This window comes from Williamsia muralis (assembly GCF_051487485.1).
Lineage (GTDB): Bacteria > Actinomycetota > Actinomycetes > Mycobacteriales > Mycobacteriaceae > Williamsia > Williamsia muralis_B.
This window is the reverse complement of sequence record NZ_JAHVCV010000012.1, coordinates 1-95,749: the sequence shown is the minus strand read 5'-3', so window position 1 is coordinate 95,749 and position 95,749 is coordinate 1. Positions and strand designations below refer to the sequence as shown.

Annotated in this window: 93 protein-coding genes, 3 tRNA genes and 1 pseudogene; 50 read left to right on the top strand and 47 right to left on the bottom strand. The window is 63.8% G+C overall.

All coding sequences use genetic code 11. The features are described 5' to 3' along the window. Nucleotides 1-631: 631 nt before the first annotated feature. The 3 genes from KXR83_RS24815 to KXR83_RS24805 all read right to left on the bottom strand — a co-directional run bounded on the left by KXR83_RS24815 (nucleotide 632) and on the right by KXR83_RS24805 (nucleotide 10,737). Nucleotides 632-3,940, bottom strand: coding sequence for an arabinosyltransferase domain-containing protein (locus tag KXR83_RS24815; protein ID WP_437427107.1), 3,309 nt, complete (start codon nucleotides 3,938-3,940; stop codon nucleotides 632-634). Next, on the bottom strand, nucleotides 3,933-7,265 hold the full coding sequence (locus tag KXR83_RS24810) for an arabinosyltransferase domain-containing protein (protein ID WP_437427106.1): 3,333 nt from the start codon (nucleotides 7,263-7,265) through the stop codon (nucleotides 3,933-3,935). The genes KXR83_RS24815 and KXR83_RS24810 overlap by 8 nt, the downstream gene beginning before the upstream one ends. A gap of 91 nt (nucleotides 7,266-7,356) precedes the next feature. Next, the gene (locus KXR83_RS24805) at nucleotides 7,357-10,737 is read right to left on the bottom strand and encodes an arabinosyltransferase domain-containing protein (protein ID WP_437427105.1); all 3,381 of its coding nucleotides are present in this window, start codon (nucleotides 10,735-10,737) and stop codon (nucleotides 7,357-7,359) included. Nucleotides 10,738-10,748: 11 nt separating this feature from the next. Here KXR83_RS24805 and aroQ point away from each other — a divergent pair, with 11 nt between their 5' ends. From aroQ to KXR83_RS24790, 3 genes are all read left to right on the top strand, one after another. After that, nucleotides 10,749-11,234 carry a type II 3-dehydroquinate dehydratase gene (gene aroQ, locus KXR83_RS24800; protein WP_437427104.1) on the top strand — a complete coding sequence of 162 codons (486 nt, stop codon included), beginning with the start codon at nucleotides 10,749-10,751 and terminating at the stop codon, nucleotides 11,232-11,234. Between the two features lie 297 nt (nucleotides 11,235-11,531). Then, nucleotides 11,532-12,410: a phosphatase PAP2 family protein gene (locus KXR83_RS24795; protein ID WP_062794754.1), complete on the top strand. Its 879-nt coding sequence runs from the start codon at nucleotides 11,532-11,534 to the stop codon at nucleotides 12,408-12,410. Next, nucleotides 12,407-13,993 (top strand): hypothetical protein, encoded by a 1,587-nt coding sequence (locus KXR83_RS24790; RefSeq protein WP_437427103.1) that lies wholly within the window; start codon nucleotides 12,407-12,409, stop codon nucleotides 13,991-13,993. The genes KXR83_RS24795 and KXR83_RS24790 overlap by 4 nt, the downstream gene beginning before the upstream one ends. Nucleotides 13,994-14,043: 50 nt before the next feature. On the opposite strand, the gene KXR83_RS24785 is transcribed toward KXR83_RS24790, so the two are convergent. Genes KXR83_RS24785 through KXR83_RS24775 form a run of 3 tightly spaced genes read right to left on the bottom strand, consistent with a single transcriptional unit; the run spans nucleotide 14,044 to nucleotide 18,230 of the window. After that, on the bottom strand, nucleotides 14,044-15,987 hold the full coding sequence (locus KXR83_RS24785; RefSeq protein WP_437427102.1) for a galactan 5-O-arabinofuranosyltransferase: 1,944 nt from the start codon (nucleotides 15,985-15,987) through the stop codon (nucleotides 14,044-14,046). 3 nt (nucleotides 15,988-15,990) lie between these two features. After that, entirely contained in the window at nucleotides 15,991-16,752 is a 762-nt protein-coding gene (locus KXR83_RS24780; RefSeq protein WP_437427101.1) for a decaprenylphospho-beta-D-erythro-pentofuranosid-2-ulose 2-reductase, read from the bottom strand. A 56-nt stretch (nucleotides 16,753-16,808) separates the two neighbouring features. Continuing rightward, complete coding sequence (locus KXR83_RS24775) at nucleotides 16,809-18,230, bottom strand: FAD-binding protein (protein ID WP_437427100.1); 1,422 nt, start codon at nucleotides 18,228-18,230, stop codon at nucleotides 16,809-16,811. Between the two features lie 68 nt (nucleotides 18,231-18,298). On the opposite strand from KXR83_RS24775, the gene KXR83_RS24770 reads away from it, so the two are divergent. Then, the gene (locus tag KXR83_RS24770; protein WP_437427099.1) at nucleotides 18,299-19,093 is read left to right on the top strand and encodes an SDR family oxidoreductase; all 795 of its coding nucleotides are present in this window, start codon (nucleotides 18,299-18,301) and stop codon (nucleotides 19,091-19,093) included. Nucleotides 19,094-19,176: 83 nt separating this feature from the next. Here the strand turns inward: KXR83_RS24770 and KXR83_RS24765 are convergent, their stop codons facing one another. After that, entirely contained in the window at nucleotides 19,177-20,721 is a 1,545-nt protein-coding gene (locus KXR83_RS24765) for a phytoene desaturase family protein (protein WP_437427098.1), read from the bottom strand. A 247-nt stretch (nucleotides 20,722-20,968) separates the two neighbouring features. Between KXR83_RS24765 and KXR83_RS24760 the strand changes: the two genes are divergently transcribed. Beyond that, the gene (locus tag KXR83_RS24760; protein ID WP_437427097.1) at nucleotides 20,969-21,406 is read left to right on the top strand and encodes a DUF4259 domain-containing protein; all 438 of its coding nucleotides are present in this window, start codon (nucleotides 20,969-20,971) and stop codon (nucleotides 21,404-21,406) included. Here the strand turns inward: KXR83_RS24760 and KXR83_RS24755 are convergent. After that, nucleotides 21,384-22,325 carry a TIGR03557 family F420-dependent LLM class oxidoreductase gene (locus KXR83_RS24755; protein ID WP_437427096.1) on the bottom strand — a complete coding sequence of 314 codons (942 nt, stop codon included), beginning with the start codon at nucleotides 22,323-22,325 and terminating at the stop codon, nucleotides 21,384-21,386. The two genes, KXR83_RS24760 and KXR83_RS24755, sit on opposite strands and share 23 nt — an antisense overlap. 160 nt (nucleotides 22,326-22,485) lie before the next feature. On the opposite strand from KXR83_RS24755, the gene KXR83_RS24750 reads away from it, so the two are divergent. The 4 genes from KXR83_RS24750 to KXR83_RS24735 all read left to right on the top strand — a co-directional run bounded on the left by KXR83_RS24750 (nucleotide 22,486) and on the right by KXR83_RS24735 (nucleotide 26,255). Beyond that, complete coding sequence (locus tag KXR83_RS24750) at nucleotides 22,486-23,883, top strand: WS/DGAT/MGAT family O-acyltransferase (RefSeq protein ID WP_437427095.1); 1,398 nt, start codon at nucleotides 22,486-22,488, stop codon at nucleotides 23,881-23,883. A gap of 72 nt (nucleotides 23,884-23,955) precedes the next feature. Continuing rightward, a complete protein-coding gene (locus tag KXR83_RS24745; RefSeq protein ID WP_437427094.1) occupies nucleotides 23,956-25,044 on the top strand; it encodes a methylenetetrahydrofolate reductase in 1,089 nt (362 codons plus the stop codon). Further along, nucleotides 25,038-25,829, top strand: coding sequence for a class I SAM-dependent methyltransferase (locus KXR83_RS24740; protein WP_437427093.1), 792 nt, complete (start codon nucleotides 25,038-25,040; stop codon nucleotides 25,827-25,829). Before KXR83_RS24745 ends, KXR83_RS24740 begins: the two co-directional genes overlap by 7 nt. Before the next feature lie 9 nt (nucleotides 25,830-25,838). Then, complete coding sequence (locus KXR83_RS24735) at nucleotides 25,839-26,255, top strand: GtrA family protein (protein WP_099383022.1); 417 nt, start codon at nucleotides 25,839-25,841, stop codon at nucleotides 26,253-26,255. Between the two features lie 77 nt (nucleotides 26,256-26,332). Here KXR83_RS24735 and KXR83_RS24730 read toward each other — a convergent pair whose 3' ends face one another. The 5 genes from KXR83_RS24730 to KXR83_RS24710 form a co-directional block, all read right to left on the bottom strand. Continuing rightward, nucleotides 26,333-27,211 (bottom strand): LLM class flavin-dependent oxidoreductase, encoded by an 879-nt coding sequence (locus KXR83_RS24730; protein ID WP_062794764.1) that lies wholly within the window; start codon nucleotides 27,209-27,211, stop codon nucleotides 26,333-26,335. A gap of 127 nt (nucleotides 27,212-27,338) precedes the next feature. Beyond that, nucleotides 27,339-28,274: a galactofuranosyltransferase GlfT1 gene (glfT1, locus tag KXR83_RS24725; protein WP_437427092.1), complete on the bottom strand. Its 936-nt coding sequence runs from the start codon at nucleotides 28,272-28,274 to the stop codon at nucleotides 27,339-27,341. Next, entirely contained in the window at nucleotides 28,267-29,064 is a 798-nt protein-coding gene (gene wzt / locus KXR83_RS24720; protein WP_031331294.1) for a galactan export ABC transporter ATP-binding subunit Wzt/RfbE, read from the bottom strand. The genes glfT1 and wzt overlap by 8 nt, the downstream gene beginning before the upstream one ends. Nucleotides 29,065-29,068: 4 nt before the next feature. Beyond that, nucleotides 29,069-29,932 (bottom strand): galactan export ABC transporter permease subunit Wzm/RfbD, encoded by an 864-nt coding sequence (wzm, locus tag KXR83_RS24715; protein ID WP_437427091.1) that lies wholly within the window; start codon nucleotides 29,930-29,932, stop codon nucleotides 29,069-29,071. Between the two features lie 99 nt (nucleotides 29,933-30,031). Further along, on the bottom strand, nucleotides 30,032-30,571 hold the full coding sequence (locus KXR83_RS24710) for a bacterial proteasome activator family protein (protein ID WP_023954800.1): 540 nt from the start codon (nucleotides 30,569-30,571) through the stop codon (nucleotides 30,032-30,034). A gap of 90 nt (nucleotides 30,572-30,661) precedes the next feature. Between KXR83_RS24710 and KXR83_RS24705 the strand changes: the two genes are divergently transcribed. Continuing rightward, entirely contained in the window at nucleotides 30,662-31,858 is a 1,197-nt protein-coding gene (locus KXR83_RS24705) for a cysteine desulfurase-like protein (RefSeq protein ID WP_437427090.1), read from the top strand. A gap of 90 nt (nucleotides 31,859-31,948) precedes the next feature. Here the strand turns inward: KXR83_RS24705 and KXR83_RS24700 are convergent, their stop codons facing one another. Next, nucleotides 31,949-32,917 (bottom strand): NAD(P)H-quinone oxidoreductase, encoded by a 969-nt coding sequence (locus tag KXR83_RS24700; protein ID WP_437427109.1) that lies wholly within the window; start codon nucleotides 32,915-32,917, stop codon nucleotides 31,949-31,951. A 91-nt stretch (nucleotides 32,918-33,008) separates the two neighbouring features. Between KXR83_RS24700 and KXR83_RS24695 the strand changes: the two genes are divergently transcribed. Both KXR83_RS24695 and KXR83_RS24690 read left to right on the top strand, forming a co-directional pair. Continuing rightward, nucleotides 33,009-33,578, top strand: a complete 570-nt coding sequence (locus tag KXR83_RS24695) for a MarR family winged helix-turn-helix transcriptional regulator (RefSeq protein WP_437427089.1) — start codon at nucleotides 33,009-33,011, stop codon at nucleotides 33,576-33,578. Between the two features lie 14 nt (nucleotides 33,579-33,592). Continuing rightward, a tRNA-Ser gene (locus KXR83_RS24690) sits at nucleotides 33,593-33,677 on the top strand. Between the two features lie 175 nt (nucleotides 33,678-33,852). Here KXR83_RS24690 and KXR83_RS24685 read toward each other — a convergent pair. Next, a complete protein-coding gene (locus KXR83_RS24685) occupies nucleotides 33,853-34,590 on the bottom strand; it encodes a LysR family transcriptional regulator substrate-binding protein (RefSeq protein ID WP_437427088.1) in 738 nt (245 codons plus the stop codon). Between the two features lie 41 nt (nucleotides 34,591-34,631). Between KXR83_RS24685 and KXR83_RS24680 the strand changes: the two genes are divergently transcribed. Next, the gene (locus tag KXR83_RS24680) at nucleotides 34,632-35,006 is read left to right on the top strand and encodes a DUF5997 family protein (RefSeq protein WP_099383369.1); all 375 of its coding nucleotides are present in this window, start codon (nucleotides 34,632-34,634) and stop codon (nucleotides 35,004-35,006) included. Between the two features lie 11 nt (nucleotides 35,007-35,017). Here KXR83_RS24680 and KXR83_RS24675 read toward each other — a convergent pair. Then, nucleotides 35,018-35,335, bottom strand: a pseudogene (locus KXR83_RS24675) (3-oxoacyl-ACP synthase); the annotation flags it as partial. A 47-nt stretch (nucleotides 35,336-35,382) separates the two neighbouring features. On the opposite strand from KXR83_RS24675, the gene KXR83_RS24670 reads away from it, so the two are divergent. Beyond that, the gene (locus tag KXR83_RS24670; protein ID WP_437427087.1) at nucleotides 35,383-36,786 is read left to right on the top strand and encodes a guanine deaminase; all 1,404 of its coding nucleotides are present in this window, start codon (nucleotides 35,383-35,385) and stop codon (nucleotides 36,784-36,786) included. A gap of 9 nt (nucleotides 36,787-36,795) precedes the next feature. Next, nucleotides 36,796-37,752 (top strand): antibiotic biosynthesis monooxygenase, encoded by a 957-nt coding sequence (locus tag KXR83_RS24665; RefSeq protein ID WP_437427086.1) that lies wholly within the window; start codon nucleotides 36,796-36,798, stop codon nucleotides 37,750-37,752. Between the two features lie 46 nt (nucleotides 37,753-37,798). Here the strand turns inward: KXR83_RS24665 and KXR83_RS24660 are convergent, their stop codons facing one another. Next, the gene (locus tag KXR83_RS24660; RefSeq protein WP_437427085.1) at nucleotides 37,799-38,233 is read right to left on the bottom strand and encodes a nitroreductase family deazaflavin-dependent oxidoreductase; all 435 of its coding nucleotides are present in this window, start codon (nucleotides 38,231-38,233) and stop codon (nucleotides 37,799-37,801) included. A 112-nt stretch (nucleotides 38,234-38,345) separates the two neighbouring features. After that, nucleotides 38,346-38,795, bottom strand: coding sequence for a VOC family protein (locus KXR83_RS24655; RefSeq protein ID WP_437427084.1), 450 nt, complete (start codon nucleotides 38,793-38,795; stop codon nucleotides 38,346-38,348). Nucleotides 38,796-39,032: 237 nt separating this feature from the next. Here KXR83_RS24655 and KXR83_RS24650 point away from each other — a divergent pair, with 237 nt between their 5' ends. After that, nucleotides 39,033-39,725 (top strand): GAF and ANTAR domain-containing protein, encoded by a 693-nt coding sequence (locus tag KXR83_RS24650; RefSeq protein WP_437427083.1) that lies wholly within the window; start codon nucleotides 39,033-39,035, stop codon nucleotides 39,723-39,725. An 18-nt stretch (nucleotides 39,726-39,743) separates the two neighbouring features. Here the strand turns inward: KXR83_RS24650 and KXR83_RS24645 are convergent, their stop codons facing one another. Both KXR83_RS24645 and KXR83_RS24640 read right to left on the bottom strand, forming a co-directional pair. Continuing rightward, a complete protein-coding gene (locus KXR83_RS24645) occupies nucleotides 39,744-40,349 on the bottom strand; it encodes a hypothetical protein (RefSeq protein WP_437427082.1) in 606 nt (201 codons plus the stop codon). Between the two features lie 8 nt (nucleotides 40,350-40,357). Continuing rightward, nucleotides 40,358-41,506, bottom strand: a complete 1,149-nt coding sequence (locus tag KXR83_RS24640) for a zinc-dependent alcohol dehydrogenase (RefSeq protein WP_099383034.1) — start codon at nucleotides 41,504-41,506, stop codon at nucleotides 40,358-40,360. Between the two features lie 618 nt (nucleotides 41,507-42,124). Here KXR83_RS24640 and KXR83_RS24635 point away from each other — a divergent pair. From KXR83_RS24635 to KXR83_RS24625, 3 genes are all read left to right on the top strand, one after another. Next, the gene (locus KXR83_RS24635; protein ID WP_116917703.1) at nucleotides 42,125-42,583 is read left to right on the top strand and encodes a DUF4383 domain-containing protein; all 459 of its coding nucleotides are present in this window, start codon (nucleotides 42,125-42,127) and stop codon (nucleotides 42,581-42,583) included. A 259-nt stretch (nucleotides 42,584-42,842) separates the two neighbouring features. Further along, nucleotides 42,843-43,277 (top strand): STAS domain-containing protein, encoded by a 435-nt coding sequence (locus KXR83_RS24630; RefSeq protein WP_116917704.1) that lies wholly within the window; start codon nucleotides 42,843-42,845, stop codon nucleotides 43,275-43,277. A gap of 65 nt (nucleotides 43,278-43,342) precedes the next feature. After that, nucleotides 43,343-44,071, top strand: coding sequence for a GAF and ANTAR domain-containing protein (locus KXR83_RS24625; RefSeq protein ID WP_116917739.1), 729 nt, complete (start codon nucleotides 43,343-43,345; stop codon nucleotides 44,069-44,071). Nucleotides 44,072-44,085: 14 nt separating this feature from the next. Here KXR83_RS24625 and phoU read toward each other — a convergent pair whose 3' ends face one another. Continuing rightward, on the bottom strand, nucleotides 44,086-44,745 hold the full coding sequence (gene phoU / locus KXR83_RS24620) for a phosphate signaling complex protein PhoU (RefSeq protein ID WP_437427081.1): 660 nt from the start codon (nucleotides 44,743-44,745) through the stop codon (nucleotides 44,086-44,088). Between the two features lie 30 nt (nucleotides 44,746-44,775). Next, entirely contained in the window at nucleotides 44,776-45,486 is a 711-nt protein-coding gene (locus KXR83_RS24615; protein ID WP_437427080.1) for a hemerythrin domain-containing protein, read from the bottom strand. A gap of 321 nt (nucleotides 45,487-45,807) precedes the next feature. On the opposite strand from KXR83_RS24615, the gene KXR83_RS24610 reads away from it, so the two are divergent. From KXR83_RS24610 to KXR83_RS24595, 4 genes are all read left to right on the top strand, one after another. Then, nucleotides 45,808-46,905: a ferredoxin reductase gene (locus tag KXR83_RS24610; protein WP_437427079.1), complete on the top strand. Its 1,098-nt coding sequence runs from the start codon at nucleotides 45,808-45,810 to the stop codon at nucleotides 46,903-46,905. 17 nt (nucleotides 46,906-46,922) lie between these two features. Continuing rightward, entirely contained in the window at nucleotides 46,923-48,350 is a 1,428-nt protein-coding gene (locus tag KXR83_RS24605) for a fatty acid desaturase family protein (protein ID WP_317712794.1), read from the top strand. Between the two features lie 82 nt (nucleotides 48,351-48,432). Beyond that, the gene (locus KXR83_RS24600) at nucleotides 48,433-49,347 is read left to right on the top strand and encodes an alpha/beta hydrolase (RefSeq protein ID WP_437427078.1); all 915 of its coding nucleotides are present in this window, start codon (nucleotides 48,433-48,435) and stop codon (nucleotides 49,345-49,347) included. A 110-nt stretch (nucleotides 49,348-49,457) separates the two neighbouring features. Beyond that, nucleotides 49,458-50,504, top strand: coding sequence for an isopenicillin N synthase family dioxygenase (locus KXR83_RS24595; RefSeq protein ID WP_437427077.1), 1,047 nt, complete (start codon nucleotides 49,458-49,460; stop codon nucleotides 50,502-50,504). A gap of 75 nt (nucleotides 50,505-50,579) precedes the next feature. Here KXR83_RS24595 and KXR83_RS24590 read toward each other — a convergent pair whose 3' ends face one another. Then, a complete protein-coding gene (locus KXR83_RS24590) occupies nucleotides 50,580-51,569 on the bottom strand; it encodes a magnesium transporter CorA family protein (protein WP_243404703.1) in 990 nt (329 codons plus the stop codon). A gap of 624 nt (nucleotides 51,570-52,193) precedes the next feature. On the opposite strand from KXR83_RS24590, the gene KXR83_RS24585 reads away from it, so the two are divergent. Next, complete coding sequence (locus KXR83_RS24585) at nucleotides 52,194-53,525, top strand: ice-binding family protein (RefSeq protein WP_437427076.1); 1,332 nt, start codon at nucleotides 52,194-52,196, stop codon at nucleotides 53,523-53,525. Next, nucleotides 53,525-54,169, top strand: coding sequence for a class F sortase (locus KXR83_RS24580; protein ID WP_437427075.1), 645 nt, complete (start codon nucleotides 53,525-53,527; stop codon nucleotides 54,167-54,169). Before KXR83_RS24585 ends, KXR83_RS24580 begins: the two co-directional genes overlap by 1 nt. A 63-nt stretch (nucleotides 54,170-54,232) precedes the next feature. Here the strand turns inward: KXR83_RS24580 and KXR83_RS24575 are convergent, their stop codons facing one another. Further along, nucleotides 54,233-55,324: a D-alanine--D-alanine ligase family protein gene (locus tag KXR83_RS24575; RefSeq protein WP_437427074.1), complete on the bottom strand. Its 1,092-nt coding sequence runs from the start codon at nucleotides 55,322-55,324 to the stop codon at nucleotides 54,233-54,235. A 92-nt stretch (nucleotides 55,325-55,416) separates the two neighbouring features. On the opposite strand from KXR83_RS24575, the gene KXR83_RS24570 reads away from it, so the two are divergent. Genes KXR83_RS24570 through KXR83_RS24560 form a run of 3 tightly spaced genes read left to right on the top strand, consistent with a single transcriptional unit; the run spans nucleotide 55,417 to nucleotide 59,170 of the window. After that, nucleotides 55,417-56,733: a UDP-N-acetylmuramoyl-tripeptide--D-alanyl-D-alanine ligase gene (locus KXR83_RS24570; RefSeq protein WP_437427073.1), complete on the top strand. Its 1,317-nt coding sequence runs from the start codon at nucleotides 55,417-55,419 to the stop codon at nucleotides 56,731-56,733. A gap of 14 nt (nucleotides 56,734-56,747) precedes the next feature. Next, entirely contained in the window at nucleotides 56,748-57,884 is a 1,137-nt protein-coding gene (locus KXR83_RS24565; RefSeq protein WP_437427072.1) for an acyltransferase family protein, read from the top strand. Between the two features lie 32 nt (nucleotides 57,885-57,916). Beyond that, on the top strand, nucleotides 57,917-59,170 hold the full coding sequence (locus tag KXR83_RS24560) for a hypothetical protein (protein ID WP_437427071.1): 1,254 nt from the start codon (nucleotides 57,917-57,919) through the stop codon (nucleotides 59,168-59,170). A 13-nt stretch (nucleotides 59,171-59,183) separates the two neighbouring features. Here KXR83_RS24560 and KXR83_RS24555 read toward each other — a convergent pair whose 3' ends face one another. Continuing rightward, entirely contained in the window at nucleotides 59,184-59,621 is a 438-nt protein-coding gene (locus KXR83_RS24555; protein ID WP_437427070.1) for an acyl-CoA thioesterase, read from the bottom strand. 257 nt (nucleotides 59,622-59,878) lie between these two features. On the opposite strand from KXR83_RS24555, the gene KXR83_RS24550 reads away from it, so the two are divergent. After that, nucleotides 59,879-60,808 (top strand): alpha/beta hydrolase, encoded by a 930-nt coding sequence (locus KXR83_RS24550; protein ID WP_437427108.1) that lies wholly within the window; start codon nucleotides 59,879-59,881, stop codon nucleotides 60,806-60,808. A gap of 13 nt (nucleotides 60,809-60,821) precedes the next feature. Here the strand turns inward: KXR83_RS24550 and hisC are convergent, their stop codons facing one another. Then, nucleotides 60,822-61,883 (bottom strand): histidinol-phosphate transaminase, encoded by a 1,062-nt coding sequence (gene hisC, locus KXR83_RS24545; protein ID WP_437427069.1) that lies wholly within the window; start codon nucleotides 61,881-61,883, stop codon nucleotides 60,822-60,824. A 139-nt stretch (nucleotides 61,884-62,022) separates the two neighbouring features. On the opposite strand from hisC, the gene KXR83_RS24540 reads away from it, so the two are divergent. Both KXR83_RS24540 and KXR83_RS24535 read left to right on the top strand, forming a co-directional pair. Further along, nucleotides 62,023-62,114 (top strand) — tRNA-Ser (locus KXR83_RS24540). Between the two features lie 36 nt (nucleotides 62,115-62,150). Continuing rightward, nucleotides 62,151-62,226, top strand: a tRNA-Arg gene (locus KXR83_RS24535). 29 nt (nucleotides 62,227-62,255) lie between these two features. On the opposite strand, the gene KXR83_RS24530 is transcribed toward KXR83_RS24535, so the two are convergent. Next, complete coding sequence (locus tag KXR83_RS24530; protein WP_165842572.1) at nucleotides 62,256-63,278, bottom strand: tyrosine-type recombinase/integrase; 1,023 nt, start codon at nucleotides 63,276-63,278, stop codon at nucleotides 62,256-62,258. A 276-nt stretch (nucleotides 63,279-63,554) separates the two neighbouring features. After that, nucleotides 63,555-64,184 carry a helix-turn-helix domain-containing protein gene (locus KXR83_RS24525; protein WP_023954738.1) on the bottom strand — a complete coding sequence of 210 codons (630 nt, stop codon included), beginning with the start codon at nucleotides 64,182-64,184 and terminating at the stop codon, nucleotides 63,555-63,557. A 154-nt stretch (nucleotides 64,185-64,338) separates the two neighbouring features. Here KXR83_RS24525 and KXR83_RS24520 point away from each other — a divergent pair, with 154 nt between their 5' ends. From KXR83_RS24520 to KXR83_RS24510, 3 genes are all read left to right on the top strand, one after another. After that, the gene (locus KXR83_RS24520) at nucleotides 64,339-64,518 is read left to right on the top strand and encodes a helix-turn-helix domain-containing protein (RefSeq protein ID WP_235189367.1); all 180 of its coding nucleotides are present in this window, start codon (nucleotides 64,339-64,341) and stop codon (nucleotides 64,516-64,518) included. Nucleotides 64,519-65,035: 517 nt separating this feature from the next. Beyond that, the gene (locus tag KXR83_RS24515; protein ID WP_023954734.1) at nucleotides 65,036-65,731 is read left to right on the top strand and encodes a ParA family protein; all 696 of its coding nucleotides are present in this window, start codon (nucleotides 65,036-65,038) and stop codon (nucleotides 65,729-65,731) included. A 347-nt stretch (nucleotides 65,732-66,078) separates the two neighbouring features. Then, on the top strand, nucleotides 66,079-66,594 hold the full coding sequence (locus tag KXR83_RS24510; RefSeq protein ID WP_341476874.1) for a ParB/RepB/Spo0J family partition protein: 516 nt from the start codon (nucleotides 66,079-66,081) through the stop codon (nucleotides 66,592-66,594). Nucleotides 66,595-67,209: 615 nt separating this feature from the next. Here the strand turns inward: KXR83_RS24510 and KXR83_RS24505 are convergent. From KXR83_RS24505 to KXR83_RS24495, 3 genes are all read right to left on the bottom strand, one after another. Next, nucleotides 67,210-67,944 (bottom strand): hypothetical protein, encoded by a 735-nt coding sequence (locus KXR83_RS24505; RefSeq protein ID WP_437427068.1) that lies wholly within the window; start codon nucleotides 67,942-67,944, stop codon nucleotides 67,210-67,212. Nucleotides 67,945-68,110: 166 nt separating this feature from the next. Further along, nucleotides 68,111-69,199, bottom strand: a complete 1,089-nt coding sequence (locus KXR83_RS24500; protein WP_133248707.1) for a hypothetical protein — start codon at nucleotides 69,197-69,199, stop codon at nucleotides 68,111-68,113. A gap of 66 nt (nucleotides 69,200-69,265) precedes the next feature. Continuing rightward, the gene (locus KXR83_RS24495) at nucleotides 69,266-71,401 is read right to left on the bottom strand and encodes a NucA/NucB deoxyribonuclease domain-containing protein (protein ID WP_437427067.1); all 2,136 of its coding nucleotides are present in this window, start codon (nucleotides 71,399-71,401) and stop codon (nucleotides 69,266-69,268) included. A 378-nt stretch (nucleotides 71,402-71,779) separates the two neighbouring features. On the opposite strand from KXR83_RS24495, the gene KXR83_RS24490 reads away from it, so the two are divergent. Continuing rightward, nucleotides 71,780-72,205: a DUF6924 domain-containing protein gene (locus KXR83_RS24490; RefSeq protein ID WP_023954722.1), complete on the top strand. Its 426-nt coding sequence runs from the start codon at nucleotides 71,780-71,782 to the stop codon at nucleotides 72,203-72,205. 258 nt (nucleotides 72,206-72,463) lie between these two features. On the opposite strand, the gene KXR83_RS24485 is transcribed toward KXR83_RS24490, so the two are convergent. From KXR83_RS24485 to KXR83_RS24435, 11 genes are all read right to left on the bottom strand, one after another. Next, nucleotides 72,464-72,682, bottom strand: coding sequence for a hypothetical protein (locus KXR83_RS24485; protein ID WP_023954720.1), 219 nt, complete (start codon nucleotides 72,680-72,682; stop codon nucleotides 72,464-72,466). Nucleotides 72,683-72,690: 8 nt separating this feature from the next. Next, nucleotides 72,691-72,918 carry a hypothetical protein gene (locus tag KXR83_RS24480; protein ID WP_023954718.1) on the bottom strand — a complete coding sequence of 76 codons (228 nt, stop codon included), beginning with the start codon at nucleotides 72,916-72,918 and terminating at the stop codon, nucleotides 72,691-72,693. Beyond that, the gene (locus KXR83_RS24475) at nucleotides 72,915-73,289 is read right to left on the bottom strand and encodes a hypothetical protein (RefSeq protein WP_023954715.1); all 375 of its coding nucleotides are present in this window, start codon (nucleotides 73,287-73,289) and stop codon (nucleotides 72,915-72,917) included. The genes KXR83_RS24480 and KXR83_RS24475 overlap by 4 nt, the downstream gene beginning before the upstream one ends. A 145-nt stretch (nucleotides 73,290-73,434) precedes the next feature. After that, a complete protein-coding gene (locus KXR83_RS24470; RefSeq protein WP_023954713.1) occupies nucleotides 73,435-73,779 on the bottom strand; it encodes a hypothetical protein in 345 nt (114 codons plus the stop codon). Next, a complete protein-coding gene (locus KXR83_RS24465) occupies nucleotides 73,779-74,174 on the bottom strand; it encodes a hypothetical protein (RefSeq protein WP_023954711.1) in 396 nt (131 codons plus the stop codon). Before KXR83_RS24465 ends, KXR83_RS24470 begins: the two co-directional genes overlap by 1 nt. Next, complete coding sequence (locus tag KXR83_RS24460) at nucleotides 74,174-74,437, bottom strand: hypothetical protein (protein WP_023954709.1); 264 nt, start codon at nucleotides 74,435-74,437, stop codon at nucleotides 74,174-74,176. Before KXR83_RS24460 ends, KXR83_RS24465 begins: the two co-directional genes overlap by 1 nt. Further along, nucleotides 74,434-74,847 (bottom strand): hypothetical protein, encoded by a 414-nt coding sequence (locus tag KXR83_RS24455; RefSeq protein ID WP_023954707.1) that lies wholly within the window; start codon nucleotides 74,845-74,847, stop codon nucleotides 74,434-74,436. The genes KXR83_RS24460 and KXR83_RS24455 overlap by 4 nt, the downstream gene beginning before the upstream one ends. Before the next feature lie 68 nt (nucleotides 74,848-74,915). Further along, nucleotides 74,916-75,206 (bottom strand): hypothetical protein, encoded by a 291-nt coding sequence (locus tag KXR83_RS24450; protein WP_023954705.1) that lies wholly within the window; start codon nucleotides 75,204-75,206, stop codon nucleotides 74,916-74,918. A 14-nt stretch (nucleotides 75,207-75,220) separates the two neighbouring features. Further along, entirely contained in the window at nucleotides 75,221-75,850 is a 630-nt protein-coding gene (locus KXR83_RS24445) for a DUF6349 family protein (RefSeq protein WP_023954703.1), read from the bottom strand. Continuing rightward, nucleotides 75,850-76,053: a hypothetical protein gene (locus KXR83_RS24440; RefSeq protein WP_023954701.1), complete on the bottom strand. Its 204-nt coding sequence runs from the start codon at nucleotides 76,051-76,053 to the stop codon at nucleotides 75,850-75,852. Before KXR83_RS24440 ends, KXR83_RS24445 begins: the two co-directional genes overlap by 1 nt. A gap of 18 nt (nucleotides 76,054-76,071) precedes the next feature. Then, the gene (locus KXR83_RS24435; protein ID WP_023954699.1) at nucleotides 76,072-76,620 is read right to left on the bottom strand and encodes a hypothetical protein; all 549 of its coding nucleotides are present in this window, start codon (nucleotides 76,618-76,620) and stop codon (nucleotides 76,072-76,074) included. 29 nt (nucleotides 76,621-76,649) lie between these two features. Between KXR83_RS24435 and KXR83_RS24430 the strand changes: the two genes are divergently transcribed. From KXR83_RS24430 to KXR83_RS24370, 13 genes are all read left to right on the top strand, one after another. Further along, a complete protein-coding gene (locus KXR83_RS24430; RefSeq protein ID WP_152537974.1) occupies nucleotides 76,650-76,934 on the top strand; it encodes a hypothetical protein in 285 nt (94 codons plus the stop codon). Between the two features lie 309 nt (nucleotides 76,935-77,243). Next, nucleotides 77,244-77,486 carry a glutaredoxin-like protein NrdH gene (gene nrdH / locus KXR83_RS24425; protein WP_023954695.1) on the top strand — a complete coding sequence of 81 codons (243 nt, stop codon included), beginning with the start codon at nucleotides 77,244-77,246 and terminating at the stop codon, nucleotides 77,484-77,486. Between the two features lie 14 nt (nucleotides 77,487-77,500). Next, a complete protein-coding gene (locus KXR83_RS24420) occupies nucleotides 77,501-77,719 on the top strand; it encodes a hypothetical protein (protein ID WP_023954693.1) in 219 nt (72 codons plus the stop codon). Between the two features lie 57 nt (nucleotides 77,720-77,776). Further along, complete coding sequence (locus KXR83_RS24415; protein WP_023954691.1) at nucleotides 77,777-78,079, top strand: hypothetical protein; 303 nt, start codon at nucleotides 77,777-77,779, stop codon at nucleotides 78,077-78,079. A gap of 34 nt (nucleotides 78,080-78,113) precedes the next feature. Continuing rightward, nucleotides 78,114-78,743 (top strand): DnaB-like helicase N-terminal domain-containing protein, encoded by a 630-nt coding sequence (locus tag KXR83_RS24410; protein ID WP_023954689.1) that lies wholly within the window; start codon nucleotides 78,114-78,116, stop codon nucleotides 78,741-78,743. After that, nucleotides 78,740-78,955: a hypothetical protein gene (locus KXR83_RS24405; protein WP_023954687.1), complete on the top strand. Its 216-nt coding sequence runs from the start codon at nucleotides 78,740-78,742 to the stop codon at nucleotides 78,953-78,955. The genes KXR83_RS24410 and KXR83_RS24405 overlap by 4 nt, the downstream gene beginning before the upstream one ends. A gap of 37 nt (nucleotides 78,956-78,992) precedes the next feature. Beyond that, nucleotides 78,993-79,364 carry a hypothetical protein gene (locus KXR83_RS24400; RefSeq protein ID WP_023954685.1) on the top strand — a complete coding sequence of 124 codons (372 nt, stop codon included), beginning with the start codon at nucleotides 78,993-78,995 and terminating at the stop codon, nucleotides 79,362-79,364. 34 nt (nucleotides 79,365-79,398) lie between these two features. After that, nucleotides 79,399-80,532 (top strand): CPBP family intramembrane glutamic endopeptidase, encoded by a 1,134-nt coding sequence (locus tag KXR83_RS24395; protein WP_437427066.1) that lies wholly within the window; start codon nucleotides 79,399-79,401, stop codon nucleotides 80,530-80,532. 81 nt (nucleotides 80,533-80,613) lie between these two features. Next, nucleotides 80,614-80,829, top strand: coding sequence for a hypothetical protein (locus KXR83_RS24390; protein ID WP_437427065.1), 216 nt, complete (start codon nucleotides 80,614-80,616; stop codon nucleotides 80,827-80,829). A 5-nt stretch (nucleotides 80,830-80,834) separates the two neighbouring features. Further along, nucleotides 80,835-81,383, top strand: a complete 549-nt coding sequence (locus tag KXR83_RS24385; RefSeq protein ID WP_023954679.1) for a thermonuclease family protein — start codon at nucleotides 80,835-80,837, stop codon at nucleotides 81,381-81,383. 174 nt (nucleotides 81,384-81,557) lie between these two features. Then, nucleotides 81,558-82,184: a hypothetical protein gene (locus tag KXR83_RS24380; RefSeq protein ID WP_023954677.1), complete on the top strand. Its 627-nt coding sequence runs from the start codon at nucleotides 81,558-81,560 to the stop codon at nucleotides 82,182-82,184. Between the two features lie 86 nt (nucleotides 82,185-82,270). Then, nucleotides 82,271-87,970 carry a DEAD/DEAH box helicase family protein gene (locus KXR83_RS24375; protein ID WP_437427064.1) on the top strand — a complete coding sequence of 1,900 codons (5,700 nt, stop codon included), beginning with the start codon at nucleotides 82,271-82,273 and terminating at the stop codon, nucleotides 87,968-87,970. Nucleotides 87,971-88,021: 51 nt separating this feature from the next. Beyond that, a complete protein-coding gene (locus KXR83_RS24370; RefSeq protein ID WP_081729609.1) occupies nucleotides 88,022-89,395 on the top strand; it encodes a DNA integrity scanning protein DisA nucleotide-binding domain protein in 1,374 nt (457 codons plus the stop codon). Nucleotides 89,396-89,447: 52 nt separating this feature from the next. Here the strand turns inward: KXR83_RS24370 and KXR83_RS24365 are convergent, their stop codons facing one another. The 5 genes from KXR83_RS24365 to KXR83_RS24345 form a co-directional block, all read right to left on the bottom strand. Then, on the bottom strand, nucleotides 89,448-89,807 hold the full coding sequence (locus KXR83_RS24365) for a hypothetical protein (RefSeq protein ID WP_023954671.1): 360 nt from the start codon (nucleotides 89,805-89,807) through the stop codon (nucleotides 89,448-89,450). Nucleotides 89,808-89,893: 86 nt separating this feature from the next. Then, entirely contained in the window at nucleotides 89,894-90,088 is a 195-nt protein-coding gene (locus KXR83_RS24360; RefSeq protein ID WP_023954669.1) for a hypothetical protein, read from the bottom strand. 3 nt (nucleotides 90,089-90,091) lie between these two features. Further along, complete coding sequence (locus KXR83_RS24355; protein ID WP_031331256.1) at nucleotides 90,092-90,490, bottom strand: hypothetical protein; 399 nt, start codon at nucleotides 90,488-90,490, stop codon at nucleotides 90,092-90,094. 23 nt (nucleotides 90,491-90,513) lie between these two features. Then, nucleotides 90,514-90,720 carry a type II toxin-antitoxin system HicA family toxin gene (locus KXR83_RS24350; RefSeq protein ID WP_023954665.1) on the bottom strand — a complete coding sequence of 69 codons (207 nt, stop codon included), beginning with the start codon at nucleotides 90,718-90,720 and terminating at the stop codon, nucleotides 90,514-90,516. A 48-nt stretch (nucleotides 90,721-90,768) separates the two neighbouring features. Continuing rightward, nucleotides 90,769-92,853: a KAP family NTPase gene (locus KXR83_RS24345; protein WP_023954663.1), complete on the bottom strand. Its 2,085-nt coding sequence runs from the start codon at nucleotides 92,851-92,853 to the stop codon at nucleotides 90,769-90,771. A 340-nt stretch (nucleotides 92,854-93,193) separates the two neighbouring features. On the opposite strand from KXR83_RS24345, the gene mobC reads away from it, so the two are divergent. Beyond that, nucleotides 93,194-93,625 carry a plasmid mobilization relaxosome protein MobC gene (mobC, locus tag KXR83_RS24340; protein ID WP_051406331.1) on the top strand — a complete coding sequence of 144 codons (432 nt, stop codon included), beginning with the start codon at nucleotides 93,194-93,196 and terminating at the stop codon, nucleotides 93,623-93,625. Continuing rightward, entirely contained in the window at nucleotides 93,622-95,517 is a 1,896-nt protein-coding gene (locus tag KXR83_RS24335; RefSeq protein ID WP_023954659.1) for a relaxase/mobilization nuclease domain-containing protein, read from the top strand. Before mobC ends, KXR83_RS24335 begins: the two co-directional genes overlap by 4 nt. Nucleotides 95,518-95,749 lie beyond the last annotated feature (232 nt).

Sequence of the window (95,749 nt, the reverse complement as noted above, 5' to 3'; positions counted from 1 at the left end):
CGGTGGGGAACCGGGYCTTGGTGGTCGCCGGTTCGCCAGTTCCTCCGGTTTCACTCACTTCCTCCGGTTGCAACCGGAGGTTGTGGCCGAAGTCGGAGGGTGTCGGCGGGATTCGGGCCTTGGTGGTCGCCGGGTCGCCAGTTCCTCCGACTCTTGCTTGTTCCTCCGGTTGCAGTCGGAGGTTGTGGTCGAAGTCGGAGGGTGTCGGCGGGACCGGGTCTTGGTGGTCKCCGGGTCGCCAGTTCCTCCGGTTGCAGTCACTTCCTCCGGTTGCAGTCGGAGGATGTGGCCGAAGTCGGAGGGAGTCGGTGGGGACCGGGGTCTTGGTGGACGCCGGTTCGCCAGCTCCTCCGACTCTTACTTGTTCCTACGGTTGCAGCCGGAGGGTGTGACCGGAGTCGGAGCGAGTCGGTGTGGACCGGGGTCTTGGTGGTCGCCGGTTCGCCAGGTCCTCCGACTCCTGCTTGTTCCTCCGGTTGCAACCGGAGGATGTGGCTGAAGTCGGAGGGAGTCGGTGGGGACCGGGGTCTTGGTGGACGCTGGCTCGCCAGGTCCTCCGGTTGCAGTCATTTCCTCCGGTTGCAGTCGGAGTAAGTGACCGAAGTCGGAGGGAATAGGCGGGACCCGAGCCTCAGTACCGGGCCGCTCGCATCGGCGCAGGCGACCACAGGCCCGAGTGCGTACTCGAGCCGATCGTCAGTTCGGCGGGCTTCGCGGGTGCGATCTCGCTGAACTGCTGCAGCGAACCCCAGTCGCGACCCCAGTCGTTCCGCAGATAAGACGGAATGATGGTGGCGCGCAACATCGACTGGGTGATACCCAACGGACCACCGGCATCGGCGGACATCCACGTCTGGCTGTTCTGACGAGTTGCCTGCGCGTCCGGGAGGATGCGCCACTGCGGAACCTGGACGACGCCGTACTTCACCGCCATCGGGTTCTGGCACGGGAACACCAGCGCCGGCAGCCAATCGATCAAGACCGGATCGTCCTTGCCCACCAGGTCGTTGAGCGTGCGCATCGTGGTGATGCGCGGCGGCGTGACCGCCAACCACTGATCCGGTGCGCCGGCATTGTCCTTGGCCACCACCCGGACCACCGAGGCGCCCGCGGGAGCGTCGGAGAGCGGGAAGCGGAGGTTGCGCCAGATGGGTGGATCGCCGATGTCGATCGGACTCATCTGTCCCATCGGGATGACCGTGTTCCCCGGGCCCGGCCTGCCGAACTCGACCACCAGTTGCTGTCCGGGCTGGACGATGCCCTCACCGTCCACCGCCGCGATACGACCGGCAGCCGACAGGGTCAGCAACGGTGCGTCGGCCTGCCGCTGCGGCATTTGGTACCAGGCCGAGGTGAGCGATGCGTTCTGCGAACCGTAGCTGCCCAAGACCGGGGTTTCGGCAGGGTCGAGCCCGAAAGGCAACCGCACCGTGGACCCGTTGACGCCGAGGGCGCCCTGCCCGCCACCGGTACCGGCCTCGTCCGCCTCTGACGTGTCGCCCGACCCGGCCCCGGTCTGGGCGGTGTTCTGCGCCGTGGTGGTGTCGCTGGTCTCGGTGGCATCCACCGACAGATCGTTCGGCACTCCGTTGGGGGTGAATCCCGCCATGCCCGTCCCGGCCAATGCGTCGCCGGGTGACAGATCGGCCTGCCCGGCCACCGTTGCCGGTACCAGCAGTCCGCGGTTCGGATCCGGTTCCACCAGAACGTCATTGGCGAGGGCGCAGATGTTGCCCTTCAGTGCGTCGACGTTCGAGTTCAGCCACGACCAACTGTCGCGTTGCTCGTATGCAGCTTTGACAAACGAGAGCAGCATGAACAGGACCACCAGGCCGGCCATCACCGGCATGGGTGAAAAGGCCAGTCTGTGCAGTGCTTTCGAGCCCGACGCCCGCTGCTCGGCGTCCACGTAGTCGTCCCGGAAATGCTGGTAGAGGCCGACGAGCGTGGTGGCGACAGCGATCACCAGGACAATCCAGGTGACACGGATCCCGCCGATGGCAGGCGGCTGATCCCACCAGGGGATGCCGTAGCTCGCCACGAACCACCAGCCGTTGGTGCCGGCGAAAGACAATGCGACCACGTACAGCACCGCAGCGGCGAAGAAAGTGCGATTACGCCTGCGCCGCAACAGAGCAGGCGCCATCATCGCACCTGCCGCGGCGGCCAGCGCCGCACCGATACCGGCGTACACACCGAGGTGATGGGTCCACTTGGTGGGGGTGAAGGCCAAGAAGAACATGAAGCCGAAGACGCCGGCGACCAGGCGCCAGGTGGGCCCCTTCGCGATGCCCATCGGCTGGCGGCGGCGCAGCAGCATGAGCAGCACCACCATCAGGCACAGGAACGCCATCAGGATGCCGAATCGCCTCGACAACGTGCCGTCGGCGGTGGGCAACATCAGGTAGTAGTACCGAACCGGTTCCTGCCACCATTCGAGCGTCGGCCCCACCTCGGACGCGACCTGCGACGACGTCAGGATCGTCGAGAGGGTCTGATCGGCAAAGATGTTGTACAGCACTGAGGTTCCCGCGGCGAGGATGGGCATCAGCAGCGGTAGCAGACCGTCGCGGTGCCTGCGTGCGACCACTCGTCGCAGCAGTGGGCGGATTCCGGCGAGCAGTAGCGCGACGGCCATCAGGCCACCCGGTGCGAGCGCGAGGGTGAAGGCGGCAACAGCAGAACCGATCGCCAGCGGCAGCAACCGGCCGGTGGCGATGGCGCGGTCGACGCAACACCAGGTGAGCAGCGCGCCGATCGCGAGTGCGGGTTCGGGGCGCAGGCCGTTGTTGAACGGCATCCAGATGGCCAGGAACACAAACGCTGCCGACCACAGCGCCGGGGTGGAGTGGCGGACGGTCCGGCCGAGGCGCGGGATCACCTCACGCGAGATCAGCCACCATCCGAGAAGGCCCAGCAAGAACGCGGGCAGACGCATCCACGGCGCCGACAGGCTGACCTCGGTCATCGCCGAGATCACCTGGTAGTGCCAGCCGAACGGGTCCTGGGGCACTCCGTAGTAGCGGTAGTAGTTGTCGACGTAACCGGCTTCTCCGGCGATGCGCCCGACGGTGAAGTTGTAGCCGTCGTCGGATGTGTTGGACCCCATCAGCCACCAGAAACCGAGCACCGCGAACACCACGACATCGGAGAACCGGATGGTCCACCAATGGGTGGGCAGGAAGCGCCGATGTCTGCGGCCGTCCCGGGAGTCGAGGACTGCGAGCGCCACCAGCGACACCACGGTCATTGCCACACCGATGACAAGGGCGGCGAACTTGAGGTTGGTGGGGGTGGTGACGAACCGGGTGTCGATGGTCGCGCTGAACTCCAACCCCTCGGGTGAGGTGCCCTGGGGGAGTTCGGTGAAGACGCCGACGATCTGCGGTCGGAGGTTGGGATCGCGAACGTCGAAGGACAATTGGCCTTCGGTGCCGCCGTTCTCGATGCGCCCGGCCGTACCTTCCCCGTCGGCCTCGACGATGATGCGGCAGTTCGGATCCGCCTGCGCGACAGCCCGATCCGCGGTCAGCAACACCACGTCGCGGCCGGTCACCGTGATGCTGTCGGACGTGGCCCGGATGAACAGGCCCTTGGACGTGGCCTCCTGCCCGCCGGCGGGGATGGTCGAGAGCAGTACCCCACCGTCGGCGGGGAGGTCGGCAGCGGTGGAGCAGGGAACGGAGACCCGCATGTCGGTGGGGACAAACGACACCAGCGGCGCCGCCACGTTGACCACCTGATTGTCCTGCGGCCAGTTGAGTTGCGCCGTGGTCTGATTCACCGGCATCAGCGGGCTCAGGCAGGCGAGCAGGAACCCGATGAGGCCGGAGACGACCGCCACGATCTTGACGTTGCGGTAGCCGGGGCCGACGTAACGGCTCAGGCTCCGCTTTCCGGTGGGCGGTTCTGTGTTGATGGTGCTCGCCTTTTCACTCATTTTCCTGCGGCACCACCCTCAGTGAGCCGGTGCGTGACCATCCCCAGTTCTTCTCTGTCCCCGTGGTGATCTCGGCTGCCGGAGCATCGGGCACCAACGGGGTGTACTTCTCCAGCGACCCCCAGTCTCGATACCAGTCGTCGTCGAGGTAGGTCGCCACGGTGTTCGCCCGGGCCAGCGCCTCGGGCACGGCCAGCACGCCGCCGTCGTCCGCGGCCTGCCACGTCTTGGATTGCGAGGCGGCGGTCACCCTGTCGGGCAGGATGCGCCACTGCGGGATGTCGGCGACTCCATTGGTGATGGAAAACGGTTGCTGGCAGGGGAACTGAGATGCCGCGCTCAGGTCGATCAGCGTGGGGGAGTCCGACCCGACGACTTCTTGCAGGGTCTTGAGCTGCGGTGCGCGGGGTGGGGTGACCGCGAGCCACTGCTTGGGGTTGACGTTGTTGTCCTTGGCCACGATCCGCATGGCTGTGGCATCGCGGGGGACCTGCGCCATCGGGACGCGCAGGTTGCGCCACGGCCGGTTCGGCTTGTCGGGCCCCGGGTCGATGGGCACGATCTGCGGGCCGAGGTCGGTGAACGACCCATCAGGGTTCGGGACACCGAACTGCACCTTCAGCTGCTGCCCGAAGGTCGCCACACCCTCTTCATTGAAGGTGAACACCGGTCCGGCGGCGCTGAACACGAGTAGCGGCGACGCATCACGGGCGGGGAGGTTGTACCAGCCGGTGGTCAGTGAGGCCTCGCCCGAGTCGTACCCGTAGCTGCCGAGCACAGGCGTGGTGGCCGGGTCGAGGCCGAACGGCAGGGCCACGGTGGAACCGTTGACCGTTTCCGGCCCGGTTCCGCCCGTGATGCCTGCACCGGCACCCGAGACCACAAAGGGTTTGTTGAAGCTGGCCGACACGTTCATCTGGCCGGGACGGGCAGAGCCGGCCTCAGGGGTCAGGTCGCCGGCAACGCCGTTCGGGGTGAAACCGACGGCGTCCTCGCCGGCGAGGGCGTCGGACGCCGATGCGCCGTCGGCAGGGGTCAGCATGCCGCGGTTCGGGTCTTCCTCGACGAGCACCGCATCCGCCATCGCGCAGCTGTTCCCGCGAAGAGCATCGAAGTTCGCACCGAGCACCGTGTAGGCGGGATACCGCGACAGCGCGGCCTTGGCGAAGACCGCCAGCATGCAGATCACCATGAAACCGGCGATCAGGGCGATGGGGGAGGAGGCGATGAACAGCCGGCGGCGGTCGGAACGGGCCTCGGCGGCCGACGCGTCGGGTCCGTGGGCTAGCCCCTTGTTGGCGACGTAGTCGAGGCGCAGGTGCTGCCACACCGCGACGGCGCCTGCCACCACGGCGAGGACCAGGAAGATGGTGGACACCTCGCGACCGGCAAGTACCGGTGCCTTGTCGAACCACGAGATGCCGAAGTTGTAGGCGAAGGGCCAGGCGTTCTCGCCGGCCATCGCCGCGGCGAGGGCGAAGAGCAGTCCCGCGACGAAGACCGAGAGGTTGCGCACCGACCGCGCCGCCGACTGGGCGACGGCGATGGTGGCCGTGGCGGCCAGCGCAGCGGCGAAACCGGCGAACACGCCGTAGTGGATGGTCCACTTGGTGGGCGTGAACATCATCAGAAGCAACGTGATCAGCGTGGCGCCGAGCAGTCGCCAGGCCGGACCCGGGTCAACCGCGCGAATCTTCTTGCGTCGCAACATCACCGCGAGTGTCACGAACACCGATGACAGCAACAGCAACAGCGGCACCCGACGGGTCAGGGCGCCGTCGGGGGTGGTGACGGTGATGAAGTAGTACCGCAGATATTCCTGCCACCACGAGATGGTCGGTCCGACGATGTAGCGCGTGCGCACGGCATCGAACACCGATGCCAAGGTCTGATCGCGGAAGACCACGAGCACCACCAGCGAGGCGGCCGCGATGGACGGTGCCATCACAGCGGCGAGGTTGAGCACCCGCACGCGGTTGCCGCGCTCGGGGTCGCGGCCGCGTTCGACCAGCACCCGCAGCATGGGCCGGGCGCCCACGATCAGCACGGCGACTGCGATGACACCCTGAGGCGCCACGGCGAGAGTGAGCCCGGCGCACATCGCAGCCAGGGCCGCCGGTAGCAATCGGCGCGTCGCGATGGCGTGCTCGACGGCCCACCAGGTCAGCAGAGACCCCAGGATGATGATCGATTCGCTGCGCAGGCCACTGGCGAACGGCAGCCAGAACGCGGTGAACACGGCCGCGGCCGCCCAGATGGCCCAGGCGCTGCGGCGGACTCCGGCACCGAGCCGGGGCAACAGCACCCGGGACAGGATGAACCAGGACCCGAGACCGGCGGCCAGAGACGGGATGCGCATCCACAATCCCGAGGCCGACACCTCCGACCAGAGGGCCAGGAACGAGTAGTACCAGTCGAACGGCGCCTCGGCGATGCCGTAGAAGCGGTAGTAGTTGGCGAGGTAACCCGCACCCTCTGACGCGCGGCCCATGTTGAGGATGTAGCCGTCGTCGGGTGAGCCGGCGCCGAGGAAATGCCAGATGAGCAGCACGGCGGTGACGGCCAGGTCCGTGACACGCGGTCGCAGCACCTTGCTCCATGAGGGTTTGCCGATCCGCCGGTGGTAACCGGCGAGCCAGTCGAGCCGGCCGAGGCAGATCAACGAGACGGCGATCGCGATGATCCCGACTATCAACGCAAGTTGCTTGATCAGGGTCGGCGTCGAGGAGAAGCGCGTGTCCACCACTGTGGTGATCGAAAGACCCTGCGCCTGGGCGGCTTTCACGTCGTCAGTGGGGATGTCGGTGAAGACGCCGTCGAACTGTGGTCGTTGGTCGATGCCCAAGGTGCCGACCGGTCCGAGGCCGACGAACTGTGCGCCTACACCTCCCGGGTTCGACCAGATCCGCAAATCGCGGCACTGCGGCGATCCGACGGCGTCGCGGGGCGCCGTGGCAGCCAGCTCGTTACGGAACACCACCGACACCGACGACGCGGAGGCGGTGACCACCAGGGCCTTCTGATTGAACTGCTGGGCGCTCGGCGGCATCGTCGCCAGCACCAGGCCCCCGTCGGTTCCGAGGCTGTCGATCAGGGAGCACGGAATGGTCGCATCGAGGGTCTGCGGCGTCTGCGCGATCAGCGGTGCGGTGACCGACGCGGTCGCGCTGGAAAGCGGCTGACCTGCGGGCCAATCGATCGTTGTGGTGGATTTGTCGACCGGCAGCAGAGGGGTGATCGCACACAGCACGATCCCGACCAGTCCCGCCACGATTGCGGTCCAACGGACAGTCCCCGCACTGGGGATGTGAGAGGACACAGGCACGAGCAACGATGGTATTGCACTGACCTGAGAGCCCGAACCTGCCCCGAGCGGGGGATCGGTCCTGCGACCGCGGCGGTGACCTACGGCACAGTCAGTACCGGATGGGCGCAGGACTCCACAGTCCGGACCGAGTGGTCTCGCCCAGCTTCAGTTCCGCAAGATCCGCGGGCTCACCATAGGGCTCGTAACGAACCAACGAACCCCAGTCACGACCGATGTCGCCCTCGAGATAGGAGGGCACCGTGGTCTTGTCCAGGGCCACCTCGATCCAGCCCAGCGGTCCACCACCGAAGGAGTCCTGCCACGCGCCGACCGCGGCGGACAGATCGGCACCCGGCGCAATCCGCCACTGCGGGATCTCGGCGACCCCATAGCGGTGGTCGAACGGACGCTGGCACGGGAACGCGAGCCCGCTGGTCCAGTCGAGCTGGACGGGATCGGTGCTGCCGACCATCGTCTGCAATGTCTGCAGACGCGGTGATCGGGGAGGCGTCAGGGCGATGAAGCTGTCCTGCGCGAGGTTCTCGTCCTTGGCGACGATGCGGATCGCCGTGGTGTCGTTCGGGAACGAACTGCGATAGGTACGCAGGTCCCGCCACGAGGGCCGCGGCCCCGGGTCGATCAGATCGACCTCACCCGCCACCTGGAAGTCCTCGTTCGAGTCACCGGACCCTGTTGAGTACTCCATCTTGATGTTCTCGATGTCGAACTGACCCGCGACCGCCATCGTGATCAGCGGGGTGTCGGCGTTGCGTGCCGGGAGCCGGTACCAGGACGAGGTGAGATACGAGGGGAACTGGTCGTTTTGCGAGTAGCTGGCGAGCACGGGTGTGACGGCCGGGTCCAGTCCGAACGGCAGTTTGGCCGTACTGCCGTTGACGCCGGCCTGATCGGTTTCACCCCCGCCGGTTCCGCCCGCGTTCGAATTGAGCACATCCGGCGAGACGGCGACATTGCCACCGAGCACGCCGAGACTGCCCGCGCTGGCGGTCGAGTCAAGGGTCAGCGGGAGACCGTTTGCGGTGAAACCCGCGTTGGCCGGAGCGCCGTCAGCCGGTTCGGACGAGCCGTTCAGGCCGAGGGCGACGTTGCCGTCCACCGGCTCGAGGAGGTCGCCTGAAGGATCCGGTTCCACCAGGACCTTCTCGGCCATCGCGCAGATGTCTCCGCGCAGGGCGTCGACGTTCGACGACGGAATGGAGAACGACCCGCTCTGCTTCACGCCCGACGCGACACCGGTGCCGATCTGGAAGAGCACGAGGAACGCTCCCGCGACGGCCAGGGGCGCCGCAGCGAGCGTGCTGTACCACCGGCGAGGACGAGTGCCCGACACCCGTGAGCCGGCCGCGGCGGCGTCCTTGCGCCGATCGAACGGCTCGCGGAAGTGGAACCAGAACGCCACGAGCAGGGCGGCTGCACAGAGGTACAGCATCACGCTGCCCAGAGCGACCCCGAAACGAACGGGAAGTGCGCCCCACGGCATGCCCCAGTTCGAGTAGTAGAAGAAGGCGTTCGGTGCGGTGAACGACAGACCGGTGATGAACAGCACGAGTGCGATGAAGAGCATCCGGTTGCGCCGGGCATGCATGGCCTCGGCACTGACTGCGATGGCCGCGATGGCGGCCAGTGCCGCCGCCAGTCCGGCGAACACACCGAATTGGTGGGTCCATTTTGTCGGGGTGAACATGAGGAAGATGAGCGAGGCGAAGGTGATCCCGACGATGCGGCGGGACGGGCCGAGCGCCGTACCGGGTATGCGGCTCTTGCGGATGAGCATCGCGCCGGAGACCACCAGCCCGACGAGCATCGCCAGCACTGCGAACCGTCGGGACACCGAGCCGTTGGCCGAGAACTCGAACAACGCCGAGTACCGGTCGATCTCGTTGTACCAATGCAGTGAGGGGCCCAGCGCGGTCTTCATGCTCGTCGACTGTGTGAATGCGGCGAGGGTCAGATCGGAGAAGACGACAAACATCACGAACACCCCGGCTGCGGCGACCGGAGCCACCATCGCCAGATAACTCTTGAAGTCGCCGCCGATGGCCTTGGCTCGTTTGATCAGGGCCATCACCATGGGGCGGGCACCGGCGATCAACGCCGCGACCGCCATCAGACCCGTGGGTCCGGCTGCGAGGCTGAATGCTCCGATCGTGCAGGCCACTGCCGCAGGAAGGATCCTGCCGGTCGCGATCGCACGTTCCACCGAGCACCACGTGAGCAGCGCGCCCAGGCAGATGATCGGCTCGGGTCGGAGTCCGTTGTTGAACGGGAACCACGACGCGAGGAACACGAAGGCGGCGGTCCACGGGACGATCCGGTTGATGGTCGCGGCGCGGCCGAGGCGAGGGAGCACCTCGTGGGACAGGATCAGCCACACCAGGATTCCGCAGACCAGCGCGGGCAGGCGCATCCACGGGCTGGCGGTGGTGACGTGAGCCAGCCATCCGAACACCTGGTAGTACCAGCCGAACGGTGCCTCCGGCGCGCCGTACCAGCGGTAGTAGTTGGCGGTGTAGCCGGCGTACTCGGCCACCCGCGACATCGTCAAGATGTATCCGTCGTCCGATGTGTTCGCGCCGACGATGTGCCAGATGAGAAGCGCGCCGATCACCACGCCGTCGCGGGCGTTGAACGTCCACCATCGGGCGGGCAGGAACCGGCGGTGCTTGCGCCCGTCGGTGGAGTCGAGCACGGCCAATGCGCCCAGCGAGATCAGCGTGCAGAGCACCCCGACCGCGATCGCAAGCCACTTGAGGATGGTGGGGGCGGTGCTGTACCGGTCGTCGATGGTGGCGTGTGCCGTCAGGCCGGGCAGCGATGTCGCAGCGCCGGTCAGGTCTGTGTAGATGCCGGTCATCTGGGGCCGTTGGTCGCCGTCGGTCGTCTCGCCGACGAGGGGCTCATCTTCGGCGTCGGTCATCCCGACGAACTCGGCCTTCACCGATTCAGCGGTCGCGGTCACCGTGATGCTCTCGCATCCCTGCGACCGGATGTCGGCGAGCGTCGCAAAGGCCACGGGGGTGTTGCGGACCACCACCTCTACGGACTGCCGATCCAGTGCGTCCGTGGCCTGGCCGGACTTGCGGATGAAAAGACCTCGGGCGACTGCCTTTTCGGCTTGTTTCGGGGTGGTCGAGACGAGCACGGTCTGCCCGGGCCCGGTGAGCTGGTCGACGGCGCTGCATGGCACCGTGATGTCGAGGTCGATCGGTACATAGGAGACGAGCGGCGCCAGCACCGACTGCAATTTGTCCTGCTGCGGCCAGTTCACCTCGGCGGTGGTCTGATTGACGGGCAGCAGCGGCGTGGCCAGGGCAAGGAAGACGCCGAGCAGACCGGTGACGATCGCAGCGAGCTTGGCGATCCGCGCCCGGTCGTGGGTCGGTTTCACGGTCGGGGCGTCAGCAGGCACAAACGCAGATGGTAACCGCCTGGGCGTGTCGGATTCTCTTGCGGTGCCGCGCCGAGCCATACAATTGCCCCATGATCGACAGCCGCGAATCCGGTGACCGTGCGCCCATCCTCTTGCTGAACGGGCCGAACCTGAACGCGCTCGGCACCCGGCAGCCTGATGTCTACGGCGCCGACACGCTCGAGGACGCGGTGGCGATCGCCACCTCCGCCGCAGCGGAGTCCGGTTTCACCGTGCAAGCGCGCCAGACCAACCACGAAGGCGAGATGCTCGAGTGGATCCACGGGGCACGTGGTCATGCGTGCGGAATCGTCATCAACCCCGGCGGATGGACGCACACCTCGGTGGCGCTGCGGGACGCGCTGGTCATCCCTGAGGTGCCGATCTTCGAGGTGCATGTCAGCAACGTGCACGCGCGTGAAGAGTTCCGCCACCGGTCCTATGTGTCCGGCGTCGCGGAAGGTGTCATAGCGGGCTTCGGCATCCGCGGTTACGAGTTCGCGGTGCGCCGACTCGTCGAGCTGGTGATGGCTTCGAATGGGGTCGATCGAACGTAAGCTGTGACGAGCATCACATTCGAAGCACCGTAAATTGGTGAATAGAAGACCAACGATGGGCAAATGGCTCTGGCTTTCGCCAGCTCAGAGCCTTCGCGGGCCGCGTGTGGGAAGGTTGGCAGCCCTTCCTCGGTTATGATCCTGCAGAACCATTGCGCCCTCTCCGGTCAGCCATCGTAACGAGATGTGTCGGACCTGTGACTTGTACGCGGTAGTTTCGCGTTCGATCCGCAAACTCGGGTCAGGCGGTACGAGGTCGAAGTAGGTAGTTGGAGGGTTATATGCGGGAGTTGATTTATGGCAACCCGTGATGCCCGATCGACCACCGCCCCGGAACTCGACTCGGCTGCGTTCGACGCCTACGAATCCGAACTGCGGGAGACCGGCTTCCGTGCCGCGGTCACCCGGGTCAATCGATACCTCGCCCGCCCACGGTGGTGGGTTGAAATCCTCATGCTGGGCGCGCTCTACGCCATCTACTCGGCCATCCGCAACAGCGTGGGCGACGTCGCCGCGGCGGCATACCGCAACGCCGACGAAATCCTGAGGATCGAAGACAGCTGGAACTTCGCCCTCGAGCGGCCACTCAACGAACTGGTGCACACCACCACCTGGCTCGCCAACCTGGTCGCCCTCCAGTACGCCACCCTGCACTTCATCGTCACCCCCGTGGTGCTGATCTGGCTGCTGTTCCGGCGCAAACAGTATTACCGCCAGGTCAGCGGCGTGCTGGTGTTGACAACAGGGTTGGCCCTGATCGGTTTCTATTGGTTGCCCACCGCGCCGCCGCGCCTGCTCAAAGGCGAGGGCTTTGTCGACGTCATGGCGCAGACCGCCTCATGGGGCTGGTGGCCTGAGTCGGGTGCACCCGGCAGCGACGCCATCTCCAACCAGTTCGCCGCCATGCCTTCGCTGCACTGCGCGTGGGCCACCTGGTGCGGCGTGACGCTGTTCTTCCTGGCCAAGTGGAAGTGGCTGCGCATCCTCGGCCTCATCTACCCGTTCACCACATATTTTGTGGTCATGGGTTCGGGAAACCACTACATTCTTGATGTCATCGCAGGGGTTTGGCTCCTGGCGGTGGCGGCGCTGATCATCTACGCGCCGACCTTGACCCGATGGTGGCGCAACCGAGCGGCCCGCAGGCCGGAGAGTGCAGGGGTGTCGATCGGATGAGCTTCCCGGTGGCCTTGCCGGCACTTGGCCGGCGGCCGCTCCTCCCACTCCTGGTGGCGCTGATCGCCATCGTGGGCCTGTGGGTGGCGCACCCGACGGTGGGGGATCTGCAAGCGGCCATCGCGCGTGAGGAAGCTGCTCGATCCGGCGTCGGCCTCGGTTACTGGTTCGGCTGGTACGGCGGGGTGTCGCCCGGCAGCTATTCGCTGATCGTCCCGGCCCTGTCGACTCTCACCGGTTCTCTGCTCCTGCTGTGCCTTGCCACCGCTGCCATCGCTCTGCTGGCCGTCCCGCTGGCCAAAGGCGCCACGCACCAGACCGTGCTGGTCTGGGCCATCACCATCGCCGCAGTACTGAACATGCTCTCGGGCCGGGTGGCGTTCGCTGTGGGAGCGGCCATCGCCCTCGGGGCCATCGTCGTCGTGCGCCGCGGGTATCTGGCGCTGGGGGTCATCGGCCTGCTGGTCGCCGGGCTCGCGAGTCCGCTGGCCCCGGCGTTTGTCGGTCTGGCCGCGGTGCCCTTTGCGTTCGGCCGCGACGAGCAGGCCCGGACCACCTGGTGGGTCCTGGGTGGGTCTGCTCTCGGAGTGGGCGTCCCGTTCCTGATGTTCGGCAGCCCCGGCGCTCAGGGGTTCCCCGCCACCACCCTGTTCTGGGTCGCCCTGATCGCCGTGGGCGGTGCCGCCGCGCTCACCATCCCACCGGCCCGGTGGATCGTGCCCCTCGCGAGCGCCGCGGCCATCGTCATGTTCCTCGTACCGACGGGCGTGGGCTCCAACCTCAGCCGGTTCTTCTGTCTGGTGTTGCCGTGTCTGTGTCTCTTCTACTCGAAGCGGTCGCTCAAGTTCCTGGCCATTGCGTTGGCCCCGGCCCTCATCTACGCGACGTTTGTGGCGACCGCAGACCAGGTGGTCGGAGCCGACTCCGGCGACAGCAACCGCGACTACATCCCCCTGCGCTCGCAGCTGGTCGACCGGCCGGAGATCAACAACCACCGCGTGGAGCTGGTGGATGCCCAAACCCACGCGGGCGCACACAAACTCGGCATGACCATCAAGCTGGCGCGCGGCTGGGAGAACCAGTCGGACTCGCGGTTCAACCCGATCTTCTACGAAGAGAACGCGCTGACCCCCCAGTCGTACCGGCAGTGGCTGTCGGAGAACGCGGTTGCCTTTGTTGCGGTCTCTGCCGATCCGCTGCGCCAGATGAAAAAAGAAGCGGCACTGGTGCAGTCGGGCCTGCCCTATCTCGAACGGGTCTGGGGCAACGACAAGTGGAACCTCTACAAGGTCGACGACCCCGCCCCGATCGTCTCGGCGCCGCTGACAGTTGTCGAGTCGTCGCCGGCGAAGCTCGTCCTGGACGTACCCGACACACAGGCGCACGCGATTCAGGTGCGCTACAACAAGTATCTTGTCGCGCGCAGCAGTGTGGACGAGAACCTCTACGCATGCATCACCGAGACGCCGGACAGCTGGGTCACCTTGCAGGCCACCCTTCCGGGTCAGTACATCCTCGAGGGCCTGCTGTCGGTCCGGGGGGTCGTGGGCGCACAGCCGCTCGACTGTGGCGCCGAGCGGTAGAGAACTAGGGGCCTGACCGGTAGAGAACTAAGGGCCCTGACCGTAGAGAACTAGTTGCGGACCACCAGGACGAAGGGTCCGATGTTGGTCACCGTGAACCGCGGATCCTCGAACACCGACCGGTTGAAGGTGACCGTGTACCGACGGACATTGGGGTCGTTGGGGTAGACATCTTCGGCCAGGCGCAGATCGTAACCTTCTGCGCTGTAACGGAAGAGGAACACCGTCGGTGGTCGCCACGGTGAGGCATCGAGTTGCTCGACGAGGCTGTCCGCGGTTTCGGCAGTTGACCACTGTTCGATGGCCGCGGCGCGTTTGTCGAACTCCGCCAACGGGTTCGCGTAGTGCGACGTGAGTCCCTGGAATCCGTAGTACGGGTACACCGAGAGGAATCCGTAGTCGGCGGTGAGTACCACGGTGTCGTCGCGGGGCCGGCCAGTCTGGGTGGTGATGGCCGCGTCGATCTCCGGGAAGTAGGCACCCGCTCCCGGCGGCCGCTGATCTGCGCGCACACCGTAGCCGTCCGTGTCGGTGTAGGCGACGGTGATCTCGGTGGCCAGATGGCCTGGAATGCTCTGTGCGACAGCGATGGCTGCACCGGTGGCGAGTACCGCCACCAGGGTGCGCACGTCACCGAATCGCCGGACCGCCACCGACGCCAACTCCGCGAAGCCGTACACGCCGGCAACACCGAGGACCACGATGAGCAACGGCTCCATGCGGAACGAGAGCAGGGTGGTCCCGGTGGCCGTGACCGCCATCGACAGCAAACAGAACAGGTAGATCGAGACGACCGTGACACCGAAGGTCAAAGCTGCGGTCCTGGTGCGGAACCGAAGGATGATCCAGACCAGACCGACCATGGTCAGCGCGCCGATCAGCGACCAGTGCAGCATCGGTGTCGGGAGCACGGCACCCGATCCCGGCAGGTAGTGCTCGGCCGTACCACCCGAGGCGGGCTCGTTGCGAAGTCTGTCGTAAAGGTATGGCGCCCAGACGATGAGCGCCACGAGGATGGCCACTGCGGCCATACCGACCAGGCGCAACGCAAGGTGCAGCACGGCGCGTACCCGATCGGTACGGATTCGAGATTTGTTGACGGCCTTGTTGTCCAAGCCGAACCACGCCACCGCGGCGAGGTAGAGGGCCATCAGCACGGCCGTCATGGCGAACAGGCCGGTGTAGAGCGTGTAGAAGGTGGCGCTCAGGCCGAGGAACAGTCCACCGGCCACGATCGCGGGCACGCTGCCCGACCGCAAGCCGTGCAGAATCGTCACCAGCATCGGAGCGCCGAGGAGCACCAGTACCGCCGCGTAGGGCTCGGGGCTCACGTACATCAGGGTGAGCACGGTGGAGGCCAGTGTCGCCGCGATCGCCAGGTCGGTACGGATCATCCGTTGCCACAGGGCCATCGCCAACGCGGCAGCGATGGAGATCGAGATGATCGCCCACGGTTTGTACGCTTCCCAGCCGGGCTGACCGGTGAGGGAGGCGTAACGTCCGCCCAGCCAGAACCACCCGGCCGGGTAGTACGGCGGCAGATCGGCGTAGGTCATGTCGGCCAGCGCTGGGCTGTTCGTCAGCCTGGTGAGGTACTCGGTGCGGAACTGCTGATCCACCGAGATGCCGAACAGATAGAGCTTGGTGGCTCCCAGCGGCATCGCCAGCGTGACCGCTGCCAGGGCCGAGATACCCAGCCACGACAGCGGTTTGATCGCCCATGTCGCCTTGCCGGTCCGCGACAGCACAACGGCGACGATCATCAGGACAACCGCGAGGACCTGACCGGTGGTGGTGAGGGCGGTCTCGACGTTGGACGAGTTGAACGCCGGCCAGTCCACGCGGCCGATCGCCGCCAGCGCAATGCTCGACACCACAAGCGCGACGACGGCCGCACCGATCAGGTCTGCAAGCGACAGCAGGTGTCTGGTCCCGCTTGAACCGTGCGCGACGCGATGCCCATCGTCGGCTCTCGACCACAGGTGTCGGCGCATGGATCAGATGGGAAGTTTGCGGAAGATCGGACGGGGGATGTGGCGAAGCACCATCATCACGAAACGGAATGGCGGGGGCGCCCAGACGAGTTCCTTGCCCTTGCCCGCTGCCGACACCGCCAGCTTGGCGACGTCTTCCTTCTCGACCGTCAGCGGTGCTTCCTTCACGTGCGCCGACAAGCGGGTGCGCACCATGCCCGGGCGGATGACGAGTACGCGGATGTTGTGTTCGCGCAACGCCTCACCGAGGCCGAGGTAGAACCCGTCGAGACCGGCCTTGGTGGAGCCGTAGACGAAGTTGCTGCGCCGCACACGTTCTCCGGCGACGGAGCTCATCGCGATGATCTGGCCGTGGCCCTGTGCGCGCATCTTCTCGCCGAGGAGAACGCCCACCGATACCGCGGCGGTGTAGTTGATGTTGGCGGTGAAGACTGCTTTTCGCTGGTCCTGCCAGACCTCTTCGTCCACACCCTGGACGCCGAACGCGACGATGGCCACGTCGATGTCGCCCCCGGCGAACGCCTGGTCGATCACCGCGGGATGGCTGTCGGGGGTGAGTGCGTCGAAGTCGATGCGCTCCACCGACGAGGCGCCGGCGGCTTTCATCTTCTCGACTGCGGCCTCACCGGCGGGGTCGCCGGGCATGGTCGCCAGGACCACACGCATCGGCCCCTTCTTGAGGTATTCGGCGGTGATGGCCAGTCCGATCTCGGAGCTGCCACCGAGTACCAGGACGGACTGTGGGACGCCTACGGCGTTGATCATGAATGTTCCTGTCTAGTCGGCAGATCGGGGGAGTGCAGGCTCGAACGAGTTGTTGCTCAGGCGAGTTCGAGGCGACGGGCCATGTCGGACATGAACACCCCGGTCGGGTCGATGCTTCGGCGGGTGGCGATCCACGAGTCGATCTCGGGGTACATGGCGTGGAAGTTCTGCGCGGAGGTCCGCGAGTCCTTGGCCGTGTACAGGCGTCCGCCCATGGCCATCACGCGACGATCGAGTTCGTTGAGGTATTCACCGAGACCCCGTTTGATCGGGAAGTCGAGACAAACGTTCCAGCCACGGAACGGAAAGCTCAGGGGCGCTTGGTTTCCGTCGCCGAACAGCTTGATCACGTTGAGGAAGCTCACGTGTCCGGAGGCCTGGATGTCGGCGATGATCCGCTTGAACTCGTCCTCGTTGCCGGTGGGCACGATGAACTGGTACTGGGTGAATCCGCCGGTACGTCCGTAGGCCCGATTCCACTCTCCGAAGATGTCGAGGATGTGGTAGAACTGCGCCAAATTCTTGACCTGGCCCTTTTTGTTCGACCCCATCCGGTAGTAGGCCTCGCCGACGATGGAGAAGTCGAACTTGTTGGCCAGCCCGTTCGGGAAGATGTCCGGGAAGGTCACAAGTGGTTTGCCGTTGAACTTCAGCGGATCCTTCTGCAGCTTCGGCGGCAGCTCGTCGAGCCGGGCCAGGTTGCCGCGACTGAATGATCCGCGGCCGAGCTTCGGCGGCTTGCTGATCGAGTCGAACCAGCCCGATGCGTACTCGTAGCCGTCTTCGAATCCGTCCTCGAGATGGAGCGCGATGGTCTCGTCGAGACTGCCGGTGGTGGCGGTGTCTGCGATGAAGTACGCACTCTCGGTCCGCTTGAGCTGGACCTTGGCCCGCAGGATGATGCCGGTCAGGCCGATTCCGGCGATGGTCGCCCAGAACAGTTCACCCTGGGGATCGTCGGGGCTGCCGGCGGGGGTCAGGGTGAGGATGCGTCCATCGGCCACCAGCAGCGTGATCTCGACAACGTGCTGGCCGAAGGTGCCGGCGCTGTGATGGTTTTTGCCATGGATGTCGTGTGCGATGGCTCCACCGATGGTGACCTGCCTGGTGCCGGGCAATACCGGGACCCACAGGCCGAACGGGAGGGCCACGGTCATCAGCTCGTCGAGCGAGACACCGGCGTCGAGGTCGACGATCCCGGTGGAGTCGTCGATCGAGTGGACGCGCTTGAGCTGCGTCATGTCGACGGTCAGGCCACCGACGTTCTGCGCGGATTCGTTGTAGGAACGTCCCAGTCCGCGGGCGACCACGCCGCGACGCAGGTAGGACGGCTTGTCGGCGTTTGCATCGGCAACCTGCGCGACAGCCTTGGCGATCACCTCGACATCGGGTGTCGCCAGCACGTGACCCTCGATCGGCGTCGTCCGGCTCCAGCCGACGAGCTTGCGGGTTTCAATGGGCAATTCAGCGGTAGACATCGGACCAGAGCCTACCGGGCGTGTCATCGGAACTAGCCATTCGACAATGTGCGGTGTAAGAATCCCGTATGCCTACACGATCGGTCTTCATCACCGGTGCTGCAGCCGGAATCGGACGTCACACTGCGCTCACGTTTGCACGCAAGGGATACCTCATCGGTGCGTACGACATCGACGAGGCGGGATTGGCCAGTCTTGTCGACGAGGTGAAGGCCGCGGGAAGTCGCGCGGTCACGGGCCACCTCGACGTCACCGACGCCGATGAGTTCGCCACCCGTCTCGACGAGTTCGCCGAGAGCAATGGTGGTCGGCTCGACGTGCTGATCAACAACGCGGGCATCTTGCTGGCGGGCCCGTTCGAGGAGATCCCGCTCGCCACCCAGCACAAGCAGATCGACATCAACGTCAAGGGCGTGACCAACGGGTGCCATGCCGGGTTCCGGCATCTGAAGGCCACTCCGGGGTCTGTCTTGGTCAACATCGCGTCGGCGTCGGCGATCTACGGTCAGGCCGAGCTGGCCAGCTACAGCGCCACCAAGATGTACGTCCGCGGCCTCACCGAGGCGTTGGACATCGAGTGGGGCAAGCACGGCATCCGCGCCATCGCCATGTGGCCCCTCTACGTCCAGACCGCGATGACCAAGGACGTCCGCACGGGCACCACCGACTCGCTCGGGATCCGCCTCGGACCCCAGGACGTCGCCGATGCCATCCTCGCTGCCGTCGAGGAACCCAGGACCAGCAAGCTCATCCACCGGGTGCACTACGCCGTCGGGCTGCAGACCAAGGCGCTGTCGCTCGGTGCGCGCTTCTCGCCGGCATGGCTGACCCGGGTGGTGAACAAGAAGCTCGCCCACTCGTGAGTCGGGCTCAGCTCACTCCGCTTTGTCGTCGTCGAGCTGTTCGAGGCGGGCTTCCTCGAGGTCGAGCAGGTTCTGCGCGTGGGTCAGGAACGCAGGACCAGCGCCGCAGCGTTGTGGCCCGGGATGCCGCTGACTCCGCCGCCGCGCCGGGCGCCGGCCCCGGCGAGCAACACCCGCCGATGGCCGGTTTCCACACCCCATGTGCCGACTTCTGCAGGTGATTCCGCCCAGGGCCATTGCAGCGGCCGATGGAAGATGTGGCCGCCGGGCAGTCCTACCGCCTCTTCGAGTTCCGGTGGGGTCTTCGCTTCGATGCAGGGTGCACCGGTGTTGTCGGTGGCGATGACGTCGGCGATCGGTTCGTCGAGGACCGAGTCCAGTGCGGCCAAGGTGGCGGCCACGGCTTCGTCTTTAGCCCCTGGCCGGGTGAACAACTCCGGCGTCATGTGCAGTCCGAACAGCGTCAGGGTGTGCATACCGGTGAGATCGGGGCCGAGGATGCTCGGGTCGGACAGGGTGTGGCAGTAGATCTCACTGGGCGGAATCGTCGGGATCCGGCCGGCCGCGACCTCACGATGTGATCGCGCCAACGCGTCGAAGCCCTCGTGGATGTGGAAGGTGCCCGAAAATGCCGCGCCCACCGGGACATCGGTATCCCGCAGCTTCGGCAGCCGCCGCAACAGCACGTTGATCTTGAGTTGGGCGCCACGTGGTTTCGGTTGCGACGCATCATGATTACCGACAAGTCGATCGAGAACAAAAGGGGCGCACGCGGCGTGGATGAACTCGGCCTTGGCGATGCCCTGGTCCCATTCCACTGTGCCGTCACCCGGGTCGACGGCGGTCACCTCGGCTCCGGTGCGGATGTCGGCACCGGCATCGACGGCTGCGGTGGCGAGGGCGCCGGAGACCGCGCCCATGCCACCCACCGGGACGTCCCAGTCGCCTGTGCCACCGCCGATCAGGTGGTAGAGCAGGCAGACGTTCTGAGCCAGTGAGGGGTCGTCGAGATCGGCGAACGTGCCGATGAGCCCGTCGGTTGCGACGATGCCCCGGACCAGGTCGTCGCTGAATGTGTCGGTGATGATGGCGCCGGCCGGTTCGGTGGTGAGGCGTTCCCACATGTCCATGGCGGCGAGATCGCCACCCGCGATCATCGCCATCTCATCGGCGCTGACGAGCGGTTGCAGCATGGTCGGGAAAACACCCTCGGCGATCGTCGACATCGCGGCATAGAACCGTTTCCACGCGCGAAAATCCGCTTCAGACCCCGTGACGGCTCGGAATGATGCCGCTGTCGCTGCCTCATCGGCCGTGTCCACGAGGATGCCCCTGGACGGGTCGGCGGGCAGCGGTGTGTACGAGGAGTACCTGCGCCGGACGAGGGTGATGTCGAGTCCGAGGTCGGCGATGATCTGCTGTGGCAGCAGCGACACCAGGTACGAGTAGCGGGACAGTCGCGCATCCATTCCGGGGAACGGCCGGGCGGACACGGTCGCGCCGCCGACGTGCGGGGCGCGTTCGAGCACAAGCACCTTGCGGCCCGCCCGCGCCAGATAGGCGGCCGTGGTCAGGCCGTTGTGACCGGCGCCGATGACGATGTCGTCGTAGATCTGCATGCCCGTCATGATGCTCCCGGTCCGCATCGCCGGCCACGCGACCTACGACGGTCTGTCAGACGAGTTGCCGATCGTCTCGACCGACCAATGTTGGATTCGAACAAAACGTCCGATGCGGAAAATTGCGCCGGTCAATTCACGTATTGTTCAGGAAGAGACCTCGAACACGCGGGGACAATGGGGTAACAAGTCGCAGCACGTATGCGACAAATACTGTGAGACCAAACGTCCGAGTCGCGGTGGAGAGGTGTCGACGATGCACATCTGGGGAACGGGTGTTTTCGACAACGCGCCTGCCGTCGAATGGGCTGAACAATTCGACCGTACAACTGCTGTGCGGCGCGCTGCGTTGGTCCGGTCGGCGTTGGCAACCGCACTGCGTGCCGATGACCAGCGCGCGTGGTTGGTTGCTCTCGGCGCTGCGACCACGGTGGCGGCCGCACTACCCGGCGGCCCGCTCCTCGCGGATAACACTGGTCCGAAGTCGCTGCTGGACAACCAATTTCAACCCTCTGTCGAGTTGGCTGCTGCGGCAGTGGAAACGCTGGAGCAGTGCATGTCTGTGCACACCGAATGGACCCGTCTGTGGACACGTGCGGCGCTGCTCGACGACGCAGTTGCAGTCGTCGACGCGGTGATCGAAGAGTTGGAAGAGCGAACTGCGCTGACTGTCAGAGTGCGCGAAGCTTCGTGAGCAAAGGCTCCGCCGCCTCGGCCAAGAACTGGTCCTGACTGTCTCCGCCTATTTGAACAAGTGCCACGTCGGTATAACCGGCCTCGATGAACGGCTTCACGCTCTCGGCCAATTCATCCAGGTCCGGACCGCATGCAATTGATGACGCAACATCCTCCGGCCTCACGAATTGAGTGGCGCCGCTGAATGAGGCAGTTGTCGGCAAATCGGCATTCACCGACCAGCCGCCGGCAAACCAGCGGAATTGATCATGCGCGCGGGCAACAGCTGCGTCTTTGTCGGGATCCCAACAGATCGGAATCTGTCCGATCTTCCGCGACTGCTCGGGGTGGTGCTGATCCCACGATGTCACCAGATCGGCCGAGGGTTCAGTGGAGATCATGTGGTCGCCGAGCGGCGCCAGATGCTCGATCGATCTGTCGCCGGAGACGGCGAGGCCGATCGGGACACCACCGTCGGGCAGATCCCAGATGCGTGAGGAGTCGACGCGGAAGTACTTGCCGTCGTACGTGACGAGTTCGCCGGCGTGGAGTTCGCGGATGATCTTCACGGCCTCGGCCAACATCTCTTGGCGCTGCTCGACGCCGGGCCAACCCTGACCGACGGTGTGCTCATTGAGGCTCTCGCCTGACCCGAGGCCGAGGATGAACCGCCCGTCTGCCAGCAACTGCATGGTCGCGGCCTTCTGCGCCACCACGGCCGGGTGGTATCGCATGGTCGGCGCGGTGACGTAGGTCGCCAGTTCTACCCGCTCGGTGGCGTGGGCGACGGCGCCCAACACACTCCACGCGTAAGGCGCATGCCCCTGGGAAACGAGCCAGGGAGAGTAGTGATCGCTGGAGACCTCGAAGTCGAAACCCGCGTTCTCGGCTGACACGGCGTAGCGCACCAGGTCCTTCGGTCCACTCTGTTCGGTCATCAACGTGTATCCAAAGCGCATGACGCCTGAGTTCCCCCAGAGCCGAGCGGTAAACCCTCGAGTACGGCGGGTGCGCGACCGTGCGAGCTTGTAACCTGTTTCACATTGGTGGACTTCGAGTCTCTCGAGCACACACGGAACCGACAGTCCAGGAGCGCACATGCCGTACATGCCGATCACCGAATCGATGTTCCTGCTGGCCGAATCGCGCGAGCATCCGATGCACGTCGGTGGTCTTCAGCTCTTCGAACCCGCTGAGGGAAGCTCTGCCGAAGAGCTCGGTGAGCTGATGTTCGAGACCTTGCAGGCGCAGACCGACGTCTACCGGCTCTTCCGGAAACGGCCCGCGTCACCCGTGGCGCTGATGGGTACGGTCCGGTGGACGTACGACAAGGAGATCGACCTCGAATACCACGTTCGCCGAACGGTTTTGCCGCGCCCGGGCCGAATCCGCGAACTCCTCAAGTACGTCTCGGCGAATCACGGCGCGCTCCTCGACCGTTACCGGCCGATGTGGGAGGTGCACCTGATCGAGGGCCTCGCCGATGGTCGGGTCGCGATGTACACCAAGATCCACCACTCGCTGGTGGACGGCGTGAGCGCGTTGAAGTTGCTCGAGAAGACACTCGACACCGACCCCGATGCACGGAACGGGCGCGCCCCCTGGGACCCAGCCCTGTTCGCGCGCAAACCCAAGGAGCCGTCGGACGATTCGGGTTCACAGCACGTGGTTGGGCAAGTACTCAGCGGTGGGGCCAAGGTGGCCGGTGAACTAGTAGGGCTGGCTCCCGCCGGTGCACGTCTGGGGCTTCGGGCGGTCCGCGACCGCAACCTGATCCTGCCGATGCAGGCGCCCCGCACGATGTTCAACGTGCCGATCGGTGGCGCACGGCGATTCGCGGCCGATCAATGGTCGGCGACCCGGTTGCGTGAGGTGGCGGCGGGCCTCGACATCACGATCAACGACGTGGTCATGGCGATGTGTGCCGGAGCGCTCAGGTCCTATTTGATCGACCAGAACGAGCTGCCCGAACAGCCGCTGATCGCGATGATGCCGGTGTCGATGCACGCCGCAGGCAGCGACACCTCTGAGGGCAACGCGGTCACCGCCATCTTGGCGAATCTCGCCACCGATCAACCTGATCCGGAACGCCGGTTGGCCACCCTCGTGGAGTCGACACGGTCGAGCAAGAACGTCATCCGCGACCTCAGTCCGCTGATGGCGTTGGGCTACGGCGCGGCGGTGATGGCGCCGTTGGCCTTTTCGACGGTGCCCGGATTCGTGCGGTACACCCCGCCACCGTTCAACATCATCATCTCCAATGTGCCGGGCCCGAAACAGGACCTGTACTGGAACGGTGCGCGGCTCGACGGCATCTACCCGGCCTCGATCGCCATGGATGGGCAGGCGTTGAACATCACCGTGGCGTCCAACGGCGACAACATCAATTTCGGTCTGACCGGTGCACGCGCGACGATCCCGAGTCTGCAGCGACTGCTGACCCATCTCGACACAGCCCTCGAGGAGCTCGAAAAACTCTGTGACATAGCCGGTTAATCGTGCGGCGGACCGTGCACCGGTCCGGCTCACGATGATTGCCGCTCGAGTCAGCGGGGTAAGCGGTTCGTCATGGACACCACGACCGATGGGCCCGACGCCTTCACCGAGTATCGGGGAACGCGGTCGCGGGAATGCCCCAAGCGCATGGTGTTCGGACCATGCGGTGGTGTGCGCGACGACGCCACGTGTGAGATGGGCGCCCACATCTGTCCGTTTGCCGTTCTGACCGAACCCATTCCGTGGCCACAGCCGTTGGTCAGTCCGGCGTCGCCGAGTGAGTTGATCAACGCCTCCCGTACCCGCCCGGTGGTGCTGTCCGACCTGTCGGTCCCGGCCTTCGACCGGGGCATCCTCGAACAGGTGGCATCCATTCTGGGTGAGAGCAGCGATGCCGTCCTCGTCGGAGAACACCAGAACCGCCCCGACTACCCGCCGACCGTGATGGCGCAGATCATCCGCGGCGTGGGTGGATGCCCGTGGGTGACGCTGACCTGTCGCGACCGCAACAGGGTGGTACTCGAGCAGGAACTGATGGGACTGGGCCAGGCCGGGGCCGACGGCGTCTTCTGCGTCACCGGTGACGGCCGGGCACAGGGTGTTCGACAAGATGTGACACAGGTTTTCGATCTGGACGGCACCCGGCTCGCGGCGCTGGCGGCACAGGCTGATCTTGCCGTTGGTGTGCCGGAGGCTCCCGAAGCTGTGCCCACCGACATCCGCCCGGCGCGTCTGCTCGAAAAGCAGAGGGCCGGCGCCCAGTTGGCGGTACTGAACCATGTCAGTACCCCGGAATCGCTGAGGGCATTCATGTCCGCGGCGAGGGCGCAGGGCGTCACGATGCCGGTCATCGCGGGCGTGGCCGTGTACACCGACGAACGGTCCGCTCAGGTGCTGGCGGCCTTTCCCGGTCTCCACCTCGACCACTCGCAGATCGCCAGAGTGCTTGCCGCTGACGACTCTGTCGAGGCGGGCATCGAGACCGCGGTCGACGAAGCTGCCGCGCTCCTCGACATCCCGGGTGTGGTGGGCGTCAACCTGTCGGGGTTGGCGTCGGCGGCCGGTGAGGTTCCGGCAGCAAAGGTCAAGGCAGAGATCGGACGGCGGCTTCGTGAGCGCCTGGACGATGGGGCACAGTCGGTGAAGGCGGCACAGTGGTAGTCGATGCAGAGGCGATGAAGGACGAGTTCGACACGGTTCCGTCGTGGACCGTTCGGGCCGTCGAGACACTTGGTCGCGAGTACGCCATACCCGCAGCATGCCGCGGTAGTGGCAGCCCCGACGCGCTTCGCTGGCTGGCTGGCAAGCTCGCTCTCGACGCTCAGACGAGCCTTGTTGATGTCGGGGCGGGCATGGGTGGGGCAGCCGAGTTCGTCGCACGGGAGTTCGGACCCGAGGTGGTGCTGGTCGAGCCGATGATGGGCGCGTGCCAGGCCGCGCAACGGTTGTTCGGCCGGTCCACCGTCGCGGCCGCCGGCGAGAATCTGCCATTTCCGTCCGGGGCATTCGACAAGGCGTGGTCGCTGGGAGTCGTCTGCACGAGCACCGATCAGCCCAAGATGTTGCGAGAGCTCCGACGCGTCGTCCGTGTCGACGGGAGAGTCGGTGTGCTCGTCTACATCAAGACCGTCGACGACCTTCCGAACCAGCCCGACGGCAACAACTTTCCGACTCGTCCGGGATTGGACCGGCTCGTGGAGGACGCCGGGATGCGCATCGTCGATCGCGCCGATCTGGCCGACTTCGCTGGGGCCCCCGACTGGTGGCAGCAGCGGGTCACCGAATGCGACGACCTCGTTGCCGAGCGACATCGCCACGACAGCCGCTGGGACAGCGCGTCCGAGCAGGAATCGATCATCACCGGTTTGATCCGGGACGAACTGGTGATCGGCACGATCCTGATCTTGGAACCGACCGAATCGGGGAAGTCGGCGGCTTCCGTTTAGTGTGTTGGGGTGTCTGAGGAGCTAGCACCACGCGTCGGGGTCGACCTGAAGACCCAATTGGTCCGGTTTGTGATCACCGGGGCCGGCTCAGGCGTCCTCGATTTCGGGCTCACCCTGTTGCTCCAGTACGGGTTCGGCATGCCGGAGTGGTTCGCGAAAGCCGTCGGCTTCATCTGCGGCACCACCACGGCGTACCTGATCAACCGTCGGTGGACCTTCGCCGCCGAGCCCAGCGCGCTCCGATTTGTCGCCGTCGCGGTCCTCTACCTGGTGACCTTCGTGGTTCAGGTCGGCATCTACACCGGGCTGTCGAGGGTGTGGGAAGAGACTTTTGTCTACAGCCTCGCTGCCTTCGTGATCGCTCAGGGCACCGCAACCGTCATCAACTTCGTGGTGCAACGAACGGTCATCTTCAAGATCCGCTGACCCCCGATTTTGGTGGGAAATGGTGAGGTCCACCTGGGCTTATGCCCGCCCGAACCCACCAAGATCGAGAAGCCGGGTCAGCCGTTGACCTTGCTGATCACCGAATCGGCGAACATGTTGAGGTTGTCGATCTTCTTCTGAAGCGGTTCGGTGTCGTCGCCGGTGATGTACGGGATCCGGAAGCCGACGATGACGTCGGTGATGCCCTTGTCCTCGAGACGTTTACAACCGTCGGGTGTGTAGGCGTCGTACGAGATGACGTGGATCTCGAAGGGGTCGTTCAGCTTCCCTTCGGCCTTGCGGATGTCGTGGATCTTGTCGAGGAGCGCGTCGAGTTCCTCGGGTGGGCCGCCGCCGTGCATCCAGCCGTCGCCGCGGATGACGGCGCGCTTGAGCGCCAGATCTGCGTGACCGCCGACGAGCAGTGGGATCGGTTTGGTGGGCGCCGGGTTCATCTTGATCTTCGGGATGTCGTAGAACTCCCCGTGGAACTCGAAGTACTCGCCGGTGCTGAGTCCGCGGATGATGTCCATGCACTCGTTCATCCGTTTGCCACGACGTTTGTAGTCCACGCCCATGATGTCGTAGTCCTCGGCCCAAGGGCTGGTGCCGACACCCAGAGAGAACCGGTTGTTCGTGAGGACGGCCACCGACATAGCCTGCTTCGCCACCAGCGCGGGAGGACGGATCGGCAGTTTCAACACAAACGGGTTGAATCGGATCTTCTCGGTGACCGCGCCCATGGCCGCAGCCATCACAAAGGTCTCGATGAAGGCCTTGCCCTCGAGGAACTCCCGACTGCCGTCCTCGGTGTACGGATACGTCGAGTCCGACTCCTCCGGGTAGGCGATGGAATCGGGGATGGTGAAACCCTCGTAACCGGCAGCCTCGGCCGCTTGAGCCAGCGGCAGGTAGTAGCTCGGATCTGTCATCGCCTCGGCGAATGTGAACCGCATGATCCTCCTAGATGTGTTCCCTGAGCCTGGTCGAGCCAGACCCGTCTCAGTTCAGTAGAACACGTTCTAGTTTGGCTTGGGAACGATTCGCAGCAGTCGGTTGCCGGTCGTACCGAGACAGCCCGGATCAGGGTCGCGTGAACCGTTCCCGACGGCCCAGCGACTGCAGACGCAGCCACTCCCGGAAGCCGGCCAGATCCCGTTGCTGCACAAGGAAATACCAGCCAAATCGGGCGTATTCCTGCACCAGCAGTTTGCGCATACCGGGCCGGCTCATCAGATAGCCGCGGTTGCGGTAGGTGAAGAATCGCTTGGTGTCGTTGTCGGGGTACTGGGTGTGCATACGCCCACCCATGATCGGCCGGAACTCGTCCGTGCCGTCCGGATGGAGATATGCCGTGGTGAGGCAGGTGCCGAAGTCCAGACCTGACCGCACCAGTCGGCGGTGCATCTCCACCTCGTCGCCGCGGACGAACAGGCGCAGGTCGGGGACCCCGACAGCTTCGATGGCTGATGCGGAGAACAGGGCGCCGTTCATCAATGAGGCGATGCCGGGCAGAAGGTCTGAGGTCTCGTCTCCGGCGAACAGCTCGGATCGCTTGCGACGCCACACCAGTCCACGTCGCAGTGGGAAGGCCAGCGTGTCGGGGTCGTTGATGTTGCACACCACCGGCGATACCTCGGAAAGCTGATGCGTGACAGCGCATTCGAGCAGCGTGCCGAGAACGTCGCTGCCTTCGGGCCTGCCGTCGTCGTCCGCGCACCACACCCAGTCGGCGCCCAGTGACAGTGCGTGCAGCATGCCGAGCGCAAATCCGCCGGCGCCGCCGAGATTGTGCTTCGACCCGATGTAGGTGGTGGGAATGCTCTGCGCGGCAACCAGTTCGGCGACTGCGGGTTCGTCGGCGTTGTCGACGACGATGAGGTGGTCGACGGGCCGGCTCTGGTTGGTCAGCACTTCGAGCGATTGCCGCAGCAGCTCGAGGCGACGGTGGGTGACCACCACGCCGATCACGCGGTCCGCAGCCTGCGCACCACCCGAGGGGACCGCGGGCTCAGCCATCCTTTTCGACCTCGGCCAGGACTTCACGCACGTGGCGTGCGGCCTCAGGCCCTTCGTAGGCGTGCACCACTTCCTCGATCCCGCCGTCCATCCGGATCGCGCCGTGGTCGATCCAGAGTGCGCGGTCGCAGAGTTGCGCGAGGAACTCGTTGGAGTGGCTCGCGAACACCAGGATGCCGGACCGTGCGACCAGCTCCTGCAGGCGGATACGTGCCTTTTTCATGAACTCCGCGTCGACGGCACCGATACCTTCGTCGAGGATGAGGATCTCGGGATCGATCGAGGTGACCACCCCGAGCGCCACGCGTACGCGCATACCGGTGGAGTATGTGCGCAGCGGCATCGACAGGTAGTCACCCAGTTCGGTGAACTCGGCGATGTCGTCCATCTTCCGGAGCATTTCGCGGCGGCTCATGCCGAGGAACATGCCCCGGATGACGATGTTCTCGTAGCCGGAGATCTCGGGATCCATGCCGACGCCGAGGTCGAACACGGGTGCCACCCGGCCTTTGATGCTGCATGCACCGCGAGTGGGTTCGTAGATCCCCGACAGCAGGCGGAGCAGGGTGGATTTGCCGGCTCCGTTGTGCCCGACGAGTCCGATGCGATCACCGTGTTCGAGGTGCAGATTGATCTGCTTGAGCGCCTCGACCACCACGACATTGGAGTCGTTGGCGCCGATCACACCTCCGGCGCGGCCGAGCACCGACTTCTTGATGGACCGGGTCTTGGCGTCGAAGATCGGGAAATCGACGCAGGCGTCCCAGGTATCGACTCGAACTGAACTCATGACCTCACACCCAATACGCAACGCGAGCACGGTAATTACGCAGCACCATCAACGCCACTGCCCAGCCGCCGATCGTGCAGACGATGACGATCAGCCAGTGGTAGAGCGCCACCGACTCGCCCAGCAGTGGACCGCGGGTGATCTCGAGGTAGTGGTACATCGGATTGATCTGCACCAGCTTGACGCGGCTGGAATCGGCCCCGACATTCTTCTCGAGATCGGTGGCACTCCAGATGATCGGCGTCATGAAGAACACCAGTTGCACTGCAGTGGCCAGTAATTGGCCGATGTCGCGGAACCGCGTGGACAGAATGCCGAACACTATGGACACCCACACGGCGTTGAGGACCAGCAGTGCGATGCCGGGGAGGACAAACACCACGGTCCAGTTCACCGGCTGCGGGAAGATGACCAGCAACACCGCATACAGCGGGATGTTGTGCGCAAAGATGATCAGCTGCCGCCAGGTGAGGCGGTACACGTGCACGCTCAGCGGAGCAGGGATCTGTTTGATCAGCCCCTCGTTGGTGGTGAAGAGCTCGGCACCTTCGAGGATCGATCCGGAGATGAAACCCCAGAAGATGAACCCGAGCATGACGTACGGCAGGAAGGTGTCGATCTCGTTGCCGAACAGCTGCGAGTAGAGAAGGCCCATGGCCACTGCCGTCACCGCTGTGGCGATGGTGATCCAGAGGGGGCCGAGGAGGGAGCGGCGGTATCTCTGCTTGATGTCCTGCCAGCCGAGAAGCAACCACAGCTCCGACTGGCGGAAGCCGGCTGCGAGGTCGCCGAATGCCCGGCGGAAGGACCGGGAATCGGACTCCGCTGAGGGCGGGCGCACCGGCTCGCGATCGACTGCTGTTGACACGAGAGACGAGCCTACCGTCAACGCCGACCCGCCTCGGACGCCGCAGTTGTCGATCTCGGCAAACCGGGCACCGCAGGCCTGCCGGCGGCAGGCGTCAGATCAGAGGTACTGACCGGTGCCTGCGACTCCGTGAGGCGGCCCACCGGGGCCACCCATCGGACCCGACGGCGGCAATTGCCCCTGACGCATCTGCTCGAGCTGAGCCCGCGCGGCCATCTGCTGGGCGAACAGCGCGGTCTGGATGCCGTGGAACAGTCCTTCGAGCCAGCCGACCAGCTGCGCCTGGGCGATCCGCAGTTCTGCGTCGGACGGCGTGTTGTCGTCGGTGAAGGGCAGGGCCAGCCGTTCGAGCTCTTCGCGCAGCTCAGGAGCCAGACCGTCTTCCAGCTCGCGGATCGACGACTGGTGGATCTCGCGCAGCCGAACCCGGCTGGCGTCGTCGAGAGGTGCTGCCCGCACTTCCTCGAGGAGTTGCTTGATCATCGTGCCGATCCGCATCACCTTCGCCGGCTGCTCGACCATGTCGGCGACGCCCTGCTGTTCGTCACCTTTACCCTGGTCGGAGTTCGCCGACGGCACCACAACGATGCCGTCGTCGCTGTCGGACGGGGGTCCCTGGTTGAAAATGTCTTCGGCCATGTCCCCATTGTCCAGATGTCCCGATCTCGTGTTCGCAGCAGGCCCACAACTCAGGTGGCAGCGTCGGAAGGACGGTCTATGGTGACTGCCATGGCTTATGACGTCGCACGCGTACGGGGATTGTTCCCGTCGCTTGGAGACGGATGGATCCATCTCGATCCCCAGGCCGGGATGCAGATCCCGGATTCGGTGGCGACCACGGTGTCCAAGGCGTTCCGTGGCCTGGTCTCCGAACCCGGCGGCATCTATCCCGCGGCGAAGAAGACGGCCGGCGTCATCGACGCGGCACGGCAGGCCGTCGCGGATCTGGTCAACGGCGATCCGCGGGGAGTGGTGCTCGGCCCGTCGCGTGGGCAGTTGCTCAGCGTTCTGGCCGAATGCCTGAACACGCGGGTGTGGCTCGGCTCGGAAGTGGTGGTGAGCCGCCTCGACGACGAGGCCAATGTGGTGCCGTGGCTGCGCGCTGCCGATCGGTTCGGCGCCAAGGTTCGCTGGGCTGAGGTGGACATCGAGAACGGCGATCTACCCGTCTGGCAATACGAAGGTTTGGTCAGTCGTTCCACGAGCGTGGTCGCCATGCCACTGGCGTCGTCGACGCTGGGCACGGTGGTCGACGTGGCGGCCGCGGCGGTCACCGTTCACGCGATCGACGGCCTGCTGGTGGTGGACGCCACCAGCGCAGCGCCGTACATGCCGCTGGACATCGAGGTGCTGGGCGCGGATGTACTGGTGGTCAGTGCGAAGCGCTGGGGCGGGCCGTCCACCGCAGCGCTGGTGTTCCGTGACCCGGAGATGCTCACCCGCGTGCGGTCGATGTCTCTGAACCCGGATGCACAGGGCCCGGAGCGGCTCGAGGTCGACGGGCATCAACACGCGTTGCTCGCCGGCCTGGTTGCTTCGATCGAACATCTTGCGGCCCTTGATGAATCGGCCACCGGACCCCGGCGCGAGCGGCTGGTCCAGTCGATGACGGGTCTGGCGGAGTACTCGCAACGATTGCTGCGCTACCTACTCAACTCGCTGCGGCAGCTGAACTTCGTGAACGTCATCGGCGATGCGCCGGTACAGATTCCGGCGGTCAGCTTCACGGTCTCGGGGGTCACCGCGGACAAGGTGGTCCGGAGGCTGGCCGACAACGGCATCAGCGCGCTGGCCGATGTGAACAGTCGAGTGTTGTCCGGGATCGGGGTCAGCGATGTGGGCGGTGCCGTCACCATCGGGCTCGGGCCGTACACAACGCCGTACGAGGTCGACCAGCTCGTTCGTACCCTCGGTTCGCTCGGCTGACGCCACCACAATCGTCCCGCTGAGGCGCCCCCGAGGGCATAATTCCCTCGGTGCCCGCCCAACGGGCCGATCTTGGTGGGGAACCCGGGATCAGACGGTGAGCAACACCTTGCCGGTGACTTTCCCTGATTCGAGCAAGGCGTGTGCCTCGCCCGCCTTGTCCAGCGAAAATGTTGCTCCGACAACCGGTTTGACGCGGCCATCGGCGATCATCGGCCAGGTGGTCGCGATGGTGTCGGCAACGATCGCCGCTTTGTCCGACTGCTCTCGACCACGCAAGGCCGTCGCATGGATGGTGCCGCGCTTGGACAGCAGTGCGCCCAGGTTCAGTTCGGCCTTGACGCCGCCCTGCATGCCGATCACCACCAGCCGTCCGTCTGCGGCCAACGCAGATACGTTGCGGCTCAGGTACTTCGCCCCGATGATGTCGAGGATGACGTCGGCGCCGCCGTGTGCCTTGAGCACCTCGACGAAGTCGTCGTCGTGGTAGTTGATGGTGATGTCGGCGCCGAGATCGCGGCACAGCTCCAGCTTCTCGGTTGAGCCGGCGGTCACGGCGACCGTTGCTCCCAGAGCTTTTGCCCACTGGATGCCGTGGGTGCCGATGCCGCTTGCCCCGCCGTGGAGCAACAGCAATTCACCTCGTTGGAGATGAGCGGTTCGTTTGAGGTTGGACAGCACCGTGCAGGCCACCTCGGGGAGGGCGGCGGCCTCGATCAGGTCGACCGAGTCGGGTACGGGCAGCAAGTGCTCGGCGGCCACGGTCACGTATTCGGCGTAACCGCCGCCGGCGATCAAGGCGCACACCTGTTGTCCGTTCTCCCATCCCGTGACCTCGGTGCCGACTTCGGCGACGGTCCCCGAGACCTCCATTCCGATGATGTCGCTCGCGCCCGGTGGCGGCGGGTAGTTTCCCTGGCGTTGCAGCAGGTCGGCGCGGTTCACGCCGGCGGCTGCCACTTTCACCAGTACCTCACCTGCGGCGGGGGACGGTCGTTCGACGTCGGTGATCACCAGGTTCTCCGGCGGTCCGAACTCGGTGACGGTCGCTGCGCGCATGTTGCTCATGTCTCAACCAATACCCCAGTCCTGCCGTCGAAGTGCGGAACCGGAAGGCCGGCTGGTGCGTCACTTCTATGGTGACCGCGTCTTGACGAGCGAAAAAGTTCGGCGGATCACCGTATTGGTGCGGGGTAACCTGTGCTTCACATTGCTGATCGGTGACCTGGAATGGACCATGACAGAGGACGATGTGCCGTGGCTTGACGAGGCCGAGCAGATGGCGTGGCGTTCGTTCATGGACGGCACCCAACGTCTGTTCGACGCCATCAACGATGCCCTGGTCACCGCGTCGGGTCTCACCTTTGCCGACTACCGCATCCTGGTCCTTCTGTCCGAACACGACCACATGCGGATGAGTGACCTCGCAGACGGCGCGCTTGCCACCAAGAGCACCATCTCCCGCCGGGTGGACAGGCTGGTGGAGGCCGGATTCATCGAGCGGATGGCCAAAGACCAGGACCGGGACCTGCGCAACCGGGAATGCCGCATCACCGACCTGGGTCGCGAGAAGTTGCACGTGGCGGCCAAGGGTCATGTGCTCGCGGTGCGCACCTACCTGCTCGACCACCTCGACGACCACGAGCGTGACGCGATGGCCACCACCTTCGCGAAGGTCGATACCTGGCTCCGTGAGAACGAACGATTCCGCGTCAAGTAGGCTCACTGACCGAAGGAAGCGTGGCAGAGCGGCCGAATGCACTCGCCTTGAAAGCGAGCGTGGGTAAAACCACCGGGGGTTCAAATCCCTCCGCTTCCGCTGAACGTCAGGGCGGTTTCAATGAACCGCCTCTGACACCGAGGTTCCTCCTCTTATCCGGATCACCTCGCTCCACACCCTGCTGAAAAACCGCACCCCCGGAAATGGGTCGTTGTGGCGGAGCCCACCTGGGCTTTCGTTCGCCACAACGACCCATTTCCGGAGGGCGGGCTCGTCACCGCCTCGGTTTACGTGGGCCCTTCGCGGGGGTCTTTCCGGCGGCTTCTCTGGAAGCGCGCTTGGCAGCGGCCTTCTCTTTGGCCGACCGTTTCGGGGCAGGTTCGGACTGACTCCGCGACGACGTCGCCTTACGTCCGCGCACGATGCCGATGAACTCCTCGGCGAGCTCAGATGTGGGTGCCGGCCACAGTAGGCCCACCGATCCGGTTGGCGCGTCGGTCACCGGGCGATAGGCAAGGTCTTTGCGATGGTGCAGCCGGGCCAGCGACTGCGGGATCAGCAAGAGTCCGGTGCCCGCCGCGACGAGTTCGATTGCGTCGCTGGTGGTTTGCGGTCGATGTTCCACTGCCGTTCCCGGCCGTTGCCCGACCACCAGCGGTTCGTCGAGCGGCCACAGGAGTTGTTCATCCGCCAGATCGGCAACGCCGATCTCATCGACCGCGGTGAAGACGTGGTCGTTCGGCACGACCACGACCGTCGCCTCCTCGTAGAGTTCGATGGTGTGGTGCGGCCCCGGGTCGCGGTGATCCAGGGCATCGGGCAGTCGGGTGATCGCCATCTGTACCCGGCCGTCGCGGATGGCATCGGCGCATGCGGCGACGTCGATCGAAACGAGTTCGAGCCGCACCTTCGGAAGGCGTTCACTCCAGATCCGTACCCACTTGCCTGGTGTTACGCCGGGCACAAAGGCCAGCTGAAATGACGAGGCATGGTCAGGCGCGGTCACGCCCACAGGCTACCGGCCGATAGTCTCGGTTCATGAGTTCGCAGTCGATGAAGCCGGCCACCGCCGCCAAGAAGTTGGACGTGTACCTGCCGGCGACGCCGGCCGAGTTCCAGCAGGGCGCCATCACCCGTGCCGAACTCGAAGCCCTGCAGGCTGACCCGCCGAGTTGGCTTCGTGATCTGCGTATCAAGGGACCCCACCCGAAGAACCTGGTGGCGATGAAACTCGGCGTTTCGAAGGGCGCGCTGGTGCGCCATGAGATCACCGAGGCACTGACCACCGAGCAGATCAACGAACTCCTGTCCGAGATGCCCGATTGGCTCGAAGCCGAGCGCGCCACGCAGGTCGAGGTTCGCGCCGAAGCGGCCGCACCAAAGTCGACGCCTCCTGCCGACCGGCCACGTTCACGCAAGCGGCGATAAACACCCGAATTGAGGGCCACACCTGACCGTTCGATGACACTCGACAGCGCCTTGGGCAGAGTGATTGCGGCCCAACGGAACACGCGGGTGCCCTGCATGGCGACGACCATGCGCCCGACCGGGTCGGTCTCCGAGTCTTTCGACTGGAACTCCTCGGCGCGGTCCATGTACTCGGGGATGTCGTAGTTCTGGGAGATCGCATCGCTGTTCTCACCGTCGCTGCCCCACACGGTGGGGGAGATGCCGTTGTCCTCGCTCGGTCCGACGACCACGGCGCCGGCCCCGTCGCCGAAGATGAAAGCGGTGTTGCATCGTGTCTGTTGGACGATTTGGTTTTCGTCACACGAACCGGTCCGTTGAGTGCTTTGCTTGACGCGTGAAACATGTCTATCGCGGTCAAATCTTCCATGTCGCCGGTTCGGCGAAGGTCACCACGGCTGAGGAAGCGCTGGTCTTCGTCGCCGACGGGGCATTGGTGGTGGACAGCGAGGGCAGCATCGAGTGGTGCGGCGAGTTCGCCGACCTACCCACCGAGCACGAGCACGCCGCGATCGTCGACTACCGGCCCGGTTTCATCTTGCCGGGGTTCGTCGACACCCATATCCACTTCCCGCAGACCTACGCCGGTGACTCTTACGGCGGCGGACAACTTCTCGAATGGCTCGAGAGGTGCATCTTCCCCTCCGAATCCAAGTTCGGCGACCGTGACTTCGGGCGGGCCGCGGCAGTGGAGTTCACCAATCAGCGGGTGCGGGCGGGTACCACCGCGGCGATGGTGTTCGGCTCGGCATTTCCTGACGCGCAGGATGCGCTGTTCGAGGAGACACAGCGTCGTGGACTGCGGGTTGTCAGTGGTCGCGGCATCCAGACACGAGGACCCGACTCGGCCGGCCCGCTGATCACCAGCGAGGAGAAGGCCATCGAATTGACCGCTGCGGAGGTGGACAAGTGGCACGCCGCCGACACCGGAGACGTCGCGACTGCGCTGCTGCATGTGGCACTGGTGCCGCGGTTCTCGCTGTCGGTGACCCCGACGACGATGGCAGCCCTCGGTGAGCTCTACACCGATCTACGGTCGAAGGGCGTCTACGTCCACACCCACCTCAACGAGAACAACCGTCCTGGCACCGGCGAGGTGGACGCCACCAAGGCCGACTACCAGGTGAACTCGTACCTCGACACCTACGACGGCAAGTTCCTGCCCGGCTCGAAGGTCGGTGGCGAATCGCTGCTCGGACCGCGGACCATCATGGCCCACTCGGTGCACTGTCAAGACGGTGAGCTCGCCCGGATGGCCGAGACCGGCACCTCGATCTCCCATTGCCCGGTGTCCCAGTTGTTCCTGGGGTCGGGCACGATGCCATGGCTGCGGACAGTGGAATCAGGCGTCAACATCTCACTCGGCACCGACCACGGTGGCGGTGACGAATGGCTGATCTCGCGAGTTGCCAACGACGCCTTCAAGGTTCACATCACCGAGCCCGGTGACGCCGGCGTGTCCATGCATCCGGCCGAGATGTTGTTCGTCGCGACCCTCGGCGGCGCCCGCGCACTGGACATGGAGAATCGGTTCGGCAACTTCGACACCGGCAAAGAGGCCGACTTCCTCGTGATCGATCCCGAGCGTTGGCCGTCGCTGGCCAACGCCATCGACAACGGTGCCCGCGCCGATGACGAGAAGATGGCACGCGACCAGATGCTGTTCGCTTTGCTGATGCAGCTCCGTGAGCCGGCGATCAGCGCCGTCTACGTCAAGGGCCGCAAGATCGACGACGTCTGACTCGGTGTTGTGACCGAAAGATCGACTGAGGCAACGGTACTCGTTCCGTTCCACGATGTGCCGGATGCCCAGTTCGAGCCTTGGTTCGAGGAGCTTACTGCCCGTATCGCATCGGCGCCCGGTCATCTGCACACCTTGTCGGCGGAACCCGCGCAGCGGGCAGTGGCCCTCACGTTCGACAACGAGGAGTCGTTGCACCGCTGGCTGGATTCGGCAGAGTGGGCCCACGCGTTGAAGACGGCCGCCGAGAACGGTATCCGGCGGGAGTTCAGCGACCTCGTGATCGTCGAAAGCCAGGTGCCACCGACCGGAGTGGCATTGTTCCGTCACAAGGTCGACAAAGAAAACGTCGCCGGGTTCATCGACGCCCAGCGCACCCTGATGGACCTGAACACCGCCGCACCTGGCTATGAGTTCGCAATCTTGTTCGGCCCCAGGGCGCTTGCTGACGGTACCGATGAATGGAGCGCTGTTCTCAAGTTCCGCAACGACGAGTCACTCGCGGCCTGGGTTGACTCACCCGACCGTGCCGATGCCTTGACTCAGCTGAGGTCGCATCTTTCTGAGGAGTACTCGGCGTCGTTCGAACACAACACCTTCGGATCCATCATGCGGGTCACCGACGGAAAGCCCACCGTCACGCCCGAATGGAAGGTCGCGATGATGGTGCTGCTGGTGCTCTATCCGACGGTGATGACCCTTTCCCGTTTTGTCGGACCGGTGCTGGACGGTTGGGGCGCCGACCCCTGGCTGTCGATGTGGCTCAGCCAGATCCTGTCGGTGTCGCTGCTGACCTATGCGCTGATGCCACTGGCCACCTGGGCGTTCAGTTTCTGGCTCGATCCAGCCCGGGGCTCGACGGTGAAAGTCTCCGTCATCGGTGCGGTCGCCGTGTGCGTGCTCTACGCGCTGACGCTCGCCGTGTTCGCTTCCGTGCGGTGGCTGCAGTTCTGGGATTACGCCTGAGCGTCCCGTCGGCAACAAAGACCCCAAGGTCCTGCACTCCACGCGGTCAGGTCTGAGCTTTTGCGATATCGACCGATGCTCTGAGGATCGTTGCCGAACGACTTCCGGACTGCAGCGGCGATACGTCATCGTCTCCTGCGACGAGTTCTGGACTGTGGAGTCGATAGTGTCGGCCGCGGTGCTCGACCCGTGCCTGGCCGGCTTCGAGAACGTTTTGTACCCAGTCCGATTGCACCCCGTAGTTGAGCACGACCGACACGGACTGACCGGATTTGAACACCATCACCGGCGTCTTGAACGTTCGGCCACTCCGGCGGCCGATGTGTTCTATCACGGCCACATGGGGAACGCGTCCGGCCCACAGCCGCACAGCGTGGTTGGTGACATGCTTGTTGAACTGCGCCAACGCCCGCATGCCGGACGTGCCGATCGCCGACGCCAAACTTGCTGCGAATCCCGCCAATTCAGCTGTTGCATTCAAGTAAGGCCCCCCCGGATGAATACCCGCTTTGTCAGGAACACGGTAGGACGATCGCGCGGGAAGCACATCGGGGAGAACCCTGAACCCCGGCCATGGTTCCGATTGCGCGGTGCTATTCGTCGGAGCCCGCGGTTGCGAGCGCCTGGGCGAACATGACAAGAATGCCGCTCGGCCCTCGCAAGTAGGTGAGCTTGTAGATCCCCTGATAGTTGGCGACACCGCGGAGTGGATGGTGGCCGTGCCGCGCGGCGATCGCGAGGGCGTCGTCGATGTCGCCGACGGAGAAGGCGATGCGGTGCATACCGATCTCGTTGGGAAGCGTGGGTGACGTATCGATCGCCTCGGGGTGGATGTACTCGAACAGTTCGATCTGCCCGTGTCCGTCCGGAGTCTGTAGAACGGCGATCTTCGCGTGATTACCGTCGAGGCCGACAGCGGTGTCGGCCCACTCACCGCTGACCGTGTCGCGGCCGAGCACCGTGAGGCCCAGATCAGAGAAGAAGCTGATCGTGGCCTCGATGTCGCGTACGGCGATGCCGACGTTCTCCAGCTTGATGGTCATCGGGGTCTCCCTCTTGTTGGTTGGCGGTACCGGCGGCCCGCTGTCAGTCCTCACCGGGCGCCGCCTTGTCTGGAACATCCAACCGGGAGACGGTACTGATCTCTCGTTCTCGACATCGGCGCTGCCGGAGGCGCCGTGCCTCACGCACCGAATTGTCGGTTTGGCCCATCCACCCCCGTGTCCCGCACCGAATTGCATCAAGAGCCAGTGAACAGCACATGGATTTTGAGGAGCGTCGTGGAAGACCCCCACATCGAACTCGACCTGACGGCCCGGATGGTTGCCGTGGCGGGCACCCTGCGGTCGAACAGCAACGGCGTCGACACCCTTGCGCACGCGGTCACCAAGACGGCAGTGGACTGCATTCCGGGCACCGAATGTGCAGGTGTCATCGCCTGTCTGGGTCCGCACGGCGCTCCCGTGGCGGGGAACGGTCTGGCAAGTCAGGCCGATCAGCTGCAGCACGAGCTACATGAGGGCCCGGCCGTGCGGCCGAAGTCCGATCGCTCCACGGTGTGGATCGACGACTTCGACTCGGACAACCGCTGGCCCCGATTCGCAGCACGCGCGAAGGAACTGGGGTTCGCGTCGATGGCGAGCTTCCGGCTGTTCTCCGGCAAGGACGACCTGGGAACTCTCAATCTCTACAGTTCCACCAAGAAGGCGTTTGATGAACGCGCTCGCACCCTCGGCGAGGTGTTCGCCGCCCACACCGCCGTTGCCTTCTCGGTGCTTCGCGAGCGCGAGAACCTTTCCGTCGCGCTCACCAGTCGCGACCTCATCGGTCAGGCAAAAGGAATGGTGATGGAGCGCTACGGCATCGACGCCGATGAGGCGTTCGCACTGCTGGCCAGGCTGTCCCAGGAGTCGAACACCAAGGTCGCCGAGATCGCCCGCCAGGTTGTGGAGGCGGGTTCAGACCCGACCTGACCCGACCGGAGTGCGCCCTCAGCGTCTCCTTGTTGCTGCCGCCCGAGCTGCGTAACCGATGGCGGCACCTGCAGCGATCCATGGACCGCCGACGAGAATCGGATCGATCCACGCGTGGTTTTTGTCCACGCGTTTGGTTCCGGTGCGCGACGCCAGTCCGTTGTGGGTGAACTCGCTTCGGATGCCGGTCTGGGTGATCGGGTTGTCCGGCCGCACCGTGAGGAAGGACGCGAGATGGGCCTCTACGGCGTTGATGCGATCGGCTCCGAGCAGGAGCAACCAGTGGGCTGCACGACCTTCGCTGTACCGATAAGCAACCTTGCGAACGACCCCCGACAACCCGGACGGGGGTGTCGAGGTACCGAAAACAGGCGTGAGGAATCTATGTTCGATGGATCTCTCCTGCGGCCATTTCTCCGGCTGCCGCTCAGGGAAGTCCCAATGTGCGCCGGTCGCTTCGGGGTCGAACCGTTGCTGTGGGACCGCCGGCCGGTCCTGCGGGTCGAGGTCTACGCCCCACCCGGGGATCCTCGCCCGCAACTCGTCGCTGGAGGGGACAGGGGGCCTCTTGGAGGTGTAGGTGGGCACCTGATCGGTCGGTTTCTTCGGGGCTGGTGATGTCATGACTCTCCTCAGGCCGCGTCGGTGACGATGATCGGTTTGATGCACTCATCCAGCTTTGACGAGAAGATGTGGTAGCCCTCGGCGATGTGCTCGAGCGGGATACGGTGCGTGACAATATCGTTCGGCTTGATGTGGCCGTTCTTGATGTGCTCGAACAGCCGTGGCCACTGCCGTTTGACGGGGCACTGGTTCATCTGGAGGGTCAGTCCCTTGTTCATTGCGTCGCCGAATTTGACGGCGCTGAACATCGGTCCGTAAGCGCCCATCACCGACACGGTTCCGCCTTTGCGGACAGAGTCGATGGCCCAGTTAAGCGCAATGGGAGAACCGCCCTGCAGCTTGAACTTCGACGCCGCTACGTGCTGCAGAAAGTTCCCGTCCGCTTCTGCGCCCACCGCATCGATGGCCACATCGGCGCCGAGATAGTCCGTGGACTTCTTCATCTGGACCACGATGTCGTCGTACTCCGCGAAGTTGAGGGTTTCGGCGTGCGCGAAGGTGCGGGCCTTCTCGAGTCGGTACTCGAGGTGATCGATCACGATCACCCGTCCGGCGCCCATGAACCACGACGAGAGGGCGGCGTAGAGACCCACCGGTCCCGCACCGAAGACGGCCACCGTGTCGCCCTCACGGATGCTGCCCAGCTGTGCACCGAAGTACCCGGTGGCCAGCGCGTCGGTCAGCAGCAATGCGTCTTCGTCGTCCATCCAGTCGGGGATGATCGCGGGGCCGACGTCGGCGAACGGGACCCGCACGAACTCTGCCTGACCTCCGTCGTATCCACCGCAGGTGTGCGAGTAGCCGTAGATGCCCCCGACCGCGGTGGCGTTCGGATTGACGTTGTGGCAATTGGAATACAGTCCGCGGGCGCAGAAGTAGCACGAGCCGCAGTAGATGTTGAACGGCACCATCACCCGGTCACCGGGCGTCAGGTTCTGGACTGACGAGCCCACCGATTCCACCACCCCGATGAACTCGTGTCCGAACGTCATTCCGGGACGGGTGTCGGGCATCATGCCGTGATAGAGATGCAGATCTGAGCCGCAGATCGCAGCGCGGGTCACCCGCACGATGGCGTCATTGGGGTGCTCGATCGGGGGGATGTCTTTCTCTTGCACCCGCACTTTGTAGGGGCCCCGGTAAACCATTGCCTTCATGCTGTCCTCCGCACCAGTTGTTTGTTGGGTGTGTGCCTACCCCGGATGCGCCACCGGCAAACGGTCATTCACCATGAGTCAAAGGAACAGTGCTCCTGCACAACACTTCTCGCAGTCAACTCGGTGGCCCGCAGCACCTACGGGAGATCCCTTGCCATGCAGTCGAATTGACCGGGCGCATCGAGTGCTCTCCTGAAGCCCTGAGTCGTTCGAGGCGTCCGCAATCAAGGGGGTTGCACCCTCGGCCGGCGGGCCAAGGGTCGGCAATGCCGAGGCGTGTCGTTCTGCCCAGGCAGATGAGGGGGAGCTCGCTTCTTGAGCCAGAACGGCCGACGAGGGACGACTGCCCCTGGCCATGTGCCGTGGGTCAAGCCTAGGCGGGCCCTGGGCATGTGACAAGGGGAACAGGCCACCGCACCAGCTGCGACGGCCCGTAGTAAAGCTTCGGCTTAACTATGAATACAACCCGGTTACGGGCGTTTAACCAGCAGATGGGCGGGTATTCGGCCGGCACGGGACGGATGCGGGTGCAAGAGGATCGGCCGCGCCGGGACCCGACAGAGGTCGGACGGGCGTTTGCCCAGAAAAACATCTCCATCAATGTGAAGGGTTAGCACAATGAGTACACGGAGTACCCGCACCCCGCGCACCACCAAGCGTTCCCCGGTCCAACTGGCCGCACTTGCGGTCGGCGCGGTGTTCTTGCTGGTCGGAATCCTGGGCTTCATCCCGGGCATCACCACCGACTACGACACCATGACGTTCGCGAGCCATCATTCGGACGCAAAGCTGCTCGGGATCTTCAACGTTTCAATTCTGCACAACCTGGTGCACGTGGCCTTCGGTGTCGCAGGAATCGTCCTAGCACGGGCGGCAGCTACCGCGAAGTCGTACCTGATCGTCGGCGGCGTCATCTACCTGGCACTTTGGCTGTATGGCCTGGTCATCGACAAGGACTCGGCTGCCAACTTCGTCCCGGTGAACTCGGCAGATGACTGGCTGCACTTCGTCCTGGGTGTCGGCATGGTCGCTCTCGGCGTCCTGCTCGGACGCAACCGGCACACGTCGCGCGTGTGAACAACGAGATTTGGTCGCGGTAGTTTGAACGCCGGTCGCGATAAGCCGGCGAACGCATAAGATACTGCGCAACAGACACATTCGGCTTCCCGATGCCCCTTTTGAGGGTAGTCGGGAAGCCGTCTGTGGTTGCCGGGCTATTGCCATCGCTGCCCGATGTGACACTATGGAGAAGTCGGTTGAAGAGGAGCCGCCCCGCGTGGACCGGTGAATAAGCTCGCCGTAGCGCTTCTAGCCCGACAACTTTTAGGGGTCGATCGTGGCGCACAAAATTTCTAAGTCAGATTTCGTTTCCGATAGTGCTGAACTCGCCGGCGGAACACTCACCATCGCGACTGTGTCGCACGGAAGCATCGTTGCCCTCACCGTGTGGGGCAGCATCGACTTGTTGACGGTTCCCCAGCTCACCGAGGCGGTCGATGAAGCAGTCGCCGGACGCCCCGAAGGTCTGATCATCGATCTCACCTACACAGATTTTCTTTCGTCGGTCGGGATGGCCGCGCTGGTCAACGCACACGACGCGGTACTTCCGTCCGGTGGACGGTTCGGCGTGGTCGCCGAGGGCTCGTCGACAGCTCGCCCCATCAAGCTCGTCGGACTCGACCAGACCATCAGCCTGTATGCGACCATTGAGGACGCACTGCAGGCGCTGACCGAGGAGTTGGCCCCGGCCACTCGCCGCGCTTCGGCGTAGCGAGTTCGGGCGCGCGGTGCGCCTGCACGTTTGAACACGTGCGAACCGAGAAGAAGGAGCCGCGCGTGGTCGACAACCAAGGCAACGAAATCCACATCGCAATTGCCAACTTGGCCCGTGGACTGCACAATTCATCGCTGTCAGGCAGTGATGTGGATTCGGTCCTGGCTTCGATCACCCAAGGTGCCGTCGAGCACGTGGGCGGCACCATGTACGCCGGAATCCTGCTGGTGGAGAAGCGTAAGAAGAAGACTCAGTCCGTCGCGACCAGCGATCCGATCGTCGAGAAACTCGACGCGATCCAGATGGACGTCGGCGAAGGGCCTTGCCTCGAAGCCGCCTGGGAGCACACCACTTTCCGGCTCGACGACTTCACCACCGAAAAGCGTTTCCCCAAGTTCATTGCCGAGGCGCTGGCCCAGACATCGGTCAAGTCCAGCTTGTCGTTCGAGCTGTACAGCAACGAGCAGTCGATGGGTGCGCTCAACCTGTTCTCGGACGAGGTCAACGCATTCTCACTCGCCGCCGAGGAAACCGGCTTGGTCTACGCCACGCACGCCGCTCTTGCGCTGTATCGAGCGAAAGAAAAAGAACACTTCACCAGCGCGCTGGCCAGCCGCGACGTCATCGGTCAGGCCAAGGGAATGATCATGGAGCGGTTCAACATCGACAACCTTCAGGCGTTCGAGTTGCTGCGCAAACTCTCCCAGGATTCCAACACCCCCATCGCCGACATCGCCCGGCAGCTTGTGGACACCGATCACCCGACCAGGGACGTCGACAGCAAGCGGTAGGTGGAAACCCGGTCCTACGACTTCTTGCTCGGTGAGGGCGATTTACCAGTCGCCTGGAACACCACCCGTTGCCCGATGAGTACCGCGTGATCTGCGAATCGCTCGTAATAACGACCCAGCAGGGTCACGTCCACCGCGCAGGGCACTCCGTGGTGCCAGTTGCGGTCGAGCAGCACGGTGAAGAGATGCTCGTGCAGCGCGTCCATCGCGTCGTCGTCCTCGCGTAGCCGCATCGCGTCTTCGGGGTTCTGACTCTTCAGGGCCTCACTGGCGTTGTTGGCGAGGTTGACCGCCAGATGCCCCATCTCGGCGAAGTAGCCGTGGACGTCTTCGGGCACGGCCTTCTCCGGGTGGCGGCGTCGGGCCACCTTGGCGACATGCAGCGCGAGGGCGCCCATCCGGTCGACATCGGCCACGATCTGGAACGTCGAGACGATCGCGCGTAAATCGCCGGCAACCGGAGCCTGCAGCGCGAGCAGCGCGAAGGCGCGCTCCTCGGCGTCAGCAGACATCCGGACGATCTGCTCGTGGTCGGTGATGACCTCTTCGGCCACAGCGAGATCGGCACGCAAGAGTGCGTGCGTCGATCTCTCCATGGCCTCACCTGCCAAGTCACACATCTGGCCGAGCAGCTCGTGCAACGCGCTCAGCTGAGCGAGGTAGACGCCCCTCATCAGCCGCAGCGATTCGTGTTCATGACGCCTCTACTCGCGATGTGTCTCGGCCCGGTCTCCCCTGGTGAGGAGTGGTAGGTGTTCGATGCGGCCGGCCGCATCGGCCAACGCCCCACTCACAGTACGCAGGCGTGCCGACGTCGATCCGTGGGTTCGCCGAGATGCGCGGTCGAGTTGGTCGCGGCCCCGGTCGAGGATGGTCAGCGGAAGGGCGGCCAGCACGTTCCCTGGTGGGCGTCGGGCGACAACCGGGTGAGGTCGCGTGGGCGCGGTCCGGCGGACGACCTCCCACTGCATGCCGATCTGCCGCAACTGCTTCGGCGATACCTTGTCTTGCAGTTTCGGCAACAACACGTCTTCCTCGTCGCGGACGTCCTCCCGAAGCACTGTCGCGATGCGCCCGAACAGTTCACGGTGTTCAGGAGCGTCGGGGTCGAGCTTTTCCAACTCGGTGAACAGCTCGTTTATCTCTTGGTGTTCGCGTTCGATCTGGAGGGTGAGCGCCTCACCATCGGGCAGCTCGGCGCGGACGATGGGCCACAGCACCGACTCCTCGGCGAAGGCGTGCGGGAACACCAACTTGCAGAGGCTGTTGATGAGGTCCTGGCGCTGCGTTCCGGTGGACTTCTCGATGGCATGCAGCAGTCGGTCGAGTTCGATGTGGTCGCGTTTCTGGCGTACCAGCACACTCCGGGACCCGCCCAATTGGGACTCGGTCTGGTCGGCAATGGATCTGGTCATGGTCGCTCCTGGTCGGACATGGATTGTTCGACCCGTGAGTACCCAGGGAATGTGCTCTCAATCAGTGAGACGGAACCGACCCAGAATCCCTACTTCGCAGCGTAATCGACCAATCGGTGGTGTCATCGTTCGTCGGAACGTATGGTCGCCATAGTCCGCTGGTAGCGGACGGCAACGTGGCAGCCACACCTGACGTCGAGCCCACGGCGAGGGTGTCCTATGAGGCCCGTGATCGGGCCGGCCGAGGGGTCTGAAAAGTGCCGAGAACTGTTCGAAGTAACCCCACACCGACGACACTGCCGCACCGGTGCGGAGGCAGTAATGGCTGAGCGCGGTGCAACACCCAATGTGCCCACGTTGCGCAGGCGAGCCCTGCGCGCGATAAGTCATCTCTTCAGTCCGTTGGAACCCGACGACTACCTGGAGATGATCAATCCGCTGTGGACCACGAAGGAACTCCGTGGCCGCGTCGAGGAAGTGCGTCCGGAAGGCGCTGAGGCCGCCACCGTCTGGATTCGTCCGGGCTACGACTGGCCGGGTCACCTGCCGGGACAGTACGTGCGGCTGGGTGTCGTCATCGACGGTGTGTTCTATTGGCGCGCTTACTCTTTGACGTCTGACCCGGAGCCGCGGGACGGATTGATCGGCGTCACGCCGAAGCTGGTCGAGAACGGCGTCGTCTCGCCCTACCTGGTCAAGCGGATGAAACCGGGTGAGATCGTCCGGTTGGGCGAGATCGAGGGCGTGTTCACCCTTCCCGAGCCGTTGCCCGAGAAGATGCTGTTCATCAGTGCCGGCAGCGGCATCACGCCCATCATGAGCATGCTGCGAAGCCTCGATCATCGCGATGAGGTGCGCGACGTGGTGGTGCTCCATTCCACCCGCACCGAAGAGCAGTGCATGTTCTTCAAAGACCTTGAAGACATGGACGAGCGGCATGAGGGGCTGCGCCTGATCATCCGGCGAACCGGGGAGGAAGGCCGGATCAAGCCGGAGGACATGGATGATCTCGTCCCGGACTGGCGTGAGCGGGAGACGCTGTGTTCGGGGCCGGGCGAATTGCTGGATGCATTGGTCGAGCACTGGGACCGCCACGATGCGTCCGACAAGATCCATCTCGAGCGCTTCCAGCCGATCATCGGTGGAGCGGCCGGCGAAGGTGAAGGCGGCAACGTCACCTTCACCAAGAGTAAGAAGGAAGTCGAGTGTTCCCCGGGAACACCGATTTTGACTGCAGGCGAAGAAGCCGGACTGGAATTGAAGTTCGGATGCCGCATCGGAATCTGTCACACCTGTACGGGCACCCTCCGGTCCGGTCAGATCAGGGATCTGCGGACCGGGGATGTCAGCGAACCGATCAACTCGTCGGTGCGTATCTGCGTGAACACCGCCGAGGGCGACGTCGAAATCGAACTGTAGAACTTTTAGGAGTCACCATGACCATCAATGCCGAACGAACCCGTCCGATCACTCCTGACCCAGAGAACCCGCTGGCGCATCTGAGTGACGAGACCATCGAACAGCTGGGCAAAGAGTTCGACGCCATCCACGACGAGGTCTACGGCGACCTCGGCGATCGCGACCGCGCCTATATCAAAAACGTCATCGCCACCCAGCGTCAACTGGCCGTCGCCGGCCGCGTGCTGCTTCTCGGGTCGCGGTCGAAGGTGTCCTGGGTGGCGGGCACCGCGTGCCTCGGGATGGCCAAGATCCTGGAGAACATGGAGATCGGCCACAACGTGATGCACGGCCAGTGGGACTGGATGAACGATCCGGATATCCACTCGTCGGTATGGGACTGGGACACCGCGTCCACCGGCGAATCCTGGCGTCACTCGCACAACTACATCCACCACACGTTCACCAACATCCGCGGCAAAGACAAGGATCTCGGATACGAGATCATGCGGATCGACCCGCACCAGCGCTGGAACCCCGTCTACCTCGCCCAGCCGTTCTACAACTTCCTGCTCACCGCGTTCTTCGAATGGGGTGTGGCACTGCATGATCTGGATCTGGAGGCGATCCGCAAGCGGGAAAAGTCGATGTCGGAGCTATGGCACGACATCAAGGGCATCGGTGTGAAGGCACGCCGCCAGGTGATCAAGGACTACATCGGCTGGCCGGCCATCAGCGCCGGCGCATTTGCGCTCACGCAGATCGCGTCCGGTGGGCGGATCGAGCAGCCGAAGACCTCGCGCCTCGCGCGCAGGCTGCGTCGCGTCCAGGGTGGCAAGGGTGCGGTGGGCAACGTTGCCGACGTGATGGACAAGGCCCTCCCGGGCGTCGAGCAGACCTTCATCGCGACGTTTGCGGCGGACTTTACGGCGAACATCATCCGCAACGTGTGGGCCCACGCCATCATCTTCTGCGGCCACTTCCCGGACCAGACGTACACGTTCAGTCAGAAGGAAACCGAGAACGAGACCCGTGGTGGCTGGTACGTCCGGCAGTTGCTCGGTGCGGCCAACATCGAGGGCAGCCCACTGTTTCACGTGATCAGCGGAAACCTCGGTTACCAGGTAGAGCATCACCTCTACCCAGATATGCCGAGCACTCGCTACTCGGAGGTGGCACCCAAGGTCAAGGACATCTGTGAACGTTACGGATTGCCGTACAACACAGGACCTTTCGGGCAGCAGTGGTTCCAGGTGCACCGCACGATTTTCCGTCTGGCACTGCCGGGCGGAAAGCCACGTCCCAAGCCGGGCCCGTTCCAGCGGCCGCCGCACAGCGGATCCGGACAAGACCCCCGGCCGAGCGAAGCGGCCCGTTTCCGTAGTCGCGTCCCGGCCTCACACCCCAACGCCGGACCGGAGCACGAATCCGGTGGTGTCCAGGTGTCGCCGCCACCGCGCGACTGAGTATCGGATCTGAACTACCCACCACCGGTGCATGAGCCGAAGACGCTCGTGCACCGGTGGTGTGCTCGGTAGGCTCGATTTCATGGCACTCGATGATGCGACCACCGCCCTGCTCGCCGAGTTGGCCAAGGCCGGCGGGCCGCCCATCGCCGAACTGAGTCCGGACCAGGCGCGGTCGGTCAGCACAGCGCTCGGAGACCTCAGCGGAGCCGGTCCACAACTACACGCGGTGCGCGACGACACGATTCCCGCCGACGACGGCTACGACATCCCCGTGCGTGTCTACAGCGCATCCGACAGCACTCGCGGCGTCATCGTCTTCTTTCATGGCGGCGGTTGGGTGATCGGTTCGGTGGACCAGTACGACGCCCTCTCGCGCCGGTTGGCTCAGGCCACCAATTGTGTTGTGGTGGCGCCGGATTACCGTCTCGCACCCGAACATCGTTTTCCGTACGCAGTGCGCGATGCCTGGGACGCGACGATGTGGGCATCGGCGAGCTGGCCGGACGAGCCGCTCATCGTTGCCGGCGACAGCGCCGGTGGCAATCTGGCCGCAGTGGTCGCACAGCGGGCGGTGGCCGAATCGGGTCCGCCACTGGCCCTGCAGATCCTGGTCTACCCCGTCACCGGACACGATGTGAACACCGTGAGTTACCTCGACCCCGCGAATCAATTGCTGCTGGGCCGCGACACCATGATCTGGTTCTGGGACCACTACGCCCCCGACCCGGCCACCCGGCTCAGCCCGGAAGCGTCACCGCTGGAGGGAGACCCGGCGGGCACTCCGCCCGCACTGGTGTTGCTGGCCGAACACGATGTCCTCAGGGACGAGGGCGAGGCCTATGCGTCGTCGATGGCCGACCGGGGAGTGCCGGTGCAGTTGACGATCTTCGAAGGACAGATGCACGGGTTCTTTCAGCTGATCAACGTGCTCCCCGGCGCAGAGCAGGCGGTGCAGGCGATCACCACACATGTGCAGACGGTACTGGGAGCCTGACGTAGCCCGTCCGGCATGCGGGTCGTGGCCGGGTGACCTAGCATTGCCGCTGCAGCGGTTCACGTCCACAACTGACTTGATGTCGACACGTGTCCCGCGAGGAGATAGACATGTCAGAATCTGATTTTGTTGTCCCCCTTGTGGATATCTCGCCCTATGTGCGGCGCGGGACCGATGAGGAACGTGCAGAGGTCGCCCGGCAGATCGACAAGGCCTGCCGCGAGGTCGGTTTCATCCAGATCCTCGGTCACGGAATCCCACCCGAGATCACCGACGCGTTCACCGCGGCCATGGACCAGTTCTTCGCGCTTCCACTCGACACGAAGAAGGCCTATCGCACACCTCCACGCATCAATCGTGGGTATGCGCCTCCCAAGACCGAATCGTTGTCACTGAGTCTGGGGGTCGAAGCGGCCAACCGGATGAACGACTTCTTCGAGGCGTTCAACGTGGGCGTCGCGGCAGCGCAGTATCCCGATCACGAACTGCCGGCCGACGACTATGCCGACAACCTGTGGCCATCCGAGGCCCCGGAGTTCAAAGCGGGCGTTGAACCCTACTTCGCCGAGGCCGCCAGGGTGGCCCGCACGCTCACCCGGGTGTTCGCCGACGCACTCGATCTCGAACCTGATTTCTTCGAACGGTTCACCGACCACTCGCTGGATGTGTTGCGTATGAACAACTATGCGCTGCCGCCCGGCGAGGTGGAGCTCGACGGTGAGTTGACCGGGATGGGGGAGCACACCGACTACGGCATCGTGACCGTGCTGTGGGCAGACCAGGTCAAAGGGCTGCAGGTGCTTGCGCACGACGGCACCTGGCACGACGTGTCGCCCGCGGATGGAGCATTGCTGGTCAACCTCGGCGATCTGATGGCCCGCTGGACCAACGAGCGCTGGATGTCGACGCTGCACCGGGTCAAGCCGCCGATCGTCGACGGCACGATCGAGCGGCGCCGGTCGGCTGCGTACTTCCACGACGGCAACATCGACGCCACGATCAGCACGTTGCCCTCGTGTGTGGGTGCCGGGAGTCGGTACTCGCCGGTGACCGTTGCCGATCACATCGCAGGCAAACTCGCGGGGTCACGTGCCGGGGTGGCCAACGCTGCTGCCGGACGCGAAGCGGCCCGGCTCCGATCGGCCGGCGTCCGCTGACTGAGCTTCTGCCGCTGTTCGGCCGGCCACCCGCGAAGTTGTTTTGCCGACCAACTGCAGTGGGCGGGAACGGGATCAGAGCCAGTCGCGTTTCTTGAATAGGATGTACAACGCCAGGACGGCAACGACGATCACCACGGTGCTGGAGATGAAGCCACTGTAGTGGTCGAACCCCGGGTAGGGGATGTTCTGTCCGTAGAACCCGGTGACGGCTGTGGGCACCGCGATGATCGCAGCCCATCCGGTGAGTTTCTTCATCACCGTGTTCAGGCGCGCGTCCTGCAGCGACAGGTTGGTCTCGAAAAGCGTTGTGACCATGTCCCGCAACGATTCCGTCCACTCGGTGACACGCAGGACGTGGTCGTACAGATCCGAGAAGTTGGGATCGAGTTCGCTGGGTGCGTTGTTCTCCAGTCGGCTCCGCTGGATCATCGCCACCACCTCGCGCATCGGCATCACCACTCGGCGCAGCGAGACAAGGTCTTTGCGGAGTTGATACGTCTGCTGCTGGAGCACCCGGCTGTTGTACTTGTCGTCGAAGAGCAGGGTCTCGAGGTCCTCGATGCCGTCGTCGAGCCGTTGGACCGCGTCGAAGTGCCCGTCCACCACCACGTCGAGCAGGCCGTGGATGAGCGCGCCGATGCCGTACTGCTGGCCTCCCATCTCCTCCCAGCGGGTGGTCACCTCGGACATGTCGAAGTGGTCGGACAACCGCACGGTGATCAAGACGTTGTCCTTGATGAACAGCGAGATGCGGTCGCTGTGCAGTGCCGCGCCCTTGCCGGTTGTCGGATCGTCGACATGCACTGCGTACACCGTGACAAAGCGATGGGTGGGGTATGCGGTCGCCTTCACCCTCTCGGCGTCGGCCAACGCGTCCTCCACCGCCCAGGTGTTGAGATCGAGTTCGACGGCCAGCTTGCTCAGTGCCTCATGGCTGGGATCGACGAGGTCCACCCACACCAGTCTGCTGGCGTCGCCCAGGCAATCGGACACCATCTCGAGGGCGAAGTCCTGTTGCGGTTCGCCGTGGATCCATACCCGGCCATTCACCTTGTCGGTCACGAGCCCATCGTGCCAGTCGGGCCAGTTGGCCGCGTCGCAAAGGGCGTGGTCAACTGCAGTTGGATTCTAGTTAATAAAACGGTTTCTCTGAGAAAATATCCAAATGATCTTGCTGTCTATTGTGGTGGTGTTCGGCGGCGCCGACGGGGCGCACCGCCAGAATCGGCATGAGGACGTCGCCTAAAAGAGAGCCAAGAAGTTCACAAATGTCTCGGTTAACAGGTGTGAAGTCGACCACGAAGGAGTGTTCGCAAGATGCAAGACTGCTGGTCAATGCCTTGAACGAATCGGAATACCGCTCGCATCTGTACGTAGTTCGTCACCGAGGGGCCGCAGGATGGGTGCAACAACGAATGGTGACACATAGTGATAATCAATTGCTGTTGGCTATCATTAGCTGACCGTACTTCATCATAGAGTTTGTTTGACAACCTGTCTGAATAAGCGTTCACTCAGATCAAGCGGCCGGTGTCACAAGAGTTTCGCCAGAGTGGAACCACTTGACACGGCCAGGCAAATCGGGGCGCGGGGTCCGCTGTTCGCCAGGTGGACGTGAGTGGTGCCTAGCCGAAGTTCGGCAGTCATTGATCTCTGAGACCCAGAATTGGGCTGAACCAAGTGCGCATGAACCCGCAATACAGACCTGCAATCGTTCGCAAATCACCGTTGAAGAAGGTGCTGCTGGCCGGGACGTCTGTTGTCGCCATGTCTCTCGCTGCCATTACTTTCACCGCTACAACAGCGGCCGCTGCCGCGGTGGCTCCGCCGTTGGGCACCGCTGAAGAGTTCGCGGTACTGGCCTACTCCGGGATCACCAACACCAACACCACCACCATCACGGCCGGCGACATCGGTACCACCACGTCGACCATCACCGGTATCGGTCCCGGTGCAGACCAGATCGTCCCTTCGCCGACAGTTCGCAGCGTCCCGGATTCTGAGCTTGCGCGTGGGTCGGCAAACACCGCGTACAACAACATGGGCAGCCAGAGCGGGACCACCCTCGGGGGCGTCGAACTGGGCGGGCGAACACTGTTCGCCGACACGTACAACACCCCCGGCGTGCTGGAGCTCACCGAAACCCTCACGCTCGACGGACAGGGTCGGAAGGACGGGGTGTGGATCTTCAAGAGCACCTCTACACTCATCACCGCGGCCGGGAGCAGCGTAGTGCTCACCAACGGGGCGCAAGCGTGCAGAGTCTTTTGGCAGGTTCCCACTGCAGCGACCATCGCTACCAACACCGACTTCGTCGGGACGGTCATCACGAACACCGAGGCCATCACCGCACTTCAAGGTGCCACGATCGACGGTCGCCTCATCTCTCTGAACGGGGCGGTGACGCTGGACAACAACACGATCTTCAATTCGGGGTGTGAGGACGAGCCGACGGAAACCACCACGTCCTCGAGCACAACGACAACGGTGCCTGACACCACGACCACCACGGCTGAAGAGACGACCACCACCGAGGAGACCACCACAACCACCACGGTCCCCGGAGGCGACACGACCACTACGACAACAACGGTGTTGCCGAACGAAAACACGTCGACCACAACAACATTGCCGACACTGACGCTCCCGTCGATCCCCGGACTGCCGGCTCTGCCCAACATCCCGGGTCTACCGAACATTCCGGGCCTGCCCGGAGCACCAGGTGGACCGGGACAGCCGGGAGCACCGGGCGGACCGGGACAGCCGGGAGCACCGGGACAGCCGGGAGCACCGGGTGGACCAGGGGCACCGGGGCAACCAGGATCGCCGGGTTACAACCAGCCGGCACCGGAGTCGGGGGAGTACACCACACCCCAGGCACCGTCACCGGGTCGTCAGGTTCCCAACGTGCCGCGTGGTTCGGTCAACACCGGTGACGGAAGCAGCGCAAGCGCCCTGAGCGTTCAGTGGCTCCAACAATTCGGCCGCGCAACGGCTTCCAGTGTCCAGGTCTCCTGATGATGCCGTCCGACGCGTCGACCGCAAACGGCGGTAGACGCAGAACATCTCGCCTGTCGGCGGTGCTCGGGGCTCTGTTGCTGGCGATCACGGTGCTGGCCACAGGATGTGCCGGTCAGTCGTCGCCTGGTGGCGTCGACGTACCGACCAGGGATGCCGTCGTCAATCCTGCGGTCAACGCCGCAGGGCTGACCAAGTCGATTCCCACCCGGATCGAGGTTCCTTCGATCGGCGTCGACTCGTCGCTGATGGGACTCGGACTCGATGCACAAGGGGCAATGCAGGTTCCGGCAGAAGGCTTCCCGGCCGGTTGGTACACCGGTGCGCCGACACCGGGGGAGACGGGCCCGGCAGTCATTGCCGGACATGTGGATTGGGCAGGCGTTCCAGGCGTCTTCTTCGAGCTCGCCAACCTCGAACCCGGTGCCGAGATCTCCGTGACCCGTGAAGACGGCAGCATTGCTCGATTCGAGGTCACCGAGGTGACAACGTTCCCCAAGGACGAGTTCCCGACGGACCTCGTCTATGGCACGCTCGACTACGCGGGTCTTCGCCTCATCACCTGTGGCGGCGCGTTCGATGAAAGCGCGAGCAGCTACCAAGACAATGTTGTTGCATTCGCGAAGCTGGTCGGAACCGGCTGACCGAATACTCGATCGCTGGGGCGCGGGACACCTGACGGTGTTCCGCGCCTTGTGCGGTCGCTGTCAGTGTTCGGTGCTGAATCCGGCTCGCAGTGCGTGTCTTTCGCGAGCTAGCTCGACCAGCCTGTCGATCAACGAGCTGTAGTCGAGCCCGGTGGCCTCCCACAGTTTTGGGTACATCGAGTGGGGCGTGAAGCCGGGGATCGTGTTGGCCTCGTTCAACAGCCAGCCGCGCCCGTCCTCTTCGAAGAAGAAGTCCACCCGGGCCATCCCTGAGCATCGCAGCGCGCGGAACGATTGCACAGCCAGCTCACGAACGCGTTCGGCCTCGTTTGCTGGCAGCTCGGCCGGGATCATCAATGCCGCAGCACCGTTGATGTACTTGTCCTCGTAGTCGTAGAACTCGGCGCCCGGCCGCACCTCGCCCGGCACCGACGTCTCGGGCTCGTTGTTGCCCAGCACGGCCACTTCGATCTCGCGCCCGACAACACCTTCTTCGATCACCACGACTTCGTCGTAGCGCAGCGCCAGTTCCACCGCCACGATGAGCTCGGCCTCGTCGTGGGCTTTCGAGATACCCACGGACGAACCCAGATTCGCGGGTTTGACGAACATCGGGAAACCGAGTTCGGCGTCTGCGCGATCCACCAGCGTGCTGTGGTCCGACTGGCCCACCCGGTACTCGATCCACCGGCACTGAGGAATTCCGGCCTGCGCGGCAACGATTTTCGCCAGCGCCTTGTCCATGCAGACGGCCGACCCGAGTACGCCTGCCCCGACGTAAGGGATCCCGGCCAGCTCCAACATCCCCTGAACGGTTCCGTCTTCGCCGTGGGGGCCGTGCAGCAACGGCAACACGACGACGGGTAGCCGGTCCGGTGACGCCTGCAGCTCGGACAGCGGATCGACTTCGGTTCCGGCGGGTTCGAGGGCGTCGGGCAGTGAGACGTCGGGGTCGGACAGTGCCGCGATGGCCTTGTCGTTGCGGAACCACGTGCCGTCTTTGGTGATCCCGACCGGCACCAGGTCGTACTTGGACCGGTCGGCCGCGGCCAGGACGTGCGCTGCTGTCACGCAGGACACATCGTGCTCGGCGGACACACCGCCGAACAACACAACCAGGCGCAGGCGATCGGAAAGTACGGGCGAAGACATGGCAGACACAATACGGGCCAAAAAAGGCGGCAAACGACGCCCCGGTGCGGGATGGGTCGTCTCGACACCCACGTTGCCGGTAGCGTCGACGCGTGCGATTCAAGGCGAGTGATGTGGCAGCGGCGACCGGTGGACGTCTGATCGGACCCGACACGACCATCGACGGTGCGAGCATCGATTCACGCAGCGTGCGCCCCGACCAGCTGTTTGTGCCGATCGTCGCCGAGCGCGACGGCCACGACTTCATCGGCAAGGCGCGCGAGGCCGGGGTCACCACCTATCTGACCAGCCGAAGCGCCGAAGGTAGCGGCACGGCCATCGAGGTTCTCGACACCGCACTGGCCCTCGCCGACCTCGGACGTGCTGCGCGCGGGCGGTTGACCGGCCCCGTTGTGGGAGTCACCGGCTCGGTGGGCAAGACGTCCACCAAAGACCTGCTGGCGTCGGTGCTGGCCACGTCGTACGTCACCGCGGCAAATGAGCGCTCTTTCAACAATGAGCTCGGCTTGCCGTTGACCTTGCTGGGTGCACGCGACGACACCGAGGCCGTGGTGGTGGAGATGGGTGCGCGTGGCGTCGGGCACATCGCCCTGCTGTGCGACATCGCGCGACCCACGGTCGGGATCGTGACACGCGTCGAAGGTGTGCACCTCGAACTCTTCGGCGACATCGAGTCGGTGGCCAGGGCAAAGGGTGAGCTGATCGAAGCACTGCCCGACGACGGTTTGGCCGTACTCAACAACGACCACCCGCTGGTCGTGGCCATGGCCGACCGCACGTCGGCCACCGTGTTGCGTTACGGGTTCACCCCCGACGCCGACGTCTACGCCGACAACATCTCGCTGGACGACGAACTGCGTGGCAGTTTCACCCTGCACAGCCCTTGGGGAAGTGCGGCCGTCACCCTTGGTGCCCGCGGCGAACATCAGATCTCCAACGCGCTTGCGGCAGTGGCCGCTGCCGGCGGCATCGGCGTCCCGGTGGACAGGATCGCGGCGGGATTGGGCGAGGCCGCGATCTCCGGCCTGCGTATGGAACTCACCCGCACCGAGGGTGGTGTGCTCATCCTCAACGACGCCTACAACGCCAACCCCACGTCGATGGCCGCAGCGCTGGACTCCCTGGCGACCCTGGCCGCCTCGCGTCGCGTCGCGGTACTCGGCGTGATGGCCGAACTCGGTGAGTCGGCGCCGGCTGAACATCTGGCCATCACCGAGCGCGCCCGTGCACTCGGCGTGGAGGTGATCGCCGTCGATGCACCCGATTACGGTCCGGACGCCCAGCACGTTCCGACCGTGGAACAGGCCGCGGCCGCACTGTCCGATCTCGCCTCGGGCGACGCGGTGCTCGTCAAGGGCAGTCGTGTGGCCGCGCTGGAACGGGTCGCCGCGGCCTTGAGCGCCGGCTGAGTCAGCCGCCCACCATGACCGACGCTCCGGCAGCAAAGGCCGCACCCGTCGGTCGAGTCGACTCACTCACCGGGATCCGTTCTCTGGCAGCACTATTGGTGTGCGCCACCCATGCGGCGTTCTGGACCGGCAAATACACCGACAACGTCGAGGGCTGGTTTTTCGCGCGCCTCGAGGTGGGCGTCGCCATCTTCTTTGTGCTGTCGGGGTACCTGCTCTTCACGCCGTGGGTCACCGCGCTACGACAGTCCGGGGCCGCTCCGGGTGTCGGCCGGTACTTCTGGCACCGCGCCCGTCGCATCCTTCCGGCGTACTGGATCACCGTGCTCGGCGTCTATCTAGTCTTTGTCTGGAAAGAGGACAACTCCACACTCGGTCACGGAGCCGAGGGCCTGGTCCGCAACCTGACCCTCACCCAGACCTACGGCTTCGGGTACCTCCATTCCGGCCTCACGCACATGTGGAGCCTGGCCACCGAAGTCGTCTTCTATCTGTTGCTCCCGGTGTTCGGGTGGGTGATCTCCCGGCTGTGCGGCGGGCGGTGGCGTCCGGGCGTGATGATCGCCGCGGTGATCGTTCTGATGCTGGTGTCACCGGCCTGGGCGGTGGCGACTCATCACATCGCCGGGCTCGACGTCACGGCTCGGCTGTGGGCGCCGGCGTTCCTGATCTGGTTCGCCGGCGGGATGCTGCTGGCGATCCTGGGTCAGCTGATGCGCAACTGGCATCCGCTGCTGTCGGTACTGGTGGCGGTGCTCGCATTCCAGCTCGCGTGCACGTCGCTCGCGGGCGAGCCGACCATCACCCCGAACTCCCTCTCGGCGACCATCGTGAAGTCGGTGCTGTACCTCGTCATCGCGGTCGGACTGATCGCGCCGCTGGCCATCAGCTCACGGGACCACTGGTGGAGCCGGGTGATGTCGCGGCCGGCGGTGGTGTGGTTCGGCGAGATCTCCTACGAGTTCTTCCTCGTCCATCTCATCGTGCTCGAACTGGTGATGGACATGCTCGGCTATCCGATCTTCTCCGGATCCGTGGTCGGGGTGTTCATCGTCACTGTGGTGCTGGCCACCCCTGTGGCCTGGGCGTTGCACCAGGTCACCGCCCCTTTGTGGCACAAGCGGAAGTCGGCGGTCGTGAGCGTCCGGTAATACTGGTTGAAAGCGCTTCACCGGGAGGTCACATGACCGACAGTTCTGCATTCACCACCGACGGTGGTGCTGCCGCGGATATCCGCCGCTGGTGTGACCACTCCAAGATCCCCGGTCGTCACCCCGATCTGTCGGACGCAGCCTCAATTCTCATCGCATCCGGCTTCCTGTCCGATTCGGCACGGGCGGTGCTGGTGCGTCGCGCGACGGCCGGTATGCCGATCCCCGCGATCGGCGGTTTCGGTGATCTGCGCCGACTGCATCGCGAGCTGGACCAACTCGACGACTACCTGCGCAATCCCCGGATGCCCCGGGTCGGCGCGATGGTTCTGCGATCGCGGATCATGACCCTCACCCGTCGGCGGGAGACCGCGCGGAATCTTGTCACCGCCTCCAAGCCGGTGTTCGCCGGCACCGTGCGCGGCATCCGCCGGGAGCGTCGCGACGGTATCTACCTCGACATTCCCGACCGCGAACGGCTCTTCAACGCGTTGCTCTTCACCCCGACCCCCAACAGCCTCGACTCCGGCTATTTGCGTCGCGCAGGTGCGATGGCTGCGAACACTGCTGCCGGCGTGATCGGCCAGCTCACCGACGGACGTTCACGTGCGGGACAGTGGGTGGCGGAGAAGGCCGCGATCATCGAAGGGCCCGACGACGACAGTTCGTCGTCGGCAGGGTTCGTCGACGGTTACGAGACGTTGCTCTACGTCGCCGGCAGTGCCTACGACCGGATCGTTCGGTCGCCCGTGTGGCGCAGTGACCACTTCTCGGTGCAGCGAACCCAGATCAATCTGCATGCCGAGCTGGCGGAGATCTCCGCCGACGTGATCAACCTCCGTACCGTCCGGATCGAGTTGGACCGGGTTCGTGTGGTGGCAGCATCCGATGAGCGTCTCGGTGACCAGTTGCGTTCACGCGAGGCCGAGCTACGTCCGGTGTGGTCGCAGCTGATTGCGCGGGTGGCTGCCCTTGCCGATGTCGCCGACGCGGTGGCCGCGGCGGCGCACGAACTGCGGATCCTCGAGCAGGTCAACTACGCCGGCACCATCGATCATCGCATCGATCAACTGATAGGCCGCTCCGGCGAGCGAGAGCTGTCGGCCGAGAACACCCGACGGCTCAGCGAGCAACTCGGTATGGGCCGCACACACCTTCGGGACTACCGGAACATCTTGCAGGGCAACGTGTCCGGAATTCTGGGACCGGCCTACGAAGAGCCGGTCCTGCCCGCGCCGAGCCGGGCGATCACCAACCCGCGCCTGCGGAAAGAGACGGACAGCTGAGGCATTCGATTCCTCAACTGTGCGACCACTCTTGAAGGTATGACTTCTCGGTGTCCGTCAGCCGTCGTAGTCGTTGCTTCTCGATGTCGACCACGGCCATCTGAGTGCTCGCAACGCAGGCGGGCTTGGAGTCCGGGTCGGCCGCCGCTGACCTCACCTCGTAACCGATCGTGAAGTCGACTGATCGGAACCCCTTGATCCACATTGCAATTCGCAGCGGACTGTCCTCGTGGCGCAGTTGGGCCTGATACCGGATCTCGACGGTGACGATCATCGCGCTCTTGATCAGCGGCGCGTATTGCTCGCCGACACTCAGCAGCCAGGCGACGCGCGCCTCCTCCATCAGGGTGATCATGCGGGCGTGATTGATGTGTCCGAACGCATCCATGTCCGACCAGCGCACAGGCACGTCGGCAACATAGGCGAATCCGCCGGCAGGCTCGCCGCTCATAGCTGTCCTCCATCGTGGTGCTCTGTCGGGTGGGCAGTGCCCCGGTCGAGGCTAGCGGTTGGTGCACGTCGTGGTCGCGCGTCCAGGTGCCGAAGTTCACAATGAAGATTCGCTACTGATTCGTTAACCTCACTTTTCTTAGCTTGCGAACCTCGGTACCCTTCGGTGTCCAGAAAACGGCAACGAGGAGGCCATACGTGGCGCGCAACGCACCAAGGCTCGGTCTACTGGGAGCGTTGGCAGCATGCGGCGTGATCATGGCCTCGAACGCAGCGGTGGCCACCGCCGTCCCGGCCGGCGAAGCGACGATCGAGAAGGTCGTCAAAGTCGGCTCGCAGCGCGAAGATCTGACAATCGCGTCACCGGCGATGGGTGGGGACGTTCACCTCACCGTGCTGTTGCCCCAAGACCGGTCTTCCTCGCGCGGCAGCCTGTACCTGCTCGACGGTGCGGGCAGCAAGTCGTCGACGGTCAGCGACTGGATCGAAAAGGGCGGCGCCGAGAAGTTCTTCGCCGACAAGGACGTCAACGTGGTCCTTCCCGCAGGGCGAGGTGCGTTCTACACCGACTGGAAGCAGCGCGATCCGGAGATGGGCAAACCCAAGTGGGAGACGTTCCTGACCAAGGAGCTGCCCCCGCTGATCGACGAGACGTACAACAGCAACGGCAACAACGCGGTTGCGGGGCTGTCGATGGGTGGCCAGTCGGCGTTCGCGCTCGCCACCCGTCATCCCTCGCTGTACACAGGCGTCGGTTCGATGAGCGGTTGCCCGCCGGTGAGCGGCCCGATCAACGAAAGCTACGTCCGCGCAACCGTCGCCAAGGACGGTGGCGATGCCACCAACATGTGGGGACCGTGGGGTTCTCCCGGCTGGGCTGAGCATGACCCGTCCGGACGCCTCGATGCGCTGCGCGGCAAGCAGATCTACATTTCGGCGGGCTCCGGAGTCCCCGGGCCGCTCGACCGACTCACTGTGCCCGACCCAGGATTCACCCGGGACCAGGCCGTTGCCGTCGGCGGCTATCTGGAGATCGGCGCCTACCGGTGCTCGATCGAGTTCGCCGTACGGATGCGGGCCGCTGGAATCCCCGCCACCGAGAACTTCCAGGTGATCGGCACACATTCCTGGGCGTACTGGGCCGAGGACCTCAAGACGCTGTGGCCGGCCCTGTCGCCCGGTCTCTGACGGAAGCGGTGGTTCAGCGGGATGCGCGGTCGCGGGCGAAAGCCACGAACCGGTCGTTCTCCGCGGCATGCGTCACGGTGACCCGCACACCTTCGCCTGCGAACGGGCGAATGATCACGCCGGCGTCCATCGCCTCCTGAGCGAAACGTGTCGTGTCGTCGGCGAGGTCGATCCACACGAAGTTCGCCTGACTTGCCGGCACGTTGTATCCGGCGTCGCGAAGCTCGCTCGTCACCCGCTCGCGCTCGGCGACCACGGAGTCGGTCCGGGCCAGGAGTTCGTCTTTGGCATGGAGGCTTGCGATGGCAGCCGACTGGGCCAGCGAGTTCACGCTGAAGGGCACGTGCACCTTGAGCAACGCGTTCGTGACTGCCGGATCGGCGATCGCATAACCGACCCGCAGCCCGGCCAGACCGTAGGCCTTCGAGAACGTGCGCAGCACAACCAGGTTCTTGTAGCGGCGATGTAGTTCGACTGCGTCGTAGCGTTGGGCCTCGGTGGGTCTGACGTACTCGTAGTAGGCCTCGTCGAGCGCCACGATCACATTGGACGGAACCCGAGCCATGAAGTCGTGGAGGGCAGCTGAGTCGACGACGGTGCCTGTCGGGTTGTTCGGGTTGCAGATGAACACCAGTCGGGTGCGGTCGGTGATGGCATCGGCCATCGCAGGCAAGTCGTGCACCCGTCCCTCGGTCAGAGGCACCTGGACCGGTGTTGCACCGGCAACCCTGGTGGCCAACGGGTACGTCTCGAACGACCGCCACGCGAAGAGCACCTCGTCTCCGGGCCGCGTGGCGATGGTGATCAGGTTCTGGCAGAGGGTGACCGATCCGCAGCCGGTCTGGATGTTCTCCGGGGCCACATCGAGGTGCTTGGCCAGCTCGCTGGTCAGCTCCACCGCTCCGTTGTCGGGGTAGCGGTTGACGCCGGCCGCGGCCTCGGCGATCGCGGCTGCGACACCCGGCAGGGGGCCGTCGGTGGTCTCGTTGCTCGCGAGTTTGAGAGCGCCGGGCACGTTCTTGCCGGGGACGTAGGCGGGGACGTCGGCGAGATCGGGGCGGATATGCGGGGTCACCCCAACCAATCTAGGGGAGGCCGCCGACTGCCCTCACCAGGGCCTCTTGCCGTTGCGGAGGTGGCGCGACGAGGCGGTTTGCTCTGGCCGCCGCGGACTGTGTAATCTTTTGCTTCGGCAGTTCGAAAGGACTCCACCAGGAGGCGTGCCAGAGCGGCCGAATGGGACTCACTGCTAATGAGTTGTTCCGCTAAAACGGAACCGGAGGTTCAAATCCTCTCGCCTCCGCCAGTGCAACCAGACTGACGTACAACTGAACACGAACACGCGCCCGTAGCTCAACGGATAGAGCACTTGACTACGGATCAAGAGGTTAGGGGTTCGAATCCCTTCGGGCGCACCACACGAAGGCCAGTACCAGCGGTGACGCTGTTACTGGCCTTCCTTGTTCGACGAGATCCGTTCCAAATCCATCACTTTGCCATCACTTTGCTCGAAAGCCAGCCCGTAAGTGATGAGAGCTGCGCGAACATCGCGGGCGACACTGGCTCGCTCGATGTAGTGAGCCTCTGTGATAGCTGTACTGCCGTGCCCGAGCTGCTCCTGTGCGGCCTCGATGCCATATTCGCGTTTTACCAAGGTCGCGACTGTCCGCCGGCACGAGTGCGGTGTCACCCACGACAGCTCCGGTCCAAGTGCCGCGCGCCACGAGCGGCGGAGGTTCGATGGGGATAGCCAGTTTCCGGTGCTTGTTACGAAGACGGCTCCGTGCGGGTTCGCAAAGGTGGGCTCGTTCATCCGGCGTTGCAACGCTTCGGCGGCGAACTGCGGTAGCAAGACGGTGACATTGGGCGCTCCGCTTTTGCGGTGCGCCTGGCGATAAAGGGTCTCGCCCCGCTGTCGCGGGGTTACAAGCGTTCCACATATCGTCAGCTGAGGGGGTGTGGCATCTAAGTCCACGTCGCCGTACTTGATCGCGAGCACTTCGCCGATCCTCGCCCCGGTCGCTAGCAAGAGGATTAGGGCGTCACGCAGGTCTGCCGACGGTTTTGGCCCGGGCCGTACGACGACTGAGCCGTCGGCTAATAGAGTCTCGCCGCGGGAGTACCGGTCTATCGCGCGTAGAACCTCAGCGAAGACAGCGTCCGAAACCGCTCGCGTTGGTTCACGCTTCGCTGACTTCAGACGGCCGACTTCAAGAGCTGGGCTCCGATTGATTATGTCCAGGCGGACGGCCTCGCCGAAGATGCCGCGACACAACACTTTTGCGTGGCGTGCGAAGCTTGGAGTTCGACCATGTATTTCGCGCAGCAACCCGTCAATCTTCCCCACCGTTACCTCAGAGATTGTGAGCTCACCAATCCGCGGCTCGCAAAGTCGCCGCCAAACGTCGAGGTAGTGATTGTAGGTCTGCTGCGAAACATTGGGCGGCTTCTTGAGCTCGAACCAGTGCACGGCTAGCTCTTTCACCAGGGACTTCTGGGTGAGGGCAGCCGGCCCTGTGCCGACATAAACGCGCGACTGCAGTTTCGACTGAAGAGCCCGCCGCGCGGAGTCGGCAGACGGACCGTTCGCCTCGACGAGTCTGAGATGTCCATCAAGGTCGCGAAGTCTCGCCCGTGCAACATGAACTCGACCGCGCTTGTAGGTTAAAATTTTCCCCCACTCACCTGGTGCCAGGCGCTCTCTGCCCACGCGTCTACCCCCCGTCGTTCTTCTCAAAAACGAGCTCTATACCCCGGAATCGCCGTCGCCAGCTGGCATCCCAGCCGCTACCATCTCCTCGAAGGCTCTTTCTGCTTGCTCCTTCGACGTCAGATATACGTATTGGAGCGTCTCGACCTCGTCAGTACCAGCGCATCGTGCCACCGCACGACGTAGTTGAGACTGCGCTGAGCGCATCGCGCGCAACGCGAGCAACCATTCACGAGTGGGCGAGACCCGATCGCGTTGTGATGCGAAGACTTCTCGGACTTCAATCTGAACTGACCGCTCTGAGTCTGTCGATTCCTGCAAAGGACTCAACAACGCACTGACGCCAGAGAACCATTGAAGTGCCTCATGTGATTCGACATACCGTCCCGGCAGCACCTCGACGTCGCCTTTCGGCAAGTCCGGGTAGACCAGTTGGACGGGAGCGACCTGCAGTGCTTGTGCGAGTACAAGCAACTCGGCAACGTCGAGACTCTTCTTCCGCCCAATTTCGAGATCGGCGATCACTGAGCGTGAAACGGGATGTCCGAGCGCCGCTGTCCGATCGGCCAACCCCGCCGCGCTCATCTTGGCGTGGTCCTTCCCTCGGAGCCGGCGAACTTCACGACCGACCCGCTCCACAATCTCCTCCGACCACCGCTGCGTCACAAGAACGCAGTCTACCCGTATTCACGCACATATTGCGTTCATACAACGACATGGCTAATCTGTGGTGCAGACCCGTGGACAACCCTGGATAACCATGTAAGTTGCGTTCCACGGCCGCAAAATGGGAGGCGATGTGACACGCAGGTTGTACACAGTGAAAGAAGCCGCGTCGATGACGGGGCTGAGCCGAGCGAGCATTTACAACAGGCTGAGCGCTGGCGACATCCGGTCCGTCAAGGTTGGAAGCCGCCGCCTGTTCCCTGATACAGCGATTGATGAGTTCATCGAACGCTTAGAGAAGCAAGCTGCGCGAGGCGGCAGCGGCGTCGCCTGACCCGCAAGTCCAACGTGAACGCCCCCGGCTGGAATGACTCGGTGTTGCGAGCACCGATCGTCGGGGGCGTTGAAACCTGCGAACCACGTGAACGGAGGTCTCAACTCAAACGATAACGCGCCCTTTCGCACAGAGCAACACATTTCCAGTCTGACTGGAATGTGTCGAACTCCTCTGTGCTGAAACTAGATTGCCGTCGTTTCTTCGCAAGGCCCGACGATAACCAGCCTGCCGCCGTTGCTGTGCACCCTTTGTAATTCCTCGGTGACCGGCCCCGAGGCGCCACTGCTTTGACTGATCATCGGAGACGTGGTGATACCGATAGCCACGCGCCGAGTGAGGCGCGGGGCTAGAGGGCGTGGAGCGGACAACGTGGGTGCGGAAAATTGGGGTGGCCATGGGGGGTCCGGATCAGACCGCACGAAGTTCGATGTCTCTGCAGGCAAGCCCGATTACAACAGTCGCAAGTATCAGTCCGAAGTAGCCACCCACGGTGGTGAAGTACACGGAGGTATAAATGTCGGTCCACGTAGTGATGAATCAGAAAGGCGGAGTGGGTAAGTCCACTATCGCAATGAACCTAGCGGCCGTTAAGGCGGACGTCATGGCTGCGCCGGACTCGGGCGACGATGCGTCGCCCGTACTGGCGGTGTCGATTGACCCTCAAGGTTCGGCCGTTTGGTGGGCGGAGCGCGTTAACGAACTTCCCTTCCGGATCGCCCAGGCTCATGACAATGCAGATGTTCTCCGGGGCCTGAGAAACCTTCCTGGAGTTGAGCACGTTGTCGTCGACACCCCCGGCTGGATTGGCGATACACCCGGGGGTACCGAGAACGGTAACTCCGGAGATGCGCTCGAAGCGGTGTTGTCCTCGGCTGACTTGGTGATAGTGCCAATCGTCCCCGAACCGCTGGCCTTCGATCCGACCGCGAGAACGATCTTGAAAGTCCTTCAGCCGAGAGGTATTCCGTTCATTGTGGTCATTAACAACTGGGATCCGCGTGACAGCAGGACTGATCTTGAACAGACCCAGGCGTTCGTCAGGTCTCAAGGGTGGCCGTTGGCGAACACCGTTGTGCGTCGCTACAAAATGCACTCGCGGGCCGCAGCGGAAGGCAAGGTCGTTACCGAATACGCGGCGAATCGCGTCGGTCTACAGGCTCGTGAGGATTTCCAACGCCTGTGCTTAGAGCTCGAAGTGGGGATTCGGTAGTGGCCCGCAAGGGAGGACGGGTTGACCTGGCAAGCCTGGCTACGTCTGTTGGGAGCAAATCCACTGTCGATTCGACCGCTCGACTTGACGGCCTCTTTCGTTCGAATGTTCCGCTGACTCAGCTCGTCGCCAATCCTCGAAATCCTAGATCGGGGTTACGAAACCTTGACGACCTGGAGTCGATCAAGTTTCGACAACTCCAGCCCGGCAGCGTTGTCAGCCGGGCAGCCTGGCTTGGACTGTGGCCGGAGGACGAGCAGCACCTCGAGCAGGCCAAATGGGTCGTGGTCAACGGGTGTCGCAGGCTGGCTGCCGCGCACAAGTTCGGCCGCGAAGGGCTGGATATCGTGATTCGCGACGGTCTGGCCGTCGACCGGGAGACAATCCTGTGGGCGGCGGTCGTGGAAAACATCGACCGAGAAGACTTCGATGTCCTCGAAGAGGCACATGCAGTCGAATTGATGGTTACCGAGCTCGGAGGAGCAGGTGTCGCTGCCAAGCGGCTTGGTAGGAGCGAAGGCTGGGTCTCACAACGCCGTGCTCTGCTCAAGCTCGCGCCCAAACTCCAGGAGTCGTTGCGGGCCGGCGAACTTGCGTTACGAGATGCGCGGTCGCTGGCCACGGTGCCCCGAGCGGAACAAGTAGCCGCTTGGCAGGCCGCCCAGGAGCGTGAACAGCAACGGAAAGGCGACGAGGGGGGCAAACCCGCGCCTGCACCTGCCGAACCGCCGTCCCTGAAAGCTGCTGTTCGTGCGCTTCGGCGACTACGCACAGATCCTGCGTCGCTGGCGGCGGCGGTGCGTGATGTGTTCTCGGCAGAGCAGATCGAAGAGTTGGTGTCCGCCCTGTCACGTGACGAATGAAATGGGCTGGTGCGTCGTCTTTACCGCGGTAAAGACGACGCGCACTCGCAGCGTGTGCTGATCATCGCACGATCACCGTCAGTTCAAGGCCGAGCGCCTCGGCGTCGCTGATCGCTGCTTGGGCGCGGTTCGGGTTGGAGCAAAGTAGCGTTCGGGAGGTCGGACGGTGGTCGCTCCGCTGGTGGCGTCGATTCACACCGAGGATCAGCCGGCGGCCCGTCAAAGCGTCGCTTCGCGTATGCGCGGTCTGCTCGGCAGTCGCCCCCTGGCGGACCCGAATAGCTCGCCCAGGCTCGAGGGGTTCCATAACTCGACGACATGGCATGGTTTGAGCCATAGGTATGCGACATGAGTTTTGGTACGCAGGTAGCCCCAGTACGGCGTCCCGTTGAAGTGCCGTCCCAAAAACGAACGTTTATGGAACGCGCGTAGAAAGCGGGCCTCTTGGGGACCGACCATGGTCAGGTCAGCCGTCGGGGTTGTTGACTCGCAGGGCGAGCGGACAGGGGTGGTTTCCCGGGGTGTAACTCTGCAGCTTCTCTTCCCGCGCGAAGTTAGCGATAAGCACAGCGTCGGACGTCAGACGTAGACGTCCGACGCTGCGGCGAATTGTGTCTACTTGATCGTGAAGGACCCCACCGTAGTGGTTCCATCAGCGGCATAAAGGGGCACGGTTCGTGGCGCTGAATCGCTGTGGGCGACGGCCTCAGCGGGGGACACCGCTTTCGTTATGAGATCGGTCTTCTTGAGGTAGCCCGTCTCGCCTTGAGTGCCGTAGGCGGCGATCAGATCGGGTTGTTCGTCCTCGGTGCGGGCGTTCTCGGCAGATCCCAGGCTTTGACCCTTGGAGTTGGTAGTGATTTCTGTCTGCGGAACGGTGCCAGCGCTTCGTAGTGCCGGCGCCGAAAAGTCAAGTGGATCGGTGGGGAAAGTAAGGAACTGACCGTATTCGGCGCCCGTCCAATATTGGACGAATCCATGGCTGTTGTAGGAACCACTACCGCAATTGCCGTTGGTGTTCGTTGTCAGAGTGTTGGTGGACAACGGGTTGTACACCCAACCTGTGATCTGACAGAGAACGCCGGACTTAAAAAGTCGGGCCTGGACACCCATATATCCGCCCGGCACAGAGTTCCCGAAGGCTGTGTAGATCCGACTCGAGGCCTGTAGGGGGGCGTTATTAATCGTGGATGTGGTGAGGTACAGCTGATTACCCTCGCCCGGGGGGGTGGGTCCCACCCAGCCGACCTTGGTCGCCGCTGACGCATCGCCCATCCCGACGATCAGTGCGATCGAAACCGCCGCTGCGCTTGCACTTGCGCATCGTATCAACCTGGCCATTTTCTTCATTTGATCTCCATTGCGTTGAGTTTTCCTATCGTGAGATAGGTCTTCATCGCGCGTTAATTGTTGGAGTGGTATCCCCAATATCTACGCGAAATCACGGGACCAGAACTAACGCCACAACCGGATGCAGAGATTAGTATCGTCAGGGTATCCGCCTGCAAAATCTGATCTATTTTGGCTGCCATCTAAGGTTTCTGTCGGTCAGCTGCGGCGTAAACCCCCGAAAAGGTGTGCGATTTTCGAGAGCGAAGGCGAGGGCTCCGAGAAGGTAGACCAGATTCTTCCACTCAGGTTTTGTCTTGACTCCACTGATTTTGTCAAATTCTCTGATTAAACCATGTTTGTCGCCGTGCCGAGAGTCGTAGATAAGGATGTGGGTAGCGTTTTCGGCAATGGGAATGTATTCAGGGATGTAGGTTTGCGTCGGTTCGCCGGCGGCGCGGGGGTAGTCGTGAGTTTTCGGCGATATGCGGAGGGCTTGTTCCCGGGTCTTCAAGGCTTGCTCAACGGTCAGTAGCCGGTAGTCGGGGAGGAGGTCAGCCCATCGGTGATCGGGGTATTGGGTGAGGATATGAAACCATTGTGTCGGTGTTTCGCGTGGATTTAGCCCGGCATTTTTGAGGGCCGAAATGACGGACTCGGCGATGACGGCAGGCTGGCCCATGGCCCGATCGGCAATTGACGCTGCACCGGCACGGCGGAGGCAACGGGTGATCCGTACCCATTGTTGGTATTCGTCAGCGCGGGGTGGCACCTTTGGGTTTTCGGGTACGACGGGTTGATGTTTGATGTGTTTCTGACCAGATGGGCCAGCGATGGGCCAGATATCGATGAGGACGTCGCTGCCCGACTCTGGGGTATGAGATCTCCGGCGGTGGGCGCGGATCATATTCCACCCGGGGGGGATCTGCTTCATCAACGTGTCGAGGTCTGGGGGGGTGTCTTTCGTGTTCGAATCGTCAAGCTGGGCGGTGTTCTCGAGCTCGCCGAACTCGGCCCCGACCTGTTCGATCGTCTCCCAGTCCTCGACCTCTATCGGTGGTTCGGCATTGTGCGTTCGGATTCGGATGTCGACAGGGCCGGCACCGTCAAAGTGCACCAGGACGAACCGGGGTCCTTGAGGGGGCGTGATCTCATCGAACTGTGCTAGTACCGGGTTGCCGGGTCCAAGCGATGCCTTGAGGTCTTTCATCTTATTTTTGCGTTTGATTGTTCCGGCGGCATCCAAGAGCTCGCTTCGGTGGATGTCGTCGGGCAAACATTGAAACCATATGGTGCATGTCCCGGTGCCATGCACGTGCACATTTGACATTAGTTCTGCGTTCTAATGCGGTCGCACGAGGAACTGGTCACCATTGAGTATCCGGGATTTGGTAAAGAACCAGGACTGTAGCGAGCCAGCTCGCGAGTTCTGTCCCCGATTGATGAGGCATACACTGGAGCCTCCTCCCAGGTTTTCTGGATTCGGAGTGGAGAGTACCGGCCTATTCTCCCTATTGGGGATTCCGCATTGAGGGAATGTTCGAGCGGGCGCCGTGCCACCTTCGTTGGTAGCTGCCATGGGGTATTCGTCGCAGCTCTTACCGGCGGGTCGACCGGTCGGTCCGGCGGTCACTTTGCCACACGTGTTTCGCCGGTTGCTCGTGATTATCGTGCCGTCGGTTGTGCGGCTCAAGGTCGCTCCGTCCCCTGCCAGATTGGATCCGCCAGGCAGGCCGGACTGTTGGCCGAAGGCGACGTGATCGCGATATTCGTTGAGATTGGACTCACTGGTCAGATCCCAGACTGGAATCGTGTCCGCAATCACGCAACCGCGAGTGTTGCGCATTTGGGGAGCCGAGTCGCATCGCACCCGCGAAGTCTGCAGTTCCTGCCGGTATGGACCGGGTGATGGCCCATCTGTGGGCGGCACCGTGGCGATTACTTGGATGGTGAACCGAACTTGACCGAACTTTATTTGCCCGGCTGCGGGAGCGCCCACATTGATGCTGTGCGGCGACTCGAGGTTGACCACGGTACCCACAGTCAGGAAGACATCGTTGACCGATTGTGCAGCGCCGTCGCATGGTCCTGTGCCACCGAATCTGATTGCGCACGTAGACTCTACAGACAACGCTGAGGTCAAGAAGTTCTCGATCTTCGTGACTTCAAAGCTGTACTTACCAACGAACTCGGTGGATGTGTAGCCCTCGGGGTTGACGCTCATTGACTCGATACCTTCGATGCGGCCAATTTCCTGAAGCTGCGTATTCCTCGCGATAAACGCCGTGTTTTTCTTCACGTAGCAGCCGTCTCGGCGTGAGGCGTACCAACTATTCAGGCGCATGGCGCACATCGAGGTTTCCGGTGCCCGGTTTGCTGATGGCGGGGCGTCGCTCTCGGCCTCACCGCGGCACCATGTCACTACACTATTTTCCTGACTGGGCAACGCGGGTGCAGATTCCGATGTCGTTGGTGCAGGCGTCAAGCTTTCTGAGGAGCTCGGGACGCTAGTGGTTGTGTCGGCTTGCGATGGGAGCAGTGGCCCCCGTGACGTATCGGCTGGCGCGGTCGTTTCGCTGGGCGTCGTCGTGTTCGATGGGGTCGTCGGCTCGCTGCCAGCTGGTGTGGACGGGCCATTGGGAGCCGCGTTGTCGTCCGAGGCTGGGCTGCTTGGTTCGGACGCTGGGGTTGTGGAGGTGGAGCACTCTTCTGCGGGTGCTGCGGAACGGCCACCTGGTACCCCAGGGAAAAGCCCTCCACCTGGGGGCGGTGTCCCAAGTTTTTGAGAACCGACTGTTACACCCCGCGCGTCGAATCCGCAGGTCGTGTTCTGCTCGCAATCGGCTGCGTAGTCGACGGTTCCGTCGCCCTCGTAGTCCTCCGCAAAGCCATCGGGTTTCCAGACGATCGACCCGCCTTGGAAGTCCTGCCGCCGTCCACCGTCAAAATTGTATTCGTCGCTTACTGGATAGCCATACGTGCCGTGTTCCCAGGTGTTGTCAGCCCACGTCCTGTATATTTCGCTGTCGAATTTGACTGCAAATGCGTCGGTGGCACCCTGCGGCCAGTAGATTCCGCCGAATTGAAATAAATTGTAACGGCCGGGCTTGGCCCCAGCGAGCTCATGAGTGGTGGGGAAACCCAGGTAGCTGCGTTCCCAATCCAATGACCCGTACTTACCTCGAATGTAGCCGCCTATTTGGTTGGCTTTACCGTTCGCGACCGACGCTTTCCAATATATCGACTGGTTCGTGTTGTTGAACGTTTGATAACGTCCCTCTTGCTCTGCGGGCGACTCTGGACTCGTCGAAGGGCCAAAGAATCCGTATCCTCCCCGCTGGTTGTACTCGGTGAGGATCGCTCCTCCAATCGGCCAGGCGGCTTGAGCAGGAATGGCTGTAGTGATTCCTACGCCAAGCGTTGCGCACACCACAACGATAAATCGCACGAAATTCCGTCGTAGCCAACTCGATTTCATTGCGTATGCCCCTCGTTGCGCGAAATTTAGCCGAGGTACTCATTCGACCAAAAAATCATCTGTACGCGCGTCCTTTGTACGAACTACCCGAGCACTCGTAGTTAACTACTACTGATCACAGTTTGCATATTCAAACATTAGCAACTGGCGGGACTATATTCGCAGGTGGAGCGCTGCGTGCCATCGAATAGCGCGGGCAACGGGCATTCGCGACGGCTAGAATTTGACGGGATTTAGCAAAGGATTAACGAGAACAGTAGATCTGTGAGGTTATTTGTGTTAGTGCTCAATCGGCCCGCGGTTTACTGAATCGGTATTGTTCGTTACGCGGATGCTGGACACATCTAGTCACAGCGGTCTGCGTCCTAATCTGTAGCCATGACCAGACCCAAGCTCCCCGAAGAATCAGCACTCATCCGCACCGACTACACCGACGACGGCGCCTGGAACCAAGTAGTCGCAGCAGCCCAAGCACCCCAAGCGCCCGACGGCTTCATGGCTGACCTCACGCCCGTCAACGACCCATCATGGGACGGCATCACCGTCGCCGAACTCCTCGCCGAAATCGGAGAGCCGCCACCGTATTACGTCTTCATCGTCGACCGTGAAACACTCACCAACCCCGAACACCCCATCCTCGCCATCGACATCAGCGGCACCGAGTACCCAGAAGAACACGGACAAACCGTCCGCGTCATCCCGTCCGCAATGTGGTCCATCGAGAACAACCTCTCACTCGCCAACATGGACTTCATTGAGTTCGTCGAGAGCGCAGACGACGACGGCATTTTCCGCCGCTTCTAACCCGAACAACAGAGCTACCGCGACATCAAGCCTCCCGCGACCCATCACAGCTCCGGCGAGCACCTATAACATCTTGCGGGCCTGGAGGCGATCACTTCAGGTTCCCGACGACGTTCGAGGCGAGTCGGACAATCACCAGCTGCTAACGCGTTAAGTCCCGCCGGATCCCTAACGCGGTGTACCGCACGCGACGCGGGGCTTGCTGGATCGAGAGTGCAGGGGGCTCCGAAGCGTCAGTAGATACGGCCGCAGCACCGTTCAGAGCAAGTTGTGACGTTGAAGTACCTTACGGAGTCCACCTGGGGTGAGGTCGCCGTCTTGCTGGAGTTCTTTCCAGGAGGCGCCGGCCTTTTTGGCGGCCAGGAGATGGATATCGCGTTGTGTGAGTAGCTCGTTGACGGTTCTTTTTGCCTCGTCCAGTTTCTTGACGGTTTCGCGTAGTGCTGCGAGTTCGGTGTCTTTGATGGAGTCGGCCATTGCCGGGACTATACCGGGCTAGTGCTCGGTGACCGGCGCAGTTCCTGTGCGAGGTCGCCAAGCGTGGGGGCTGCGCTGCGTAGGGCGCGTTGGTAGGCGGCTTTGACGGCCGAGGATTGGTTGATGGTGAGGGGATGGTCGAGCCTGGAGACCAGGCCGACCATGGTGTCGAGGGTGAGGGCTCGGCGTGGGCGGGACGCGGCGAGGAGTTCTACTGCGCGTTCGTTGGTCGTCATCGTGTGTAGGGCTTGCGGGTTCGGTCGGTGATGCGTTCGCGGGCTGTGTAGGTGTAGCTGGCGGTGGCGATCGCGGCGAGGGTGAGTACGACTGCTCCGGCCATTTGGGTGGGTGTGGCTGAGATCCAGATGGCGGCGAGGCCGGCGGCGGCGCCGAGGGCGGCTGGACACCAGGCGTAGTGCGCGAGGTCGATGATGCGCAGCAGGGTGGTGGCTAGGGTGGCCGTGTTCGGGTTGTTGGGGTCCGCGGTGGCGGCGTGGTTCCACCATTTCCGGTCCCTGCGTTTGGCGGTTTCGAGGAGTCCGACGCTGGCGAGGATGGTGAGCGCGCTGATGAGGTAGAGGATCGTCAGGAGCGTCTCGTCGGTCATCGGTTCGCCTTGTGCGAGTGGCGGTGTCCGCCGCGGAGGACTGGTGGGGGTGTTTGACCGCCGGCCATGTGCCACACGCGGCGGTAGACAAAAATGAATGGCGTTGCGGACAGCAATGTTGCACCGCAGATCAACAGTTCCAGGATCATGCCGTCTGCTCCCGTCGGGGGTTGCTTCTGGCGGGTGTCCGGGTGCAGATCAGCCATCCGATCGCGTTGGTGAGCAAGGCGACGGCGAGGACGCCAAGCAGTATGTAGCCGACGACGGAGAGGTCGTTGTTGAGGGTGGCGGCGATGAACTGGTTCACCAGGCCGACGACGAGAAGGCCGACGGTGACGACAGTTCCGTTACGGAATGCGTACCGGCGTTCGAGCCCTATGAAGCTGGGTCCGAGCAGGCCTATTCCGGCGGTGGTGACGCCGAGTAGCGACCCGACAAACAGGATTGCGTAGAAGACGAAGAGCAGTGCTGAATCGATGTTCTCTGGCATCAGACGGCTGTCCTATCTCGAGTGATGTACTCGCTGAGGTTGATCAGGGGTGCGGCGATGCCTCCGATAATGAACGCGACGCCGACCAGTGGTGTGGTCATCGCGAGGATGACCGCAACGATGACTAGGGCTACCCCGGTCAGGGCTGCGGTGATGGTGGCTCTTTTGTCGGTGGTGCGGTGGGGTGTTCGCCGGGACAGCAGGGAGCCGATGGCCATGGTGATCAGGCCTATCGCTGCTGCGGTGACGGCGATGTTTCCCAGGGTGGTGTGGTGGATGATGATCGCGATTTGGAGCAGTACACCGCCAGCGATGGTCAGGACGGCACCGATGAATGTGGTGTCGCGTTTGGCTGGTGGGAGTGGGTGAAGGGTGACGCGGCGGCTGGACGGCATCAGTTGTTCCTTTCGAATCCGGCGGAGCGCCCCCATCGGCGGATGTCAATCGCCAACCACAGCGCGGTCCCGGCGAGCACGACGAATGATGGGGTCAGGCCGACCAAAAGCCCTGTGCACCAGACCCTCATGGGCTCGGGCGCTGAGTCGTAGTAGAAGAGAAGTGCCAGACTCATCGCTGCCAAACCGGTGAGCGCAGCTGCTGATGCCACATAGTTTCGCAGTCGGTAGGCCGCCTCTCCGACGGTCTTTGGAGGTGTCATCGCGGATCCTGGGGCCGGGGCTGAATGTTGTTGTCCTGTGCGGGGTGTGCGCCGGGCAGGGGAAGTGACAGGTACCAGCTCATCGCGTTGACGGCGGTCAGACTTGCAGCAAGCCCGAGCATGAGCCAAGCCGTCTGTCCGAGCGCGAAGGGCTCTAGGTCGGCTCCGGCAGTCCAGGCGATGATGCGAGTGCCAAAGGCAACGGTCACGAATATTGTGGCGCTGGCCATGCAGTGTCCGTACAGGTCATGGCGTTGGGTGGCGTCGGGTTTTCTTGGCACGAGCGTGGCCCCGACGAGCGCAAAGCCGATGGCCGCGGCGAGGAGCAGATAGACGACGATGTTGGTAGCGGTGTTCGTGGCCATCATGATGGGCGTTGGTTCGATGGTGCTGGTGAGTGCGGTCAGCATTGGTTCCCCCCGGTGCTGATTCTGTTGTGTGGTTGCAGAGATTTCTAGTGTCACATGGGCCCCTGACATCACGGGGTCGGTGCAGGCCCGGTGATGGCCGATGCGAGGAACGCTGCGGCGAGGTCTGTGAAGTCGTCGGGGTTGGGATGGGCGAAGCCTTCATCGTTGGTGACGCAGTGGTGCAGGACGGCGAGGCGGGTGAGTGCGACTCCGAGGTCGGGGTGGGTTTCGGCCCATTCGTTGGGCACTGGCCCGCAGTCGGTCCACCAGAGGATGAATTGCTCTCCGGTAGCGATGACCTTGGCGTGGGTCTGGGGGAGTGTGAGCGTGGCGATGGCGGGGGCTTGGAAGTAGTCCACGATGGTCTCCTTGGTCAGGCTGGTGGGGTGAGTGATCGGGCATCGATGTCGTAGCCGCCCCAGGGGGAGCGGCCGGGAACGGCCCGGTCGCCGTCGCCTGGGCGGGCGGTGATGATGGGCCAGCCGTCGGGGCGATCGCCGTAGAGGCCGGCGACTTCGTCGTCCCACCGTTGTTGCTTCTTGGTGCCGTCGAAGGGGCGTGATCCGACGATGGGGCTTTGCCGCCAGCCGGGGTGGGTGTGGTCTAGGGCAGCGAGGACGGCGTCGGTTTCGGTGGCCACCAGCTCCGAGCGCCAGGTGCAGCCGCGGCAGCGGGCGCGGAACGGACTGTTGTAGGCACCGACGCACATACATCGTTCGGTCCAGCGATGGTGGTGGCAGCTGGTGCTGGCGTGCATGATCACTGGCTGGCATCCGCTCAGTGGGCGGGGACGGTAGAACGAGTCGCTGATGGCGAACCGCCAGGCATGGGACTGAGCGATGGAGTTGAAGCGACCCCAATCCTGTTGCCACTGGTCAAACACGCGGTCGTAGTCGGCCAGATCGTCAGACTCGAAGGCGTACAGGGTGGGGATGCCGTGAGTTTCGCGTTCGGCTTGTTCGTCGGCTGCGGCCATGGCGAACAGATCGAGTTGGATGGTCATCAGTTGTCGCCTCCGAGCATGGCCAGGCGGATGGCGCGGGCGGCGTCACTGCCGCAGTCGATTCCGAACAGGTCGGTGTCGATGACGCCAACGACTTGCTTGCCGCTGCCGCCTTCGCCTCGTCGGGCGGCTTCGGCGGCATCGATGACGGTCATGTCGCTGATGTAGGTGCCGTCGTGGAAGTAGACGCTGTAACTGGCCATGAGAGGTAGTCCTTTCGATCAGTGATCGGTGAGGGCGAGCAGGTCGAACAGGTCATCGGGTTCGGCCATGGCGTCGATCGCGAAAGCGATGCGGAGCAGCCGTTTTTCCTCACTGAGGGTGTGGAAGAACAACTCTTTTTCTTCCTGGTACTGCTCGGGGGTGTAGTGGGTGGCGCGGCCACAGTCACGCCCGCAGTTGCACCAGTCCCACCGGGCCACCAGCACCGACTGGTAGCGGTGGCGGCAGTGCTTCATCTGGGCGATCAGGTCAGCGGGCAGGGTGGCGGCGAAGGCGGCCAGCTCGGCGGTGGTGACCACGACTGAGCCCTGGCGAGCGCGACTGTAGGACATGCCCGAGGCGATGGTTCCGTACGCGCATCGAAAGCCCTCGCGCAGCCAGTCCGGTCCCTCGCCGTCGCGCTGACCGTTGGACGATCCTGCCATCGACTGCATCAGGCGGGAGATCCCGGTCGCAGGGTCGATGAGGCAGTCGAGCATCTGCCAGCCGCCGACGGCGTAGCAGAGCCAGCGCTGATCTTTGCTCAGTGTTCCGGAGGTTCTTCCCATACGACTACTATACCAGGTATAGTAACGGCATGTCTACAACGAAAAGCCATGGAGCACAGGACTTCTTTGTTGCCGCCGACACTGATGTGTGCCGGTTTCCCGGGTGCGTGCGGCCGGTGTCGCACGACGAGACCTCGAGGTACTGCCGGTGGTGCCAAGAGGCCTTCGCCGACACCGGAATCATCGACCGGGAGATGGCCGAGCTGTTGGCCGGATCGCGGGAGGTGAGCGTGAGCTGCGGCGGATGCGGCCAGAGCGGAACCTGCGCATTGACCCGTCGCGGATGGAAATGCGAGGACTGCGAACGGCTTTGACACCCAGGCGGCGGTGGGGCGCATTTCCTGGGCCGTGAGTGTCTCGAAGCGGTGGGGTGAGCGTCAAGCAGCCCGCCGAAACCACAGCCACGCGCTGCGCTTATTTCGCGGCAGTTCTTTCGCCGAACAACTGGACCCACACCCCACCGCCCACGAGAGCGGCATGTAACAGGAAATGGAAGCTGTGAAACACGCTCTGATCTGCAAGAACGTTACTCAAATGTGTTGTGTAGCAACGTAATTCACGCTAGAATAGAACAAAGAGACAGACCAAGACTCAGTCGCACCGACACCGAGAGGCCGAAACCAATGACTGCAACCGCCATCACCGTCTACACCAAACCAGCGTGCGTCCAATGCAACGCCACCTACCGGGCGCTGGACAAAGCTGGGATCGCCTACGAGGTCGTGGACATCACCACCGACAACGACGCCCGCGACTACGTGATGAGCCTGGGCCACCTGCAAGCGCCCGTTGTTGTTGCTGGAGAACAGAACTGGTCCGGTTTTCGCCCCGAGCGCATCAAAGCCCTGACCCAGACCGCCGCCTGAAAGGACCAACAATCATGACCACCACACACACCATCGATGCCGAACGCGAAGAGCGCATGGTCAACGAGGACCACGGCGCCGCGACGAACTACTACGCAGGCCCGTTCTGCGGGTGCGGCGACTACAGCTGCCCCGCCAACAACAACCCGCACGCCCAGTGCGTCAACCAGGAGTACCCCGGCGACTACCTGTACTTCGACGTCGACTCCGAGGGCAACACCATCGTCGTCTGAGCCACCTTTCATCGCCAACCGCAATCACCAAATACACCAGAACTGAGGACACCAGAGATGACTACAGCCACCACAACCACCCTTCCCGACACCGACGATTGCTGCCCCGTGTGCGGCGAGCACTTCAGCGATCCCCACGGGCCCGGCTGCCCCAATACTCCGGCCGTTGACGACGAAGAGGACCGGGCGCAACAGGCCCGGTTGCACGCCCAGTACGAACAGCGCGCCGCCCGCTATTGGGTTGGTGCCGAACGTGCCCGGGCTGAGGGGGACACCGGGCATGCTGCGGAGTTGGAAGACCTCGCAGGTCAGTGCCAGCAGTGGGCCATCGAAGCCCTCACCGCGAGCACCACCGACTGACCACGCGCGACATCAACCACGGGGGAGAACGACGATGAGCACACCAGCAGACGACCAGGAGCCCGAGCGCTCAGCGCAGGTGTTGGACCTCTACAGCGGGAACCCGCCCGGCCCGGAGCTGGTCGAGGACCGAGATCCCGCTGAACAAGCCGAATCGTTCTTCCTGTGCGCATTGATGTGGGCCGACCGGCCCACCGCACTGGCCGCCACCGATCACGTGCGAGCCTCTGACTTTTACGGTTCGGCCGCCGCTGAGGTGTTCGGCATCATCCGCCAGATCCTCACCCACGGCGGCGACGAAAGCCCTCATACCGCTGTGGCTGTGCTCGGGGAGCTGCGCCGACGAGGCCAAGCACACACTGCCTCTCAGCTCACGATGCTGCTCAGCTACGTCGCCGACACCGCCACCGCCGCCAACCCCTGGGCGCAAGGTCCCGAGATCACCGGAGTCCAAGCGCCCGCGTATGCCGCTGAAGTCCTCGCCCTTGCCTATCGGCGTCTGTACCGGACCGCAGGCGAAGGACTGATCACCGCCGCTGAAACCTTGCCCGAAGACGACCTTTTCGAGTACATGGCCACCCACGGCCGCCACGCCCGCGACCTACGAGACCGCCTCGCTGCCGTCCGAGCAGGTGGCCTCACCGACGAAGGTGCCGTTCAATGACCACCAGCGATAACACCCTGTACGAGCACGAAACCCCCGAATACCGTGAGCAGCTGGTCTACGAGTTGCACCACGACCACGGGCACTCACTGTCGGCGCTCTCTGACATGTTCGAGGTCAGCACCGGCGAGATCCGGCAATGGATGGACACCTACATCGCCCGCACCGACGCCCAGGCCGCCACCGCGCAACCAGGACTGTTCGACATCTGACATCGCCACACACGCACTCCAGGGGAGGGGAGAACACATGACCGACGTTGCTGCGTTCATCAAAGATCGCTTACGCGAACAAACCGCGCTGGCCAGGGCCGCCAACAAGGCCTTCGCTGAGGACAACGAACCCGACGGTCTGCTCCAACTGTGGACGTGGGGCCGGCGAACTGACGGCGCACTGGCAGTACGCCACAAAGACGATCCCCGAGGAGAACTCGAACAAACACCGGTGACCGAGCTCATCGACCGCTTCAGCCCTCTTCAAGCATTCAGTCAGGCCAGTGTTCTGTACTCGTTCGTCGAGACGGCCAACGACCAGCAGCTCATGTCCCTGGCGTTCTTATGGTCTGAGCATCCCGACTTCCCGTTCGACCCGAACGCCCACCACCCCGCGCCGAACACGTGACCGGCGAGGAGAACTGTGACGACAGGCAGACACGATGACGACAGCTAACCAAGTACCTGGCGACGGGCAGGTAGTGGTGCGGCCCGGGATTCAGGCGTTATGGCCGACAACGTCCGGTGCACGGCAGGTAATGATCGCGGCTCTTGTAGCAGTCGGTCTTGCAGGGTTGGTCATGCTGTTGAAGGTCTACGACAGTGTCACTGGCTTGTCAGAGAGCGCCCATCATTCCTCCGCTACTGACGAAACCACCAGTGAATCAGCCAGTTCGGCGATAGTGTTCGCAATGTTCGGAGTGTTCGCGACGGCTGGCCTGTGGGTGGTTCGACGACAGATTTACCGGTCCTGCTGTGCTTCGTTGCCGCCGCTTGGTGTCAAAGAACGTTTCGGCCGTCCTCAGTGGCAGACGCCGGCAGTTAGTCGCACCGTCGCCGCTTTCGCCGCCTTCGGAGTGGCGATGGCGGTCAGTAGTGGAGTGCAAATCGCGCTCTACCATCTTGGCTGGTTGGGAAGGTCGTCCTCGGCGGATGAAACAGGAGGGCCTGGGTGGGAACTCGTTGCAGGTGTCGCGGCGGGCTTTTGGGAAGAACCACTTTTCTCAGCACTACCCGTTCTGATTTCCGTGATCGTTCATCGATCACTTCTGGTGCCCCTGATTGTCCTTTCGGCGGTGCTGCGGGGCGGGCTGCATATGTATCAAGGGTGGCAATGGTGTGTGCTGGCGATGGGTTGGGGAGCAGTAGCAGTACTGGCCTATGCGGCGCTGGGATCGCTCGCCGGCTTGATCGTTGCTCACGCCCTGTTCAACGCAACGGTGGCCGGGCCCTGGAACGAAACCTGGACTTGGACTTGGACCACCCCGCCCGTGGTCCTGGTGGTCCTAGCGGTGGGATGGTCTATCCGGCACAGCCGCACTTTGCGCAGCGACGCCGGTGGCAACGCAGGTCGCCGCAGCCGGACGATGACACTGCCGATGATCACCAGGGACCCAGTGCGAGAGGGTGCTGACGGGCGATCGGAGCAGAGCGTGCAGTTCGTCAATGGTGCGACCACGCACGTCCCGGTGACCGGTTGGCAATTTCCTGGTTCGTTTGTACTCCTGCTGGAGCAGCAGGAGCCCGAGCCGGACAGCGAGGGCACAGCGTTAGTCGTTAACCGAGACGTGGAATGACCAACGCCTGGGGATTCATTTGATCGCTATTTCAGCTACCGCCTTGCACCCAACGAAAGGACCACCCTCATGCCGCTACCCATGGTTAGCAACACAGACCCCGTCCCCACTACTGATGGACACACCATCTACGTAGTGGAGTTCGCAGACGGCGCTACAGCCCGCGTCGCCAGTAGAAAGCCGCTGGTGCCAGGCCAATTCATGAACCTCACCCCATCACATCCTGACGACCTCCCGGAACAGCGAGAGTACGAGTTCGACGGTATTCCGGTGGAGTATCTCGTTGTGGAGGTGTGATGAGGATGGGTGGGGTTGTGCCGCTGCGCTTTCGGGGCGTAGCGGCGTTGGTGTGTCTGGGTTTTGTGGTCGCAGGGTGCAGCGAACCTGACACCGACATCCGAGTCCGCAACCCCACAGGCGGTGTCCAGACCGCTCTACCTGTGCAGGTCTTACGGGTGATTGATGGGGACACCCTGCAGGTGCAGATGCCCAATGACAACGAGCGTCGGGTGCGAGTGATCGGTATTGATACCCCCGAAGTCAGTCATCCGCCCGATCGAGACGAGGCTGAGTGTTTTGGGCCCGAAGCCGCAGAGATGACCGCCGCACTCGCTGATGGGCAGGTCGTGCGGTTGGAGTCTGATCCGGTGGCCGGTGAGGAAGATCGGTATGGCCGACGGCTGGCGCATGTGTGGCTGCCGGACGGGTCGTTGCTGTCGCGGCGTTTGCTGGCTGTGGGAGCGGCCCGCGAGTACACCTATCAGGGTCAGGATTATCTCTACCGCAACGAGTTTCGTTCGGATGAGAGTGATGCGAAGGCGTCCGGGCAGGGTTTGTGGGGGAGGTGCTGAGGGAGCTACACCTGGGCGAGTGGTTGCTTGTTCGCCATAGCTGTTCGATGCTGGGAGCACTCTGCAACCAAATTGAATAGGCGTACTCCAACATGGCTACCAGTAACTCTGCTGGTCGCGGTGGCGACCAGTTGGATCTATTTGCCCAGCACAATCAGACAGAAGGCGAAGACAATGAGCGAGGTCAAAGCGGCAGTTCACCAGCGGTATCGGACCGAGCTGGCCGAGATGGATCGGGCGAGTTACGAGGACTTCGTGACCGACCGGACAGCGGAGCTCGAGCAGACGATCGCGGAGACGACAGCGGCGACCGAGCATCAGGTGATCGCCGAGTGGGAAGCGTCGATGGGGCGGGCAGCGGACCATCAGGAGCGGGTCAACCTGTTCAATCAGGCCCGGTTGTCGGCGCAGGAGGTCGCGTTGGCGACTCTGTGGGAGGGCTACCAGGACCCGGAGGACCGGGCGCTGAGGGAGGCCGAACAAGCCCAGATCGAGCAGGACGCGGCCGAGGAGCGGGCGATGCGAGCGTTGCCGGCGATGGATCGGTGGACAACTCCGGCGGCGAGCAACCCGACTCAGCAGATCGAGGAGCTGACCGAACAGGTGTGGCCGACCGAGTCGATCGGGTTTCAGGTGTACGCGGCGAGTCTGTTGCAGGCCCGCAGCGAGGACCAGATGCCGCTGCCGACCGGCCCGGGCGATCCGCTGGCAGCCGAGCTGGGTCAGGTCGTGACCGCACGCCGGGCCGAAGCAGAACAGCGTCAGGCGCAGTACCGGGATCGGCGGCGGCAGAACAGCTAGAAGCGTCCCAGGGGCTGCTGTTTGAGTCTCTGGACGATTTCCGGATCCCGACCGATCCGGCGGTAGTCGATCCCGGCGGCACCCCGTTGCCGGCCGATCCGTCCGAGGTCGAGGCGTTGCCGTTGGTGGCCCCCGGCGAGATGGGTGTGCCGGTCTCGCAGCTGGCGAAAGTCCGCGCCCGCGAAGCACGCCGCCCCGATGGGTCCCGCGTCTGGGTCAAAGCCAACCATCAGATCGCTGGTCTTGAACCCGATCCCGAACCCACCGAGACACCGGCACCGACGGCGGCAGAAGAGCCCACCGTGGCCGCTGAGGTGGCCGTGGAGCCGGTGTTCGTGCCGCCGGTACCGTTCACCCACCTCGGTGGGGTGTTGGTGCCGTCGGGGGAGAAGGCGCGGGCCCGGGCGAACATCGCTGCCCTCGAGGTGGCCCGAGCCTGTGACCAGGAAAGTCGGTACGCCCGCCCCGGCGAGCAGCAGATCCTCTCGGCGTGGTCCGGGTGGGGTGGGTGCCCGAACATCTTCGATGACCAGCGCCCGGAGTGGGAGCCCGAACGCGCCCAGCTCGCGGACCTGCTGACCGAGGGCGAATACCGAGAGGCCCGTGCATCGACCCTCAATGCCCACTACACCGATCCGGCGATCGCCCAGGTGATGTGGACGGCGCTGGAGCAGGCCGGTTTCGAAGGTGGCCGGGTCCTTGAACCTGGTTGTGGCAGCGGCAACTTCATCGGTTTGGCCCCGGAGTCGGCGACGATGGTGGGAGTGGAGCTCGACCCCACGACCGCCCGGATCGCGCACCTGCTCTATCCGCAGGCCCAGGTCCGCAACGAGGGCTTCGAGCAGACCCGCGTCCCCGATCACAGCTTCACCGCCACGATCGGCAACGTGCCGTTCGGGTCGTTCTCGGTCCCGGACCCGGTACACAACCCCGGCCGGCACCGTATCCACAACCACTTCGTCATCAAGTCCCTGCATCTGACCGCACCCGGCGGGTACGTCGGGGTGATCACCTCGGCGTGGACGATGGACTCCACCGACGACAAAGCGCGCCGCGAGATCCACGACATGGCCGACCTGGTCGGCGCGGTGCGGTTGCCGTCCAACGCTTTTGCCCGTGTTGCCGCCACACAGGTCGTCACCGATGTGCTGGTGTTCCGCAAACGCGAACCCGGCGACGAGGTACCGAACCCGGCCACGGTCGACTGGCTGCATTCGGGGCAGGTATGGGTCGATGGCCGGGGCGGTGAGCGCCAGCTGGTGGCGCTCAATCAGTTCTTCGATCTGCACCCCGAAGCGGTTCTGGGTGAGGTCCGCGCCGAGAACGGGATGTACCGCGACAACCAGCTCACCGTGGTCGCCGGCGATCTCGCGCAGGTTCCGCAGCAACTGTCCACCGTGCTGTCGAGTCAGGTGGCCACCGCTGTGGAACAGGGCAAGGGTTTGACTGCCCGTCCGCGAGTGGTGCGGCCCAGTGACTTTGACGCGGGGATGGCCACGGCCCGTGAGTTGTATGGCGACCGCACCCCGATCGGCCGGGTCGAGTACGACACCGAGGCCGGGGAGTTCGTGCGTCAAGGCCTCGAGGGCCGCGAGGTGGTGAAGATCCCACGGTCGCGGAGCACCGAGACCCGGCATCTGCTGCGGTTGCGTGATGTGTCGGAGGCGACGATCGCCGCTCAGCGCGGTGATGCTGACTTCGACACCCGGGAGGCGCTGCGCGCGGAGCTGGGCACCATCTACGACGGCTATCTGGCCGCCTATGGTCCGATCAACCGGGCCAAGATCACCGGTGGCCGTGACCGCACTCCTGCCGAAGCGAAGGCGAAGTTCGCTGTCGCCGAGCAGAAGTGGCGGGAGAAGAACGCCGATCAGGACGGCATCGCCTACGCCGGCCCGTTGCCCGAATCAGTGGCCAGTGAGCTGGAGGAGAAGGCGTGGCAGGCCTCGCCGACGATCCGGCGGCAAACCCACATCGAGGCGCTGCGCCAAGACCCGTCGCTGGCCACGTTGTTGGCGTTGGAGCGCTATGACTCCGAGACCGGGGAGGTGTCCAAGACGGCGATCTTCTCGCGCGATGTGGTGACCAAATTGGCATCGATGACCTCGGCCCAGTCGCCGGAGGAAGCGGTGTCGATCGTGCTGGGCGAGTCCGGGACCATCGACCTCGAACGCGTCGCTGACCTGCTCGGTACGAGCCGGGTGCAGGCACGGGAGCAGATCCGCGGCCTGGTGTACGCCGACCCGGACCAGAACGGGTTGTTGGTGCCGGCGGCGGTGGCGCTGTCGGGCAACGTCCTGGCCAAGCATGAACGGGCGTTGGCGGCCGCGGAGAACGATCCGGGCAACACCGAGTGGGCCGAGTACGCCGAAGCGCTCTCGGAGGTGATTCCCGAGCCGAAACAGCCCTCGCAGATCGGTGCGGTCACGTTGGGTGCGACGTGGATCGAACCGGCCGATTACGCCTTGTTTGTGCGTGAGGTGTTCGGCGCCGAGGAAGTGTCGGTCGATCACACCTCACAGGGCTGGGACGTCAACGTTCCGTCCTGGCAGCGCAATACGACGCTGATGCGCACTGACTACGGCGCTGATCATGCCCATCCGGACAAGGCTGTCGACGCGGTCGCGTTGTACGAGGCGTTGCTCAACCAGCGTCCGATCGTGGTGAAGAACCCGGCGAAGCTTCGCGAAGACACCGGGGCACCCGAGGTTGATGCCCAGGCCACGATTTTGGCGCAGGTCCAGGCCCGGAAGATCGTGGGGGAGTTCCGGTCGTGGTTGTGGTCCGATGATGAGCGCCGTGACCGGCTGGTGGGTGAGTGGAACCGCCGGTTCAACTCGTGGGTCCCGCCCAAACACGATGGCCGGTTCCTGCAACTGCCTGGGCTGTCGCCGACGTTCTCCCCGCACCCGTACCAACGTGATGCGGTGGCCAGGATCGCTGCGGAGTCCACGGTGCTGCTCGACCATGTGGTCGGGGCGGGCAAGACCGGCACCATGTTCATGGCCGCGATGGAGCTCAAACGCCGCGGGGTGGTGGCCCAGCCGTGGATTGTGGTGCCCACCCACCTGATCGAGCAGTTCGGTCGGGAGGTCAAGCAGTGGTATCCGGCCGCTGAGGTGCTGGTGGGCAACAAGGGCATGTCCGCCCAGGATCGGCGGATGTTCGTCGCGCAGACCGCGACCAGCAACTGGGACATGGTCATCGTTCCCGGTTCGGTGTTCGAGCTGATCAACGTCAGCGAAGACCGGCGCACCGACTATCTGCAAGCCCAGATCGACCAGCTCGGCGAGGAACTGTCGAGCGGTCGGGACTCGATGAACCCGACCACGATCAAAAAGATCGAGACCGCCAAGAAGCGGATGGATGATCGCCTGCAGAAGTTGCTCGACAAGGACCGCAAAGACGACGGGGTGACGTTTGAGCAGACCGGGTGTGACTACCTGTTCATCGACGAGGCGCACGAGTACAAGAACAAGGCCCGTACCTGTGCGATCGACACGTTGGCCCACACCGGGTCGCAGAAGGCCGAAGACCTGTCGATGAAGCTGGACCTGCTGCGTGAGCGGGTGCAGGACCAGGCCCGCGCGGTGGGGCACTATCTGCCGGCGGGCGCGGAGCGGGTGGCCACGTTCGCCACCGGCACCCCGATCGCCAACAGCCTGTCCGAGGCGTGGGTGATGCAGCAGTACCTACGCCCCGATGTCCTCGAGACAGCTGGGGTGCGGTCGGTGACCGATTGGGCGGCGTCGTTCACCACGACCAAGTCCGAGACGATCACCAATGCCACCGGTACCCGGCTGCGGGTGGTGACGACGGTGTCGGCGTTCGCCAACCCCCGTGAAATGTTCGCGATGGCAGCGCAGTACACCGATGTGGTCACCCGAGCCCAGGTGCCGGCGAACCTGCCGACCTATGACGGTCGGCAGATCATCACGACCACACCGGGCCAAGAGGTGGCCGACTTCATCGCCGATCTCGAACACCGCCTCGACAACCTCGACCCCCGCCATCCGGAGTTGGACAACACCCTCAAGGTGCTCTCCGATGGCCGCAACGTCGCCCTGGATCCCCGGTTGGCGAACCTGCGACCGGATCCTGGGAACACCCGCAGCGACGCGGTCGCCGAGCAGGTCGCGCAGATCTATCACGACAACTCGGGTAACGAGTACCGCACCGAGACCGGGGCGGTCTCACCGACCACCGGCGGGTTGCAGATGATCTTCTGCGACCGGGGCACCCCGCAACCGGGCGGTGGGTGGTCAGCGTACGAAGCGGTGCGCGAAGGGCTCATCGAGCGTGGGGTCCCGGCGGAGAAGATCGCGTTCATCCACGACGCGAAGTCGCCGTCACAGAAGTTGGAACTGGCCGCGCGGGCACGGTCGGGTCAGATCGCAGTGCTGCTGGGGTCGACCAAGAAGATGGGCACCGGCATGAACGTCCAGGACCGGATGGTCGCGCTGCACCACATGGATGTGCCGTGGCGGCCGGCCGATCTGGAACAGCGTGAGGGCCGGATCATTCGGCAGGGCAACCAGAACGAACGCATCCGCATCCTGTCGTATGTGACAGCCGGGACCACCGACACAGTGATGTGGGGCAAGGTCGAATCGAAGGCAGCGTTCATCGAGCAGGCAAAGTCCGGTCAGCTGGATCCGAACATGACCGAGGTCGAAGACATCGACGCCGAGTCGATCGCGGCCGCGGCGGCGGCGACCAAGGCGGCGGCGACCGGTGATGAGCGGTTCATGACGTTGGTGCACCTGGAGGACGAGGTGAAAAACCTCGAAGCCCTCTCGGGTGCGCACGCTGATTCACGGCGCAATGCCCGCAGCATCGTGCGCCAGGCCGACAAGCGGATTCCCGAACTCGAGGTCGAGCGCGAGGAGCTCGAGCGCCTCACTACCGGGCATGAGCAGTGGGCGGCCGGTGGGAAACCGTTCACCGTGCAGGGCCAGGAGTTCGCTGAGCGCCCCGATCGCAGCCGAGCCTTGCTCGACCGCGCCCAGGCCGTGCACGTTGCGCTCAAAGGTCAGGGGATGGGTCGGTCGATGGAGCTGGCCGAGTTCGGCAACGGGGTCGTGGCCAAGGCGGCGAGGCTGGCCCGCACCGACGAGTTGTGGGTGTGGCTCGATGTTCCAGGGCAGCCGCAATTCATTATGAAGCCGGAGCAGTTGTGGCCGCGTCAGGCTGCGCTCGGTGAGGATCCGCAGGACAACGTCGCAGCCGTCGCCAGTGGGTTGGCGACGCGGTTGGAGAATGCGTTCGAGCGGATGCCCGACAAGATCGGCGGTATCGACCGGGAAATCGATCGGTGGCGACGGGAGATCGAGGTGCAGTCACCGCGCATGGATGCGGTGTTCGCTCAGGCGGGGGAGTTGCAGGCCAAACAGGTGCAGATGCAACAGCTCCGGATCGACATCGAGGCCTCGCAGAACACCCCCGAAGCGATCGCCGCCCGCGAGGCCGCCGATCAACGTCTCCTCGAGGCCGGCCGCGCACCCGGATGGTCGTTGATGCTCAACCCGACCAAGGCGATGGTCGAAGAGTCACCGTTTTTGACCGCCGACGATTTCGTGTCAGCGACACAGCGCGGGCACATGCTCGAAGCCACCCGCTACGCACGCGACCAACGCCGCAGCGGCCGCGCGAAGACAGTCCTGGAGGCCACGGCCGACCACCCACGACAACACATGCAGCACAACGCCACCGTCGCCGTCGAACGTCCCGAGCACCGCCCACCCGACCAAGATGGACAGCACCACGGACACGGTCAGCGACGATAGTGTTCAAGTTCGGTGCAATTACTCAGAGCCATTTGGGAGACAGCAGCAGGTATGGACGAGGTGAAGCAGCAAAGGCGTCGGGCCCGTCTGATCTCCGAACTGAGGGATGAAGATGTCGCCCTGATTGAGCCGAGCACCATTTGCGACCCTCCTTATCCTGGTGCGCCACTTCCTCGAGGGTGGATCCGTCCCGATCAGGTGGGTCAACTTACCGATGCACTGATTGACGAGTTGCTTCATGCGATCTATCCGCCGGTGCACGAGCGAAGGACCCCCTCATACGGGGCCATCATTTTCGCCGTAGATGTGGAGAAGCCTCGCTTGTCTGGGCATACGAAGCTGCAACTTTTTGAGCCGCAGTCTTCTTCAGATTCTCGGTTTGAGAATCCCAACACGTTGACCGACCCCGATGCTGGTTCGCCATCAGCTGAGATGCGGGAGTTGGCGAATGGCGTGTCGACGTTCGTAGTACGAACTATGGCGGGGCACGGGCTCGCACACGTCAACACGTCAAATGAGCTCGATCTGATCACTCTCTGTGTTGAGAACGGCTGTTGGGTCGTTCAACGACACCCCAGCGGAGTGATCAAGATCTTTGGACGGGAACGACTGTACTTGTGGGAGAACATGGTGTGGCGTTCGCGCACCTATGCGCATACGCGGTGGATGCACCTGATGCATACGACTGGTACTCGCGATGAGTATGTCGGCGGATGGTTGCTCGACTTCTGTCTTCACGTTCTGTCGGCCCGTCATATCGGGGCCACTCTGGTCTGGCTTCCGCGGGAACCTACAGACGGTCTGGACGCCCATCTCGGCAAACCGGCTCGGCGGACCGGGATTGCTCTCAGCGCGGAAGAACCGGCACGGCGCGAGGCACTAGCAACGCTGTTGGCTTCGGTGGATGGCGCGGCGATAGTGAACCGAGACGGGACTGTCCGCGGCGTAGAGGCGTTTCTCAAACATAGCGACGACGCAGAGAAGTTCGTGCACAGCAACCGAGGCACGCGTCACAACTCCGCGGCCAGGTTTTCATACGATGTACCGGAATCGATCGTCTTTGTCGTAAGCGAAGACGGCCCGGTCACCGTGTTCAGCGACGGGGCAGACCTGCTTCGCCTCGACACCACTGAACCGACAGTGTCGACGTCTCAGCTCTTCCGCACCGACCCGGTCTCGGTAGAGCGGGTGCAGTGTCCGCAATGTCAAAAGCCGCTCATCACAGAAACCATCGCGGCCTCTGACCTGGTCGACGCAGATCTCTGTGCAGGTCCGGTGGATTGCCCTGTGTGCGGTCACCCAGGCATTGCGCCGACGGGAGCCGATGAAGGCGTGGCCGTTGTGGTGCGAGTCGCAAAGCCTTGGGAATCGCCCGATGCCACTGTTTCGTGGATGGTCGGGCTTTGGAAACCACCACTGCAGTGATGCCCCTCAGCCGATGGCTGGGGGCATCACTTGTATCGGAGAACTTGCGAGGTTAGACGCCGTCGTTGTGGTTGCTGTGGTCGGTCGATGCAGTGTTCTCGTGCTGCGTTGGGGTGCTGGTGGCCGGCGAGGTGGTGCGGCGCGGTGCGCGGCGGGTCGTCCCGTTGCGCCGCGATGTAGTGGCGACAGTGGGGATACCGGCCTTCTTCAGCGCGGCGTCGGTAATGCCGAACTCGCTGGCGCGGACACGCAGCTGCAAGTGCTTGGCGCGGGCAGTGTCGAGGTCCTGTTCGCGTTGGAGGATGTCGCCGTAGGACGCGGCGAGTTCGCGGACGACGCGTTCGCGTTCGCTTTGTTCGGCGAGGAGCGCGTTGGCAGCGACTTCGGGATCGAAACTGATTGCTGTGGACACAGGTGTCCCCTTTCACTCACTGGATCAATATTTGGTTGCAGAGTGCTTCCAGTGTTCCACGGGTGAGTGACAGCGGTCGAGAGCAATCAGTGCGTGGCGAGTGGTTCGACGGTGCCGCCGACGCTGCTCGCATATTTGTGGGCGTCGTCTTTCTCTGCGTCGGTGAAGACACGGACGTCAGCGGGTCGACCGGGAACGCGAACGATCAGCGTGAGGTCAGCGATGTTGGCGCGCGCACGTTTTGACCCCTGCCAGGGTCCAGCGTTGTCGGGGTCGGTCATTGGCTACGCGGACGCTGCGTGCTTGTGCGTTGTTTCGACGAGCTGGTGTGCGCGTTGCTGGGAGATGCCGAGGATGGCACCGATGTCGCGGTAGGGGATGCCTTTGTCGGCGAGGTCGCAGGCGAGCCGGCGGGTGTGTTCGCTGGCTTCACGTTCGTAGCGGTCGGCTTTCTCTTTGAGTTCACGAACGGTTGCCGATGCTGCGGTGGCGTCCACGTTGTCTACGTGCACGCGGATGTTCACCGACACAGTGGACTTGGCGACGTCGGTGTCGACGGCGATGTAGTCGATCGCTTCGGCTTCGGCGTCAGCGAGTCGGCGGGTTTGGGTGAGCCCGTCGAGGGCGGGGATCGAGATCATCCACCACCGCCCCTCGCGGGTGACCTCAACGTCGTAGGTCATGTCGGTCGTCTCCTGGGTCGGGATCATTTGCAGTCACACTCGGCGATTGCTTTGTTCACTTTGCGGATCACTCCGGGGCTGATGGTCTTGTGTCCGTCGGGGATGGTCATGGTGTGTCGGCCCGTCGGGCAGGCCCAGAAACCGTGGCTGCCCTTGGCATCACGCACACGCGTGAACCCGGCAGCGCGCAGTTCTTTGGTCACCTTACGAGTCGGCTGCTCCGCAATCATGACTTTAGTCTACCCCCCTAGACTGAAACAAGTCAAGGGGGGTTGATGTTACGTGGGTTGTTTCGCTCGACCTGTAGCGAATGCACGTCGGTTCGCCCAGCTCGTGTCTGAGATATCTACGTCTTCGGGTGGACTGTTGTACCAGGGATGTGGGTCATGTGGGACTAGGAGTTCGTAGGTGGCTTGGTCGAAGTCGTCGAGTTTCCACCTCGAGTCACTGACGCCGAGGATCTTGCTTTGGGTTGTTAGTCGGGCGGCCACGTCACCGAGTGTGAACTCGCCTGCTGCGAGAGCTGTTGCGATTGATTGTGCGAGCGGTGTGATCTGTTCGTGTGCAATAAGGAACTGGATCATCGACCGGGGCGCTTCGTCCTCGGCCGCGTTGTCCTGGGCTCGTAGGTGGTTCAGCGTTCGGGCGGTCATGTCGTGACCGAGGTTGGTGGTCACTGTCTTCCAGCACGACGGTTGGTCACCATTTCGTTCGGTGAGGCGCACGATCTCGAGTCGCGCGTCGATCGTGGGTGCCTTGTTGAGCGCCTGTGTGACGGCGGGCTCGCCAATCGCGTCCGTGAGTTGAGTCAGAAGTGTGGCGACCCAGGCGATGACATGACGTGGAGGGTTCATGAAGAAGCTGTCCTCGTCGTCAGGGATCTGCCCAACGACAGACAGCAAGGTGTCGATTAGAGCGAGACGTTTTGTATCCCCGGCATCATTTAGCGGGATGGCCTCTGACGTGTCGGTGCCTTTGTCGATCACGAGGAGTACTCGTTGGACGTTGGGCTGTGTCAAGAGAGCTGCCAGGGCCACGGGGTCGCCTGCGGTGGCCGAGTTGACCGCCTGGGCTACTTCAGCATTGGCAACGTCGTGGGTGGGGATTCCCATTGCAAAGTATCGGTCGAAGAACCGCGGATCGTTGATGCGAGGAGGGCGAGGAGTGCCGCTGGAGAATCCGTGGGGGGAGAGTTTCGGGAACAGGTCGTGCAAGAGAACGCGGGCATCTTCCCGAGACGATTTCGGGACGGCCGCCCGCGCTAGAAGATCCTCGACGCTGAAGGGCTCGTACTCGATAGTTGACCCGGTGTTGCGCTTCATCTCACCGGTGTGGCCAGACACCAGCTCGTCACGCCATCGCGGCAGCTGGATGTAGAGCGTTGGGAACGCCGCGCGTAACAAGGTCAGCACAATGACGTCGACGTCGTCGATCTCTTCGGCGGCCACGAGGGGGAGGTGGTGTCGTAACTGTGCAAGGTATCGATCGATGGCGCGGGGTGTCGACAGTTGTGACAGGTAGACGTCTATGAGCTGGCTAAGGCGCGAGCTGGTTAGTGCCGGCCGTTGCGCCTCGGTCATCGCGGCGTCAATTCCAGCGTCAAGTCGGAACAGGAGTTGAGGACGCAGCAGCGGTGGTACGACAAGCGGGTACTGAACGATCTTCTCCATGAATCGAGCTGCTTCGCCATCGTCGTTCTTTCCGACCAAGTTTGCGCCAGAGAGAGTTTGGTAGAGCGTGGCTTCGTCGTAGGCGAGCAGGTAGTGGACACCCGGAAAACGGCCGAGAAGTCGAACAACTTTGAGTAGCGCGAGCAGCTCGCTGGTCTGTAGACGGTCGATGTCATCGGCGATCATCAGGACGGGTGTGTTCAGCTTTTTGAGGGTTTCAACAGCCTTCTTGAAAGCGGCGTCCCATGGTTCTTGTTGTTTTAGGGCGTCGCCGGCGGCGCCGACCGCTCCCGCGACCACGCTGCCGCCGAAGGGCAAGGCGTTCGCTGCGGGTGCGGATACTTGTGCCAGCGTACCGAGTGCATTACGCACTTTTTCGGCCTTCTTCTTCTTTGGTAGAGCTTCGCCGAGCGATGCGTAGAAATCTCCGAAGAGTCCACCAATATCGCTTGTCGCCCAGGGGGTGAATCTCGCGATTCGCCAGTCGGGGTGGGACCGCTGGAGTTCTTCGCCGATCATTGCCAGCATCGAACTCTTCCCGCTGCCCCAGGGGCCTGTCAGGCCGAAGACAATGCTGTCGTCCCAGGAGTGACTCGCTGCGACCAAGTGGGCGGCGTGCACCGCGTAGTCCGCTCGATTGAAATCATCGTCGTCTTTCGTTGTGATCGGAGAGTCGCTCCACGCAGCAGCCATAGCCACAGTCTGCCCAGAGTGTGCACCCCGACCGCCGGACGGGTGGAGTTGCTGTGGCGCGGAGACACCACCGCTGTCCCCAGCTGGAGGCCGCGCAGCGGCCGATTGTTGGTCGCGCGAAGCGCGGCCGTTCCCCGAATGCTCCGCAGTGTGAGGCGGGATGCCCTACGGACGGTAGTCCGGCGGAGCAAGATATGACTTAGGTCCCCTAAGTCGTGGTGTTCTGCCTAGCTTGGGGCTAGGCTGAACACCGAGAAGAGATGAGGTTCCGCGCTTGGGGCGCGGGCCTTCGGCACCGGGACGGCATTGGCAGGGGGTTCGCGTGACGGGGAGTACGTCGGTGCGGCGCAAGCGGCAGGCGAATGTTCCTGGTGGGCGGACTGCGTCACCGTTCAAGGTCAAGCCGACTGATGAGCAGCGCGAGTTGTTGGTGTTGCGCGCGGCGGCTGAGGGGGTGTCGGTGCCGCGATTGTTGATCGAATCGACGCTCAATCCGCAGTGGCGGGGTGAGGGTCCGGACGCAGTGATGTCGCGCCGGCAGGAGGCGTTGGTGGCGTTGGAGCAGGCTGCGGACACGCGGAATCTGTTGCTGGCGATCGGCCGCAACATCAACCAGATCGCCAAGCATGTGAACTCGACTGACGGTGAGTTGCCGGAGGAGTTGTCGGCGGCGTTGGCGTCGGTGACCCGGTCGTGCGACGAGGTGACGCGGCGTATGCGTCAGGTGTCGTCGGGTCGTACGGCTGCGCGGTCTGGGGCGGTGACGCGGTGAGGGGCAAGATCACTCGCGGCCAGAAGATGGCCGGCCTGATCTATTACTTGCAGGGTCCGGGTAAGCACAACGAGCACACCAACCCGCACATGGTTGCCGGTCGCGGCGGTGCGGTCGAGCGGTTCATGTGGTCGGCCGATAGCTCGGTTCGGGTGTTGTCGAAAGACGACGCGATCGCGGTTGCCCGCGAACTCGATGAACCTCACGTGCTGCATGACGTGAAGGTCCCGTGGGTCGATCCCAAACGTAAGAAGGCGGCGCTGGCGGAGGGCTACACCGAGACCGGGGCGCGGGCGATGGCGCGGGTGGAAGATGCGAATGTGTGGCAGTGCTCGCTGGCTCTGCGAGCCGACGAGGCCGAGTTGAGCGATGAGTTGTGGGGGAAGATCGCCGAGGACTTCATGCGCGAGATGGGCTTTGACTCGGTCGATCCCACCGACGCCGGTAGCCGGTGGGTGGCCATCCATCACGGCAAGAGCGCGAACGGCAACGACCACATCCATATAGCGGCGTCGATGGTCCGTGAGGACGGGTCGTTGGTGAAGTTGTTCGTGCCCCCCGCGCCGGGACAGAAGCCGCAAGGTGACGGCCCACGTTCCTCGAAGGTCATCCAGATGCTCGAACGCAAATACAACTTGCAGATCGACCGGGACGACCAAGCTGTGTCGCCGTCGTACCACCAGGCTGAGGTCGAGACCGCGTTGCAGATGCGCCCCGACGTTGATGCACCCGCCGTGGAGGCCGGCCGCACGGCCGATCGCCCGGTTACCGAGGCGGGCAAGAAAGCAAAGCAGCAGCGCGGCGAGCCGGTGCGGTTCGAACTGGCACGTCGGGTGCGCGCGGCCGCCACAGCAGCCAACGACGAGGCCGACTTTGTCGAGCTGTTGGCGAAGCAGCTCGACGTAGTGGTGCGGCCGCGATGGTCGGAGACCGAGAACAAAGTCGTCGGCTACTCGGTCGGATTGATGTCGGCGGGGACCGACAAAGCGAGCGTGGACGCGGCGGACGTCGTTTGGTACTCGGGAACGAGTTTGGGTCGCGACCTGACGATCACACAGCTGCGTAAGCAGTGGGGTGTGGCCAGTTCGGAGATCGACAGCATGGCTCGGCGGCGGTGGCGCACGCTTGCAATTGGCGCACCCGCACGTGATCCCGAAGCGGTCGAGCGAGCACGAGCGAAGCTGCCGTACACGGTGCCCGACGAACCGGCAGTGGCAGCGGCCGAAGGTGTCGATGCTGCCGCGATCCAGCGGCGGCAGCTAGACCAGGCGCGCCGCGAGCTGGCGGGGTGGACCGACTACGTCCGGTCGATCCCTGCCGAAGACGGCGAGCAGGTCGCACGAGCAGCCGGCGTTGTATCGGGGGTGTTCGCCGCGTGGTCCTCGCGCACCGAACCGATCCCCGGGCCACTGGCGCACGCAGCGAACACATTGGCGCGCACCGCCTCACGGACCTACAGCCGACCGCGCCCGGTGATGCGCACCCGGTCATCGGGCACACGCGCCGCCGCGGTGTTGATGATGGCGTCAGCGCACACCGACCCGGCGATGGCGTGGGCGATGGTCATGGGCCAACTCCTGGCCGCTGTCGAAGCGATCGCCGACGCACAAGCAGCTGCCAACAACGCCGCTGCTGCACAACGTTTGACAGCGCTACGCGAGCAACAACTTGCTGAACGCGCCCAACGAATCGTTGGCACCACGGCAGTCCTCGAAGCTGAACCCGCACGCCGCCATCTCTCGGACGACGAGTTCGCCGCCCTGCAACCACCGACACCAACACGCGGCCCACTCGCGCAACCGTCCAGCGATACGCGACACCAGGACGCCTCACCCCGGCGAAGCGGATACGACGACGCACTCCGCCGCCGGCGAGACGGGCCACGCCGGTAAGCCGTTTGACCGACCCCACGGGCTGATTGCAAGCCCTGCAACACTTGTGGCCATGACCCGGCACCGCGTGTTCTCACTCGCCCGAGGGACTGTTTCTTAATCGGTGTTTTGGCCCGACACGCTGGGTGAATGCTCAGCGGGAAGGGTGCCGTGATGACGACACTAGATGATGTGACGAAGAAGAAATCGACACCACCGTCGGCCGAGGAGGCGGCGGCAGCTGAGCTGGTGC

Bases quoted from the DNA above. Each gene is read 5' to 3' on its own strand.
- KXR83_RS24815 (WP_437427107.1), bottom strand. From the start codon at position 3,940: ATGAGTGAAAAGGCGAGCACCATCAACACAGAACCGCCCACCGGAAAG.
- KXR83_RS24805 (WP_437427105.1), bottom strand. From the start codon at position 10,737: ATGGCTCGGCGCGGCACCGCAAGAGAATCCGACACGCCCAGGCGGTTA.
- aroQ (WP_437427104.1), top strand. From the start codon at position 10,749: ATGATCGACAGCCGCGAATCCGGTGACCGTGCGCCCATCCTCTTGCTG.
- KXR83_RS24795 (WP_062794754.1), top strand. From the start codon at position 11,532: ATGGCAACCCGTGATGCCCGATCGACCACCGCCCCGGAACTCGACTCG.
- KXR83_RS24790 (WP_437427103.1), top strand. From the start codon at position 12,407: ATGAGCTTCCCGGTGGCCTTGCCGGCACTTGGCCGGCGGCCGCTCCTC.
- KXR83_RS24785 (WP_437427102.1), bottom strand. From the start codon at position 15,987: ATGCGCCGACACCTGTGGTCGAGAGCCGACGATGGGCATCGCGTCGCG.
- KXR83_RS24780 (WP_437427101.1), bottom strand. From the start codon at position 16,752: ATGATCAACGCCGTAGGCGTCCCACAGTCCGTCCTGGTACTCGGTGGC.
- KXR83_RS24775 (WP_437427100.1), bottom strand. From the start codon at position 18,230: ATGTCTACCGCTGAATTGCCCATTGAAACCCGCAAGCTCGTCGGCTGG.
- KXR83_RS24770 (WP_437427099.1), top strand. From the start codon at position 18,299: ATGCCTACACGATCGGTCTTCATCACCGGTGCTGCAGCCGGAATCGGA.
- KXR83_RS24765 (WP_437427098.1), bottom strand. From the start codon at position 20,721: ATGACGGGCATGCAGATCTACGACGACATCGTCATCGGCGCCGGTCAC.
- KXR83_RS24760 (WP_437427097.1), top strand. From the start codon at position 20,969: ATGCACATCTGGGGAACGGGTGTTTTCGACAACGCGCCTGCCGTCGAA.
- KXR83_RS24755 (WP_437427096.1), bottom strand. From the start codon at position 22,325: ATGACCGAACAGAGTGGACCGAAGGACCTGGTGCGCTACGCCGTGTCA.
- KXR83_RS24750 (WP_437427095.1), top strand. From the start codon at position 22,486: ATGCCGTACATGCCGATCACCGAATCGATGTTCCTGCTGGCCGAATCG.
- KXR83_RS24745 (WP_437427094.1), top strand. From the start codon at position 23,956: ATGGACACCACGACCGATGGGCCCGACGCCTTCACCGAGTATCGGGGA.
- KXR83_RS24730 (WP_062794764.1), bottom strand. From the start codon at position 27,211: ATGCGGTTCACATTCGCCGAGGCGATGACAGATCCGAGCTACTACCTG.
- glfT1 (WP_437427092.1), bottom strand. From the start codon at position 28,274: ATGGCTGAGCCCGCGGTCCCCTCGGGTGGTGCGCAGGCTGCGGACCGC.
- wzt (WP_031331294.1), bottom strand. From the start codon at position 29,064: ATGAGTTCAGTTCGAGTCGATACCTGGGACGCCTGCGTCGATTTCCCG.
- KXR83_RS24710 (WP_023954800.1), bottom strand. From the start codon at position 30,571: ATGGCCGAAGACATTTTCAACCAGGGACCCCCGTCCGACAGCGACGAC.
- KXR83_RS24705 (WP_437427090.1), top strand. From the start codon at position 30,662: ATGGCTTATGACGTCGCACGCGTACGGGGATTGTTCCCGTCGCTTGGA.
- KXR83_RS24700 (WP_437427109.1), bottom strand. From the start codon at position 32,917: ATGCGCGCAGCGACCGTCACCGAGTTCGGACCGCCGGAGAACCTGGTG.
- KXR83_RS24680 (WP_099383369.1), top strand. From the start codon at position 34,632: ATGAAGCCGGCCACCGCCGCCAAGAAGTTGGACGTGTACCTGCCGGCG.
- KXR83_RS24655 (WP_437427084.1), bottom strand. From the start codon at position 38,795: ATGACCATCAAGCTGGAGAACGTCGGCATCGCCGTACGCGACATCGAG.
- KXR83_RS24645 (WP_437427082.1), bottom strand. From the start codon at position 40,349: ATGACATCACCAGCCCCGAAGAAACCGACCGATCAGGTGCCCACCTAC.
- KXR83_RS24640 (WP_099383034.1), bottom strand. From the start codon at position 41,506: ATGAAGGCAATGGTTTACCGGGGCCCCTACAAAGTGCGGGTGCAAGAG.
- KXR83_RS24635 (WP_116917703.1), top strand. From the start codon at position 42,125: ATGAGTACACGGAGTACCCGCACCCCGCGCACCACCAAGCGTTCCCCG.
- phoU (WP_437427081.1), bottom strand. From the start codon at position 44,745: ATGAGGGGCGTCTACCTCGCTCAGCTGAGCGCGTTGCACGAGCTGCTC.
- KXR83_RS24615 (WP_437427080.1), bottom strand. From the start codon at position 45,486: ATGACCAGATCCATTGCCGACCAGACCGAGTCCCAATTGGGCGGGTCC.
- KXR83_RS24610 (WP_437427079.1), top strand. From the start codon at position 45,808: ATGGCTGAGCGCGGTGCAACACCCAATGTGCCCACGTTGCGCAGGCGA.
- KXR83_RS24605 (WP_317712794.1), top strand. From the start codon at position 46,923: ATGACCATCAATGCCGAACGAACCCGTCCGATCACTCCTGACCCAGAG.
- KXR83_RS24600 (WP_437427078.1), top strand. From the start codon at position 48,433: ATGGCACTCGATGATGCGACCACCGCCCTGCTCGCCGAGTTGGCCAAG.
- KXR83_RS24595 (WP_437427077.1), top strand. From the start codon at position 49,458: ATGTCAGAATCTGATTTTGTTGTCCCCCTTGTGGATATCTCGCCCTAT.
- KXR83_RS24585 (WP_437427076.1), top strand. From the start codon at position 52,194: ATGAACCCGCAATACAGACCTGCAATCGTTCGCAAATCACCGTTGAAG.
- KXR83_RS24580 (WP_437427075.1), top strand. From the start codon at position 53,525: ATGATGCCGTCCGACGCGTCGACCGCAAACGGCGGTAGACGCAGAACA.
- KXR83_RS24575 (WP_437427074.1), bottom strand. From the start codon at position 55,324: ATGTCTTCGCCCGTACTTTCCGATCGCCTGCGCCTGGTTGTGTTGTTC.
- KXR83_RS24565 (WP_437427072.1), top strand. From the start codon at position 56,748: ATGACCGACGCTCCGGCAGCAAAGGCCGCACCCGTCGGTCGAGTCGAC.
- KXR83_RS24560 (WP_437427071.1), top strand. From the start codon at position 57,917: ATGACCGACAGTTCTGCATTCACCACCGACGGTGGTGCTGCCGCGGAT.
- KXR83_RS24555 (WP_437427070.1), bottom strand. From the start codon at position 59,621: ATGAGCGGCGAGCCTGCCGGCGGATTCGCCTATGTTGCCGACGTGCCT.
- KXR83_RS24550 (WP_437427108.1), top strand. From the start codon at position 59,879: ATGGCCTCGAACGCAGCGGTGGCCACCGCCGTCCCGGCCGGCGAAGCG.
- KXR83_RS24515 (WP_023954734.1), top strand. From the start codon at position 65,036: ATGTCGGTCCACGTAGTGATGAATCAGAAAGGCGGAGTGGGTAAGTCC.
- KXR83_RS24505 (WP_437427068.1), bottom strand. From the start codon at position 67,944: ATGAAGAAAATGGCCAGGTTGATACGATGCGCAAGTGCAAGCGCAGCG.
- KXR83_RS24495 (WP_437427067.1), bottom strand. From the start codon at position 71,401: ATGAAATCGAGTTGGCTACGACGGAATTTCGTGCGATTTATCGTTGTG.
- KXR83_RS24490 (WP_023954722.1), top strand. From the start codon at position 71,780: ATGACCAGACCCAAGCTCCCCGAAGAATCAGCACTCATCCGCACCGAC.
- KXR83_RS24485 (WP_023954720.1), bottom strand. From the start codon at position 72,682: ATGGCCGACTCCATCAAAGACACCGAACTCGCAGCACTACGCGAAACC.
- KXR83_RS24480 (WP_023954718.1), bottom strand. From the start codon at position 72,918: ATGACGACCAACGAACGCGCAGTAGAACTCCTCGCCGCGTCCCGCCCA.
- KXR83_RS24475 (WP_023954715.1), bottom strand. From the start codon at position 73,289: ATGACCGACGAGACGCTCCTGACGATCCTCTACCTCATCAGCGCGCTC.
- KXR83_RS24470 (WP_023954713.1), bottom strand. From the start codon at position 73,779: ATGCCAGAGAACATCGATTCAGCACTGCTCTTCGTCTTCTACGCAATC.
- KXR83_RS24465 (WP_023954711.1), bottom strand. From the start codon at position 74,174: ATGCCGTCCAGCCGCCGCGTCACCCTTCACCCACTCCCACCAGCCAAA.
- KXR83_RS24460 (WP_023954709.1), bottom strand. From the start codon at position 74,437: ATGACACCTCCAAAGACCGTCGGAGAGGCGGCCTACCGACTGCGAAAC.
- KXR83_RS24455 (WP_023954707.1), bottom strand. From the start codon at position 74,847: ATGCTGACCGCACTCACCAGCACCATCGAACCAACGCCCATCATGATG.
- KXR83_RS24445 (WP_023954703.1), bottom strand. From the start codon at position 75,850: ATGACCATCCAACTCGATCTGTTCGCCATGGCCGCAGCCGACGAACAA.
- KXR83_RS24440 (WP_023954701.1), bottom strand. From the start codon at position 76,053: ATGGCCAGTTACAGCGTCTACTTCCACGACGGCACCTACATCAGCGAC.
- KXR83_RS24435 (WP_023954699.1), bottom strand. From the start codon at position 76,620: ATGGGAAGAACCTCCGGAACACTGAGCAAAGATCAGCGCTGGCTCTGC.
- KXR83_RS24430 (WP_152537974.1), top strand. From the start codon at position 76,650: ATGTCTACAACGAAAAGCCATGGAGCACAGGACTTCTTTGTTGCCGCC.
- nrdH (WP_023954695.1), top strand. From the start codon at position 77,244: ATGACTGCAACCGCCATCACCGTCTACACCAAACCAGCGTGCGTCCAA.
- KXR83_RS24420 (WP_023954693.1), top strand. From the start codon at position 77,501: ATGACCACCACACACACCATCGATGCCGAACGCGAAGAGCGCATGGTC.
- KXR83_RS24415 (WP_023954691.1), top strand. From the start codon at position 77,777: ATGACTACAGCCACCACAACCACCCTTCCCGACACCGACGATTGCTGC.
- KXR83_RS24410 (WP_023954689.1), top strand. From the start codon at position 78,114: ATGAGCACACCAGCAGACGACCAGGAGCCCGAGCGCTCAGCGCAGGTG.
- KXR83_RS24405 (WP_023954687.1), top strand. From the start codon at position 78,740: ATGACCACCAGCGATAACACCCTGTACGAGCACGAAACCCCCGAATAC.
- KXR83_RS24400 (WP_023954685.1), top strand. From the start codon at position 78,993: ATGACCGACGTTGCTGCGTTCATCAAAGATCGCTTACGCGAACAAACC.
- KXR83_RS24395 (WP_437427066.1), top strand. From the start codon at position 79,399: ATGACGACAGCTAACCAAGTACCTGGCGACGGGCAGGTAGTGGTGCGG.
- KXR83_RS24390 (WP_437427065.1), top strand. From the start codon at position 80,614: ATGGTTAGCAACACAGACCCCGTCCCCACTACTGATGGACACACCATC.
- KXR83_RS24385 (WP_023954679.1), top strand. From the start codon at position 80,835: ATGGGTGGGGTTGTGCCGCTGCGCTTTCGGGGCGTAGCGGCGTTGGTG.
- KXR83_RS24380 (WP_023954677.1), top strand. From the start codon at position 81,558: ATGAGCGAGGTCAAAGCGGCAGTTCACCAGCGGTATCGGACCGAGCTG.
- KXR83_RS24370 (WP_081729609.1), top strand. From the start codon at position 88,022: ATGGACGAGGTGAAGCAGCAAAGGCGTCGGGCCCGTCTGATCTCCGAA.
- KXR83_RS24360 (WP_023954669.1), bottom strand. From the start codon at position 90,088: ATGACCGACCCCGACAACGCTGGACCCTGGCAGGGGTCAAAACGTGCG.
- KXR83_RS24355 (WP_031331256.1), bottom strand. From the start codon at position 90,490: ATGACCTACGACGTTGAGGTCACCCGCGAGGGGCGGTGGTGGATGATC.
- KXR83_RS24350 (WP_023954665.1), bottom strand. From the start codon at position 90,720: ATGATTGCGGAGCAGCCGACTCGTAAGGTGACCAAAGAACTGCGCGCT.
- KXR83_RS24345 (WP_023954663.1), bottom strand. From the start codon at position 92,853: ATGGCTGCTGCGTGGAGCGACTCTCCGATCACAACGAAAGACGACGAT.